The sequence below is a fragment of the Kitasatospora sp. NPDC042419 genome (genome assembly GCF_056437345.1).
This window is the reverse complement of the sequence record NZ_JBWKAW010000034.1, coordinates 1-101,719: the sequence shown is the minus strand read 5'-3', so window position 1 is coordinate 101,719 and position 101,719 is coordinate 1. Positions and strand designations below refer to the sequence as shown.

The window sequence follows — 101,719 nt, the reverse complement described above, 5'->3', positions numbered from 1 at the left end:
CCGCGGAGACCACCACCGTGTGCGACACCCCGGGGGTGTTGTCCACGAAATTGGTGATCAGCCAGTTCAGGTTCTGTGCGGCCTGGCTCATCTGATTCAACTCAACGCTCCTGATGATCTGCGGCGTTGCCGTCGGTCCGGCCCCCGAAACTATCGAACCCGGGCTGCTGGGCACCATGGTGGGAACCGGCCTGATTGCCCTGGTTCCGGCCCTGGTTCTGGGCCGGTCCCTGGCCGGCCGCCTGCTCGGCGCCGACCCGGCGGCCCTGCTGGATGCCGCGGCGCAGGTTGGTCAGGCGGCCGCGCACCTCCTCGGGGGCGCGGGACACCTGAGGACCGGTCAGCGGGGACGACTCGGCGGTCCCGGAGACCAGGTTGGCCTGCGGGGTCCGCCGGGGCAGGCCCGACATGGTGACGCCGCTGGTCGAGGGCTCGCGGACCTGCTCGGCCCGGCGCCAGCGCTCGTCGTTGGCGGACGGGCGCCACGGGGCGTCGCCGGGGCCGCCCTGCGGGTCCTGCGGAACCTGCTGCTGGGCCTGGGCCTGGGCCTGGGCCTGCTGAGCCTGGGCCGGAGCCTGCTGGCCCTGGGCGCGCTGCTGCGGGGCCGGTCGGCCGGGCGCGGGCTCGAAGCCCGGCGCGGTGGTGCCGGGGCGGCGCGGCTGGTACGGCCGGGGCCGCGACCCCTGCTCGCCCTGGCGCGCCTCGTCGCCGTACCAGGCCTGCTCGGCCGGGGCGCCGCTGTCGGACGGACCGGTCGGCAGGGCCATCGGCTCCGGCCTGACCGGCGGCTGCTGCGGCTGGGCGGCCTGCTCCGGACGGACCGGCTCCGGACGGGCCGGGTTCGGCACGTTCGGCAGCACCGGCTCGACCAGACCGAGGCCCAGCGGGTCGCGCGGGTCGATGTCGCTGGCCTCGAACCGGGGGCGGGCGAACTGCTGGGTGCTCTCCAGCGGTGCCGGCTCGGCCGACGGGAGCGGCTGAGCGGGCTGCGGCTGCTGGATCTGCTGCGGCTGCTGCTGGCGGGGCTGGCCCTGCTGCGGCGGGAGCTGCGGCTGGCGGCCCTGCGGGGGTGCACCCGGGCCGGGACGCTGCGGACGGCCCTGGCCCTGGCCCTGGCCCTGACCCGGGCCCTGCGGACCCGGCCGGCCCGGAGCCTGCCGGCCCTGGCCCGGCTGGCCCTGACCCGGCTGACCGGGAGCCTGCTGGCCCTGGCCCGGAGCCTGCTGGCCCGGACGCTGACGCTGCGGCAGCCCGTCCTGCGGACGGTTGCCCGGGCGGGTGCCCTGCGGCGCGCCGCCGGGCCGGCCGGGCTGGTCGGCCCAGCCGTGCTGCGGCTGCTCGGCGGTCCGGGCGGCCGGGCCGCCCTCGGCCCGCGGCCGCTCCTGGCCGGGACGCCGGCCGGGGCCGCCGGGGCCGCCCTGCGGGGCACCGGGCTGCTGGCCGCGCCGGGGCAGGCCGTTGGGGCCGCCCTGCGGCGGACCCTGCCGGCCGGGGGCGCGCTGCGGCAGCCCGCCCTGCTGGCCGGCGGCGGGCTGGCCGCCCTGCTGGTTCTGCGGAGCCTGCTGGTTCTGCGGAGCCTGGGGGTTCTGGCCGCCCGCCCGGCCGGCCGGGGCCGGCGCGGTCTCGCGCAGCGACTGGCCGACCTGGCGGGTCGGCAGGCCGCCCTGGCCGCCGGGCGCACCCGGACCGCCCTGGCCGCCGGGGGCGTTCTGCCCGCCGCCGGGACCGCCCTGGCCGAGCTGCGGCCGGTTCTGCGGACCGCCGCCCGCGGGGCCCTGGCCGAGTGCGGCCGGGGCGCCGCCCGGACCGCCCGGCACCTGGCGCTGCTGGCGCGGCGTCGGGGCGACCCCGCGCTGCTGCTTGGCCTGCGCCGGGCCGGGGCGGCCGGCGCCGCGGCGGTCGGCGGAGTTGGTGACGTCCACCGGGAGCATGACGAGCGCGGTGGTGCCGCCGGAGTCGCTGGGGCGGAGCTGGATCCGGATGCCGTGTCGCAGGGACAGGCGGCCGACCACGAAGAGGCCCATGCGGCGGGAGACGGAGACGTCCACCGTCGGCGGGTTGGCGAGGCGCTCGTTGATCTCGGCGAGGTCGTCGGGGCTGAGGCCGATGCCGGTGTCGTGGATCTCGACCAGCACCCGGCCGTCCGGCAGCGCGTGGCCGGTGACCCGGACGCGGGTCTGCGGGCTGGAGAACGAGGTGGCGTTCTCCAGCAGCTCGGCGAGCAGGTGGACGAGGTCGTTGACGACGCGGCCGGCGACCTCGGCGGAGGGGACGGCGGCGAGCTCGATGCGCTCGTACTGCTCCACCTCGGAGGCGGCGGCGCGGAGCACGTCGACCAGCGGGACGGGGCGGGTCCAGCGGCGGCCCGGGTCCTCACCGGCGAGGACGAGGAGGTTTTCGCCGTTGCGGCGCATGCGGGTCGCGAGGTGGTCCAGCTTGAAGAGGTTGGCCAGCTGGTCCGGGTCGGCCTCGCGGCTCTCCAGCTCGGAGATGAGCGACAGCTGGCGCTGGATGAGGCCCTGGCTGCGGCGCGACAGGTTGGTGAACATCGCGTTGATGTTGCCGCGGAGGAGGGCCTGCTCGGCGGCGAGGCGGACGGCCTCGCTGTGCACCATGTCGAAGGCGTGGGCCACGTGGCCGATCTCGTCGGCGGAGTCGACGGCGACCGGTTCGACGGTGACGTCGACGTCGTGCGGGTCGCTCTCGGAGAGCGTCTTGACCAGCTCCGGGAGCCGCCGCTCGGCGACGTCCTCGGCCGCGGCCTGCAGTCGGGTCAGCGAGCGCACCATCGAGCGGGCGATCAGACCGGCGCCACCGAGGGCGACGAGCAGCACGAGCGCGACGGCGGCACCGATGATCAGGGCCTCGGTGTCGGCCTGGGACTGCAGTTCCTGGGCCTTGCCGTCGAGGTCCTCGATGAGCTTGGACTCGATCCGGCGCTCGGCGGCGATCTTGGCGGTGGACTGCTCGTACCAGTCCTTGAAGCTGACGGTCTCGCTCTGGTGGATACCGCTCTGCTGGAGGATCGAGCGCGCGTAGCGGTCGGCCGCGGCGACCACCGAGTTGTAGCTCAGCTGGCCGCGCAGGTTGTCCAGGTCGTGCGAGGTGTAGATGTTGTTGAAGCCGGTGAGCGCGTTGTCGTAGGACGAGCGCAGCCGGATGCCGAAGGACTCGTCGCTCAGGCTGAGGTTGGGGCCCTCGGGGTTGGCGAGCGCGGCGCTGATCAGCGCGCGCTGCTGGGAGGTGGAGTTCTTGGCCAGCGAGAACTGCTGCAGGGCGCGGGTGGAGCGGACCAGCTCGCGGTTGTTGGACGCGAGCGCGATGTCCTGGGTGATCGACAGCAGGTCGCGGATGATCACGTCGTAGGCGGTGATCGTCGCCTGGATGTTCTGGTTGTTCTGGTACGGCGTGCCGCGCGCGTCGGAGACCGAGTTCAGGTCCTTGCGGATCTGGAAGAGCAGCGCCTTGCCGCCGGAGAGCTCCAGGTTCTCGAACTTGTCCGAGGACGCGGTGAAGGTGCGGCTGAGGTCGTCGGTGACCTTGCGGGCGGCGACGATGTCGTCGTCCAGCTGTGCGTTCGGCTTGGCGGTGATCGGGCCGGCGCTGATGTCCCGCTCGTTCTGCAGCGCGTTGGCGAGGTCGGTCGCCTTCTTGGCCAGATCGGAGAGGTTGGCCATCTGGGCCAGCTGCTGCGAGGTCTCGAGCGAGGTCTGGATGCGCAGGCCACCGAGGACCAGCGCGACCATGACCGGCAGCGCGAGCAGCGCGATCAGCTTGCTGCGGATCCGCCAGTTGCGCATGGCGAGCCGGCTGACGCCCTTGGCCCGCCGGCGGGTGAGCGTGGTGCGGAGCTTGTCCCGGGTCGACTTCCGGTCCGCCCCGTCCTCCTCCGGCCGGCCGAGCACCTCGGGCGCCGGTTCGGCCGGGCCGCCGGGCGTCGCCGCCTGCTGGGGGGCTGTCGCGGGCTCACGCGACTCCGGGTCACCCGCGGCGCCGCTACCCCTTTTGAAACGTCCCTGCACTGGCGTCGCAACCTCTGGACCGGGCGTCCCACCGCGTCGCCGCGGCCTGGACGGTGTCGAGTTTCCATCCGCACCCCGGCCGGTCCGGGAGAGCGGGTCACCGGGGTGGACTGCTCCCTACCCACGGTCCGTGGCATTCCAGCACAGCCGGGGAATCCCAACAAGGGCCGCCAGGGCACGCCCGGCGGTGCTACCCACCGCGCGCGGGATCTCACTGACTGTGCGGTAAACGGACCGGAATACCGCCTTTTTCGGACACTCGTCGGATGCATGCCAAGCTGGCCCGAGATCAACAAGAGTCGCAGAGCTTCAGGTATGCCCGATATATCCGGGTATGCCGGTAAAAGCTGATGCGGCGATATGTCGGATATAGGAGAATTGCTCTTCAATTTGTGAGCAAAATCACAGGTCTATGTGTAGCTTTGGTCACGGTGACTGTGGAAAGAGATCCGTAACCTGGCTGTATCCGGAGCACGGCCCCGATCAGCCTGCCCAGAATCTCCCCGAATCACTCAGGCCGGCGCCGGTCCCCGCGGATCGCCCGGCCACGACCCTGAGGTGCTGACGCGATGTCCCAGGCGAACAAGGCCAGCCAGTCCACGCTCTCCGGCAGTTCCACGGCGAACCCGCGCCGGACGACGCTGGCCTCGGTCGAGGACTTCGGCGGGATCCCCGGCGCCCGCAAGCCCGAGGACGTCGCGACCTACGCCACCGAACTGCCGGCCTCCACCGCCAACCCGCGCCGCACCAGGCTGATGGTCGCTCCCGTGGTGAACGTCCCGCAGGACTGAACCGTTCCGCGCGCGCCGCGAAGGGCGCCGCGGCCGAACCCTCCGGGGGCGGTCGCGGCGCCCTTCGCCGTACCCGGGCGCAACGTCCCCGAACAGGGGCAAAGCGGTCGGCGGGGGCCCACGCGATAGCCTGGTCAGCGATCGAGCGGGGCCGGGCCCAACGGGCGCGGTGCCCACCAGCGCCCGGGCGCGCCCCGGGCGGCCGTCGAAGCGAGGGGTAGCCCAGCCGTGCGCATTGCCAGGTTTTCCGTCCGGGAAGGGAGCCCTGCCGCCGGCAGCGTCTCCTTCGGTGTGGTCGAGGGGGACCCGGCCCGGCCCGAGTCGCTGGTCGTCCACGCCCTGGCCGGCCACCCGTTCGGGCAGCCCCAGCCGACCGGCGAGAGCTACCGCCTCCAGGACGTCCGGCTGCTCAGCCCGATGCTGCCCAACAAGATCGTCGCGGTCGGCCGCAACTACGCCGCGCACGCCGCCGAGCTGGGCAACGACGTCCCGGACGTCCCGCTGACCTTCTTCAAGCCGTCCACCGCGGTGATCGGCCCGACCGAGTCGATCGCCTACCCGCCGTTCTCCTCGGACGTCCAGCACGAGGCCGAACTCGCCGTCGTGATCGGCCGGATGTGCCGCGAGGTCCCGCTGGACCGGGTGCCCGAGGTGATCCTCGGCTACACCTGCGCCAACGACGTCACCGCGCGCGACGTCCAGCAGCGCGAGGGGCAGTGGGCCCGGGCCAAGGGCTTCGACACCTCCTGTCCGCTCGGCCCGTGGATCGAGACCGACCTCGACCCCGCCGACCTCGCCGTCACCTGCACCGTCAACGGCGAGCTGCGGCAGACCGGCCGCACCTCGCTGATGGTCCGCTCGGTGGCCGAGCTGATCGTCCACATCTCCGAGGCCATGACGCTGCTCCCGGGCGACGTCATCCTCACCGGCACACCCGCTGGGGTGGGCCCCCTCAACGTCGGCGACGAGGTCGCCGTCTCCATCGAAGGCATCGGCACTCTCACCAACAAGGTGATCAAGCGTGGCTAACACCGACCCCACCGTCCGGGTCCGCTTCTGTCCGTCCCCGACCGGCAACCCCCACGTGGGCCTGGTCCGTACCGCCCTCTTCAACTGGGCCTTCGCCCGCCACAACGGCGGCACGATGGTCTTCCGGATCGAGGACACCGACTCGGCCCGCGACTCCGAGGAGTCGTACGAGCAGCTGCTCGACGCCATGAAGTGGCTGGGCTTCGACTGGGACGAGGGCCCGGAGATCGGCGGCCCGCACGCGCCGTACCGCCAGTCGCAGCGGATGGACATCTACGCCGACGTCGCCCGCCGCCTGCACGAGGCCGGCCACGCGTACCACTGCTACTGCTCCACCGAGGAGCTGGACGCCCGCCGCGAGGCCGCCCGCGCGGCCGGCAAGCCGTCGGGCTACGACGGCCACTGCCGCGACCTGACGGACGACCAGGTCGCCGTCTACAAGCTGGAGAAGCGCGAGCCGATCCTGCGGTTCCGGATGCCCGACAGCACCATCGCCTTCGACGACCTGGTGCGCGGCACGCTGAGCTTCGAGCCGGAGAACGTGCCCGACTACGGCATCGTCCGGGCCAACGGCGCACCGCTCTACACCCTGGTCAACCCGGTGGACGACGCCCTGATGGGCATCACCCACGTGCTCCGCGGCGAGGACCTGCTCTCCTCCACCCCGCGCCAGATCGCGCTCTACGCGGCGCTCGCGGACATCGGCGTCGGCAACGGCGCCACCCCGCGGTTCGGCCACCTGCCGTACGTGATGGGTGAGGGCAACAAGAAGCTCTCCAAGCGCGACCCGCAGGCCTCGCTCAACCTCTACCGCGAGCGCGGCTTCATCCCCGAGGGCCTGCTCAACTACCTGTCGCTGCTCGGCTGGTCGCTCTCCGCGGACGACGACATCTTCTCGGTGGAGCAGCTGGTCGAGGCGTTCGACATCGCCGACGTCAACGCCAACCCGGCCCGCTTCGACCTCAAGAAGTGCGAGCACATCAACGCCGAGCACGTGCGCAAGCTCGCGCCGGAGGACTTCGTCCGCCGCCTGGTGCCGTACCTGCAGGCCCCGGGCCTGCTGCCGGCCGAGCCCACCGCCGAGCAGCTGGAGCTGCTGGCGAAGGTGGCGCCGCTCACCCAGGAGCGGATGGTCGTGCTCAGCGAGATCGTCAACATGGCCGGCTTCCTGTTCGTCGGCCCGGACGACTTCGCCCTCGACCCGGACGACGCGGCGAAGGTGCTGACCGCCGACGCCCGCCCGGTGCTGGAGGCCAGCGTCAAGGCGCTGGAGGCGCTGGAGGACTTCGCTCCCGAGCCGATCCAGGCCGCGCTGCGCGAGGTCCTGGTGGACGGCCTGGGTATCAAGCCCAAGTTCGCCTTCACCCCGCTGCGGGTGGCGGTCACCGGCCGGCGGGTCTCGCCGCCGCTCTTCGAGTCGATGGAGCTGCTCGGTCGGCCCGAGACGCTGCGCCGCCTGAACGCGGCCCTGGCGGCCGCCCCGGCCGCCTGATCGGTCCGCCAGGTCAGGACTCCGCCCAGGGCCCCGTGCAGGGGCCCGGGCGGGGCCCTGACCAGCCCGCGGGCCCGGCCCCGTGCCGGGCCCGCGGCGCCCCCGGACGTCACCGGACGTCCTCCCGGCCGCTGCCTGGGGTTATCGATTTTGGAGCCAGGCCAGACGTCGGGTAATGTTCTTTCTGCGCCGCCCGGGAGGGAACGGACGAGGGAGTGAAACCCCGTCGGAACCGAGCGAGGGGCGCAACGCCCGAGAAGGCCCCGCGAGGGTCCAACTCTGGTGGGGTATGGTGTAATTGGCAGCACGAGTGATTCTGGTTCATTTAGTCTAGGTTCGAGTCCTGGTACCCCAGCGCAGTACGCACCACCGCAGTACCGCACAAAAAAAGATCAAGCCCCCGTTGTGTAGCGGCCTAGCACGCTGCCCTCTCACGGCAGTAGCGCCGGTTCGAATCCGGTCGGGGGTACTGGTCCCGCAAGGGATCACCTGGAAAGCCCCCGTTGTGTAGCGGCCTAGCACGCTGCCCTCTCACGGCAGTAGCGCCGGTTCGAATCCGGTCGGGGGTACTGGTCCCGCAAGGGATCGCCAGGAAGCCCCCGTTGTGTAGCGGCCTAGCACGCTGCCCTCTCACGGCAGTAGCGCCGGTTCGAATCCGGTCGGGGGTACCAGAGCAGGAGGGCCGATGGGCTTACCCATCGGCTGATTGCTTTGTTGGGGTATGGTGTAATTGGCAGCACGAGTGATTCTGGTTCATTTAGTCTAGGTTCGAGTCCTGGTACCCCAGCCAGAAAGTACGGCCCCGGTTCCCGCCGGGGCTTTTCGCATTTCCGGCGGCCGTGCGGAAATGCCTGCCGGCCGTGCGGGAATTGCCGCGCCGAGAACCCCGAAGGGCCCGCTCACCTGGTGAGCGGGCCCTTCCGGATTCGTGGGGGATTCTGCTGCGGTGGGGGCGGGTGTGGGGGTGGGTGGGGGATTCGGCGGGGGAGCTCAGCTGCGGCGCAGGGCCTCGGTGAGACGGTTGGCCGCCTCGATGATGGCCTGGGCGTGCAGCCGGCCCGGGTGGCGGGTCAGCCGCTCGATCGGGCCGGAGACCGAGACGGCGGCCACCACGCGGTTGGAGGGGCCGCGGACCGGTGCGGAGACCGAGGCCACGCCCGGCTCCCGCTCGCCGATCGACTGGGCCCAGCCGCGGCGGCGCACGCCGCTCAGCGCGGTGGCGGTGAAGCGGGCGCCCTGGAGGCCGCGGTGGAGCCGCTCGGGCTCCTCCCAGGCCAGCAGGACCTGGGCGGCCGAGCCGGCCTTCATCGGCAGGGTGCTGCCGACCGGGACGGTGTCCCGCAGGCCGGAGAGCCGCTCGGCGGCGGCGACGCAGATCCGCATCTCGCCCTGCCGGCGGTAGAGCTGTGCGCTCTCGCCGGTGACGTCGCGCAGGTGGGTCAGGACCGGGCCCGCGGTGGCGAGCAGCCGGTCCTCGCCCGCCGCGGCGGAGAGTTCGGACAGCCGGGGGCCGAGGATGAAGCGGCCCTGCATGTCCCTGGTGACCAGGCGGTGGTGTTCGAGTGCGACGGCGAGTCTGTGGGCCGTGGGGCGCGCCAGACCGGTGGCGGCGACCAGCCCCGCCAACGTGGCGGGGCCCGACTCCAGTGCGCTGAGCACCAGAGCGGCCTTGTCGAGAACGCCGACGCCGCTAGAGTTGTCCATGACCTAAGACTGCAGTCTCATTCCGCGAGACGCAAGTTCAATCTTCCGCGAAAAGCGCCACTCTGGATGCAGCAGCCCGGGAGACATCCAGGATGCGACCCCAACAGGGTGTCCGCATCGTGGACACCGATCCGGTGTGCAGGTCGCGCGGCGTGAGCCTCACAGGGCGGCGACAGCTTCGACCTCGACGACACGAGAAGGCCGGCAACGCGGCCGGCTGGAGGGAACCCGATGGGACGGACACTCGCAGAGAAGGTCTGGGACGACCACGTCGTCCGGCGCGCGGAGGGCGAGCCCGACCTGCTCTTCATCGACCTGCACCTGCTGCACGAGGTGACCAGCCCGCAGGCCTTCGACGGCCTCCGGCTGGCCGGACGCACGGTCCGTCGCACCGACCTCACGATCGCGACCGAGGACCACAACACCCCGACCCTCGACATCGACAAGCCGATCGCGGACCCGGTCTCCCGGGTCCAGCTGGAGACGCTGCGCCGCAACGCCGCCGAGTTCGGCGTCCGGATCCACTCGCTCGGCGACGTCGAGCAGGGCGTCGTCCACGTCGTCGGCCCCCAGCTGGGCCTGACCCAGCCCGGCACGACCGTGGTCTGTGGCGATTCCCACACCTCCACCCACGGCGCCTTCGGCGCGCTGGCGTTCGGCATCGGCACCAGCCAGGTCGAGCACGTGCTGGCCACCCAGACCCTGCCGCTGGCCCCGTTCCGGACCATGGCCATCACCGTCGAGGGCGAACTGCCCGAGGGGGTGACCGCCAAGGACCTGATCCTGGCGATCATCACGAAGATCGGCACCGGCGGCGGCCAGGGCTATGTCCTGGAGTACCGCGGCTCGGCGATCCGCAGCCTCTCCATGGAGGCCCGGATGACCATCTGCAACATGTCCATCGAGGCTGGCGCCCGGGCCGGCATGATCGCCCCGGACCAGACCACCTTCGACTACCTCGAAGGACGCCCGCACGCCCCGGAGGGCGAGGACTGGGACGCGGCCGTCGCCTACTGGAAGACCCTGGTCACCGACGAGGACGCGGTCTTCGACCACGAGATCTTCATCGACGCCGCCGAGCTGACCCCCTTCGTCACCTGGGGCACCAACCCCGGCCAGGGCGCCCCGCTCGGCGCGAACGTCCCGCACCCGGAGTCCTTCGCCGACCCGCAGGAGCGGACCGCCGCCGAGAACGCCCTCGCCTACATGGGCCTGGAGGCCGGCACCCCGCTGCGCGAGGTCGCGGTCGACGCGGTCTTCGTCGGCTCCTGCACCAACGGCCGGATCGAGGACCTGCGGGCCGCGGCCGCGATCCTGGAGGGCCGGCGGGTCGCCGAGGGCGTGCGCATGCTGGTCGTCCCCGGCTCCGTGCGGGTCGCCCTGCAGGCCGTCGAAGAGGGCCTGGACAAGGTGTTCACCGCCGCCGGCGCCGAGTGGCGCCACGCGGGCTGCTCGATGTGCCTGGGCATGAACCCCGACCAGCTGGCCCCCGGCGAGCGCTGCGCCTCCACCTCGAACCGCAACTTCGAGGGCCGTCAGGGCAAGGGCGGCCGCACCCACCTGGTCTCCCCGCAGGTCGCCGCCGCGACCGCCGTCCTGGGCCGGCTGGCGGCCCCCGCCGATCTGAACGCCGCCGACCTGGCGGACCCCAACGCCGCTGTGGAGGTCTGAGCAGCATGGAGAAGTTCACCACCCACACCGGCCGGGCCGTCCCGCTGCGCCGCAGCAACGTCGACACCGACCAGATCATCCCCGCCCACTGGCTCAAGAAGGTCACCCGTTCCGGTTTCGAGGACGGTCTGTTCGAGGCCTGGCGCAAGGACGAGTCGTTCGTCCTGAACCGGCCCGAGCGCCGGGGCGCCACCGTCCTGGTGGCCGGCCCCGAGTTCGGCACCGGCTCCTCCCGCGAGCACGCCGTCTGGGCCCTGCAGAACTACGGGTTCCACGCGGTCGTCTCGTCCCGCTTCGCCGACATCTTCCGCGGCAACTCGCTGAAGAACGGCCTGCTCACCGTGGTGCTGCCGCAGGAGACCGTGGAGCGGCTCTGGGAGCTCACCGAGGCCGACCCGGACGCCGAGATCACCGTGGACCTGGAGGCCCGCGAGGTGCGGGCCGAGGGCATCACCGCCTCCTTCGAACTGGACGACAACGTTCGGTGGCGGCTGCTGAACGGGTTGGACGACATCAGCATCACCCTGCAGAACGAGCCCGACATCGCGGCCTTCGAGGCGACCCGCCCGGCCTTCAAGCCGCGCACTCTGCCGGTGGCCTGAGATCCCGTTCTGAACAAGCATTCTGACGATCCGCCGGATGGCCCGCTCCCCCCTCGGGGGGGCGGGCCATCCGCCGTTCCGGAGCGGGAGTTGTCCGGCCCCGCCGCCCCCCGATTGCCCTTTCGGTATTGCCGCAGAGGGCCCCGCGCATGCACAACTCCGGGTAGATGGCACAATCAGTGCATGCACCGGCACCATGAACCTCCGTACGCGGGCGGCGAACCCGCGTCACCGGAGTCCACGGGCCGGGGATCCGAACGCCGAATTGACGATCGGCCGGACGTCGCCACCTCACCTGCTGAGGGGCCGGACGACCCGGAAGCCGCAGCGCTCTTCGCGCTTGTGGCCGAGCGGTTGAAGCAAGCTCACGACCGCGTGCATGCGCTGAACGTGTCTGCCGATGCAAAGACCGCTCTCACCCGTCAACTGCTGATCGTCACGGAGACCGCCAAGCGCGATCTTCCCGGGGCGGCGCGGCGGTTGAGTCGCTTTGTGCAGGACCTCGACGAGGGGCGCCCGCCCGTCGACTGAGGTCGCCGACGCGCAAATCCATTGCGACACTAGGGTGATTCGCGCGTTTGGTAATTGAAAGTCCGCAGATACATACCTAACGTGCGAAATGAACGGATGGAATCATCCGGCGCCCGTTTCCGAAGGGGAAGACGTGAACAAGGCTCAGCTTGTCGAAGCGGTGGCCGAGCAGCTGGGCGGTCGCAAGGCTGCCGCAGAGGCCGTCGACGCAGTGCTCGACACCATGGTCCGCGCCGTCGTGGCCGGTGACCGGGTGTCGGTCACCGGTTTTGGCACCTTTGAGAAGGTGGAGCGCTCCGCGCGCTTCGCCCGCAACCCGCAGACCGGCGAGAAGGTCAAGGTCAAGAAGACCTCGGTGCCCCGCTTCCGTCCCGGTCAGGGCTTCAAGGACCTGGTCAGCGGCAGCAAGAAGCTGCCGAAGGAAGGCCCCTCGGTGAAGAAGGCGCCCAAGGGCTCCCTCACCCCGGGCAAGAGCGGTGTCGCCGCGACCCCGGCCGCCAAGCGCGCCGCCACCAAGCGCGCCGCCACGGCCGCCGCTGCCGCCGCTCCGGCGAAGAAGGCCGCCGCCAAGAAGACGGCCACCACCGCCGCCGCGAAGAAGACCACGGCGACCGCCGCCAAGAAGGCGACCGCCACCAAGAAGGCCACCACCACCGCCGCCGCGAAGAAGACCACCGCGACCGCGACCAAGAAGACGGCGGCCGCCGCCAAGAAGACGGCCACCACCGCCGCCGCGAAGAAGACCACGGCGACCGCCGCCAAGAAGACGACCGCGACCGCCAAGAAGACGGCTCCGGCGAAGAAGACCGCCACCCGTAAGACCACCGCGCGCAAGACCACCGCGAAGTAGTCCTCGGGACGGCCTTCGAGAGCCGTGGCGCAGCATCCCGTCCGGGTTCCCGGGCGGGGCCGGCGCCACGGCTCTCCGGTTTTCCGGCGTCCGGTGGCGCGCTGCGGGCGCGGTCAGCCCTCGGCCGGGTCCGGGAAGGTCTGCAGCGTCACGAAGACCACCCGGCGGGCCGTGCCGGCGCCCTCGGTGCGGATCCGCACCCGCTGGCCGGGGCGGAGCAGCCGCAGGCCGCCGGCGTCGAAGGCGGCCGCGTCGAACGGCACCGGGGTCCCGTCGTCGAGCAGCACGGAGCCGGCCCGGGTGGCGGGGTCGAAGGTGAACGCGGTGGCCTGCATGGCAGCAGCATAGCGAGCACCGCCGACAGTCCCGGGCGGCGTCCGCGACGCGGCTCAGTGCCGCCCGGGCGGCCGGTCCGGCAGGTACCCGAGCCGGACCGCCAGGGCCCGGGTGTGCGGGCCCACGCCGAGGGCCAGCGCCTCGGTGAGGTCCTCGCCGGTGTCGACGTCCCGACGGACCGAGTCCACGCCCGACAACCGCAGTTCGCGGGCGCCGCCGGCGGTGTGCCGGGCCCGCGAGCCGTCCCCGAAGGCGGGGGCGAGCGGGCTGCCCGGGGTGCAGGCGAGCAGGGTGGTGCCCAGGCCCGGGGCGTCGGGAAGGAAGGCGCGGCCGGTGGCCGGGACGGCGGCCAGCACCCGGCCCAGCTCGGCCGGGCGCAGGGCCGGCAGGTCCGCCGAGAGCGCGGCCAGCGGGGCGCGCGGGGCGAGCGCCAGCGCGGCCGCCGCGCCGTGCGCCAGTGCCTCGTTGAGTCCGCCCCCCGGTTCGTCGTCGACCACCCGGGCGCCGAGCGCGGCGAGCAGCTCGCCGGCCGCCGCGTCCCGGGTCACCACCAGGACCCGGCTGACCTCGGGGGCGGCCAGCGCGGCGGTGACGGTGTCCAGGGCGAAGGAGAGCGCCAGGTCCGGGCGGTGCGGGCCGGCGAACGGCGCCAGCCGGGACTTGGCCCGGGCGAGCGGCTTGAGCGGCAGCACCAGCGACCAGCCGGCGGTGGGTGCGGCGGGCGCGACGGGCCCGGTGGGGCGTACGGTGTCCTGGGTCATCGGCGTCATTGTGACGCCGGTCCCGGAACCCTCGCCAGGCCGTCCGAACTGTGCGGACGTGCGTTTGATCACGCCCGCCCGACGTGCTGGCGGGTTGCTCGACAGCCGGTGAGCGGTCGGGCGAGACTGTTCCGCGCCCGGGCCCCGAACCGGGGTCGCGGCAACGTGACTGACGCGGCACCCCACGTGCCGCACGGATGAGGAGGACCTGGGGTGGCCCGCCGCTCGTACGCCAGCTTCGGCAACGCCGACTACGGCATCTGGTACCGCTTCGCGGCCGTGCTGGTGAAGCCGGTGACGACCGCCCTGGTCAAGCCCGACTGGCGGGGCTGGGAGCACCTCCCGAAGGAGGGCGGCTTCATCGCCGCGGTCAACCACAACTCGGTCATCGACCCGGTGGTCTACGCGCACTGGCAGTACAACAGCGGACGGCCGCCGCGGATCCTCGGCAAGTCGTCGCTGTTCTCCGTGCCGTTCATCGGGTTCATGCTCCGCAAGACCGGCCAGATCCCGGTCTTCCGCGAGTCGACCGACGCCGCGCAGGCGTTCCGGGCCGCGATCGACGCGGTCAACAGCGGCCAGTGCGTGCAGTTCTACCCGGAGGGCACGCTCACCCGGGACCCGGACCTCTGGCCGATGACCGGCAAGAGCGGGGTGGCCCGGGTCGCGCTGATGACCGGCGCGCCGGTCATCCCGGTGGCGCACTGGGGCGCGCACGAGATCATCCCGCCGTACGGCAAGGGCGGCTCCGGGAAGGGCAAGTTCAACCTCTTCCCGCGCCACCGGGTGACGGTGGCGGCCGGGCCGGCCGTCGACCTGAGCAAGTACCAGGGCCAGGAGCTGACCGCGCAGGTGCTCAGGGACGCCACCGAGGACATCATGACGGCGATCACCGCCGTGCTGGCCGAGATCCGCGGCACCGAGCCGCCCGCCGAGCGGTACGACATGCGGGAGGCGGCGCGGAACCGGGCCACCGCGGCGGCGGCCCGCCGGCAGAAGGCGGCCGGCCGGGCCGGCGACGAGGCCGAGGAGGCCGGCAAGTGACCCGATGCGCCGTGTTCGGAACGGGCTCCTGGGGAACCGCGTTCGCGATGATCCTCGCGGACGCCGGGTGCGAGGTGACCCTCTGGGGCCGCCGGCAGGAGTTGGCGGACGCCGTCAACGCCACCCACGTCAACCCGGACTACCTCCCCGGGATCCGGCTGCCCGCCTCGGTCCGGGCCACCACCGACGCCGCCGAGGCGCTGGCCGGCGCCGACTTCGCGGTGCTCGTGGTGCCCTCCCAGACGCTCCGCGAGAACCTCGCGGCCTGGGCGCCGCTGCTGGAGCCGCAGACCGTCCTGGTCAGCCTGATGAAGGGCATCGAGCTCGGCACCGCCAAGCGGATGAGCGAGGTCATCGGAGAGGTCGCCGGGGTCGGCCCGGAGCGGATCGCCGTGGTCAGCGGCCCCAACCTGGCCCGGGAGATCGCCAACCGGCAGCCCGCCGCGAGCGTCGTCGCCTGCACCGACGAGGCGGTCGCCAAGCGGCTCCAGGCGGCCTGCCACACGCCGTACTTCCGGCCGTACACCAACACCGACGTGATCGGCTGCGAGCTCGGCGGCGCGGTGAAGAACGTCATCGGCCTGGCGGTCGGCATGGCCAACGGCATGGGGCTCGGGGACAACACCAAGGCGACGCTGATCACCCGGGGGCTGGCCGAGACCACCCGGCTGGGGCTGGCGCTCGGCGCGGACGCGCACACCTTCGCCGGGCTCGCCGGGATGGGCGACCTGGTGGCGACCTGCTCCTCGCCGCTCTCCCGCAACAACACCTTCGGCACCAACCTGGGCCGGGGCATGTCGCTCGCGGAGACCATCGCGGCCACCCGGCAGACCGCGGAGGGCGTGAAGTCCTGCGAGTCGGTGCTCGACCTGGCCCGGCGCAGCGGCGTCGACATGCCGATCGTGGAGGCGGTGGTGGACGTGGTGCACAACGGCCGGCCCACCCAGGAGGCGCTGCAGGCGCTGATGTCCCGCTCGGCCAAGCCGGAGCGGCGGTGAACGGCCCCCGGGGCTGAGCCGGCTCCTCCGGTCGGACGGCGTCCCGGTCGGGCGGACGCCCGGGCGAACGGCTGCCCGGGTCGGACGGACGCCCGGGTGGCTGACCCGCCCGAAACGGGGCACACGGTACTCTCGGTCGCGATATGAGCATCGAACAGACCTCCCAGAACCCGTCCGGGAAGCCGCGTGTCGCCATCGTCTTCGGCGGACGCAGCTCCGAGCACGCCATCTCGGTCTCCACCGCGGGCAGCGTGCTGAGGGCGATCGACCGCGACAAGTACGAGGTGCTGCCGATCGGCATCACCCACGAGGGCCGCTGGGCGCTGGTCAGCGACGAGCCGGCCCGGATGGCCATCACCGACGGCCGCCTGCCGGACGTCGCCCACGTCGCCGAGTCCGTCGAGGGCCAGGTCGCGCTGCCGCTCGGCCCGGGCAGCCGTGACGTGGTCTGGAGCGAGCCCGGTGCCGCCCCGAAGGCGCTCGGCGAGGTGGACGTGGTCTTCCCGCTGCTGCACGGCCCCTGGGGCGAGGACGGCACCCTGCAGGGCCTGCTGGAGCTCTCCGGCGTGCCGTACGTCGGCAACGGCGTGCTCTCCAGCGCGGTCGGCATGGACAAGGAGTTCACCAAGCGCCTGCTGGCCTCGCACGGTCTGGGCGTCGGTCGGTACACCGTGGTCAGGCCGCGCGAGTGGGAGACCGAGGAGGGCCGCGCCGCGGTCCGCGAGCGCGCCGCCGAGCTGGGCCTGCCGCTGTTCGTGAAGCCCTGCCGGGCCGGTTCCAGCATGGGCATCACCAAGGTCAAGGACCTCTCCGAGCTCGACCGCGCGATCGAGGAGGCCCGCCGGCACGACCCCAAGCTGATCATCGAGGCGGGCGTCTCCGGCCGCGAGGTCGAGTGCGCGGTGCTGGAGTTCGAGGACGGCCCGCGGGCCAGCGTCCCGGCCGAGGTCCTGGTCGGCGGCGACTACGAGTTCTACGACTTCGAGGCCAAGTACATCGACTCCTCCGAGGTGCGGATCCCGGCCGAGCTCTCGGCCGGGGAGACCGCCGAGATCCGCCGCCAGGCGGTCGCCGCGTTCGAGGCGCTCGGCTGCGAGGGCCTGGCCCGGGTGGACTTCTTCCTGCTGGACGACGGCAGCTGGATGGTCAACGAGATCAACACGATGCCCGGCTTCACCCCGATCTCGGCCTACCCCAAGATGTGGGAGGCCAGCGGGCTGTCCTACCCGGAGCTGATCGACCGGCTGCTGCAGGCGGCGCTGCGCCGCTCGACCGGCCTGCGGTAATCCCGCGGACGACGCGGAAACGGCGGGCCGGAACGTTCCGGCCCGCCGTTTCCGCGCACACGCCCTAGGGGATGGTGGCCGCCACCGTGTCGGAGAGGGCCGCGCCGGCTTCCAGCGGGTTGGGGGTGGCCCCGGCGGGGACGGTCAGCTCGACGAAGGCCGCGCGCTGGGTGACGGTGAGCCGGTAGCCGCCGTCCTTCAGCGGCTCCGGCCACCAGGTGACGCCGTTGAACGTCGGCGCGATCTCCGCCTGCTTCTCGTCGACCAGCGCCTCCGGGTGCGGCACGCCGCAGCGCAGGACGATGCGCGGCGAGGCGCCCCAGGCGGCGACGTACGGGGAGGCGGGCTTCGGGTCCTTGCGCGGGTGCCCGAGCAGCTCCTGGGGGAGCGCCGCGGCCAGCGCCCGGCAGTACCCGGCCGCCCTGGCGGACGGCTGGGGGGCCTCGATCTTCTCGGGCGCGCTCCAGCTGCCGATCAGCACCACCACGGTGCAGGTCAGCGCGAGCGGCACCGCCAGCCAACGGACCGGGGCCGGCAGTGCCGCGAGGAAGCGGGGGACACGGAGTTCTCGGGTCACCCGCCGATGGTATGCGGGTCTTACAGGTGGACCACCGGACAGGTCAGGGTGCGGGTGATTCCCTCGATCTGCTGGACCTTCGCCACGACGAGGCGGCCGAGGTCGTCGACGGTGTCGGCCTCGGCCCGGACGATCACGTCGTAGGGGCCGGTCACGTCCTCGGCCTGGAGGACTCCGGGGATCTTGGAGATCGACTCGGCCACGGAGCTGGCCTTGCCGACCTCGGTCTGAATCAGGATGTAGGCCTGTACCACGGGGACCTCCCGGCGGCTGGGTACGGGGATCGCCGCCGTGATCGCCCGGTCGGGTGTCGGGGGGTGGGAACGGGCTCACCGGCAGTCTGATCACCACGCTACCGCGCAGCGGGGCGGGGAGGGGAGACCTGTGCGCCGTCGGAGGGCGTACGCTGCGCGCGGAAGCGACTTGGACGTACGACGCAGGTGCGCACGTGACGGAGACCGAGAGGACGGCAGATGCAGGGGACCGTGGGCGAGCTGGGCGAGTTCGGACTCATCAGGGAGCTGACCGCCCGCGTACCGCTCACCGACGCGGTCGACCTCGGCCCGGGTGACGACGCCGCGGTGGTGAAGGCCCCGGACGGCCGGGTGGTGGCCACCACGGACGTGCTGATCGAGAACCGGCACTTCCGCCGGGACTGGTCGACCGCCTACGACGTGGGCCGCAAGGCCGCCGCGCAGAACCTCGCCGACGTGGCCGCGATGGGCGCGGTGCCGACCGCGATACTCCTGGGCCTGGTCGCGCCCGCGGACCTGCCCACCACCTGGGCGACCGAGCTGATGGACGGGCTGCGCGACGAGTGCCAGGTGGCCGGGGCGACGGTGGTCGGCGGCGACGTGGTGCGCGGGGACACCATCACGCTGGCCATCACGGCGCTCGGGGATCTGCAGGGGCGCGCGCCGGTGACGCGCGCCGGGGCCCAGGTGGGTGACGTGGTGGCGGTCACCGGCTGGCTGGGCTGGTCGGCGGCCGGGCTGACCGTGCTGCAGCGCGGCTTCCGCTCCCCGCGGGCCTTCGTCGAGGCGCACCGCCGCCCGGAGCCGCCGTACCACGCGGGCCCGGCCGGCGCGGAGTTGGGCGCCACCTCGATGATCGACGTGAGCGACGGGCTGGTCGCCGACCTCGGCCACGTCGCCAAGGCCAGCGCGGTGGACATCGACCTGCGGGCCGCCGACTTCGACGTCCCGGCCCAGATGGCGGACATCGGGCAGGCGGTCGGCGTGGACCCGCTGGTCTGGGTGCTCTCCGGCGGCGAGGACCACGCGATCGTGGCGACCTTCCCGCGCGGGGTCCAACTGCCCGCCCGCTGGCGGGTGGTGGGCGAGGTCGTGGGCCGTGCGAGGGCGGCGCGCGGCGGCCGGGTGACGGTGGACGGCGAGGCCTGGGACCGGGTCGGCGGCTGGGACCACTTCTCGGAGTGACGGCGGGCGCGGCCGGGGGAGGCCGGGGGAGGCCGCCCCGGCCGACCGCTGTGCGGCGCCCGCCGGTTGACGCTCCGTCGGGTGTGCCGGCGGGGCGCACCCGGGGGCGCGCGACGCTCCGGATGCGTCCGGCGAACCGCCTCCGGGCGGGGTGAGCGCGTAGGCTTGCCGCATCCGGACCGCCCGCCGTCGGCATGGGTGGTCTGAACCACTGTGGTCTGAACCACTTCGGAGCGGGAGAGCACACCACCATGCGTATCGGTGTCCTGACCAGCGGCGGCGACTGCCCCGGCCTGAACGCGGTGATCCGCTCCGTGGTGCACCGGGGCACCGATGTGCACGGTGACGAGATCATCGGCATCGAGGACGGCTTCCTCGGCCTGATCGAGGGCCGCACCCGCCCGGTCTCGCACGACGACGTCACCGGCCTGCTGACCCTCGGCGGCACCATCCTCGGCTCGGCCCGGGTCCAGCGCGACCGGATCGCCTGGGCGGTGGAGAACGCCAAGACCCTCGCCCGCGACATCGGCATCGACGCGCTGATCGCGATCGGCGGCGAGGGCACCCTCACCGCCGCCAAGATGTTCAGCGACGCCGGACTCCCCGTGGTCGGCGTGCCGAAGACCATCGACAACGACATCGACGCCACCGACGTCACCTTCGGCTTCGACACCGCGGTGCACGTCGCCACCGAGGCGATCGACCGGCTGAAGACCACCGCCGAGTCCCACCAGCGCGTCATGGTCGTCGAGTTGATGGGCCGTCACACCGGCTGGATCACCCTCACCGCCGGCATGGCGGGCGGTGCGCACGGCATCCTGATCCCGGAGAAGCCGTTCGACATCGAGGGCGTGGCCCGGATGGTCGAGGACCGCTTCGCCCGCGGCAAGAAGTTCGCCATCATCGCCGTCGCCGAGGGCGCCGCACCGATGCCCGGCACCATGCGCTTCGACCACGGCGAGGTCGACCGGTTCGGGCACCGCACCTTCGGCGGGATCGGCAACCGGCTCGCCAACGAGCTGGAGAACCTGCTCGGCAAGGAGGCCCGCCCGGTCATCCTCGGCCACACCCAGCGCGGCGGCACCCCGACCGCGCGGGACCGGGTGCTCGCCACCCGCTTCGGCTGGCACGCGGTGGAGGCCGTCCACCAGGGCGCGTTCGGCCACTTCACCGCGCTGCGCCGCAGCGACATCCGGCTGGTGCCGGTCGCCGAGGCCGTCACCCGGCTCAAGACCGTGCCGGAGGACCGCTGGGCGGAGTCGGAGGCGGTGCTCTGAACCGGCGCCGGTAGGTTGGGGGCATGTCCCTCCCGTCCTCCGCCCCCACCCCCGCCACCGCACCCCCGCGCGTGCTCACCGTGGCCGGCTCAGACTCCGGCGGCGGCGCCGGCATCCAGGCCGACCTCAAGGCGATGCTCGCCCTCGGCGTCCACGGCATGAGCGTGATCACCGCCGTCACCGCGCAGAACTCGCTCGGCGTCCAGGGCTACTGGGAACTGCCCGCCGAGGCCGTCCGGGCCCAGTTCCGCAGCGTGGTGGACGACATCGGCGTCCAGGCCGTGAAGACCGGCATGCTCGCCTCCATCGAACTGGTGGAGACCGTCTCCGACCTGCTGGCGGGCGTCGACGCCCCCGTCGTGGTCGACCCGGTCGGCGTCTCCAAGCACGGCGACGCGCTGCTCGCCGCCGAGGCCGTCGCGACCGTCCGCGAGAGGCTGCTGCCGGTCGCCACCCTCGCCACGCCCAACCTGCACGAGGTGACGCAGCTCACCGGCCGCACCGTGGAGAACGAGGCGCAGATGGTGGACGCCGCCAAGGCGCTGCTGGACCTCGGGCCGCGCTGGGTGCTGGTCAAGGGCGGCCACCTGGAGGGCGAGGCGGCCGACCTGCTGTACGGCGGCGCGGGGGAGGAGCACTGGTACCGGGCGCCGCGCTACGACAACCGGCACACCCACGGCACGGGCTGCACGCTGGCCAGCGCGATCGCCTCGGGCCTGGCCAAGGGCGAGCCGCTGCCGGAGGCGGTCGCCTCCGCGAAGGAGTACATCACCGGCGCGATCGCCCACGGCTTCGCGCTCGGCTCAGGGATCGGCCCGGTCGACCACGCCTGGCGCTGGCGCTGAGCGGAGCCGGGAAAGACCGGAGGGCGGGCCCGCGGGGGCCCGCCCTCCGGCGGAAAGGTCGGCGGTGTCGCCGGACAGACAGAAAGCCGGCCCATCCGAGGATGAACCGGCTTGCTGGAGGACCGGCGTACCGGTCTGCGCGTCAGCGCGAGACCTTACCGGCCTTGATGCACGAGGTGCAGACGTTGAGCCGCTTCGGCGTCCGCCCAATCACAGCGCGCACCGTCTGGATGTTGGGGTTCCAACGACGGGGGGTACGGCGGTGAGAGTGGGAGATGCTGTTGCCGAAGCCCGGCCCCTTGCCGCAGACGTCGCAGTTGGCAGCCACAGGAGTCACTCCAAGACTTCAGATCATTTACGTTCGAAAACCCCGCTGGACCAGCGGAGCACTCGCGTGAACCGGACCGGGCCGAAGGGTGAGCCTGAACCTGTTCCAGGCAACCGGAAGAGCATACAACGCTTGCTCCCGTTCAACGAAACTACCATGACCGGCCGAGTGATCGCTCTGCCCGCTGCTTCCGGCAGCGCCTCCCGGCCCCCGATAACCTGCCGGTACCACCCCTCGCCGTTCACCCTCAGGCCATCACGGCGTCCCATCCGGAGGAGACCTGGTGCTGCACACGCTCGACGCCCCGGCCGTGCGCAGCTGGTGCCAGCTGGCCCTGCGCGCGCTCGGCCAGGCCCGCGAGGAGATCGACGCACTCAACGTCTACCCCGTCCCGGACGGGGACACCGGCACCAACCTGTACCTGACCGTGGAGTCGGCCGCCGCCGAGGTGGAGAGCCGGTTCGCCGCCCCCGGACCCGGTCCGGCGCCGGGGCTCGCCGAGACCGCCCGGGCGATGGCCCGCGGCGCGCTGGTCGGCGCCCGCGGCAACTCCGGGGTGATCCTCGCCCAGTGGCTGCGCGGAACCGCCGAGACGCTGGCCGAGGGCGGCGGCGCCGACCAGTTGCGGGCCGCCCTCCAGCGGGCCGCCGACTCCGCCTACCAGGCCGTCGCCGAGCCGGTCGAGGGCACCCTGCTCACCGTCGCCAGGGTCGCCGCCCGGGAGGCGGGCCGGGCCGGCGCGGGGCTCGGACAGGTCGCCGACACCGCCTACCGGGCCGCCCGGGAAGCGCTACGGCACACCCCCGAACAGCTCGCCGTGCTCGCCGAGAACGGCGTGGTGGACGCCGGCGGCCGCGGCCTGGTCGCCGTCCTCGGCGCGCTCGCCGACGCGGTGGCCGGACACCAGCCGATGGGCCCGGTCGCGCTGCGCGGCGACCTCCACGTGGTGGAGAGCTGCTCCGGACACGTCCGTCCGCCCGGACCCGGCCACCCCGCGTTCGAGGTCATCTACCTGCTGGACGCCCCCGACGAGGCGCTGCCCGCACTGCGCGAACGGCTGGCCGGACTCGGCGACTCGCTCGTGGTCGGCGGCGGCGACGGGCTCTGGAACGTGCACGTCCACGTGGACGACGCGGGCGCCGCCGTCGAGGCCGGGGTCGAGGTCGGGCGGCCGCACCAGATCCGGATCACCCACTTCGCCGAGGCCGCCGCCCGGGCCGGCACCGCCGCCGACCGCGGCGAGGCGGAGCGGCGCACCCGCGCGGTGCTCTCGGTGGTCTCCGGCGCGGGCCTGGCCGAACTCTGCGAGCAGGCCGGCGCGGTCGTCCTGCACGCCGAACCCGGCCGCCCCCCGGCCAGCGCCGAACTCACCGCCGCCGTCCGCCGGGCCGCCGCCCGCGAGGTCGTGCTGCTGCTCAACGACCCGGAGCTGCGGGCCGCCGCCGGCGCCGCCGCCGACCAGCTGCGCGAGGAGGGCGTCCGGATCGCCGTCCTGCCCACCCGCTCACCGGTCCAGGGGCTGGCCGCGCTCGCCGTGCACGAGTCCGCCCGCCGCTTCGACGAGGACGTGGTCGCCATGACCTCGGCGGCCGGCGCCACCCGGTACGCCGAACTGGCGGTCGCCGAGGGGGAGTCCTGGACCATGGCCGGGGTCTGCCAGGCCGGCGACGTGCTCGGGCTGATCGACGGGGACGTCGCGGTGATCGGCACCGGGCTGGCCGAGGTCGGCACCAGCGTGCTCGACCGGATGCTCGGCGCCGGCGGCGAACTGGTCACCCTGATCCTCGGCGAGGGCGCACCCGGGGGACTGGCCGACCACCTGGTCGCGCACGCCCGGCACCGGCGGCCCGAGGTGGACGCGGTGGTCTTCCACGGCGGCCAGGAGTCGGCGCCGCTGCTCATCGGCGTGGAGTGAGGGCCGGGCCGGAGCGGCCCGGGCGCGGGCCGGTCGACGCCCCGACTGTCGGTCCCGTGGTGTAAACAAGCCCTGATGGGCGCTCTCGATGAACCACTGACCAAGCTCGTCGGCGACCGGACCGCCAAGGTGCTCGCCGACAGCCTCAAGCTGCGCACGGTCGGCGACCTGCTGCACCACTATCCGCGCCGCTACGTCGAACGCGGCCAGCTCACCAGCCTGGACGAGCTGGAGATCGACGAGCACGTCACCGTGCTGGCCCGGATCGAGAAGGTCACCCTGATCCCGTTCCGCGGCCGCAAGGGCGACCGCCTGGAGGTGGTCGTCACCGACGGCCGCAGCAGGCTCTCGCTGGTCTTCTTCAACCAGGGCTGGCGGCAGAAGGAGCTGAAGGGCGGCGCCCAGGGCCTGTTCGCGGGCAAGGTGGGCGTCTTCAACCGCACCCGCCAGCTGGTCTCGCCGGACTACCAGCTGCTCGACGAGGACGCCGACGCCGGCGCCGCCCAGCAGTTCGCCGGCCGGCTCATCCCCGTGTACGGCGCCAGCTCCCAGATGCCCAGCTGGAAGCTGTCGCTCTGCGTCGAGACGGCGCTCACCAAGCACCTGTCCGACGTCGGCGAGCCGCTCCCCGCCGAACTCCGCGAGCGGCACGGCCTGATCCCGCTGCCCGAGGCGCTCGAACTGATCCACCGCCCGCGCAACCACGCCGACCGCGAGCGCGCCCAGGACCGGCTCCGCTGGGACGAGGCCTTCGTCCTCCAGGTCGCCCTCGCCCAGCGCCGCGCCGCCGACTCCGCGCTGCCCGCCAAGCCGCGCCGGGCCCGCGAGGGCGGCCTCCTCGACGCCTTCGACGCCCGGCTGCCGTTCACCCTCACCGAGGGCCAGCAGAAGGTCTCCGCGGAGATCGCCGCCGACCTGGCGGACGAGCACCCGATGCACCGCCTGCTCCAGGGCGAGGTCGGCTCCGGGAAGACCCTGGTGGCACTGCGCGCCATGCTCGCCGTGGTGGACGCCGGCGGGCAGGCGGTGCTGCTCGCGCCCACCGAGGTGCTGGCCCAGCAGCACCACCGTTCGATCGTCGAGATGATGGGCGACCTGGCCGAGGGCGGCCTGCTCGGCGGCTCCGACCTCGGCACCCGGGTGGTGCTGCTCACCGGCTCGATGGGCGTCCCGGCCCGCCGCCAGGCGCTGCTCGACATGGCCTGCGGGGACGCCGGCATCGCGATCGGCACCCACGCGCTGATCGAGGACAAGGTGCAGTTCCAGGACCTCGGCCTGGTCGTGGTCGACGAGCAGCACCGCTTCGGCGTCGAACAGCGGGACGCGCTGCGCGCCAAGGGCGACCAGCCGCCGCACCTGCTGGTGATGACGGCCACCCCGATCCCGCGCACCGTCGCGATGACCGTGTTCGGGGACTTGGAGACCTCGGTGCTGGACCAGCTGCCGGCCGGCCGCTCGCCCATCTCCACCCACGTCGTCCCGGCCGTCGAGAAGCCCAACTTCCTGGCGCGCGCCTGGGAGCGGGTCCGCGAGGAGGTGACCAAGGGCCACCAGGCGTACGTGGTCTGCCCCCGGATCGGGGACGAGGAGCCCGCCGACCCCAAGGCGGGGGCGAAGGCCGCGAAGAAGCGGCGCCGGGCCGCGGACGACCTGGAGGACCTCACCGACGACGCACCGGACGAGGGCGCGGCGAGCGACGAACGGCGGCCCCCGCTCTCCGTCGTCGAGACCGCCGCGAAGCTGGCCGGGGGCCCGCTGTCCGGGCTGCGGGTGGAGATCCTGCACGGCCGCCTGGCACCCGAGGCCAAGGACGAGGTGATGCGCCGGTTCACGGCCGGCGAGGTGGACGTGCTGGTCGCCACCACGGTGATCGAGGTCGGCGTCAACGTCCCGAACTCCACCGTGATGGTGATCATGGACGCGGACCGGTTCGGCGTCTCCCAGCTCCACCAGCTCCGCGGCCGGGTCGGGCGCGGCTCCGCCGCCGGACTCTGCCTGCTGGTCAGCGACATGCCCGCGGGAAGCCCCGCCCGCGCCCGGCTGGAGGCGGTGGCCGGCACGCTGGACGGCTTCCAGCTGTCCCGGATCGACCTCGAACAGCGCCGCGAGGGCGACGTCCTGGGCCAGGCGCAGTCCGGGGTGAAGTCCTCGCTCAAGGTGCTCTCGGTGCTGGAGGACGAGGAGGTCATCGTGACCGCCCGCACCGAGGCCACCCGGCTGGTCGCCGAGGACCCGGAGCTGGCCGCCCACCCGGAGCTGCGCACCGCGCTGGCGAGCCTGCTCGACGAGGACCGCGCGGAGTACCTGGAGAAGGGCTGAGCGCGGTCGGCCGCACGGGGGCCGCAGCCGTCCGCAGCCCCTCGGCCGGGCCCGATTGTCAGACCCCCGGGAGAGAATGAAGGTGTTCAGGACGCACCCCCAAGGTGCGTTCCTGGCGCGACACTTGGGGGTTTTGCCATGGCATTCCGTCATCTCAACGAGCTCCCGCTGGGCGACAAGGTCTTCCGGATCGAACTCGCCAGCGACGACGACCGCGAGGTCACCCTCACCCTCACCGGCTGGCGCGAGGGGGAGGCGGCCGCGCCGCTCGCCTCCGGCAAGCTGCGGCTGCCGGTCGAGGACGTCGCCTCGCTGCGGATCGCGCTCAACCGGGCGCTCCGGGCCCTGGCGATCGTCGCCGACGTCTCCGAGCCCATCCCCGACCGCGACGTGCTGCGCGAGCTCTACCCCGGCCACGGCGCCCCCTGGGTGCCGCAGCACGAGGAGGAGCTGGTCCGGCGGTTCCACGAGAGCGAGACCGTCGCCCGGATCGCCGCCCGCTTCGGCCGCACGCCCGACTCCGTCCGCACCAAGCTGCGCGAGCTCGGGCACGACCCGCGCCGCCCCGAGTACTGCCCGCCCGACGGCTGCCTCTCCTGGTCCCGCTACGCCTCGCCGACGCTGCTCGGCGCGGCCGTCCCGGCCCAGGCGGCGGGGGAGTAGCCGGGGAACGACCGCACGGCGCCCGCCCCGTGCGACCGGCACCTGCCGGTGCTCGACCCGCGAGCGCGCCGGAGGCCGGCAGAGCGTCCGAAGGACCACAGCGCCTGAAAGAGCTGAGTGGCCCCGCCGGTCGGACCGGCGGGGCCACTCCCGTATAGCGTGGTCGGGCAGCGACGAAAGGACCTCCCACCACCATGACCCGCGTGATCGCCGGGGCGGCCGGCGGCCGCCGACTGGCCGTACCGCCCGGCCGGGGCACCCGCCCGACCTCCGACAAGGCCCGCGAGGCGATGTTCTCCACCCTGGAGGCGCTGCGCGGCACCCTGCAGGACGCCCGCATGCTGGACCTGTTCGGCGGGTCGGGCGCGGTCGGACTCGAGGCGCTGTCGCGCGGTGCCGAGCACGTGCTGCTGGTGGAGGCGGACGCCCAGGCGGCCCGGGTGATCCGGGAGAACGTCCGGACGGTCGGCCTGCCGGGCGCGCTGGTGAAGGCCGCCAAGGCGGAGAAGGTGATCGCCGGGCCGGCTCCGGAGGCCCCGTACGACCTGGTCTTCCTCGATCCGCCGTACGTCGTCACCGACGACGAGGTGCGCGAGATGCTGATCACACTGTCGGCTGGGGGCTGGCTCGCGGCGGACGCACTCGTCACCGTGGAGCGCAGCACCCGGGGCGGCGAGTTCGGCTGGCCGGAGGGCTTCGAGGTGCTGCGCTCGCGCAGGTACGGCGAGGGCACGCTCTGGTACGGTCGCGCCGCCGCCGAGACCCGCCACCACCCGTAGCGGGCCGAGGCCCGCAGCCGTCTCGTCACCCCATGAGGGAGCACATACGCCATGCGCCGCGCCGTCTGCCCCGGATCGTTCGACCCGATCACCAACGGCCACCTCGACATCATCGAGCGGGCCTCGAAGCTGTACGACGTGGTGCACGTCGCGGTGCTGATCAACCGCAACAAGCAGGGCATGTTCAGCATCGAGGAGCGGATCGCGCTGATCGAGGAGACCACCGCCCAGTACGGGAACGTCGTGGTCGAGTCGCACCTCGGGCTGCTGGTGGACTTCTGCCGCGAGCGGGACATCCCGGCGATCATCAAGGGCCTGCGCGCCGTCAGCGACTTCGACTACGAGCTGCAGATGGCCCAGATGAACCACGGGCTGACCGGCGTCGAGACGCTCTTCGTGCCGACCTCGCCGACGTACAGCTTCCTCTCCTCGACGCTGGTCAAGGAGGTCGCCTCGTACGGAGGCGACGTCTCGCACCTGCTGCCCGAGACGGCGCACCGCCGCCTGGTCGAGCGGATCGCCGAGCGGAGCGCCCAGCAGTAGCTTTCCCGGTGATGACCGGAGGTCCGTTTCTGCCGGTTCGTCACGGTATGTCGGTCGGGTGGGTGGTCGGCCCGGTCCGGGCGTTGTGACCTCGCACCGCCGTGGCCGTACAGTCTGTATTCCTGCCCTGCGGTGAGGTGCACCGCGCCGGGCGCTGCCTCCGCCGGACCGTCGGCGGCACACGGAAAGACGAAGCCCCGTGGACGTGCAGAACAAGGTCGACGAGATCGTGGCGGCCGTCGAGAACGCCCGCTCGATGCCCATGTCGGCCTCCTGCGTGGTGAACCGGGCCGAGCTGGTCGGCCTGCTCCAGGACCTCAAGACCGCGCTGCCCGCCGAGCTGGCCCAGGCCCAGTCGGTGATGGCCGACCACGAGTCGGTGGTCGCGGACGCCCAGGCCGAGGCGGAGCGGATCATCCAGGGTGCGCACGCCGAGCGGGGCTCGCTGATCTCCGACACCGAGGTGGTCCGCCGGGCCCAGGCCGAGGCCGACCGGATCCTCGCCGAGGCCCGCGCCGAGGTCGACACCAAGCGCGGTGAGGCCGACGACTACGTGGACAGCAAGCTGGCCAACTTCGAGGTCGTGCTCACCAAGACGCTCGGGGCCGTCGGCCGCGGCCGGACCAAGCTGCGCGGCGACGCGAGCGTCTTCGAGAACGACTACGAGGGCGAGACCGACGGCGAGGAGTTCCGGCCGCAGCGGATCAGCCCGAGCCCCGAGGTCGACGAGTACGTCGATGTGAAGCTCGCCACCCTGGAGAACGTGCTCAGCGCGACCCTGGAGGCGGTCGGCAAGGGGCGCGACAAGCTGCTCGGCAAGAAGTCGATCGACGAGCTGGGCGCCTACCTGGCCGCCGCCGACCAGGCGCAGCAGGCCAAGGAGCGGGCCGAGGCGGTCGCCGCCGGCTTCGCCGGGGACCCCGACGGCAACGACATCGCGTGGTACCGCGAGGACGTGCCGCAGCAGCAGACCTGGCCGGAGCAGACCCCGGCCGCGGCGGGCTGGCAGGCGCCCGGCGTCGACCAGTACGCGGCCGCGCAGCAGGGCGGCGGCCAGTACGCCGAGGTGTACGGCGGCGGCTTCGACCCGGCGGCCGGGCAGGGCGGCGACCCGTACGGGGGCCAGTACGGCTACGGCCAGCAGCCGCAGCAGCAGCCGGGGTACCCGGAGGGCCAGCAGGGCGGCTACGGCTACCCGCCCCAGCAGCAGGGGTACGCCGCGCAGCAGTACGACGCCTGGGGCAACCCCCAGCCCGAGGCCGTGCCCGGCTACCCGCAGCCGCCGGCCAACCCGCCGGCCCTCCCGCAGCAGGCGCAGCCCGGCCTGGACGAGACCAGCTTCTTCGACACCAGCATGATCGACATGACCCGCCTCCGGGAGCTCGGCGGCAGGTAGCGTTCGGGAGCGAAGTTGGGCCTGGCCGGAGACTCCGGTAGTCTGACCACTCCGGCCTCTCCGTGTCGGGCCGTCGGTCTGCCCGCGCATCCATCCGATGAGTGGCGCCGCGCATCAGTTTTCTCAGGAAGTCAGGACACCTTGAACCGCCTCGACCACCGCGACCCCCTCGTGTTCGACACGCACGAGCTGGGCCGTCGTCCGGGTGCGCTGCGCAAGGTGACCCGGACCCTGGAGGCCCCCGAGGGCCTGGGGATCATCGACGTGATCGGTGTCCCCGAGAAGAGCGAGATCGTGCTGGAGCTCCGCCTGGAGTCCGTGGTCGAGGGCGTGCTGGTGACCGGCACCGCCGAGGCCGTGGTCGAGGGCGAGTGTGTACGGTGCCTGGAGCCGGTCGAGTCCGATCTCGACGTGGACTTCCAGGAGCTGTACTACTACCCGGAGTCCGACGAGCGTCACCGCGCCCGGACCACCGGGACCGAGGACCTCGACGAGGACTCGGAAGAAGAGACTTACCGCCTGGAGGGCGACTACTTCGACCTCCAGCCGGTGCTGCGTGACGCGGTGGTGCTCGCACTGCCGCTGCAGCCGGTGTGCCAGGAAGACTGCCTGGGCCTGTGCTCCGAGTGCGGAGCGCGCCTGAGCGACGACCCGGCACACCACCACGATGCCGCCGACCCCCGGTGGGCGGCTCTGCAGGGACTCTCCGCCGCCCCTGGCGACGAGGGTGACGGAATCAAGAACAGCGACACCCGTGAGGGTCTCGCCGAGAACCAGGAGAAGTAGCCGTGGCTGTTCCGAAGCGGAAGATGTCGCGCAGCAACACGCGCCACCGCCGGTCCAACTGGAAGGCCGTTGTCCCGGCCCTCGTGGCGTGCGACCGCTGCCACGAGCCGAAGCTGGGTCACATCGCGTGCCCGAGCTGCGGCACGTACAACCGCCGCCAGGTCCTCTCGGTCTGATCGGCGGGGTGCACGGATCGATGTCGGACGGTAACTCCTCCCGCAAGGCGACCACCGCACCGAAGGCTCCTTCGGGCGGCGGAAAGGCCGGCGGGCCGGCTTCGACCGAATACGACGTCCTGGAAGGGCGCCTCGGGTACACACTCGAGCGCGCCCTTCTGGTGCGTGCCCTGACCCACCGCTCGTACGCGTACGAGAACGGGGGGCTGCCCACCAACGAGCGCCTGGAGTTCCTCGGCGACTCGGTGCTGGGCCTGGTGGTGACCGACACCCTCTACCGCGTCCACCCGGACGTCCCGGAGGGCACGCTCGCCAAGCTGCGCGCCGCGGTGGTGAACTCGCGCGCGCTCGCCGACGTCGGCCGCGGCCTGGAGCTCGGCACGTTCATCCGGCTCGGCAAGGGCGAGGAGGGCACCGGCGGTCGCGACAAGTCGTCGATCCTCGCCGACACCGTCGAGGCCGTGATCGGGGCCGTCTACCTGGACCAGGGTCTGGACGCCGCCACCGAGTTCGTCCACCGGCTGTTCGACCCGCTGATCGAGGAGTCCTCTCAGCTGGGCGCCGGCCTGGACTGGAAGACCAGCCTCCAGGAGCTCACCGCCTCGGTGGGCATCGGAGTGCCGGAGTACGTGGTCGAGGAGTCCGGTCCGGACCACGAGAAGACCTTCACCGCGGCGGCCCGGGTGGCCGGCGAGGACTTCGGCAGCGGCGTCGGCCGCTCGAAGAAGGAAGCCGAGCAGAAGGCCGCCGAGAGCGCCTGGCGGGCGATCAAGGAGAAGTACGCCGACCGCCTGCCCAGCGGGGCCTGAGCACGCAGTAGCCTTCCTCCTGCAGACGCAGTTCCCCGTCGCAGGAGGCTTGTTCCCGTGCCCGAACTCCCCGAGGTCGAGGTCGTCCGCCGCGGTCTGGCGAACTGGGTCGCCGGGCGGACCGTGGCCGAGGCCGAGGTGCTGCACCCGCGCGCGGTGCGCCGCCAGCCGGCCGGTCCGGCCGACTTCACCGCCCGGCTCACCGGCACCACGCTCGGCACCGCGCAGCGGCGCGGCAAGTACCTCTGGGTGCCGCTCTCCGGCACCGGAACCGGTTTCTCGCTGATCGGCCACCTCGGGATGAGCGGCCAGCTGCTCGTCCAGGACCCGTCCGTGCCGGACGAGAAGCACCTGCGGGTCCGGCTGCGGTTCGACGACGGCGGGCGCGAGCTGCGCTTCGTCGACCAGCGGACCTTCGGCGGGCTGGCGGTCGAGGAGGCCGAGGAGGGGGACCCGGAGGGCACCCCGGTCTCCATCGCGCACATCGCCCGCGACCCGCTCGACCGGCGCTTCGACGACGCCGCCTTCGCGTCCGCGCTGCGCGCCAGGCGCACCACCGTCAAGCGGGCCCTGCTGGACCAGACGCTGATCAGCGGGGTCGGCAACATCTACGCCGACGAGGCGCTCTGGCGCACCCGGCTGCACTACGACCGCCCGACCGGGTCGCTGACCCGCGCGCAGGCGCTGCTGCTGCTGGCCAACGCCCGGGACGTGATGGCGGCGGCGCTGGCCGTCGGCGGCACCAGCTTCGACAGCCTGTACGTCAACGTGAACGGCGAGAGCGGCTACTTCTCCCGCGACCTGGACGCCTACGGCCGCGAGCAGGAGCCGTGCCGGCGCTGCGGCACGCCGATCCGGCGGGCCTCCTGGATGAACCGGTCCAGCTACTTCTGCCCCCGCTGCCAGCGGGTGCCGCGGGTCCGCAGCGGGGGCTGAGCGGCCCCGGCCCTCTCCTCGGGCCCGGCGCCTCAGTGCTTGGGTGCCTCAGTGCTTGGGCGCCTCAGCGCTTGGCGAGTTCGGGCTGCGGGTGCTCGGGCTCGGGGGTGCCGCCGTGGGTGTCCTGGCCGAAGTAGGCGACACCGACCGCCGCGACCACCGACAGCAGGAAGCCCGCCACGCCGAGCCAGCCGAGCCCCGCCTTCGAGGAGTCGCCGAGCCAGAGCACGCCGACCGCTCCGGGCAGCACCGTCTCGCCGACCACCAGGGCCGCGGTGGCGCCGTTCACCGAGCCGATCTGCAGCGCCACGGTGTGCACGTACATGCCGCCGATGCCGCCGACCAGGATCGCGTACAGCGCCGGGTCGGAGAGCAGCTTGCCGAGCTCGAACGGGTCGACGCCGTTGAGGATGCGCACGCCGACGCCGAGCGCGCCGAAGCCCAGGCCGGAGAGCAGGCCGGCGACGATCGCGCCGTTGGCGCCCATCCGGCGGACCAGCAGGCCGCCGCCGACCAGCAGCACGGTGGTGATCGCCAGCAGCCACCAGTGGAAGGACATCTCGGCGTGGTGGCCGCCCTCCGGTCCGGCCGAGACGGCCAGCAGCACCAGGGCCGAGCAGAGCACGCCGATCGAGGCCCACTCCAGCTGCTTGAGCCGGATGCCGAGCAGCTTGATCGACAGCACCGCGGTGATCACCAGGTTGGCGCTGATGATGGTCTGCGAGAGGAACAGCGGCAGCAGCCGGGCGGCCAGTGCGCCGAGCCCGAAGCCGATGAAGTCCAGCACCGTGCCGAGGATGAACTCCCAGGTGACGGCGGCCTTGGCGGTGGAGGAGAGGCTCGGCCCGCCGTGCGCGGTGGTCCCGGCGGCGGAGGCGCCCTTGGCGGCCTCCTCGCGGGCGGAGCGGCGTGAGCCGACGGCCTGCAGGACCGAACCGGTGCCGTAACAGGCGGAGGCCGCCACGGCGGTGACGAGGCCGATCAACACGCGGGTGCTCCGATCGAGAGTGCTGCGGGGATGGTCAAGAGAAGGTCATGAGGGGGCGGTACGGCCACCACTATGCCCGGTCGCGGGGTACGGTCGGATCGCCCCCCGGTGGTCACCGCGGGCTGCGGTGACCCGCCGGAACGTACGTCCGGGCAGGTGGCCGGGTTCCCGCCGCGCGGCAGGCTCAGGGGCCCGCCCGGGTAGAGATCATCCCCGGGGAGGGGACGCACCCCGGCGGACGGTGGGGGTGGCGCGGTGGCCCGTACCCGGCGGGTATGCCCTGCGAGGGGGCCGGTGGAGGTAGCGTCGAAGGCATGAGAACCCTTGCTCGACGACGTTCCCGGGGCGCCGGGCCGCTCGCCCTGGTGGTGGCGCTGCTCGGGCTGCTTCTCCTGCTGGGGCCGACGGCCTCGGCGGCGGGTGGGCTGGACGACGCGGCCGCCACGCTCAAGCAGGGCCGGGTGTACGTCGACCCGGCCATGACCGGCCGGTTCGACCAGGGCCAGGCCGACGCGCTGACGGAGAAGATCCGCCAGGCCGACAAGCCGATCTTCGTCGCGGTGGTCCCGGCCGCCGCCCCGTACGGCGCCCAGACGGTCTTCGACGACCTGCGGACCAAGACCGGCATCACCGGCACCTACGCGATCTGGCGCGGCGACCAGTTCCAGGCCCGCTCGGACAAGGCCGCGCTGCCCAGCGCGAGCGCCGAACGGATCGCCGGCGCCTCCTTCCGCTCGCACCCCGGCGACATCGCCGCCACCCTCGACGACTTCGTCGACACCGCCGCCCCGCAGGTCAAGGGGCACGGCGTGAACAGCGCCGCCGGCGGTGTCCCGACCGCCGCGATCGTCGTCCCGCTGGCCCTGCTCGCGCTCGCCGGCACCGGTGTGTTCCTGCTCTTCCGCCGTGCGAAGCGGCGCAAGGAGGAGCAGCGCCGGGCCGAACTCGCGCAGCTGCGCCGGGTCGTCGACGAGGACATCACGGCCTACGGCGAGGAGCTCGACCGGCTCGACTTCGACCCGCGAGCCTCCGACGCGGACGACGCGCAGCGCGACGACTACGCGCACGCCCTGGACTCGTACGAGCGGGCGAAGCTGCTGATGGACGAGGCCAAGGGGCCGCACGACGTGAAGCCGGTCACCGAGGCGCTGGAGGACGGCCGGTTCGCGCTGGCCACCCTGGACGCCCGGCGGGAGCGCGAGCCGCTGCCGGAGCGGCGGCCGCCGTGCTTCTTCGACCCGCGGCACGGACCGTCGGCGCAGGACGCCGACTGGGCGCCGTCGGGCGGCGCGGCGCGCACCGTCCCGGTCTGCCGGGCCGACGCGGAGCGGCTGGCGGCCGGACGGGACCCGGACATCCGGACCGTCCCGACCGAGCACGGCCCGCAGCCGTACTGGAACGCCGGACCGGCCTACGGGCCGTGGGCGGGCGGCTACTTCGGCGGCTTCGGCGGCGGCGGGCTGCTGCCGGGCCTGCTGGTCGGCACGATGCTCGGCTCGATGATGGCCACCCCGGCCTACGCGGCCGGCTCGGCGGAGGCCGGCGCCGGCTACGAGGGCGGCGACGCCTCGGGCGCCGACTACGACTCCTCCGACTTCGACGGCGGCTTCGGCGGCGGGAGCGACTTCGGCGGCGGCGGGGACTTCGGCGGCGGGGGTGACTTCGGGGGCGGCTTCTGACCGACCGCCGTCCCCGCGGCGCGGTGGCGCGCCGATGCGACGATCGGTCTCGGACTCCCGCGGCCCCGCCGGTTCACCCGGCGGGGCCGCGGAGCTGTGGGAGGGGGAGCGGTGGCACCGGGTCCGGGGCTCGCCGAGCCGTGGCTGCGGCCGGGCGAGGAGCTGTCCGGTCTGGTCGAGGTCCGGCTGAGCTGGGCGGTCGGCCGGGCGCCGCGGCGGTACCGCGAGCGGGGCGCCGACGTGGAGGGCCGGGCGGAAGGCGCCTTCGACCTCCTCGACGTGCTGTTCGAAGGCGCGGAGGGCGCCGTGGGACTCGCCCTCCTCCACGGGGCCCGGGTGGTCGCGCCCGGCCTGACGGGCGGCTGGGAGAGCCTCGCGGGCCGGTTCGCCGCCGCCGCCCGGGAGGCCGAGCCGCAGCGCTCGTCGGAGACCTTCGGGTACGTGCTGCTGGCCTTCACCGACCGCCGTCGGCTGTTGCTCAAGCGGCGGGGCGCGCTGCGAGCCGACCACCTGCAGGACCTCGGCCGGATCACCGGGGTGGACCGGATCCGCCCGGACGGCAGGGACGTCCCTGCAGCCCGGGGCGAGCGCTGGGCGCGGCTGCGGTTCGCCGACGGCTCGGCGGTGGCGGTGCGGGTGGCGCGCGGGGAGTTCAAGGCGCTGGAGGGGCTGGTTGCCCTGGGCGGCTGGGTTTGAGAAGGCAACTCGTTGTGGGAGGGTGGGGGACGTGACCTCTCGGGATGTGACCTCCGACACCTCTCCGGCCGTTCCCGCCGCGCCCGCCCTGCCCGGGCGGCCCTGCTCGATCGCCGCCGCGCTGCACGTGGTGGGGGAGAAGTGGGCGCTGCTCGCGGTGCGGGAGCTGTTCTACGGCAACCACCGGTTCGACCGGATCGCCCGGAACACCGGGGCGCCGCGGGACCGGCTCACCGCCCGGCTGCGCGCGCTGGAGGAGGCCGGGGTGGTCGAACGCCGCGCCTACAGCGAGCGGCCGCCCCGGTTCGAGTACCACCTGACGGAGGCCGGCCGGGACCTCGCGCCGCTCACCCAGGCACTGCTCGGCTGGGGGGACCGCTGGCTGATGCCGGAGCCCCCGGTCGGCCTGGAGCACGGCCCCGAGGGGCACGAGCCGCACCCCTACGACCCGGCCTGGGTCTGCCGCACCTGCGGCGAGGAGGGGCGGCGCGCGGACCTGCGGGTCGAGGTCCGCAGCCCGGGCTGGACGACGGAGGGCCCCACCGCGCCGTGACGCGGGCCGCCGCCCGTCCGGATAGGGTCGGGGGCATGCACGGTCGCGACGCCCACAGTGAGGAGCCGGTCCGGGTCACCGCCTGGGTGCGGGGCAAGGTCCAGCAGGTCGGCTTCCGCTGGTGGACCAGGGCGAGGGCGCTGGAGATCGGCCTCACCGGCTACGCGAGCAACCTCGGCGACGGCCGGGTGCAGGTGGTGGCCGAGGGCCTCGCCGTCGACTGCGAACAGCTGCTCGCCCTGCTCAGGGGCCCGGACACCCCGGGGCGGGTCGCCGGGGTGACCGAGATCTGGACCGCCGTCGGCACCGGCTACGGGGGCTTCGAGATCCGCTGAGCCCGGCCCCTCCCGGAACCGGGCCGAAAGGATCGGCAACTGGCGGTGTCGTACGGTTGCCATCCGGGCAGACTCGTGGTTGACTCCGCATCGGACGATGATCCACGAGCATGTGGTGGACCTCCCCGCGACCCCCCAGGCGTGACCACACCGCCAGGCAGGTGACAGGGGCGCGGTAGCGTGCGGTGATCGTGTTGACCCGTTCCGTCTTTGGTGAGACGCTGGAAGCCCGCGCACACGACCGCGTTATCCCGGCAGGCGCATGCCCTCGTGGGCCCAGCTCACGGCGGTTGTGCCGTAGTGCCCAGCCAGCACTGCCGGTGCGCGACGCGCGTGCGTCCCCCTTCCCCCTAGACCTGTACCGTTCCGGTTCGGTCACTCAGCGTGGAGGACCATTCATCATGGCAAAGGCGCTTCTCGGGTACGTCGGCGGCCCCGACCCGCGAATGCTCTCCGAGATGCGACGGCTGCAGCAGCGCGTTCAGGATCTCGAAGCCGAGCTCATTCGTATGCAGGCTGAGAACGACGCTCTGACCGCTGTCGCTGACGAGCACTCGCTGCTCAGCAGCATCGATCTGGACCAGCGGGAGCCGGCTCTCACCTGAGTCCCGCCCGATCCCTCGATCGACGCCGTTGTGCACTGAGCCGCCCCGAAAGGGACGCAGCTTGCAAGGGACGCCCCGCGTGGCGTCCCTTCGTCGTGTCCGGGCGCGGCCCGCCGGGTGTGTCCGGACACGATCGCCGCAGGTGCGGGCGGCTACAGTCGCCGCAGGGCCTGGTGGGCGATGTGAGGAGACCGGCGCGTGCACCTGAAGAGTCTGACGCTGCGCGGGTTCAAGTCCTTCGCCTCCGCCACCACCCTGCGGTTCGAGCCCGGCATCACCTGCGTGGTCGGACCCAACGGCTCCGGCAAGTCCAACGTCGTCGACGCCCTCTCCTGGGTGATGGGCGAGCAGGGCGCCAAGTCACTGCGCGGCGGCAAGATGGAGGACGTCATCTTCGCCGGGACCAGCGGGCGGGCCCCGCTCGGCCGCGCCGAGGTCAGCCTCACCATCGACAACACCGACGGAGCCCTGCCGATCGAGTACGCCGAGGTGACCATCACCCGGACGATGTTCCGCAACGGCGGCAGCGAGTACGCGCTCAACGGTGACACCTGCCGGCTGCTCGACATCCAGGAACTGCTCTCCGACTCCGGCATCGGCCGTGAGATGCACGTCATCGTCGGCCAGGGGCAGCTCGACTCCGTCCTGCACGCCGACCCGATGGGCCGCCGCGCGTTCATCGAGGAGGCGGCCGGCGTCCTCAAGCACCGCAAGCGCAAGGAGAAGGCGCTGCGGAAGCTGGACGCGATGCAGGTCAACCTCAACCGCGTCCAGGACCTGGTCGCCGAACTCCGCCGCCAGCTCGGCCCGCTCGGCCGGCAGGCCCGGATCGCCCGGCGCGCGGCCGGCATCCAGGCCGACCTGCGCGACGCGAGGCTCCGGCTGCTCGCCGACGACCTGCTCGCCCTGCGCCAGGCGGTCGAGGCCGAGATCGCCGACGAACTCGCCCTGCGGCTGCGCCGCTCCACCGTCGAACAGGAACTCGGCCGGGCGATCGGCCGCGAGGCCGTGCTGGAGGCGCAGGTCCAGCAGCTCGGACCCGGGCTGGAGGCGGCCAGGCAGACCTGGTACCGGCTCTCCGCGCTGACCGAGCGGACCCGCGGCACCATCGGGCTGGCCGAGGCCCGGGCCCGGCACGCCGCGGCCGGCGGGCAGACCGAGGAACGGCGCGGCCGGGACCCGGAGGAACTGGAGCAGGAGGCCGCACGGGTCCGGGAGGAGGAGGCCGCGCTGGCCGAGGCACTGGAGGAGGCCCGGTACGCGCTGGCCGAGGCGGTGGAGACCCAGGGCGAGCTGGAACGTGCCCTCGCCGCCGAGGAACGACGGCTGAAGGACGCCGCCCGGGCCATCGCCGACCGCCGGGAGGGCCTGGCGCGGCTGCAGGGGCAGGCCGGCGCCGCCCGGTCCAAGGCCGCCGCCGCGGAGGCCGAGATCGGCAGGCTCGCCGAGGCCCGCGACGAGGCGCTGCTGCGCGCCGAGGCGGCCCGGCACGAGTACGAGGAACTGAAGTCCCGGGTCGAGGCGGGGGCCGAGGACGACGAGCGGACCGACACCGCCCACGAGGCCGCCCGGGAGCGGCTCGCCGCCGTCGAACGGGACCTCGCCGCCGCCCGCGAGGCCGCCGGCGCCGCCGAACGGGACCGGGCCGGGCTGACCGCCCGGCACGAGGCACTGGCACTCGGCCTGCGCCGCAAGGACGGCAGCGGCGCCCTGCTGGCCGCGGGCGACCGGCTGGCCGGCCTGCTCGGCCCGGCCGCCGCGCTGCTGCGGATCGCCCCCGGCCACGAGACCGCCCTGGCGGCCGCGTTCGGGGCGGCCGCGGACGCGGTGGCCGTCGACTCGCCCGACGCCGCCGCCCGGGCGCTCCGGCTGCTGCGCGCGGAGGACGCCGGCCGGGCCGCCCTGCTGATCGCCGGCGCGGCCGAACCTCCCCGCCCGGCCGGGGCGTTGCCGACCGGCGCCCGCTGGGCCGCCGAACTGGTCGACGGGCCTGCCGGGTTGCTGCCCGCCGTGGGCGAACTGCTGGCCGGCGTCGCGGTCGTCGACTCGCTCGACGACGCCGTCCGGCTGGTCGCCGCGCACCCCGGGGTGGCCGCCGTCACCGCCGAGGGCGACCGGCTGGGCGCCCACTTCGCGCACGGCGGCTCCGGCGGTGCGCCCAGCCTGCTGGAGACCCAGGCCGCGGTGGACGAGACCGCCCGCGCGCTCGACGAACTGGCCTCGCACTGCGCCGAATCGGCCGAACGACTGGCCGAACTCACCGAACAGCGCCGCGAGTCGGCCGCCGAACTGGAGCAACTCGGCGCCCGGCGCCGGCAGCTGGAACGGGAACGGGCCGAGGTCGCGGGCACGCTCGGCAGGCTCGGCGGGCAGGCCCGGGCCGCCGCCGGCGAGGCCGAACGGCTCACGGCCGCCGCCGCCCGCGCCGAGGACGGGCTGGACCGGCTGCTCGCCACCGCCGAGGAGCTGGCCGAACGCCTCACGGCGGCCGAGGAGTCGGCGGCCGCGGGGGAGGACGAGCCGGACCCCGCCGAGCAGCAGCGGCTGGCAGCGGCCGCCACCGCGGCCCGGCAGGTCGAGCTGGAGGCCCGGCTCTCGGTCCGCACCCACGAGGAGCGGGTCCGCGCCCTGAACGGCCGGGCCGACCAGCTGGACCGGGCCGCCCGCACCGAGCGCGAGGCGCGCGCCCGGGCCGCCGAGCGCCGCAGGCGCGCCGAGCACGACGCCCGGGTGGCCAACGCCGTCGCGGCGGGCGCCCGGCAGCTGCTCGCCTGCCTGGAGGTGTCGCTGGCCCGGGCGGACGCCGGCCGGGCCGCGGTCGAGCAGGCGCGCGCGGTGCGCGAGGCGGAGCTGAAGGAGCACCGCGAGCACGGACGCGAACTCAAGGACGAGCTGGACAAGCTGGTCGACGCCGGTCACCGCGACGAGGTGCTGCGGGCCGAGAAGCGACTGCGGATCGAACAGCTGGAGTCCCGCGCGCTGGAGGAGTTCGGCATCGAGGGCGGCGAACTGCTCGCCTCGTACGGGCCGGACCGGCTCGTTCCGCCGTCGGCGCCCGAGGAGGGCCGGGAACCGGGCGAGCCGTACCCGTACGTCCGGGCCGAGCAGGAGAAGCGGCTGCGGGCGGCCGAGAAGGCGTACCAGCAGCTCGGCCGGGTCAACCCGCTGGCGCTGGAGGAGTTCGCCGCACTGGAGGAGCGCCACACCTTCCTCGGCGAGCAGCTGGACGACCTCAAACGGAGCCGGCGCGACCTGCTCGACATCGTCAAGGACGTCGACCAGCGGGTCGAGCAGCTGTTCACCTCCGCCTACCACGACACCGCCGCGCAGTTCGAGGGCGTCTTCTCCCGGCTCTTCCCCGGCGGCGAGGGCCGGCTGGTGCTCACCGACCCGGACTCCATGCTGACCACCGGCGTCGAGGTGGAGGCCCGCCCGCCCGGCAAGAAGGTCAAGCGGCTCTCGCTGCTCTCCGGCGGCGAGCGCTCGCTGACCGCTGTGGCGCTGCTGGTCTCGATCTTCAAGGCCCGGCCCAGCCCGTTCTACGTGATGGACGAGGTGGAGGCGGCGCTGGACGAGACCAACCTGCGCCGGCTTATCGCGATCATGGAGGAGCTCCGGGAGAGCTCCCAGCTGATCGTGATCACCCACCAGAAGCTGACCATGGAGTCCGCCGACGCGCTCTACGGCGTGACCATGAAGGGCGACGGCATCTCGCAGGTCATCAGCCAGCGCCTGCGCGGGCAGGCGCCCCCCGGTGCCCGGTCCCGGACCGGCCACCGGGAGCAGCCGGCGGCCATCGGTACCACAACGGTCTAGCCGCCTGCGGTCCGTCCGGGCCCCGGTCGCGGATACTGGACGGGTTATGGAATACGTGATTCTTGCCGTAGTCATCGCGGTGGTCGCCGTCGGAGCGATCGCCGGACTCGTCGTTTCCGGCAGACGACGCCAGCAGCTGCCCCCGAAGTCGCAGGCGCCGGTCATCACGGCGCCCCCGACCCCGCGCGAACCCGCCGTCGGCGAAGAGGCCGCGCCGCCGACCGAGGAACCCCGTCGCACCGTCGAGGAGGTGGAGCTCCCCGAGGCCGAGGCCGTCCCCGAGACGGCCGTCGTCGAGGAGGCGGTTCCGGCCCTCGACGTCCCCGAGCCCACCGCCGGCCGGCTGGTCCGGCTGCGCTCCCGGCTCTCCCGCTCGCAGAACTCGCTCGGCAAGGGCCTGCTCTCGCTGCTCTCCCGCGAGCACCTCGACGAGGACACCTGGGAGGAGATCGAGGAGACCCTGCTGACCGCCGACGTCGGCGTGGTCCCCACCCAGGAGCTGGTCGAGCGCCTGCGCACCCGGGTGAAGGTGCTCGGCACCCGCACCCCCGAGGAACTGCGCGGACTGCTCCGCGAGGAACTGGTCGAGCTGATCGGCACGGACGCCGACCGCACCGTCCACTCCACCAAGCACGAGGAGGGCCCGGCCGTCGTCCTGGTGGTCGGCGTCAACGGCGTCGGCAAGACCACCACCACCGGCAAGCTGGCCCGGGTGCTGGTCGCCGACGGCCGCACGGTGGTGCTCGGCGCGGCCGACACCTTCCGTGCCGCCGCCGCCGACCAGCTGCAGACCTGGGGCGAGCGGGTCGGCGCGCGGACCGTCCGCGGGCCCGAGGGCGGCGACCCGGCCTCGATCGCGTTCGACGCGGTCAAGGAGGGCATCGCCGAGGGCGTGGACACCGTGCTGGTGGACACCGCCGGCCGGCTCCACACCAAGACCGGCCTGATGGACGAGCTGGGCAAGGTCAAGCGGGTCGTCGAGAAGCACGGCCCGGTGGACGAGGTGCTGCTGGTCCTGGACGCCACCACCGGTCAGAACGGGCTGGTCCAGGCCCGGGTCTTCGCCGAGGTGGTCGACATCACCGGCATCGTGCTGACCAAGCTGGACGGCACCGCCAAGGGCGGCATCGTGATCGCGGTCCAGCGCGAGCTGGGCGTTCCGGTCAAGCTGATCGGGCTCGGCGAGGGCGCGGACGACCTGGCGCCGTTCGAGCCGGGCGCGTTCGTGGACGCGCTGATCGGGGACTGATACCCCGGCCCGCCCGGCCTCCCCGAGAAGGGTCCGCTCCGCGAGGGGCGGGCCCTTCGGCGTTCCCGCCGACCGGCCCACGGGTCCCACCCGCCGCCCCCGCCCCGAGCCGCGCTGCACACACCCGCCCCGCCGACCTCAGCCATGCACCGAACCCGCCCCGAGCTGCGCTGCACACGCCCGCCCCGCCGACCCCGACCACGCACCGCCCTCGCCCCGAGCTGCGCTGCACACGCTCGCCCCGCCGACCTCAGCCCCGCACCGAACCCGCCCCGAGCCGAAGGGCCGCGCCGGTGCCGAAAGGAAGGAGCGAGGAGGCCGCGAGGAACGAGCGGCATTGGAGCGACGCCCGTCGGCACCGGATCAAGCGGCCCGGAGGCGAGCGGGCGACTAGGAAGCCATCCAGGCGGGCTCCGGGGTGCGCTCGCGGCCGCGGTGGCAGGCGTAGGCGAGGGTGCCGAGCAGCAGCCGGGCCTCGGGCGGGCAGCCGGCGTTGTCGCGGGTGGGACGGCGCAGCCAGCGGACCGGGCCGAGGCCGCTCAGGACGGTGGGCGGGGCGGCGACGAAGCTGCCCTCGCCGTGGCAGGTGAGGTCGAGTGCGGCGTCGTCCCAGCCCATCCGGTACAGCAGGTCCGGGAGTCGGCGGGCGGTGCCGGCGGCGACGAGGAACTGCAGTCGGCCGGTGGGCGCGGTGAGGACCGGGCCCACCTGGGTGCCCATCCGCTCCAGTCGGACCAGTGCCTGGAGGCCGGCCTGCTCGGGGACGTCCAGTACGTCGAAGGCACGGCCGGTGGGGAACAGTACGGAGACGTCCGGGCCGGGGTGCGCGGCGGGTCCGCCGCCGGGGACGGGGTGCAGTCCGGGGGCGGCGCAGCGCGGGGTGCCGCAGTGGCAGCGGGCCGGGGCGGTGGTGGCGCGGGCCGGCTCGCCGACGACGACGGCCCAGCCCCAGCGGCCGGTGTACTCCGCGGCCGCCTGGCCCGCGGTGACGCGGGTGCGGCGGCGCACGCCCAGTGGTGCCAGCCGCAGGTGCCCCAGTCGAAGTTCGCCGAACAGGTTGTCCATGCCTCCCCCAACAGGTTCTCGTTGCCGATGGTTACGGGACGGTGACTTTGTGTTGATTGTCCGTTGCGTGGTGCGTTGTGCGGTGGCGGCGCGCAGCGCGCGGAGTGCGCCTGTTGCGTTGGTGTGCCTCGGGCGCCGCCTTGTGGCGGGCGGTACCGATGCCGGATCGTCGTGAGCGCGGGGCGGGCGTCGATCGGCGCGCACGGCAAACTCGCCTGTGGCTGGGGCGCATTGCCGTGAAGGGCCGGGTGCCGGTGGGGACTTGGCGGCCCGCATATGCCGGACCGTCGGGACTACCTAGTGAAGCGCGTGCCGACTTGGTTCGGTTCACTCCTGGGGGTGGCGAAAGGTGGCGTTTCGCCAGGGCCGCTCCCCCGGACGGTACGCGGGGCATTACGTTCAGCACACGGACCTCGTCGGGGAGTCCGCTCCGGGCGTTGGGGAGCCGGGAGTTGGGGGAGCTGACGGTCGGTCCGGCGGCGGTGGCGCCGCAGGCACGGCACCGGCAAGAGCCCGCAACCGTCGGGCGGTCACGATCGGGGGCCCCGCAGCAGGGGCCGGGCGGGATGGGGACGTTCCCATGGCAGAGAAGCAACCCAACGAGAAGCTGACCACGTGGTTCGCCCGCAGCGGCTGGTCCAAGGGCGAGTTGGCGCGCCAGGTCAACCGTCGGGCCCGCCAGATCGGCGCCCACCACGTCTCCACCGACACCTCGCGGGTGCGCCGCTGGCTCGACGGCGAGCAGCCGCGCGAGCCGATCCCGAAGATCATGTCCGAGCTGTTCTCCGAGCGCTTCGGCTCCGTCGTCTCCATCGAGGACCTCGGCCTGCGCGCCGCGATTCCGGTCTCCACCGTGGGCGGCGGCGTCGACCTGCCCTGGAGCGCCCCCCAGACCGTCCAGCTGATCAGCGACTACTCGCGCAGCGACCTCATGCTCAACCGGCGCGGCTTCCTGGGCACCTCGCTGGCCCTGACCGCCGGTGCCGCGCTGATCGAGCCGATGCAGCGCTGGCTCGCCCCCGGCCCGAACGGCACGCCCACCCCGATCCTGACCGCCGCCAACGGCGGCGAGCCGTTCACCGGCCGGCTCTCCGAGCCCGAGCTGGAACTGCTGGAGCAGACCACCGTGATGTTCCGGCAGTGGGACGCGCAGAACGGCGGCGGGCTGCGCCGCAAGGCCGTGGTCGGCCAGCTCCACGAGGTCACCGACCTGCTCCAGGAGACGTACCCCGAGCAGACCACCCGGCGGCTGTTCCGGCTCACCGCCGAGCTGGCCCACCTGGCCGGCTGGATGTCCTACGACGTGGGCATGCACCCCAGCGCGCAGAAGTACTACGTGCTGGCGCTGCACGCCGCCAAGGAGGCCGGCGACCGCCCGTTCGGCGCGCTGATCCTCACCGACATGAGCCGCCAGATGATCCACCTCAACCGCGGCGAGGACGCGCTGGAGCTGATCCACCTCGCCCAGTACGGGAGCCGCGACACCGCCACCCCGCGCCAGCAGTCGCTGCTCTACGCGATGGAGGCGCGCGCGTACGCGACCATCGGAGAGGTGAACCGCTGCGCCCGGGCGGTCCGGCTGGCCGAGGACACCTTCACCGACATCCGCGAGGGCGACGGCGACCCGGACTGGCTGAAGTTCTTCTCGCCGGCCGAGCTGAACGCGGAGAACGCGCACTCCTTCCGCGACCTCGCCTACCACTCCGACCAGTCCGAGCTGTACGCCTCGATGTCCGCCCCGGTGATGGAGCGGGCGGTCGACCTGTTCCGGCAGGACGGCGACCACGTCCGCTCGTACGCCTTCAACCTGATCGGCATGGCCAGCGTGCACCTGCTGCAGAAGGAGCCGGAGCAGGCCGCCGTCTTCGCCGAGCAGGCCGTGGACATCGCCACCAAGGTCCGTTCCGAGCGGCTGAACTCCAGGGTCCGCAAGACCACCGAGGCCGCGGGCGCCCGGTTCCAGGGCGTCGACGCGGTCAGCCGGCTCCAGGAGCGGGTGGTTCAGGACATCCCCGAGTACGTCTCGGTGGTCTGACCCGCCGCCCACCCCGCACCCCCGCCGACCGTACCCGCCGCCGCCGGTACGGTCGGTGGCATTTCCGGCACGCCCCGTGCGGAGCGGCCGTACGGTAACCCATCCGGCGGTACGGCGTGGCCGGGGTTCACGCGGGCGTAACCCCGGCGTCGCCCTCGTCATCGCTGCGAAACAACCGGCCGCATCGGCCGAAACCAGCCTTCGGCACTCTCCTTCTCATCGCCGACGCCCCGGGTACACGGGACAGGAAACCCGGGTGCGGAGCGGCTTCCAGTCAGGAGGAGACGCCGATGCCGGACGGCTTCAGCGCGGGCGACACCGCCTTCGTGCTCATCAGTGCGGCCCTGGTCATGGTGATGACCCCGGGGCTGGCCTTCTTCTACGGGGGGATGGTCCGGGCCAAGAGCACCCTCAACATGCTGGCGATGAGCTTCCTCTCGCTCGGCATCGTCAGCGTGCTCTGGGTCCTCTACGGGTACTCGCTCAGTTTCGGCCCCGACGCCGGCGCCGGGCTGATCGGCAACCTGGACTTCCTCGGGATGCGGGGCATCGGCGTCACCGACCTCGCCGGGACGGTCCCGGTCACCGCCTTCTCCGCGTTCCAGCTGATGTTCGCCATCATCACCCCGGCGCTGATCAGCGGGGCGATCGCGGACCGCGCCAAGTTCGCCGCCTGGGGCCTGTTCGTCGCGCTCTGGGTGACCGTCGTCTACTTCCCGGTCGCGCACTGGGTGTTCTTCTTCGACGGCGGCAACGGCGGCTGGCTCGGCGACCGCAACGGCGTGATCGACTTCGCCGGCGGCACCGCCGTGCACATCAACGCCGGTGTGGCGGGCCTGGCGCTCTGCCTGGTGCTGGGCAAGCGGGTCGGCTTCCGGAAGGACCCGATGCGCCCGCACAGCCTGCCGCTGGTGATGCTGGGCTCCGGGCTGCTCTGGTTCGGCTGGTTCGGCTTCAACGCGGGCTCGGCGCTGGCCGCCAACGGCGTCGCGGCGATGGCCCTGGTCAACACCCAGGTCGCCACGGGGGCCGCGCTGGTCGGCTGGCTGGTCTACGAGAAGCTGCGGCACGGCGCGTTCACCACCCTGGGCGCCGCCTCCGGCGCGGTGGCCGGTCTGGTCGCCGTCACCCCGGCCTGCGGCTCGGTGTCCCCGCTCGGCGCGGTGGCGATCGGCCTGATCGCCGGCGCGGCCTGTGCGGCCGCGATCAGCCTCAAGTACCGCTTCGGCTTCGACGACTCGCTGGACGTGGTCGGCGTGCACGCCGTCGGCGGTGCGATCGGCTCGCTGCTGGTCGGCCTCTTCGCCACCGGCACCGTGGGCCAGACCGCCAAGGGCCTGTTCTACGGCGGCGGGCTGGAGCAGCTCGGCAAGCAGGCGATGGGCGTGGCCGTGGTCGGCGCGTACTCCTTCGTGCTCTCCTGGCTGCTCGCCAAGGCGATCGACAGCACCATCGGGTTCCGGGTCGAGGAGGAGGTCGAGGTCGCCGGCATCGACCAGGCCGAGCACGCCGAGTCCGCGTACGACTTCAGTGCGCTGGGCGCCGGACCGGCCCGGACCTCGCCCGCCCCGGCCGCCTCGGCCGTCGCCGTGAGCAGCGCCACCGCCGCTGCCGCCGGTACCGCTCCCACCACCGCCGCTCCGAAGAGCACCGAGAAGACCGAGGTCGACGCCTGATGAAGCTCATCACCGCCGTCATCAAGCCCTACCGTCTGGACGAGGTGAAGGCCGCGCTGCAGGCCTTCGGTGTGCACGGCCTGACCGTGACCGAGGCCAGCGGGTACGGCCGCCAGCGCGGCCACACCGAGGTGTACCGGGGCGCGGAGTACACCGTGGACCTGGTCCCCAAGGTCAGAATCGAGGTCCTGGTGGAGGACGACGACGCCGACCAGCTGATCGACGTCCTGGTGAAGGCCGCCCGGACCGGCAAGATCGGTGACGGCAAGGTCTGGGCGGTCCCGGTCGACACCGCCGTCCGGGTCCGGACCGGCGAACGCGGCCCCGACGCCCTCTAGCATTCGGATGATCACGCAGGCGGGCCTGCGACCACCCAGTGGTCGCAGGTCCGCTGACGGCGTATCGGCGCCGCTCGTTCCACCCGCACGACCACGGACGGGGACTTCGCATGGCCACCGGAACCGACGACTCCCGCGACGACTCCGACGACGACTCCCGCGACGACTCCGACGACGGCGCCCGCGACGGCGCCCTCGACTACGCCGCCGCCCGGGCCCGGCTGCTGGCCGCCCCCGGCCCCGGCGGCCGGGCCCGCCGTGCCGCGCTGTCCGCGCTCACCGACGACTGGCTGGCCGGCCTGCTGGCCGCCGCCGGCACCCCGGCCGGTGCCCCCGCCGGCGCCTCCGCCACCGCCCGTGCCGCCGCCTGCGGCGGCGTCGCCCTGGTCGCGGTCGGCGGCTACGGGCGCGGCGAGCTCTCCCCGCGCAGCGACCTCGACGTCCTGCTGCTGCACGAGGGCCCGCTCGACCCGGCCCTTCCCGAACGCCTCTGGTACCCGGTCTGGGACGCCGGCGCCTCGCTCGACCACTCGGTCCGCACCCCGGCCGAGGCCCGGTCGGTCGCCGCCGCCGACCTCAAGGCGCAGCTCGGCCTGCTGGACGCCCGGCACGTGGCCGGCGACCCCGCGCTGACCGCCGCACTGCGCTCCGCCGTACTCGCCGACTGGCGGGCGAGCGCCCCGGAGCGCCTGCCCGAGCTGCGCGAGCTCGGCCGGGAGCGGGCCGAGCGGCACGGCGAGCTGTCCTTCCTGCTGGAGCCCGACCTCAAGGAGGCCCGCGGCGGCCTGCGGGACGTCGTCGCGCTCAACGCCGTCGCCGCGACCTGGCTGGCCGACGCCCCCCGGGACGGTCTGGACGACGCCGCGCTCCGGCTGGCCGACGTCCGTGACGCCCTGCACCTGACCACCGGCCGGGCCACCGAGCGGCTCAGCCTGCAGGACCAGGACCAGGTCGCCGAGCGGCTCGGCGTGCTGGACGCGGACACCCTGCTGCGCCAGGTCTACGAGGCGGCCCGGACGGTCGCCTACGCGGGTGACGTCACCTGGCGGGCGGTCGACCGGGTGCTGGCCGCCCGCTCGTCCCGGGGGCGGCGCTCCCACCGGCGCTCCTTCCCGTTCGCCGGCCCCTTCGGCGGGTCGGGGCGCGGCGCGGGCGCGGTGGCCCGGGGCGCGGTCGACCGCCGGCCGCTCGCCGAGGGCGTGGTCGAGCAGGACGGCGAGGCGGTGCTCGCCCAGGGCGCCCGCCCGGCCGCCGACCCGGTGCTGCCGCTGCGCGCCGCGGCCGCCGCGGCCCAGAACGGCCTGACCGTCTCCCACGCGACGGTGCGCCGGCTGGCCGCCGAGTGCCGCCCGCTGCCGGTGCCCTGGCCGGACGAGGCGCGCGAGCAGCTGGTCACCCTGCTCGGCGCGGGCGAGGCCTGCCTGCCGGTCTGGGAGGCGCTGGAGGCGGAGGGGCTGAGCACCCGGCTGCTGCCGGACTGGGAGCGGGTCCGCTGCCGGCCGCAGCGCAACGCGGTGCACCGCTGGACGGTGGACCGGCACCTGGTGGAGACGGCGGTGCGGGCCGCGGCGATGACCCGCCGGGTGGCCCGGCCCGACCTGCTGCTGGTCGCCGCGCTGCTGCACGACATCGGCAAGGGCTGGCCCGGCGACCACAGCGAGGCGGGCGAGGTGATCGTCCGCGACGTGGCCGCCCGGATGGGCTTCGACCCCGAGTCGGTGGAGACCCTCGCGGTGCTGGTCCGCCACCACCTGACCCTGGTCGACACCGCGACCCGGCGGGACCCGGACGACCCGGCCACCGTCGAGGCGGTCACCAAGGTGGTCACCAGCGTGCCCCGGCTGGAGCTGCTGCACGCGCTGACCGAAGCCGACGCGCTGGCCACCGGCCCGGCCGCGTGGAGCCGCTGGCGGGCCTCGCTGGTGGACGGCCTGGCCGCGCGGGTCGCGGCCCGGCTCTCCGGGGCGTACCCGGCCGCGGCCCCCGACCGGGGGTACGGCCATCCGGCGGAGGCCGAGCCGACCGCCGAGCAGGAGCGGCTCGCGGTGGAGGCGGCGCGGACCGGCGGGCCCGCGCTCTCGCTGCTCGCCCAGGCCGAGGCGGACGAGTCCGGCACCGAGCCGATGGGTGTACGGCTCCTGCTGGCCGTCCCGGACCGCCCGGGCCTGCTCGGCACCGTCGCCGGGGTGCTCGCGCTGCACCGCCTGACCGTCCGCTCGGCCGGTCTGCGCGAGCTGGACCCGATCGGCGCCGGGGCGGTGCTGCTGCTCTCCTGGACGGTGGCGGCCGAGTTCGGCGAGCTGCCGGAGGCGGCCCGGCTCCGGGCGGACCTGCGCCGGGCGCTGGACGGCTCGCTGGACGTCTCGCGCCGGCTCGCCGAGCGGGACGCGGCGGCCCCGCGCCGGCGCGGCATCCCGACCCCGCCCCCGCTGGTCGCGGTGGCGCCGCCGGTGGCCTCGGCGACCGCGACGGTGCTGGAAGTGCGCGCGCACGACGCCCCGGGGCTGCTGCACCGGATCGGCCGGGCCCTGGACGGCGCCGGGGTGCGGGTGCGGACGGCGTACGTCTCCACGCTCGGCGCGGACGCCGTCGACTCCTTCTACCTGACCGACGAGGCGGGCCGTCCGCTCGCCGCGCAGCGGGCCGGTGAGGTGGCGGCGGCGGTCCGGGCGGCGCTGGGCTGACGCCGGTGCGGCGTCCGGCTGTCGTCCGGCTGACGTCCGGGGGGCGCCGGGCCGGGCCGGGGGCGGTGCCGGGGTGGCGCCCGGCGGTGCCCGGGGCGGGGGCCGGACGGGGCCCGGGGCGGGGGCCGGACGGGGCCGGTCCGGGGGCCGGACGGGCCTCGGCGAACCCGGGTGGAGACCACTCCCGGGGCGGCCGGATACCCTGGGGGGCGACGACCGTACTGATACCGATGCCGCAGAGGACCCGCGACGACGTGTTCGACACCCTTTCCGATCGCCTCGCGGCGACGTTCAAGAACCTCCGGGGCAAGGGCCGCCTCAGCGAGGCGGACATCGACGCCACCACCCGCGAGATCCGCATCGCGCTGCTGGAGGCGGACGTCGCGCTGCCGGTCGTCCGGGCCTTCATCAAGCAGATCAAGGAGCGCGCGCTCGGCTCCGAGGTCTCCGGTGCGCTGAACCCGGCCCAGCAGATCATCAAGATCGTCAACGAGGAGCTCATCGCCATCCTCGGTGGCGAGACCCGCCGGGTGCGGTTCGCCAAGAACGGCCCGACGGTGATCATGCTCGCCGGCCTCCAGGGTGCCGGTAAGACCACCCTCGCCGGGAAGCTCGGCCACTGGCTGAAGCAGCAGAAGCACACCCCGCTGCTGGTCGCCTGCGACCTCCAGCGCCCCAACGCGGTCAACCAGCTGCAGGTCGTCGCCGACCGCGCCGGCGTCGCGTTCTACGGCCCGCAGCCGGGCAACGGCGTCGGCGACCCGGTCCAGGTGGCCCGGGACTCGATCGAGTACGCCAAGCAGAAGCAGCACGACGTCGTCATCGTCGACACCGCCGGCCGCCTCGGCATCGACGCCGAGCTGATGCAGCAGGCCGCCGACATCCGGGCCGCGGTCGACCCGGACGAGGTCCTGTTCGTCGTCGACGCGATGATCGGCCAGGACGCGGTCACCACCGCGCAGGCCTTCCTCGACGGCGTGGACTTCACCGGTGTGGTGCTCTCCAAGCTCGACGGCGACGCCCGGGGCGGTGCCGCGCTCTCGGTCGCGCACGTCACCGGCCGGCAGATCATGTTCGCCTCCAACGGCGAGAAGGTCGACGACTTCGACGCCTTCCACCCGGACCGGATGGCCTCGCGCATCCTGGGCATGGGTGACGTCCTCTCGCTGATCGAGAAGGCCGAGCAGACCTTCTCGCAGGCCGAGGCCGAGAAGATCGCCTCCAAGCTGCAGGGCGGCGGCAAGGACTTCACGCTCGACGACTTCCTGGCCCAGCTGGAGCAGGTCCGGAAGATGGGCTCGATCTCCAAGCTGCTCGGCATGCTGCCCGGCATGGGCCAGATCCGCGAGCAGATCAACAACATCGACGACAAGGACGTCGACCGCGTCGGCGCCATCATCAAGTCGATGACCCCGGCCGAGCGGACCGACCCGAAGATCATCAACGGCTCGCGCCGCGCCCGCATCGCCAAGGGTTCGGGCGTGCAGGTCGGCGAGGTCAACAACCTGGTCGAGCGGTTCTTCGAGGCCCGCAAGATGATGTCCGCGATGGCCTCCGGCAAGGGCATCCCCGGCATGCCGGGCATCCCGGGGATGGGCGGCGGCGCGAAGAAGTCCGCCAAGAAGGCCCCGGCCGCCAAGGGCAAGCGCAAGAGCGGCAACCCGCTGAAGCGCGCGCAGGAGGAGGCCGCGGCCGCCGAGCGGCGCGCGCTCGGTCCCGGCGCCGGCCAGGCGCCCGCCCAGGGCGGCGCGTTCGGCCTCGGCGCGGGCAAGGGCCCGTCCGACTTCGAGCTGCCCAAGGAGTTCAAGGACCTGCTGTAGGCCCTTGTCGTCCGCTCCGACGGCCCGCCGCCCGGCACTCCCGGGCGGCGGGCCGTTCGCATGCCCGATGATGGTCGGATGCGAGTGACGATCAGGGCCCCGCGGGCCGGGGACGAGGTGGCGTACGCCGAGGCGGTCCGGCGGTCCGCCGAGCACATCGGACGGTGGAACCCGGTCGAGCCGGACGGGCTCCCGGACCTGCTGGAGCGCCAGGGGCCGGGCCTGCGGACCTACCTGGTGGTCGACCGGGAGACCGACGGGCTGGTCGGCAAGGTCAACGTGGCCAACATCGTGATGGGCCGGTTCTGCAACGGCTCGCTCGGCTACGACTCGTACCTGCCGTTCGCCGGCACCGGGCGGATGACCGAGGGGATGCGTCTGGTGCTGGACCGCTGCTTCGCCCCGCAGACGGCGGGGGGCCTCGGCCTGCACCGGCTGGAGATCAACGTCCAGCCGGACAACGGGCGCTCCATCGGGCTGGCCAAGCGGCTGGGCTTCCGGCACGAGGGGTTCACCCCCCGGATGCTGTTCCTGCAGGGGGCGTGGCGGGACCACGAGCGGTTCGCGCTGACGGCGGAGGAGTGGCCCGGAGCGGGGGCCGGGGAGTAGCCGCCCGGGCGGGCCCGCGGCGCGGCGTTGCGGTTGGAGGACCCGAGCAGATGTCCGTATTGTCCGATGGGTGACCGATCCCGTGCCGCCGCGCCAGACCCCCGACCAGCCGTGGCGCTCCGAGGGCGCCCCGCCCCCGCCGCCCCCGCGCCGCAAGATGCCGGGCGGCTGGTTCGGACTCGTCCTCACCGCCCTCGTGGTGTTCCTGATCAGCGACCTGCTGCTGTCCTTCTTCGGCCCGGACGGCGCGACCACCATCTCCTACACCGAGTTCAACAACCAGCTGAACAAGGGCAACATCACCAAGATCTACTCCAAGGGCGACTCGATCGAGGGCACCCTCAAGAACGCCGAGCCCAAGCCGGACGGCGACAAGGGGACGTACACCGAGTTCGACACCCAGCGCCCGGTCTTCGCCGGCGACAACCTCTGGACCACCCTCCAGCAGCAGGGCGTCGAGGTCACCGCCGAACCGGTCGTCCAGCAGCGCAGCTTCCTCGCCAACCTGCTGATCTCGCTCGCCCCGATGCTGCTGCTCATCCTCGTCTGGGTCCTGCTCGCCCGGCGGATGGCCGGCGGCATGGGCGCCGGTCCGCTCGGCCGCAAGGCCCCGCCCAAGCCCGTCACCGCCGAGTCCGGCAAACGCACCACCTTCGCCGACGTGGCCGGCATCGACGAGGTCGAGGCCGAACTCACCGAAGTGGTCGACTTCCTGAAGAACCCGCAGCAGTACCGCCGGCTCGGCGCCAAGATGCCGCGCGGCGTCCTGCTCAGCGGCCCGCCCGGGACCGGCAAGACCCTGCTGGCCCGGGCCGTCGCGGGCGAGGCCGACGTGCCGTTCTTCTCCGCCTCCGCCTCCGAGTTCATCGAGATGATCGTCGGCGTCGGCGCCAGCCGGGTCCGCGAGCTGTTCGCCGAGGCCCGCAAGGTCGCCCCGGCGATCGTCTTCATCGACGAGATCGACACCATCGGCCGCCAGCGCGGCGGAGGCGGCGGCATGGGCGGTCACGACGAGCGCGAGCAGACGCTCAACCAGATCCTCACCGAGATGGACGGCTTCACCGGCTCCGAGGGCGTCATCGTGATCGCCGCCACCAACCGCGCCGACGTGCTCGACCCGGCCCTGCTGCGCCCCGGCCGGTTCGACCGGCGGATCACCGTCAGCCCGCCGGACCGCGACGGCCGCGCCGCCATCCTGCGCATCCACACCCGGGCCGTCCCGCTGGCCGGTGACACCGACCTCAACCAGCTCGCCAAGGTCACCCCCGGCATGACCGGCGCCGAGCTGGCCAACCTGGTCAACGAAGCCGCGCTGCTGGCGGTCAAGCGCCGGCAGGACGCGGTGAACGAGCGGGACCTCTCGGACGCGCTGGAGAAGGTCCAGCTGGGCGCGGTCCGGCCGCTGGTGATGCCGAAGGAGGAGCGGGAACGGACGGCGTACCACGAGAGCGGCCACGCCCTGCTCGGCATGCTCCAGCCGGGCGCGGACCCGGTCCGCAAGATCACCATCGTGCCGCGCGGCCGGGCCCTCGGGGTCACCCTCTCCACCCCGGAGGCCGACCGGTACTCCTACACGGAGCCCTACCTGCGCGGCCGGATCATCGGCGCACTCGGCGGGATGGCCGCCGAGCAGGTCGTCTACGGGATCATCACCACAGGGGCGGAGAGCGACCTGGAACAGGTCACCAACATCGCCCGGGGCATGGCCGGGCGCTGGGGCATGAGCGAGCGGGTCGGCCGGCTCACCGCCGTCCCGTCCGACCCGCAGGGCGCGTACGGGCTCTCCGCCGCGCCGACCACCCTGGACGCGGTGGACGAGGAGGCCCGGCGGATCGTCTCCGAGTGCTACGACGAGGCGCTGCGGCTGCTGACCGAGCAGCGGGTCCGGCTGGACGCGCTCGCCGCCGCGCTGCTGAAGGCGGAGACGCTGGACGAGGAGGCGGCCTACCGGGCGGCGGGGGTGCCGCGGAAGTCGCTGGACTGAGCCGAACGGGGCGTGCGCTGCCCGGCGCGCGCCCCGTTCCGTCGCTTCGATGCCGTTCCGTCGCTCCGATGCGGATCGGCCGCTCCGCCGATGCCACTCCGCCGCTCCGCCGATGCCGCTCCGCCGCTACAGCGGCCGGCGGGCCCGCTCGGCGACCAGATAGCGGAAGACGTTCTCCATCCGTACCGTGCCGTCCGGCCGGAGGTACGGGTGCAGCGCCTCCTCCAGCTCCTTCGCCACCAGCGGCAGCCCCGAGAACTCCGCCGCCGCGTCGTACAGGCCGGTCGAGAGCAGCCCGCGCACCGCACTGTCCAGGTCCGGATAGGCGAACGGGCAGCCCACCCGGCCGCCGCCGGCCGGACGCAGGCCGGCCCCGGCGAGCAGGTCCTCCAGCGCGCCGGGCGGGCTCAGCTCGAACGGGTCGTGCGCCGCACTGCGCCGGGTCATCCGGCGCGCGACGTCCAGCACGGCGGCGCTCTCGCAGCGCTCCCGAGGCCCCCAGGCGGCCAGCACCACGTGCCCGCCGGGGAGCGTCAGCCGGGCCGCCTCGGCCACCGTCCGGCGCGGATCGGCGGAGCCGGGGAGCCCCTCGAAAACCGTGACCAGCGAATAGGCCGAGCGGGCGACGGCCGCCGCCGGCCGCGGCGCGGTGCCCACCCGCAGCCGCCGGCCCCGGGCCAGCTCGCGCAGCTCGTCCTCCGGCTCCAGGCCGGCGACCTGCGCGCCCCGCCCGGCGGCGAGCAGCAGGGCCAGCCCCGAGCGGCAGCCCAGGCCCAGCACGCTGGTCGCGGGACCGACCTCCAGGCGGTCGTGGACGGCCTCGTAGAGCGGCACCAGCATCCGCTCCTGGATCTCCGCCCAGTCGCGCGCCCGGGCGGCGGCCTGCTCGGCCACCGAGCGCGGGTCGTGCGGTCGTGCGCCCGTGGGTCGTACGGTCGTGCCGGTCACCCGCGCTGAAGCCATCGCGGCCTCCTATCCGGTCCTTCGGTGTGCTGCTCCGGCCCCCCAAAGTCCCGCCCCACTCCAGCGAACAGCGGCTCGGGCGCGGCGTCCAGAGGGGTGCGGGGTGGTGCGCGCGTGTCGGGGTGGTGCGCCCCCCGGTGAGACGCCCCGCCATCGATTCGAAGTCGAAGGCCGGATCCCCGTACCATTCGCCCCATGGCTAAGGCACCCGTTCTCACCCCTCAGGCGGAAGACTTCCCGCGCTGGTACCAGGACCTCATCAACAAGGCCGAGCTGGCCGACAACGGTCCGGTGCGCGGCACCATGGTCATCCGACCGTACGGCTACGGCCTGTGGGAGCGGATGCAGCAGGAGATGGACGCCCGGATCAAGAAGGCCGGCGCCCAGAACGCCTACTTCCCGATGTTCATCCCGCAGTCCTACCTGACCAAGGAGGCGGAGCACGTCGAGGGCTTCGCCCCCGAGCTCGCGGTGGTGACCCACGGCGGCGGCAAGCAGCTGGACGAGCCGGTCGTCGTCCGGCCGACCTCCGAGACGATCATCAACGAGTACTTCTCGAAGTGGGTGCAGAGCCACCGGGACCTGCCCCTGCTGATCAACCAGTGGGCCAACGTGGTCCGCTGGGAGCTGCGTCCGCGCGTCTTCCTGCGCACCACCGAGTTCCTCTGGCAGGAGGGCCACACCGCCCACGCCACGTACGAGGACGCCCGTGACTACGCCTCGATGATCCACACCCAGGTCTACGGCGACTTCATGACCAACGTGCTCGGCATCGACGTCGTGCTCGGCCGCAAGACCGCGAAGGAGCGCTTCGCCGGCGCCATCAACACCCTCACCCTGGAGGGCATGATGGGCGACGGCAAGGCGCTGCAGATGGGCACCAGCCACGAGCTGGGCCAGAACTTCGCCAAGGCGTTCAACACCACCTACCAGCTGCAGGGCGCCGAGCGCGAGTACGTCTGGCAGACCTCCTGGGGCGTCTCGACCCGCATGGTCGGCGGCCTGATCATGTCGCACGGCGACGACAACGGGCTGCGCGTCCCGCCGCGGCTGGCGGCCGTCCAGGCCGTCGTCCTCGCCATCAAGGGCGACGACGCGGTGATCGCCAAGGTCCGCGAGATCGGCGCCCGGCTGGAGGCCGCCGGCATCCGCGTGGTCGTCGACGACCGCACCGACACCCCGTTCGGCCGCCGTGCCGTGGACTGGGAGCTCAAGGGCGTGCCGCTGCGCATCGAGGTCGGCCCGCGCGACCTGGAGAACGGCACCGCGATGCTGGCCCGCCGCATCCCCGGCGGCAAGGAGCCGGTCGCGATCGACGGCCTGGCGGAGCTGCTCCCGGGCATCCTCGACGAGGACCAGGCGCTGCTGCTGCGTCAGTCGCGCGAGCGCCGCGAGACCCGCACGGTCGACGTGAAGAACCTGGACGAGGCCGTCGAGGCCGCCGCCACCGGCTGGGGCCGCATCTCCTGGGCCGAGCTGGGCCCGGAGGGCGAGGCCAAGCTGGCCGAGCAGGGCGTCTCGGTGCGCTGCATCGTGGCCGCCGACGGATCGGTGCCGCAGACGGACGACCAGGACGGCAACATCGCGATTGTCGCGCGCGCCTACTGACGGTCCGGTGCATCCCGCCGGCGGCGGTTGTCGCCGCGCGGGATGTGTCGTGCAGGATGTGTCGAAGGGGATGTCGTAATACGACATCCGCTGACGCGGACTGACGACCGCCGACCGACTTGACGGGTAATTCGCGCGGCCGGTGACCGGGGTTGTTCCGCGGACGTCTCACATGTCGGCATCGCTACTGGTCGGTCAACTGCCGGTATTAACGGAATAGCGGTACGGTGTACGGCCCGTGGCCCTGTCAACTCGACAGGACCCCGGGCCGTACGTCCTGGGGGCGACAGCCCGTCCCCGGACGGAATTGACGAGGCTCGCCGAGCTCGGCGGCCCCAAACCAGCAGGGGGTTGGTCTTGCGTCAGATCCGGAACGCGCATTTCGCGCGGGCTCGCACATTCCTGAGAGTTTCCTGGGAATTCCCGGGGAACGGGAACACGCGGAACATCGGCTCCTACTCCATCGTTGGTCTAGCGTGAGCACGACACAGCCCCTCGTTCTCGCGGCCGAACTGGCCGCCGCCTGGAGTGACATCCAGGCCTACCATCAGGACCTCCCCGACCTCGCCTCTCCCGAGGCGCTGATCGGCGAGTCCTCCTCGGCCTGTGGTACCCGGCTCGGTTTCGAGCGGCTCCTCCACGAGGCTGCCCATGGTCTGGCCGCGGCCCGGGACATCCGGGACACCTCGCGGGCCGGCCGCTACCACAACCGGCGCTTCCTCCTCCTGGCCTCCGAGCTGGGCCTGGCGCACCCGGTCGAACCGCACGCCAGTAGCGGCTTCTCCCAGGTGACCATGCTCAAGGAGACCCAGGAGCGGTACGCCGAGACCATCGAACGCCTGGACCGCGCGCTCGGCGCGCACCAGGAGGCGGTGGCCGGTGAGGGAGCCTCGCGCGCCTTCCGCGGTCCGGCCGCCCGGCACGGTTCCTCCGGGGGCGGCGTCCGGGTCAAGGCGGTCTGCGGCTGCGGGCGCAACGTCCGGGTCGTTCCGTCGGTGCTCGCTCAGGCGTCCATCGTCTGCGGGGCCTGCCAGCAGCCGTTCAAGATCGCGTAACCGGGAGCCGGAACGGCTCGGGGAACCCGGTGAACCGGCCGGTGGCTGTGCGGGCAGCCTGTCCGGCCGGAGCGATCGACGGTGTTCGACAGTGATTCGCCAGTGATGTGGATGTGGTTGGGCTGACCGGGAGCGGGGGCTCCCGGTCGACCTGTTTCCGGAGTCCTCCCGGGGCTCCTGTCGGGGCTCCTGTCCGGGCTCCTGGCCGGGCCGATTCCGGGCCCTCTCCGGATGTGCCGCAGGGCTTTCCCGGGAGCGGGACGGGGGGACGCCGGGTCCGGCCCGTGCGAGGCGGTCTGCGCCGGTATGGCACAATGGACAGCTGAGTACTCGGCAGCCGAGCAGGACCCCTCTCTCCTACGGCTGGCGTGTCCCTTGAACGGCCCGCCCCGCAACCCCACGCGACGGCAGGGCTGCTCACCCACGTCAACACCAGGAGAATCCACTCCCGTGGCAGTCAAGATCAAGCTCAAGCGTCTCGGCAAGATTCGCTCCCCGCACTACCGCATCGTCGTCGCGGACGCCCGCACCAAGCGTGACGGCCGTGCCATCGAGGAGATCGGCATCTACCAGCCGACCTACAACCCCTCGAAGATCGAGGTCGACACCGACCGCGCCCAGTACTGGCTGTCCGTCGGCGCCCAGCCGACCGAGCCGGTCCTCGCCATCCTCAAGCTGACCGGCGACTGGCAGAAGTTCAAGGGCCTGCCGGCTCCGGCGCCGCTGAAGGTCGCCGAGCCGAAGGTCGAGGACTTCTCGCACCTGTTCGCCAAGGCCGTCGCCGGCTTCGAGGACGCCACCACCGGTGTCGCCATCACCCCGAAGGCCAAGAAGTCGGACAAGGCCGAGGCTGAGGCCGACGCCGCCGCCGAGGCCTGAGCGTGATCGAGGACGCCCTCGACCACTTGGTGAAGGGCATCGTCGAGCACCCCGACGAGGTGCAGGTGCGCTCGCGCAACCTGCGTCGGGGCAACACCATCGAGGTGCGGGTGCACCCCGATGACCTCGGCAAGGTGATCGGCCGGGGCGGCCGCACGGCGCGCGCACTGCGCACCGTGGTCGGCGCCCTCGGCGGTCGCAACGTCCGGGTCGACCTCGTCGACGTGGACAGCATTCGCTGACGCAGCTGTTCGTTCAGCCGTCGGGCCTGGGGCCGGCCGGGACGCATGTCGTCCCGGTCGGCCCTTCGCCGTTTTCTCTCGCTGCCCACCGCGGCAGCCTTCCCAAGCACTCACCCAGGAGAACGATCACCGTGCAGCTCGTCGTCGGCAAGATCGGCCGCGCCCACGGCATCAGGGGGGACGTCAGCGTCGAGGTCCGCACCGACGAGCCCGAGCTCCGGCTCGGGCCCGGTGCCGTCCTGCTCACCGACCCGGCGTCGGCCGGGCCGCTGACCGTCGAGTCCGGCAAGGTGCACAGCGGCCGGCTGCTGCTGCGGTTCGCCGGCGTCAAGGACCGCAACGCCGCCGAGGCGCTGCGCGGGACCGTCCTCATCGCCGAGGTCGACCCGGAGGAGCGTCCGGACGACCCGGAGGAGTACTACGACCACCAGCTGATCGGCCTGGACGTGGTGCTGCTCGACGGCACCCCGGTCGGTGAGCTCACCGAGGTCGTCCACCTGCCCTACCAGGACCTGCTCACGGTCACGAAGGCCGACGGCACGGAGGTGCTGGTGCCCTTCGTCAGCCGGATCGTGACGGTCATCGACCTGGAGAACCAGCGCGCCGTGATCGACCCGCCCGGCGGGCTGATCGACCCGGACGGGGCCGAGGTCGCCGAGGGCGGCCCGGAGGAGTCCGGCGACGACCCGGAGGGGTCCGCCGAAGGCCGGGAGGAGTCGGAGTGACCGCCGAGGAGACGACCGCTCCGGTGGGTGCCGAGGCCGGCGCCGGTGTTGCCGTCGGTGTCGGCGCCGAGGCCAGTGCCGAGGTCGAGGTCGAGGCCGGTGCCGACGCTGTGCCGGTGCAGAGCGGGATGCGGATCGACGTCGTCTCGATCTTCCCCGAGTACCTGGAGCCGCTGAACATCTCGCTGGTCGGCAAGGCGCGCGCCCGCGGACAGCTCGACGTGCACGTCCACGACCTGCGGGACTGGACGTACGACGTGCACCGCACCGTCGACGACAGCCCGTACGGCGGCGGCCCGGGCATGGTGATGAAGCCCGAACCGTGGGGCGAGGCCCTGGACGCGGTGATCGGCCGCGGCCCGGCGGGGGAGGTGCCCACCCTGGTGGTGCCCACGCCCAGCGGTCGGCCGTTCACCCAGGAGCTCGCGCAGGAGCTCGCCGGCCGGCCGTGGCTGGCGTTCACCCCCGCCCGCTACGAGGGCATCGACCGCCGGGTGATCGACGAGGCGGCCACCCGGATGCCGGTCGTCGAGGCGTCGATCGGCGACTACGTGCTCGCCGGCGGCGAGGTTGCGGTCCTGGTCATGGTCGAGGCGATCGCCCGACTGCTGCCGGGCGTGCTCGGCAACGCCGAGTCCCACCGGGACGACTCCTTCGCGCCCGGCGCGATGGCCGACCTGCTGGAGGGCCCGGTCTACACCAAGCCCGCCGAGTGGCGCGGCCGCACGGTGCCGGACGTGCTGCTGAGCGGCAACCACGGCCGGATCGCCCGCTGGCGGCGCGAGCAGGCCTTCGCCCGCACCCTGGCGAACCGGCCGGACCTGGTGGAGCGCTGGCGGTACGGCGCCTTCGACAAGAAGGACCGGGAGGCGCTCAGCGTTCTCGGCCTGGCCTGGGACGACGGGCTCGGCCGATTTCGGTCCGCGGCCGGTGATGTGGAAGAATAGGCCGCTGCTGTCTGTCGCTGGGCTCCTCCCGTAGGGGTCACGTGGTTCGGCGCCCCCGCCACGGGGGGACCGCCGGTCGCCGACGCGGCCCGCAGCAAACCCCATTGTGACGAACTTCCGTGGGCGGCCCGTGGCGCCTGCGATGGAGAGCAACATGAGCAACAAGCTCGCTGCTGTCGACGCGGCCTCGCTGCGTAGCGACATTCCGGCCTTCCGTGCCGGTGACACCCTGAAGGTGCACGTCCGGGTCATCGAGGGCAACCGCTCCCGTGTCCAGGTCTTCCAGGGCGTCGTCATCCGCCGTCACGGCGCCGGCGTCGGTGAGACCTTCACCGTTCGCAAGGTCAGCTTCAACGTCGGTGTCGAGCGCACCTTCCCGGTGCACACCCCGGTCGTCGAGAAGATCGAGGTCGTGACCCGCGGTGCGGTTCGCCGCGCCAAGCTGTACTACCTGCGTGACCTTCGCGGCAAGGCCGCGAAGATCAAGGAGAAGCGCGACCGCTGATCCACCGCCCCCCGGCGCTGCCGGGGGACCGGAACGCTCTGGGGAGCCGGCCTGCCGCACGGTAAGCTCAGCCCCCGATGAGCACGCACGAACCACCCGCGGACCGCGACGGCCGTCCCGCACCCACCGGTGCGGACACGCCGACGCGGTCCGCGGTCGTTTTCGCAGGTGCTTCCGCGGGTGCTCCTGCGGAAGGCCTCGCGGGAGAGGCCCCGCCGACGGGTTCGGCGGAGGCCGCGAGGGGTGCCGAGCGGACCGCCGAGGGCGTCGAGGACACCGACGGCGGTGTTGACGGCGGTGACGGTGTTGACGGCGGTGACGGCGGTGAACAGGCCGAGGACGTCGAGGACGTCGAGGAACCGTCCCGCTCGCGCTCCCGGGACCTCCTGCTGCTCGTCGGGACCTGCCTGTTCGTGCTGCTGCTGGTGAACGCCTTCGTGGCGCGGCCCTTCTCCGTGCCGTCCGGGTCGATGGAGAACAGCCTGCGCCCCGGCGACCGCCTGATCGTGAACCAGCTGTCCTACGCCTTCGGCGGCCACCCCCGACGGGGCGACGTGGTGGTGTTCGACGGTACGGGCTCCTTCCTGCGCAAGCCCCTCGACCGGGGCGGGATCTGGAGCGGACTGCGCTCCTTCGGCCGGGACATCGGTCTGGTTCCGGCCGGCGACTCGGTCTACGTGAAGCGGGTCATCGGTGTCGGGGGCGACCGGGTCACCAGTACCGGCCCGGGCCACCCGATCACCGTGAACGGCGTGCCGGTCGACGAGTCCGCCTACCTGTCGCCGGGGGACGAGCCGTCCCAGGTGGCCTTCGACACCGTGGTCCCCGCCGGCAAGCTCTGGGTGATGGGCGACCACCGGAGCGCCTCCCGGGACTCGCGCGACCACCTCGGCGATCCCGGGGGCGGGTTCGTCCCGGAGGACAAGGTGATCGGGCGGGCCGCGTGGGTGGTCTACCCGGTCGGGCGCTGGAGCAGCCTGGACCGGCCGGCGGCTTTCGCCGCGACAGGGGGGACGGGTGGCCATGGGGACCAGAGGTAGGGGTCGGCTCGCAGACCGCCCAGGCCCCGGCTCCCCAGGTCCCGACTCCTCCGGGGCGGACTCCTCCGGCGCCGGTTTTCCCGGGGCCGGCGCGGGGCCGGCGACGGTGCCGCCGGAGTCGACCTGGTCCGAGCCGAGTTGGTCCGGGTCGGCAGGGCCCGGGGCGGTGGCTCCCGAGCCGACTCCGTCCGACGCGCCGCCGTCCGAGCCACCTCTCTCCGGGCCGACCGGGCCCGGTCCGGTGGTGCGGGGCCGGGCCGAGCGCCGGCGCACCGCCCGACGGGCGGCCCGCCGCCGCAGACGCTCCCACCTGCGGGAGATCCCGCTGATCGTCGTGGTGGCGCTGGTGGTGGCGCTGGTGATGAAGACCTTCCTGGTGCAGGTCTTCGTGATCCCCTCCGGTTCGATGGAGCAGACCATCCAGATCGGGGACCGGGTGCTGGTGGACAAGCTCACCCCCTGGTTCGGTGCCGAGCCGGAGCGCGGCGAGGTGGTGGTGTTCAAGGATCCGGGCGGCTGGCTGGAGAGCAGTCACAAGCCGACGGAGGACGGGCCGGTCCTGCGCGGTGCCAAGCAGGTGCTCACCTTCGTCGGGCTGCTGCCGTCGGACAACGAGCAGGACCTGATCAAGCGGGTGATCGGTGTCGGCGGCGACACGGTGGAGTGCTGCGACGACCAGGGCAGGGTCAGCCTCAACGGCAGGGTCTTGGACGAGCCCTACCTCGCGCCGGGCAACCCGCCCTCCCGGCAGCCGTTCAAGGTGAAGGTGCCGCCGGGCCGGCTCTGGGTCATGGGCGACCACCGCGACGTGTCTGCCGACTCCCGTTTCCACATGGGGAATCCGGGCCAGGGCACGATCCCGGTCAGTGGTGTGGTGGGTCGGGCCTTCATGATCGCCTGGCCGGTGGGCCGGGTTCATCAACTTGATGTGCCGGTTTCACTCTCCTCGGTGGCGCGGGCCCCGGAGGCGCGCGGAACTGCGCCGAACTCCGTGGGCGTTGGGCCGGGTCCTGAGGAACCTCCGCTCGTTATGGGTGTGTTGGGCATCCTTCCGCTCGTCGGCCGCAGGGTGGGGCGGGCCCGGCCCTGAGCCGCTGAAGGCCGATGACCGACCGGGCCGCGCGTGTGGGACCGCGAGCCGGATGCCCGGGAGTGATAGAGAAGTGCTGGTGCGGCCGGTCCGTGTTGACCGGTCGTGCCCGGAGGCTGTGCTGGTGTCAGGTGTGCCCGGACCGGGTGGCCCTGGCGTTCACGGTCGGTGGTGGAGCGTGGTGCCCGCTGTGCGGCACTGTGAGCGCGGGCGTACAGGCGTCCGCACAGCAGGGAGGAGACGTTGTGGGGGATTTGGTGATCGGCGCCCGCTCAGGCGCCGGAGAGCCCGAGGGCTCCGGCAGCAGGGCGGCCCGGTCCGCGGAGCCGACGGCGCTCTCGGCGTCGGCCGAGGACGCGACGGCCCAGTCCGCCGACGAGCACGGCAGCGGTGCGGATGACGCTTCGGAGGACATCGGGGGCGGGACCGCACCGGCCGACGAGACGGAGGAGCAGCCGGACCGGAAGGAGCGCAAGCAGCGCTCGTTCTGGAAGGAACTGCCGATCCTGATCGGTATCGCCCTGGTCCTGGCGCTCGTGATCAAGACCTTCTTCGTCCAGGCGTTCTCCATTCCGTCGGAGTCGATGCAGAACACGCTCCAGGTCGGTGACCGTGTCCTGGTGGACAAGCTCACCCCGTGGTTCGGCGCCGAGCCGGAGCGCGGCGAGGTGGTCGTGTTCCACGACCCGGGTGGCTGGCTGGCCGACGAGCCCACCAACGAGAGCAGCAACTCCTTCGTCCGGGGCATCCAGGACGTGCTGAGCTTCGTCGGCCTGATGCCCTCCGACAACGAGAAGGACCTGATCAAGCGGGTCATCGCGATCGGCGGCGACACCGTCGAGTGCGAGGGCGAGGGCCCGGTGAAGGTCAACGGGATCGCGCTCGACGAGCCGTACGTCTACCCCGGCAACACCCCCTGCGGCACCAAGCCGTTCGGCCCGGTGAAGGTCCCGGAGAACAGCATCTGGGTGATGGGCGACCACCGCGCGGACTCGCTCGACTCGCGGTTCCACATGGACCAGCCGGGCGGCGGCACCGTCCCCGTGGACGAGGTGATCGGTCGTGCCTTCGTCGTGGCCTGGCCGATCGACCACTGGTCGACGCTGCCGGTGCCGGCGACCTTCGACCAGAAGGGCCTGGACGCGGCCGCGCCGGTCGTGCCGGCGGCCGCCGGTGCGGTGGGCGCCGTCGCACTGCTCCCGCTGGTGCGCCGCTGGAGGAACCGGGCGGACCGCGACGAGCGGTCCTGACGCCGAACCGCTTGCTCCAAGGTCTTGCGCGGGCCGTGGTACCGACGAGTAATCTGCTCGGACGTGCCACGGCCCGCCGGGTTCTCCGACCGTGGCCCCGGTGCACCGTGAGCGTTTCCGGTTCGGTCAGGGTTGGACGGTGTCGATGAGCAGTGTCGCGGAACGGACGCCCGACCGTCCGCCGGCCGCCCCGCCGACCCGGCGCAAGCCGGCAGCGGTGCTGCAAGGCGTCCTGCTCGGCATCGGCCTCGTCCTGCTGATCGGCGGCTTCGCGGTGATCGCCGTGAACTACCGGCCGTACGACATCCCGACCGCTTCGATGGCCCCCACGCTCCAGGTCGGGGACACCGTGCTGGCCAGGAAGACCGACGGCGCGGACGTCGGCCGCGGTGACGTGGTGATCTTCCACGACCAGGCCTGGGGTGACCAGCCGATGGTCAAGCGCGTGGTCGCGGTCGGCGGTGACACGGTCGCCGTCGGAGGGGGAGACCAGCGACTGACCGTCAACGGCAAGCCGGTGGACGAGTCGTACCTCGCGGCGCAGGGCCCGCAGGGCAACTCCTTCAGCGTGACGGTCCCGCAGGGTCGACTCTTCCTGCTCGGCGACAACCGGCTCGGCTCGCTCGACTCCCGCGTCCACCTGGAGGTCGACGGCGGGACCGTCCCGGCCACCGATGTGGAGGCCCGGGTCGAGGGCACCGTGCTTCCGTTCGGCCGGGCCGGCCTGTTCGCTGGTACCAGCGCCTTCGACGCGGTGGGCGGAGCCGGTCCGGCCGGCCCGGGGCCGCTGGAGCCGGCCTTCTACGCGAGCGTTGTAGGCGCGGCGACGATCGTCGTGACCTCGGCGGCGGGCGGCGTGGCGAGCCTGGCGCGCAGGCGCCGCCGGCCGTCCTGACCCCCGCCCGCACCACCCGCGCCCCGGCCGCTCTGCCGAACCTCGCCCCGGACGGCGGTGCCGGGTGGCAGGATCGGGAGAACGACCGGGCCCGACGAAGGGAGCGTGGAGACCTGCCATGACGGCACAGCGGCGCAAGGCTTCGCGGATCCTGCTGCTCGACGACCGGGACCGCCTGCTGCTCTTCCGCGGCGCGGACCCCGCGACGCCGGGCGTCACCTGGTGGTTCACGCCCGGTGGCGGCTTGGAGCCCGGTGAGGGCGTGCGAGGGGCGGCCGAGCGGGAGCTGGTGGAGGAGACCGGCCTGCGGGGCGTGGAGCTGGGACCGGTGGTGGCGTACGACACGGTTGAGTTCTCCTTCGAGGGGCGGCGCTACGAGCAGGAGCAGTGGTTCCACCTGGCCCGGACCGCGGACACGGTGCTCGACCACTCGGGCATGGGCGCGGACGAGCACGCCCAGCTGCTCGCGGCACGCTGGTGGACGGTCGGGGAGCTGAGAGCCACCACCGAGACGGTCTATCCGGCCGGACTGGTGGACTTTCTGGAGCGTCTGTTGACCGAGGGGCCACCGGTCGCTCCGGTAAGGCTCTGAGGGTGGGTGCGGTGGTCCACAATGGGTGGACGTGACAAGTTGAGGGGACGCCTGGATGAGTGCCGAAGATCTCGAGAAGTACGAGACCGAGATGGAGCTCAAGCTCTACCGGGAGTACCGGGACGTCGTCGGCCTGTTCAAGTACGTGATCGAGACCGAGCGACGGTTCTACCTCACCAACGACTACGAGCTGCAGGTGCACTCGGTCCAGGGCGAGGTGTTCTTCGAGGTGTCGATGGCGGATGCGTGGGTCTGGGACATGTACCGGCCGGCCCGGTTCGTCCGCAAGGTCCGGGTGCTGACCTTCAAGGACGTGAACATCGAGGAGCTCGCGAAGAGCGATCTGGAGCTGCCCTCGGACGAGCCCGGCTTCGGGAACTGACGTTGGACCGCCCCGCCCCCGGATGTCCAGGGGAATTTCGCGTATCCCGGGATTTCCACCCCTGCGGGTGACAAGAGTTATCCACAGGCCCGGGTTGTCCACAGGTAAGGGCAACCCCCTGGTCCGTCCCCGGACCGCACGGCAACCTCCACGGCGGAGGTGGTCACCGTGCAGGACACCGAGCGCGCCACGCGCAAGCAGACAGCGAAGGCCCAGCAGGACGGGCGGCCGCGCCGGCGGTCGGCGCGGTCCGCAGCGGGCGGGCAGTCCCCGCCGGCCGCTCCCGGGGCGGCCGCCCCGGGGCGGATCGGCAACACCGGCCTCGGCCGCTACGGGGAACAGGTCGCCGCCCGGCGCCTCGCGGAGGACGGGCTGCACATCCTGGACCGCAACTGGCGGTGCGTCGAGGGCGAGCTGGACATCGTCGCCCTCGACGGCGACACAGTTGCGGTCTGCGAGGTGAAGACCCGCTCCGAGCGGGGGTTCCAGCAGCCCACCGAGGCCATCGACCGGACCAAGGCGGCCCGGCTGAGACGGCTGGCGGAGCGCTGGATGGCCGAGCGCTGGCCGGACCACTTCGCCCGGCTGGCCGGGCCCGGCTACCTGCCCGGGCCCGCCGATCCGCCGTGGGTGCCCGCCCCGCCCGGTGGGGTCCGGATCGATCTGATCGCCGTCATCAACCGGATCCGCGGCGCCGCCTCGGTGGACCACCTGCGGGGGGTGGTCTGAGATGGCCTTCGCCCGGACGTGTTCCGTCGCGCTGGTCGGCGTCGACGGAGTGATCGTCGAGGTCCAGGCCGACCTGGAGCCCGGGGTGGCGGCGTTCACCCTGGTCGGCCTGCCCGACAAGGCGCTCTCCGAGGCCCGCGACCGCGTACGCGCGGCGGTGGTGAACAGCGGAGAGTCCTGGCCGCAGCGGAAGCTGACCGTCGGACTGAGCCCGGCGTCGGTGCCCAAGAGCGGCAGCGGCTTCGACCTCGCGGTGGCCTGTGCCGTGCTGGCCGCCGCCGAACGGCTGGACCCGACCGCCATCGCGGACCTGCTGGTCATCGGCGAACTCGGGCTCGACGGGCGGGTGCGCCCGGTGCGCGGGGTGCTTCCGTCGGTGCTGGCCGCCGCCGACGCCGGCTACCAGCGGGTCGTGGTGGCCGAGCAGACCGCCGCCGAGGCCTCGCTCGTCCCCGGGGTGACCGTCATCGGCGTGCGGAGCCTGCGCCAGCTGGTGGCCGTGCTCACCGGAGCCCCCGAGCCCGAGGAGCCGCCCGGCCCGGTCGGCGGGCGCCCCGACCCCCTGATGGCAGGCCTCATGCTCCCCGGCGCCGGGGTGCGCGGACTGCCCGACGACGCGGCGTCCCGGCTCGACCTCGCCGACGTGGCCGGGCAGTACGAGGCCCGCAGGGCCCTGGAGATCGCCGCCGCCGGCGGCCACCACCTCTACCTGAAGGGACCGCCGGGCGCCGGCAAGACCATGCTGGCCGAGCGGCTGCCGTCGCTCCTGCCGCCGCTCACCCCGAAGGAGGCGCTGGAGGTCACCGCGGTCCACTCCGTGGCCGGGCTGCTCCCGGCCGGCCGCCCGCTGATCGACCGCGCGCCCTACTGCGCCCCGCACCACTCCACGACCATGCCGGCGATCGTGGGCGGCGGCAGCGGCCTGCCGAGACCGGGCGCGGTCTCGCTGGCCCACCGGGGCGTCCTCTTCCTCGACGAGGCACCGGAGTTCCCGGTCCGGGTGCTGGACGCGCTGCGCCAGCCGCTGGAGTCCGGGGAGGTGGTGATCGCCCGATCGGCCGGATCGCTCCGGCTGCCGTCCCGCTTCCTGCTCTGCCTGGCCGCGAACCCCTGCCCCTGCGGGCGCCACTCGCGGCGGGGCGAGGGGTGCGAATGCACCCCGGCCATGGTCAGCCGGTACCAGGGCAGGCTCTCCGGCCCGTTGCTCGACCGGGTCGACCTGCAGGTCCAGGTCGCCCCGGTGACCAGGGCCGAGCTGATGGAGCGGGACAACACGGCGGAGACCACCGGGATCGTCGCGGCGCGTGTCCTGGCGGCGCGCGAGCGTGCGGCCGCCCGGCTGGCCGACACCCCGTGGCGGACCAATGCCGAGGTCCCCGGCTACGAACTCCGCACCCGCTGGCAGCTCGCGGGGGGCGCGTTGAACGACGCCGCACGCCAGCTGGAGCGGGGACTGCTGACCGCGCGCGGCCTGGACCGGGTGCTCCGGGTCGCCTGGACGGTCGCGGACCTCGCGGGCCGGGACCGCCCCGACCAGCGCGACGTCCGGACCGCACTCGTGCTGCGCACCGGCGTCGAACAGGGGCTGCCGCTGACCGAGCGTTTCGCCGGCTGGCCGGGCCCCGCCCCGGCCGGGGGCGACGACCCGGCGCCGAAGCGCCCGGCCCGTCCGCCGGCGGCCCGCAGAACACCCGACCGACAGGCGGAAGAGGAGGGGACCGCCCCGTGAACCGACCCATGGATCCCGCTTGGGATCCGACCTCGGATCCCACCGTGGACCACGACCGGGCGGGCCCGCCCCCGCCCGCGTCGAGAACTCCGCGGACCGACTCGGATGCCGGACCGGACACCGGATCCGAGCGGCTCGCCCGGGCGGCCCTGTGCCGTCTCAGCGAACCCGGCGACGCCCTGGTCGGCCGGTGGCTGACCCGCCTCGGCGCCCCCGAAGTCCTGCGGGCGATCAGGGACGGCACGGTGCCCGACCCACCGGGGCCGGACGCCGGCCGCCTGGCGGGCTACCGGGCCCGACTGGTCGACATCGACCCGGTCGCCGACCTGGAACGGGTGCGACAGCTCGGTGGACGCTTCATCATTCCGGGCGACACGGAGTGGCCGAGCCAACTGGACGACCTCGGCGACAGCCGGCCGATCGGGCTCTGGACGGCCGGTACGGGATCGCTCCGCCTGCTCGCCCTCCGTTCGGTCGCGGTCGTCGGCGCCCGGGCGTGCACCGCGTACGGCGCACACGTCGCCGGCGAGCTCTCCGCGCAACTGGCGGAACGCGGCTGGGTGGTGGCTTCCGGAGGTGCGTACGGGATCGACGCGGCGGCCCACCGGGGCGCACTGGCGGTCGGCGGGATGACCATCGGGGTCCTCGCCTGCGGGGTGGACGTGGCCTACCCGCGGGGCAACACCGACCTGATCCGCAGGATCGCCGCCCAGGGGCTCCTGCTGAGCGAACTCGCGCCGGGGGAGCACCCCACCCGGTTCCGGTTCGTCCTGCGCAACCGGGTGATCGCGGCACTGACCAGGGGGACGGTGGTGGTCGAGGCGGCCATGCGCAGCGGGGCGCTCAGCACGGCCAGGCGCGCCCGCGACCTCAACCGGCACACCATGGGTGTCGCCGGGCCGGTGACCTCGGAACTCTCGGCCGGTGTGCACGCCCTGATCCGTAGCGGGGGCGCCACCCTGGTCACCGACGCCGCCGAGGTCGCCGAGCTGATCGGGGCGATCGGCGACGACCTGGCGCCGCAGCGGAGCGGCCCCGTGCTGCCGAGGGACCTGCTGGAGCCGGCGGCGGCGCTGGTCCTGGAGGCCGTGCCGGCCACGGCCGAGGGCGCGCCGGTGGAGCGGCTGGCCCGGAAGTCCGGGCTGCCGCCGGACGAGGTGCTCCACCGGCTCTACGAGTTGGGATCGCTCGGTCATGTCGAGCGGCACGGCGCGCACTGGCGACTGGTCAGGAGGAGGTGACGGGCTGACGGGAAGGCAGCCCCGGCGGTCCGGTCGGCCCGTCGGCGGGACCCGATCCGGTGACACGAGCGCCACCGGATCGGGGGACGCCCGAGTGGCGGTAGCACTCCGCAGCGAGTCGGTCACGCTACGCTCGCCATGCCTTCCCTATCAGCACATGACTCGGCAGAACGGCGCAGACCAACGCATGCCCACACACATTCCCGGACACAGAGTGACCGGTGGCGCCCGGTCCTCGGGAGGGCCGCGGACCGAGCGGCGCCCCGTGACCGAGTTCCCGCCCAAGGCCACGGGCGGGATGGGGTCCCTGGCGCGGCAAGGCGGCCGACCGGCGCACACCGGGGCGCACGACGACCGGCCGGACGCGCCCGGCACCTCCGACGACGCGTCCGCCCCCGCGCCGGCCCCCGCGTCGGCCGAGGCGCCCGCCCCACGCCGGGAGGCGGGCGGCCAGGACCGTACGGCGCTCGAAGGGCTCTGGCGCTCCTACAAGGAGACGGGCGACCAGCGGCTGCGGGAGCAGCTGATCCTGCACTACTCACCACTCGTCAAGTACGTGGCGGGCCGGGTGGGGGTCGGTCTGCCCTCCAACGTGGAACAGGCCGACTTCGTCTCGTCCGGGGTCTTCGGGCTGATCGACGCGATCGAGAAGTTCGACGTCGACCGCGCCATCAAGTTCGAGACCTACGCGATCAGCCGGATCCGTGGCGCGATCATCGACGAGCTCCGGGCGCTGGACTGGATCCCGCGTTCGGTGCGGCAGAAGGCGAAGGCGGTCGAGCGGACGTACGCGACGCTGGAGGCCCGGCTGCGCCGGACGCCGCACGAACCCGAGGTCGCGGCCGAGATGGGAATCGCCATCGAGGACCTGCACGCGATCTTCAGCCAGTTGTCGCTCGCCAACGTGGTCGCGCTCGACGAGCTCCTCCACCCCGTCGGCGAGAGCGGCGACCGGCTGAGCCTGATGGACACCCTGGAGGACCACGGCGCCGACAACCCGGTGGAGGTGGCGGAGGACCGCGAGCTCCGCAGGCTGCTGGCGCAGGCGGTGAACACGCTGCCCGAGCGGGAGAAGACCGTGGTGACGCTCTACTACTACGAGGGGCTGACCCTCGCGGAGATCGGCCAGGTCCTCGGGGTGACCGAGAGCCGGGTCAGCCAGATCCACACGAAGTCGGTGCTGCAGTTGCGCGCCAAGCTCTCGGACATCCGGTAGGCGCGGTCGGGCGTCGCGGGCATCGCGCACGCCGGGCTCGCGCCCCTCTGCTTCCTGGCGCGTCCCCTCCGCGTCCGTTGCGACGCGCGGCACCGTACCGGTGGGCTGTAGGGCTCCGTACAGTGGGAGGGTGCCGAAGATCCGAGCGGCCAGTGTGGCCGAGCACCGTCAGTTGCAGCGGGCAGCTCTTCTTGATGCTGCCCGCAGTCTCCTCAGCGAGGGAGGCATGGAAGCGCTGAGCTTCCCCGCGCTCGCGGCGCGCACGGGGCTCGCGCGTTCCTCGGTGTACGAGTACTTCCGTTCCCGTGCGGCGGTGGTGGAAGCCCTCTGTGAGGTCGACTTCCCCCTCTGGGCGGCCGAGATCGAAGCCGGCATGGAGAGCTGCGACACCGCGGCCGAGCGGATCGAGTCGTACGTCCGGGGGCAGCTGGCGCTGGCCGCGGATCCGCGGCACCGGGCGGTCGCCGCGATCTCCGCGCTGGAGCTGGACGACGCGGCCCGGGAGCGCATCCGAGCGGCCCACGGGAAGCTGGCCGGGATGGTGGTCCAGGCGCTGGAGGACTTCGGGCACGAGCGGCCGCGGCTGGCCGCGGCGCTGCTCCAGGGGATCGTCGAGGCGGCCGTCCGGCAGTCCGAGCAGCGCGCGGCGGGCGGGCGGGCCGAGAGCCCCGAGGTGATCGCGGACGCTGCCGTCGCCCTCGCCCTGTACGGGCTCGGCCCGAGCTGACCCCTCCCGCTCCCGCTCCTGCTCCGGGCAGAGGCGGCGGTGCGGGCTGTGCCGGGCCGTCGCCGGGACCGTCCCCGGCGCTGACCTCCGGGCCGCTGTCCGAACCGCCGCCGAGCGGCAGCAGCCGGGCGGTCCCGGCGCCGAGCAGGGCCGGCGGGTCGAGGTACCGCTTGCCGCGCAGCAGGCCCCAGTGCAGACAGGACCTGTCGGCGCAGTGGCCGCTGCCAATGCCGAGCTGCCCGATCACCTGGCCCGCCACCACCGGGGTGCCCACCGGGACGGTGCCGACGACCGGCAGGTAGGTGGTGCGCAACGGGGGCGCCGACGGAGCCGCGGAGGCCGGATGGGTGACGGTGACCACCGGTCGGCCCGCCACCGGTCCGGCGAACGTCACCACACCCGGAGCAGCCGCCCGGACGTCCGAGCCGGGTGCGGCGGCCAGGTCGACACCCCTGTGGCCGGCGGCCCAAGGGTGGGCCGGCGGCTCGAACCGGCCGACGATTCCGCTCGGCCTGCCGTCCGGACCGTGCGCCGGCCATGAGCGTTCCCTCCCGTTCCCGTTCCCGTTCCCGCCGGCCCCGCCCTCGCCTCCGTTCCCGCCTCCGTTCCCGCCCGTGCGCCCGCCGCCCCCGTCGACGGGTCCCCCGACCGCGTGCCCGGCTGGCCCGGACCGGACGGTCAGCAGCAGGGCGGCCAGCGCCAGCAGCGTGAGCAGCAGCATCCGGCGACCGCGCCCGGGCCCGGACCCGGGCGGCGGCAGCGCCGTCAGCGGACCCGCACCCGGGCCGGCGCCGGGAAAGCCACCGCTCGCGAAACCCGACCCCGCGAAACCCGACCCCGGCAAGCCACGGCCCGCAGACCGGCGACCCGCACCTGCTGGAACACCCGCACTGGCTGGAACACCCGCACCGGCTGGAACACCCGCAACAGCAGTCATGCGGGTGAGGCTCCCCGAGCTGCTCCGGGCCTGCCAGTCCCGCCCCGATCGCTGTGGACAACCGACCCCTGTGGACAGCGGCCGTCCCTCCGACGGGTGTACGCCGCAGGGTGTGCGTGGGGCCGACGGGCCGCTCCCGGCCCGGCCGGCTCCCGGCAGGCTCTTGACCGGAGCCGGACCGGAGCCGGACCGGAGCCCTCGCCCGGTCCCGTTCCCCGTGGCCACCGGACCGGCCCGAAGCCCCACCCGCACCACCGGCCGGACCACCGCCCGCAGCCCTGTCCGGGGCCGCCCGGCTCCCGTGGAGTCGCTCGGTGCTCGGCGCTTCCCGTACACTTCACACGCGACCCGGTCCGCCGGGTCGACTTCGCACGCCCCGCCACCGGTGGAAAGAAGCGGCCCGGCCGCCCCCTCCGCCAGGTGCGAGTGCCGCTCGGTCCGCCGAGCCCGGACGGTCCCCGGACCGCACGGGTGGAAGCGGCTCGGCACGTTCGGGGCGTCAGGCGTGGCTGTCACCTGGCTGCCACGGACAAAACCGAGCCTGACCCGGCCGTTCGCAGACGCCGAGCGGGGAGCGCCACCGCGCCTACCGCGACGCAGCTGCACCAGAGCCGGGCGCAACACCTGAGGAGCACGGCTATGGCCGTCGTCACGATGCGGGAGCTGCTTGAGAGCGGCGTCCACTTCGGTCACCAGACCCGCCGCTGGAACCCGAAGATGAAGCGCTTCATCATCACCGAGCGCAACGGCATCTACATCATCGACCTCCTGCAGTCGCTGAACTACATCGACCGCGCCTTCGAGTTCATCAAGGAGACCGTTGCCCACGGCGGCAGCGTCCTCTTCGTCGGCACGAAGAAGCAGGCCCAGGAGGCCATCGCCGAGCAGGCCACCCGCGTGGGCATGCCCTACGTGAACCAGCGCTGGCTCGGCGGCATGCTGACCAACTTCTCGACCGTCTACAAGCGCCTGCAGCGTCTCAAGGAGCTGGGCGAGCTGGACTTCGCGGACGTGGCCGGCTCCGGCCTCACCAAGAAGGAGCTCCTGGTCCTCCAGCGCGAGCACGACAAGCTGGAGAAGACCCTCGGCGGTATCCGTGACATGCAGCGCGTTCCCAGCGCTGTCTGGATCGTGGACACCAAGAAGGAGCACATCGCGGTCGGCGAGGCCCGGAAGCTCAACATCCCGGTCGTCGCCATCCTCGACACCAACTGCGACCCCGACGAGGTCGACTACAAGATCCCGGGCAACGACGACGCGATCCGCTCCGTCACCCTGCTGACCCGTGTGATCGCCGACGCCGTCGCCGAGGGCCTCAAGTCCCGCGCGGGTGTCGCCAAGGGCGACGCGAAGGCCGAGCCGGGCGCCGACCAGCCGCTGGCCGACTGGGAGAAGGACATCCTCGAGGGCGAGAAGAAGGCCGAGGAGGCCCCCGCCGCCGAGGCCGAGGTCGAGGCCACCGAGGCTCCGGCCACCGAGGCTCCGGCCGCCGAGGCCCCCGCTGCCGAGGCTCCGGCCGAGCAGGCCTGACGTACCAAGGGTGAGGGGCACCCGCCGGTACGACACCGGTCGGTGCCCCTCTCTCCCGTGCCCGGGCCGAACCAGCGGCCCCGGTGCAACCCCACGCAGACACGCGAGACGCGAGAAGAGATTCACACCATGGCGAACTTCACCGCCGCGGACGTCAAGAAGCTCCGTGAGCTCACCGGCGCCGGCATGATGGACTGCAAGAAGGCCCTGGACGAGGCCGAGGGCAACGTCGAGAAGGCCGTCGAGCTCCTGCGCATCAAGGGCCAGAAGGGCGTTGCCAAGCGCGAGGGCCGTGACGCCTCCAACGGCGCCGTCGCCGCGCTGATCGCCGAGGACAAGAAGTCCGGCGTTCTGGTCGAGCTGAACTGCGAGACCGACTTCGTCGCCAAGGGTGACAACTTCGTGAAGGTCGCCGACGCGATCGCCGCCCACGTCGCCAAGACCGCCCCGGCCGACCTGGACGCCGCCCTGGCCTCCGAGATCGAGGCCGGCAAGACCGTCCAGCAGTTCGTGGACGAGGCCAACGCGACCCTGGGTGAGAAGATCGTCTTCCGCCGCTTCGCGCAGTTCGACGGTGACGGCTTCGTCGCGGTCTACCTGCACAAGACCAGCCCCGACCTGCCGCCGGCCGTCGGCGTCCTGGTCGAGCTGGACAAGGAGAACGCCGAGGTCGCCAAGGACGTCGCGCAGCACATCGCCGCGTTCGCGCCGAAGTACCTGTCCCGCGAGGACATCCCGGCCGCGGACCTGGAGAACGAGCGCCGCGTCGCCGAGGCCACCGCTCGCGAGGAGGGCAAGCCGGAGGCCGCCCTGCCGAAGATCGTCGAGGGTCGCGTCACCGGCTTCGTGAAGGAGAACTCCGTCCTGGAGCAGGCCTTCGCGAAGGACAACAAGAAGAGCGTCGCCAAGGTTCTCGAGGAGAACGGCGTCACCCTCAAGCGCTTCGCCCGCTTCCGCGTCGGCGCCTGAGCCACGTTCCACCGGACTCCCGGCGAGCTTAGGCTGGGAACCGCCCCCGCCCGCTGACCAGGGCGGGAGGGACGCGCCGAACGGGCTCACCCAGCGCCACAACCATGGGCGGGTCGCGTCGGCAGCATGAACGACGAGGAGGCCATTGCCGTGCAGGACACCGAACCGGTTCCCGCGGCAGTGGCCTCCTCGCGTGTACGCGCAGGTCGGGGATCCGCACATCCACGCCTGTGAACCAGTAGGTGTAGAAGGAGAAGTCCATGCAGGAGACGCAGGAGACCGCGCGGGACACCCAGGCCGGTTCGCGTCGCCGGGTGCTGCTGAAGCTGTCCGGTGAGGCGTTCGCCGGTGGCGGCGGACTCGGCGTCGACCCCGACGTCGTGCACGCGATCGCCCGCGAGATCGCCACGGTCGTCCGTGCCGGCACCGAGGTCGCGGTGGTCATCGGCGGCGGTAACTTCTTCCGCGGCGCGGAGCTGCAGGTCCGCGGTATGGACCGGGCCCGCTCGGACTACATGGGCATGCTCGGCACGGTCATGAACTGCCTCGCGCTCCAGGACTTCCTGGTCAAGGAGGGCATCGAGACCCGGGTCCAGACCGCCATCACCATGGGCCAGGTCGCCGAGCCGTACCTGCCCCTGCGCGCCGTCCGGCACCTGGAGAAGGGCCGTGTGGTGATCTTCGGCGCCGGTATGGGCATGCCGTACTTCTCCACCGACACCACGGCCGTCCAGCGGGCCCTGGAGATCCACGCCGACGTGCTGCTGATGGGCAAGAACGGCGTGGACGGCGTCTACGACTCCGACCCCCGGACCAACCCGGACGCGGTCAAGTTCGACGCGCTCGAGTACTCCGAGGTCATCGCCCGCGACCTCAAGGTCGCCGACCTCACCGCGATCACGTTGTGCAAGGACAACAATCTGCCGATGCTGGTCTTCGAGCTGCTGGCGGAGGGCAATATCGCGCGCGCGGTGAAGAGTGAGAAGATCGGCACACTCATCAGCCAGGATTCTGTCCGGGCCTGAGCAGCAACCAGCCGTACGCGTCGGCGTCGATCGGGCGTGGTCGGCGTGATCACCTCGACCGGGCGCGACGCCGATACCGGTCGGGACAACCGCAGATGAACCGGACAGGGAGTACACAGTGATCGAAGAGACCCTCCTCGAGGCCGAGGAGAAGATGGAGAAGGCCGTCACCGTCGCGAAGGACGACCTCGCGGCGATCCGAACCGGCCGTGCCCACCCGGCGATGTTCGCCAAGATCGTGGCCGAGTACTACGGCACCGTGACGCCGATCAACCAGCTGGCCTCCTTCTCCGTGCCGGAGCCGCGGATGGCGGTCGTCTCGCCGTTCGACAAGACCGCGCTGAAGGCCATCGAGCAGGCGATCCGCGACTCCGACCTGGGCGTCAACCCGTCCAACGACGGTTCCATCATCCGGGTGGTGCTGCCCGAGCTCACCGAGGAGCGCCGCCGGGAGTTCATCAAGATCGCCCGCGGCAAGGGCGAGGACTCCAAGGTCTCGATCCGCGCCGTGCGCCGCAAGGCCAAGGACGCCATCGACAAGCTGGTCAAGGACGGCGAGGTCGGCGAGGACGAGGGCCGCCGCGCGGAGAAGGAGCTCGACGACACCACGGCCAAGTACGTGGCCACCGTCGACGAGCTGCTGAAGCACAAGGAAGCCGAGCTGCTCGAAGTCTGATGAACGACGCCCCTGACGCCCCTGGCTATTGGGGCCCATCCGACCAGCAGTTCCAGCCGTACCAGCCTGCGCAGGCACCGAACGCGCCTGCGCAGGCCCCCGGCACGGCGGCGCCCGCGCCCGGTGCGCAGGCGCCCGCGTCCCACCGGGAGCCCCCGGGGCAGCACACGGCCCCGGCGCAGCCGCGCGGCCGGCACGGCGCTCCGCAGCAGTACGACCCCCCGCAGCAGTACGGGGCCCAGGAGCACTACGGGGCCCCGGAACAGCACGGCACGGGTGACCCCGGCCACCGAACGGGTCACTCCCAGCAGTCTCCGGTGTACTGGGGCGCCGACGCGGAGGAGACTCAGGTCATGCGTCCCGTACCGGCCGACGCCGGTCCCCGGCCGGGGACCCGGCCAGGGCCCGACCCCGCCGAGGGGCCGGCCCGGGAAGCCGGCCGGCTGAGCGGCCCGCTGTTCCGGGACGAGCAGCCCGGGCCGGCGGAACCGGGCTCGTCGGAGACGGTCGTGCTGCGCGCGATCACCGACGACCAGGCCCCCGCTCCCGGTGGCCGGCCGCACCCGGGCGCCGCGGCGTACCCGGCGCCGCCGGGCCGCTCGGCGGTGCCGGGTCACCCTGCGGCGGGGCAGCCCCACCCCGTGCCGTCGTCCCACCCAGGGCAGGAGACACCCGTGGCCCAGCCCGACCCGCAGCCGCAACAGCGCAAGCAGCGCGGTGGTCGCAACCTCCAGGCCGCGATAGGCGTGGGTGTCGGCCTCGGTGCGGTGATCATCGCCTCGTTGTTCGTCGTCAAGGCACTGTTCCTGGTCGTGGTGATCGCGGCGGTGTCGGTCGGTGTCTGGGAGCTGACCAGCCGGCTGGCCGACCGCAAGGAGATCAAGGCGCCGCTGGTCCCGCTGGTCGCGGGCGGCATCGCGATGGTCGCCACCGGCTACTGGTCGGGCATCCAGTGGGCGGCCGCCTCGCTCGCGCTGACCGGACTGGCGGTGATGGTCTGGCGGATGGCCGAGCCGCCGGAGAACTACCTGCGGGACATAACGGCGGGCATCTTCACCGCCTTCTACGTCCCGTTCCTGGCCACCTTCGTGGCGATGATGCTGGCGGCCGACGACGGTCCGCAGCGGATCGTGCTCTTCCTGATCGTCACGGTCTGCAGCGACACCGGTGCCTACGCGGTCGGCTACAAGTTCGGCAAGACCAAGCTGGCGCCGACGATCAGCCCGGGCAAGACCCGCGAGGGCCTGGCCGGCGGCATCGGCCTGTCGATGCTGGCGGGCGCGCTGCTGATGCAGTTCGTGATCGACGACGGCAGCTGGTGGCAGGGCCTGATCCTGGGCGGCTGCGCGGCGGTCACCGCGACCCTGGGGGACCTGGGCGAGTCGATGATCAAGCGCGACCTCGGGATCAAGGACATGGGCACGCTGCTGCCCGGTCACGGCGGCATCATGGACCGGCTGGACTCGCTGCTGCCGACCGCCCCGGTGGTCTGGCTGCTGCTGGCGGCCTTCGTCGGAAGCTGATCCCGGAGCAGGGACAAGGGCTGTGGGCAGGGCCCCGGACGCCAGGCGTCCGGGGCCTTCGCGGTCTGCGACACTGGATGGACCATGCCTAAGCCCGGAGAACTCACCTTTGTCGCGCCGCGCGGCGCAAAGCCCCCGCGACACCTCGCCGACCTGAGCCCCGCCGAGCGCAAGGAGGCCGTCGCCGAGCTGGGCGAGCAGCCGTTCCGCGCGAAGCAGCTCTCCAACCACTACTTCGGCCGGATGTCGAACGACCCGGCGGGCTGGACGGACATCCCCGCCGCCAGCCGGGAGAAGCTCACCGAGGGCCTGCTGCCCGAGCTGATGTCGGTCGTCCGGCACGTGTCCTGCGACGACGACAACACCCGCAAGACGCTCTGGAAGCTCTTCGACGGGACGCTCGTCGAGTCGGTGCTGATGCGCTACCCGGACCGGGTCACCATGTGCATCAGCTCGCAGGCCGGCTGCGGCATGAACTGCCCGTTCTGCGCGACCGGCCAGGCCGGGCTGACCCGGAACCTCTCCACCGCCGAGATCGTCGAGCAGATCGCCGCCGGGATGCGCGCGCTCAAGGCCGGCGAGATCCCGGGCGGCGAGGCCCGGCTCTCCAACGTGGTCTTCATGGGCATGGGCGAGCCGCTGGCCAACTACAACCGGGTGCTGGCCTCGATCCGCCGCCTCACCGACCCGGCGCCGGACGGCTTCGGCCTCTCCCAGCGCGGCATCACGGTCTCCACCGTCGGGCTGGTCCCGGCGATGAACCGGCTGGCGGACGAGGGCCTCAGCTGCCGCCTGGCGCTCTCGCTGCACGCTCCGGACGACGAGCTGCGCGACGAGCTGGTGCCCGTCAACACCCGGTGGAAGGTCGCCGAGGTGCTGGACGCGGCGTGGAACTACGCGGAGAAGTCCGGCCGCCGGATCTCCATCGAGTACGCGCTGATCAAGGACATCAACGACCAGGCGTGGCGGGCGGACCTGCTCGGCCGGCTGATCAAGAACCACCGGGTGCACGTCAACCTGATCCCGCTGAACCCGACCCCGGGCTCCAAGTGGACGGCCTCCCGGCCGGAGGACGAGCGCGAGTTCGTCCGTCGGCTGCAGTCGCACGGCGTGCCGACCACCGTCCGCGACACCCGCGGCCAGGAGATCGACGGCGCCTGCGGCCAGCTCGCCGCGGCGGGCTGAGCCGGAGCGGCCGACCGGACGCCCCGGCCGGAGTGCCCGGACCGGAACGACCGGACCGGGCAGCCCGACCGGAGCGGACGTCCGGAGTGACCGGGACCGGCGGGGTCAGCGCAGCCCGGCCGCGGCCAGCGCCGCGGTGGCCCCGCCGGTGAGCAGCAGGACCGTACCGACCATCAGGGTCCGCAGGGCGACGGCGCCGAACAGTATCCGCGGCGCGACGCCGAGCCGCAGCAGTGCCTCGGTGACCCCCCGGCGGGAGGTGCGCAGTTCGGCCAGCCGGGCCGCCACGGCGGCCGCCGCGCAGCCGAGTACCAGGGCGGCCTCGACCGCGGGCAGGACGTCGGCGCTGCCGGGCTCGCCGATCCAGTAGCGGATGGTGGTGAGCACCACCGCGAGCGCCAGGGTGAGCACGGCGAGCGGCGGCCCGAGCCGGCGGGCCTGTGCGGTCAGGCCGCGTCCGGCGAGCAGGCGAAGCGGGGTGGGCCGACCGAGCGCGAGCAGCCGTCCGGCCCAGCCGAGCAGCGGTCCGGTGAGCAGTGCGACGCCCAGCGCGCTCGCGAGCCAGCCGCCGAGCGCGGCGGTGCTGGTGGTGCCGAGCCCGGCCGGCAGGTGGATCGGGCGGCCGTCGGCGGCGGCGCCGGGCCGGAGGGCGATCAGTTCGAGCGCCAGGCCGATCACGGCCAGGCCGACCGGCAGGGCGAGCCGCCACCGGCCGAAGCCGGTCGGCTCCGGCCCGGAGCGGCCCGGCAGGGCCTCGGCGTGCGAGACCGCGCCGGCCGCGGCGATCCCGGCGGTGAGCGGGACGAGGGCGAGCAGGGTGACCGGCGCGGCGGCCGGGAGCGGCACACCCATGCCGAGTTCGTCGGCGAGCGCCGGACCGGCGATGTCGTTGCGCAGCACCAGGAAGAGCAGCAGGGTCAGGACGGCGCCGGCGCCGCAGGCCAGCGCGACCTCGCCGGCGATCAGGACCCGGATCCGGGTGGAGCCGGCGCCGGCGGCGGTGAGGCCGGTGATCCGTTCGGGCCGCCGGGCCGGGACGGCGCGGGCGGCGACGGCGGCGAACCACGCGACCGCGGCCAGCGGCGGGAGGCACCAGAGCAGTCGGACCAGGGCCTCGCCGCTGCCGAGCGGGTCGCTCATCGCGCGGCCGAGGGCGCGCAGCAGGAAGGCGGCGACGACCGCGCCGGCCAGGGCGGTCAGCAGCCAGCGGCCGAGGTCGAGGGCCCGGTAGCCCCGGGCCAGACGGAGATAGAACACGTCGACTCTTTCAGCGGCAGGCGGCAGGCGGCAGGCGGCGTCAGCGGCCGGTGGCCGGGACGACGGAGGGCCCGGCAGCTCCGGCGGCTCCGGCAGCCCCGGGGACGCCGCGCGGCACGGGCGCGGCCGGGGCGGTGAGCCGTCCGTCGACGAGCGCGACCGCGCGGTCCGCGTACCGGACGAGCTCGGGGTCGTGGGTGGCCAGGACGAGGGTGAGCTGGTGCGAGCGGGCCGCGCTGGTCAGTATCCGCAGGACCTGTTCGGCGGTCTCGCGGTGCAGCGGAGCGGTCGGGTCGTCGGCGAAGACGACCGGCGGCAGCGGGGCGAGCGCGCGGGCGACGGCGACCCGCTGGCGCTGGCCCTGGACCAGGCGCTCCGGCCGGACCTTGGCGAGCTCGCCGATGTCGAGCCGCTCCAGCCACTCGTCGGCGGCGGTGTAGGCGGCCTTGCCGCCGGCCCCGGCGAGGAGGAGCGGCAGGGCGACGTTCTCGCGGGCGGTCAGTTCGGGCACCAGGTGCGGCTCCGAGCCGACGAAGCCGAAGCGGTCGCGGCGGAGCCGTTCCCGGCCGGCCCGGCCGAGGGTGTGCACGGGGGAGCTGTTGAACCAGACCTCGCCCTCGTCGACCGGGAGGAGCGCGGAGAGGCAGCCGAGCAGCGTGCTCTTGCCGGAGCCGCGCGGGCCGGTGACGGCGAGCACCTCGCCCTCCCGGACGCCGAGCGAGACGCCGCGCAGGGCGGGGGTGCCGTGATGGGACTTGACGATCTCCCGGGCCCACAGCACGTCGTTGTCAGGAGGGGCCGCTGACATGAGGTTCCATCCTGGGTGGCCGCAGGGATATGACAGTCGTCAGATTAGAACGATCGGGCCTGGGCGCGGGTGCGGCACACTGGTCCATCAGGGGCAAATCACCCGTAATCAGGCGTGTTTGATCGAGGAACCGGTCGAGGAAACCGTCGGGCGGGGAGCAGACGCCGGGAAACGCCGCAGGGCGGCCCCGCGGGAAGCGGGACCGCCCTGCGGCGGAGGGTGGGGAAGAAAGCTCGGATCGTCAGATCTTCGCCCACGCGTCGGTGAGGCTGGTCCGCAGGATCTGCTCGATCTCGTCGAAGGTCGACTGGTCGGAGATCAGCGGCGGGGCCAGCTGGACGACCGGGTCGCCACGGTCGTCGGCGCGGCAGTACAGGCCGTTGTCGAAGAGCGCCTTCGACAGGAAGCCGTAGAGCACGCGCTCGACCTCGTCGTCGTTGAACGACTCCTTGGTGACCTTGTCCTTCACGAGCTCGATGCCGTAGAAGTACCCGTTGCCGCGGACGTCGCCGACGATCGGCAGCTCGCGCAGCTTGTTCAGGGTGCCCAGGAACTTCGACTCGTTGTCGAGGACGTGCTGGTTCAGGCCCTCGCGCTCGAAGATGTCGAGGTTGGCCAGCGCGACCGCGGAGGAGACCGGGTGGCCACCGAAGGTGTAGCCGTGCAGGAAGGTGTTGTCACCCTTGTAGAACGGCTCGGCGATGCGGTCCGAGATGATCGTGGCGCCGATCGGGGAGTAGCCCGAGGTCATGCCCTTGGCGCAGGTGATCATGTCGGGCTGGTAGCCGAACTTGTCGGCGCCGAACATGGTGCCGAGGCGGCCGAAGGCGCAGATGACCTCGTCCGAGACCAGCAGCACGTCGTGGCGGTCGCAGATCTCGCGCAGGCGCTGGAAGTACCCGGGCGGCGGCGGGAAGCAGCCACCGGCGTTCTGCACCGGCTCGACGAAGACGGCGGCGACGGTCTCGGCGCCCTCGTTGAGGATCGCGACCTCGATCTCGTCGGCGCACCAGCGGCCGTACGCCTCGGGGTCGACCGTGCCGTCGGGGCCGGCGAGGAAGGCCGGGGCGCGGTAGATGTTGGTGTTCGGGGCCTTGTGGGTGCCCGGCACCAGCGGCTCGAACGGGGCCTTCAGGCCCGGCAGGCCGGTGATGGACAGGGCGCCCTGCGGGGTGCCGTGGTAGGCGACGGCGCGCGAGATGACCTTGTACTTGGTCGGCTTGCCGGTCAGCTTGAAGTACTGCTTGGCAAGCTTCCAGGCGGTCTCGACGGCCTCGCCGCCACCGGTGGAGAAGAAGACCTTGTTCAGGTCGCCCGGGGCGTAGTTGGCCAGGCGCTCGGCCAGCTCGACGGCCTTCGGGTGGGCGTAGCTCCACACCGGGAAGAAGGCGAGCTCCTTGGCCTGCTTGGCGGCGGCCTCGGCGAGCTCCTCACGGCCGTGGCCGGCCTGGACGACGAACAGGCCGGCGAGGCCGTCGAGGTACTTGCGTCCCTTGTCGTCCCAGACGTAGGTGCCCTCGCCCTTGACGATCGTCGGCACGGGGGAGTTCTCGTACGACGACATGCGGGTGAAGTGCATCCACAGGTGGTCGTAGGCGGTCTTGGAAAGGTCCTTCTGCGCCGGGTCGGCTGTCATCGGGTGCCCCAGGTGTAGGTCTGTTTCCGGAGCTTCAGGTAAACGAAGCTCTCGGTGCTCCGCACGCCGGGAAGCGCGCGGATGCGCTTGTTGATCATTTCGAGCAGGTGCTCGTCGTCCTCGCAGACCAGTTCGGCCAGGAGGTCGAACGAGCCTGCGGTGCAGACGACGTAGTCGACCTCGTCGAGGGCGGCCAACGCGTCGGCGACGGGCTCGATGTCGCCCTCGACCCGGATCCCGACCATCGCCTGGCGGGTGAAGCCGACGGTGAGCGGGTCCGTGACGGCGACGATCTGCATCACGCCCTGGTCGAGCAGCTTCTGGACGCGCTGCCGTACGGCTGCCTCGGACAGGCCGACGGCCTTGCCGATGGCGGCGTACGGGCGGCGCCCGTCCTCCTGGAGCTGCTCGATGATCGCCTTGGAGGCGGCGTCGAGGGGAACGCTGGCGTTCCGGTCGCGGTTGGCCACGCCGCCACTGTGCCTGATCGGGGGCACGTTCGCAAGCGTGGCAGCTGCTGATTTCGTCGTGATCTTGGAAATCGGATGCGGATTTCATCGTGTCAGCGCGGATGGTCTGTCGATACCGGCAGCAGAACGGTTAACCTGGCCCGGTACCCGCGCGGCCCCGCAGCGCCGCGAGCATTACCCCACCAGTGGACCGTGCCGCCTCCGGCGCGGCCACTCGGCGCCCTTCGTCGGCCGGACCGGCCGACGTACCATGGCGCCGGATTCTGCAACGCCGCAGGCCGAGACCGAGGAGAGACCCGTGAGCGACCTTCGCACGCTGCGCAACTACATCAACGGTGAGTTCGTCGATGCGGCGGACGGCCGCACGCTCGACATCGTCGACCCCACCACCGGCGAGGTCTACGCGACGTCCCCGCTGTCCGGTGCCTCCGACGTGGACGCCGCCATGGCCAGTGCCGAGGCCGCGTTCCCGGTCTGGCGCGACGCCACCCCGAGCACCCGGCAGAAGCTGCTGCTGAAGATCGCGGACGCGGTCGAGGCGCGCGCCGAGGAGATCGTCGACGTCGAGTGTCGCAACACCGGCAAGCCGCGGTCGCTGACCCTCTCCGAGGAGATCGGCCCGATGGTCGACCAGATCCGGTTCTTCGCCGGTGCCGCCCGCCTGCTGGAGGGCAAGGCCGCCGGTGAGTACATGGACGGCATGACCTCGATCGTCCGCCGCGAGCCGGTCGGCGTCTGCGCCCAGGTGGCGCCGTGGAACTACCCGATGATGATGGCCGTCTGGAAGTTCGCCCCGGCCATCGCCGCCGGCAACACCGTGGTGCTGAAGCCCTCCGACACCACCCCGGCCTCCACCGTGCTGCTGGCCGAGATCATCGGCGGCGTGCTCAAGGACCTGGAGCTGCCGGCCGGCGTCTTCAACGTGATCTGCGGCGACCGCGAGACCGGCCGGGCCATGGTCGAGCACCCCACCCCGGCGATGGCCTCGATCACCGGCTCGGTGCGCGCCGGCATCTCGGTCGCCGAGTCCGCCGCCAAGGACGTCAAGCGCGTCCACCTGGAGCTGGGCGGCAAGGCCCCGGTCGTGGTCTTCGAGGACGCCGACATCGCCGAGGCGGTCGAGGGCATCTCGGTGGCCGGCTTCTTCAACGCGGGCCAGGACTGCACCGCCGCCACCCGCGTGCTGGTGCACGAGTCGATCCACGACGCCTTCGTCGAGGCGCTGGCCAAGGCCGCGGCCGAGACCAAGACCGGCGGCGTGGACGACGAGGACGTGCTCTACGGCCCGCTGAACAACGCCAACCAGCTGAAGCAGGTCACCGGCTTCATCGAGCGCCTGCCGCAGCACGCCAAGGTCGAGGCCGGCGGCCACCGGGTCGGCGACAAGGGCTACTTCTACGCCCCGACCGTCGTCTCCGGGCTGAACCAGGACGACGAGATCATCCAGAACGAGGTCTTCGGCCCGGTCATCACCGTGCAGAAGTTCTCCGACGAGGACCAGGCCGTCGGCTACGCCAACGGCGTGGAGTACGCGCTGGCCTCCTCGGTGTGGACCAAGGACCACGCCCGTGCGATGCGGATGTCCCGCCGCCTCGACTTCGGCTGCGTCTGGATCAACACCCACATCCCGCTGGTCGCCGAGATGCCGCACGGTGGCTTCAAGAAGTCCGGCTACGGCAAGGACCTCTCCTCCTACGGCTTCGAGGACTACACCCGCGTGAAGCATGTCATGACCGCGATCTGACATGTGGTCTGACGAGCGCACGGTCGTGTGATCGGACCATGGGCCCGGGTCCTCGTGACCCGGGCCCTGTGTCTTTGCACCCTGTCGGCCGTTGGCGCGACCAGCTGACAGGATGAACCTGCACTTCGGAGGCGGGACTCCCTAGCCTTGCCGCATGAGCATCCCCACCGCTGACTCAGCCGCCGGCCAGGCCGTCAAGGCCGCCGACCGCGCGCACGTCTTCCACTCGTGGTCCGCCCAGGCGCTGATCGACCCCCTCGCGGTGGCGGGCGCCGAGGGCTCGTACTTCTGGGACTACGACGGCAACCGCTACCTCGACTTCTCCTCCCAGCTGGTGAACACCAACATCGGTCACCAGCACCCGAAGGTGGTCGCGGCGATCCAGGAGCAGGCGGCGAAGCTCTGCACCATCGCCCCCGGCTTCGCGGTCGAGTCGCGCAGCGAGGCCGCCCGGCTGATCGCCGAACGGACCCCGGGCGACCTCGACCGGATCTTCTTCACCAACGGCGGCGCCGAGGCCAACGAGAACGCCATCCGGCTGGCCCGGCTGCACACCGGCCGCCAGAAGGTGCTCGCCACGTACCGCTCGTACCACGGCGCCACCGCCAACGCGATCGCGCTCACCGGGGACCCGCGCCGCTGGGCCAACGAGACCGGCGTCTCCGGCATCGTGCACTTCTGGGGGCCGTACGCCTACCGCTCCAACTTCCACGCCGAGAACGAGGCGCAGGAGTGCGAGCGCGCGCTCGCGCACCTGGAGCAGGTGATCGCCTTCGAGGGGCCGGGCACCGTCGCGGCGATCATCCTGGAGACGGTGGTCGGCACCGCCGGCATCCTGGTGCCGCCGCCCGGCTACCTGGCCGGCGTCCGGGAGATCTGCGACCGCTACGGCATCGTCTTCATCCTGGACGAGGTGATGGCCGGCTTCGGCCGCACCGGCGCCTGGTTCGCCGCCGACCACTGGGACGTCACCCCCGACCTGCTCACCTTCGCCAAGGGCGTCAACTCGGGCTACGTCCCGCTCGGCGGCGTGGCGATCAGCGCGGAGATCGCCGCGACCTTCGCCGAGCGGCCGTTCCCCGGCGGGCTCACCTACTCCGGCCACCCGCTGGCCTGCGCCTCGGCGGTCGCCACCATCAACGCCATGGCGGAGGAGGGCATCGTCGAGAACGCCCGGCACATCGGCGAGACCGTGCTCGGCCCCGGGCTGCGCGAGCTGGCCGAGCGGCACCCCTCGATCGGCGAGGTGCGCGGGCTCGGCGTCTTCTGGGCGCTCGACCTGGTCAAGGACCGGGCCACCCGCGAGCCGCTGGTGCCGTACAACGCGGCCGGTGCGGCCAACGCGCCGATGGCCGAGCTGGCCGCCGCCTGCAAGCGGCGCGGGCTCTGGCCGTTCGTCAACATGAACCGGTTCCACGTCGTCCCGCCGTGCACGGTGACCGAGGAGGAGGCCAAGGCCGGCCTCGCGGTGCTCGACGAGGTGCTCACGCTGACCGACGCGCACACCGTCTGACCCGCAGGGCGGTCGGCCGGCCGCTCCGCCGACCGTTCGGCGGGGCGGCACCGCCGGCGCACGGCAGCACCAGTACCGACCGGACGGCCCCGGGCGCCCGCGCGCCCGGGGCCGCCCCACGCCCCGGAGGCCCCCATGTCCCGCACCACCCTGACCCGCCGCAGCGTGCTCGGCACCGCCGGGCTGCTCGGCGCCGGCACCCTCGCGGGCTGCGGAATCCCGTCCGCGTACGTCGCCGAGGAGCGCCGCTCCGCCCCCGACCGCTCCGGGGACGAACCGCGGCTGGTCTTCTCCAACTGGACCCAGTACATCGACGCCGACGACGACGGCCGGCGTCCGACCCTGGACGCCTTCACCGAGCGGACCGGGATCGCCGTCACCTACACCGAGGACATCAACGACAACGACGAGTTCTTCGGCAAGATGGGCCCGGTGCTGACCCAGGGCACCGACCCCGGCCGGGACCTCATGGTGGTCAGCGACTGGATGGCCGGCCGGTACGTCTCGCTGGGCTGGGTGCAGGCCCTGGACCGGGCCAACCTGCCCCACGTGGCGGCCAACCTGGACCCGCAGCTGGCCGGTCCGGCCTTCGACCCCGGGCGCCGGCGGAGCGTGCCGTGGCAGTCCGGGATCACCGGAATCGCCTACAACCGCAAGGAACTCGGCCGCGAGCTGCGCTCCACGGCCGACCTCTGGGCGCCCGACCTCAAGGGCCGGGTGACCCTGTTCGCCGGGCTGGACGAGGCGCTCGGACTGCTGATGCTCGCCCACGGCGCCGACCTCTCCGCCTTCACGGCGGACGACGCGCACCGGGCCATGGACCAGGTGCAGAGGATGGTCGACGCCCGGCACATCCGCCGCTTCACCGGCAACGACTACACCAGCGACCTGGCCTCGGGGGCCGCGCTGGCCTGCCAGGCGTACTCGGGGGACGCCGTCCAGCTGATGGCGGAGAACCCGGACCTCGACTTCGTCGTGCCGGAGGAGGGCGGCGAACTCTGGGCGGAGAGCCTGCTGGTCCCCAACCGGGCCGGGCACAAGCGCAACGCCGAGCTGCTGATCGACCACTACTACCAGCCGGAGGTGGCCGCCGAGCTGGCCCTCGCCGTGCAGTACATCTGCCCGGTGCCGGCCGCCCGCGAGGTGCTCGCCGCCAGCGGGGAGAAGGAGAAGGCGGAGCTGGCCGAGCACCCGCTGGTCTTCCCGACCGAGGACATGCGGGCCCGGCTGCACACCATGCGCGACGTCACCTCGGCCGAGCGGCCCGTCTTCCACAAGGTCTGGGGCCGGATCACCGGGGTCTGAGCCGAGCCGCCGCCGTCGGGGCCCGCCGCCCGGGCCCCGGCCACGCGACCCCGGCCACGCGACCCCGGCCACGCGACCCCGGCCACGCGACCCCGGCTACGCGACCCCGGCTACGCGACCCCGCCGCCGGGACCGCGGCGCCGGGACCCCCGCCGCCGGGCTCAGCGCCGGACGGCGTCCAGCGCGAGCAGCGCGACGTGCAGCGACAGGCAGGACTCCACCTGGTCGAGGTCGACCCCCAGGATCCGCTCGACCTTGTGCAGCCGGTCGTAGAAGGACGGCCGGGACAGGTGCGCCGCGTCGGCCGCCGCCGACTTGTTCCGGCCCTGCTCCAGGTAGATCCGCAGCATCCGGACCAGCTGCGCGTCGTGCTCCGCGTCGTACGCGAGCAGCGGGCCCAGCTCGCGTTCCACGTAGGTCTGCAGCCGGGCGTCGTCCCGCAGCAGGTGCAGCAGACCGCGCAGCCGGACGTCGGGCAGCCGGTAGTACGACGCCGCACGGCCGCCGGGTGCGTCGTGCAGGGCCGCGTCGGCGACCTGGGTGGCTTCCAGCAGGGTGCGCCGGGCGTCGCGGACCGAGCCGACCGAGGAGCCGACGGCGACCACCGGGGACGGTGCGGCGGCGTCCCGGGCGGCCTCGGCGGTCAGCCGGCGCAGCGCCGCCGCGAAGGCGTCCAGCGAGGAGTGCTCGTCCTGCTGGGGGCCGAGCGCGATCAGCACGCCCACGCCCTCGTCGTCGAGCGCGCCGACCAGGGCGGAGAGCCGGCAGGCGCGGACCGCGCTCGCCGCGAGTTCGGTGAAGTCGCGCAGCCGGGCCTGCGCCTCCAGCGCGGCCGGGATCGGGCCGCGGCGCTGCCGCAGCACCACGCCGACCAGCCGGCGGCCCTCCAGCGGGACGCCGAGGGCCTGGGCGCGCAGCGCCACCTCGGAGACGGTCAGCGCGTGGGTGAGGATGCCGGAGAGCAGGGTGCGGTGGGTCTGCCGTTCCAGGCTCTCCCGGTCGCGGACCACCAGCCGGTTGAGCGCCAGGGCGGAGGCGCCGCGCTCCAGCAGCATGGTGTTCGGGTGCGGGCCGTCGTCGGGCAGCGGTCCGGGGTCCTGGACCAGGACCAGCCGCCCCCAGTCCTGGCCGCGGGCGCCGACCGTGGTGACCAGCCAGCCGCTGCGCGGGTCGTGGCCGGTGCGGCCGGCCGGGCGGACCCCGCGCGAGCGGCGTTCCCAGTCCTCCAGCAGCTCGGTCTCGGGCCGGCCGGCGGGGTCGTGGGTCAGCACCTGGTGGGCGAGGTTCTCCAGGACGACCGGGGCGCCCGCTATCCGGGCGACCTGGCGGACCACCTCGACCGGCTCGGCGCCCTCCACCACGAGCTCGTTGAAGACCTGGTGGATCGCCTCCGAGGTGCGCAGCTGTTCCAGCTGGGCGTTGACCACCAGGGCGTGCACGGCCTCGGTGACGGCGACGAAGCGAAGCTCGCGGCGGAGCGCGATCAGCGGCAGGCCGCGCTGTTCGGCGGCGTGCACCAGGGCGCGCGGCAGGGTGTCGAAGTAGCGCCGCCCGAACTCGATGACCAGTCCGGCCACGCCGACGTCGGCCAGCTCGCGGACGTACCGGGCCAGCCCCTCGCGGTCCTCGGGCAGGGCGATGCCGGTGGTCAGCACCAGCTCGCCGCCCTGGAGCACGCCGGCGACGTCGGGCAGTTCGCTGACGTGCACCCAGCGGACCGGGCGTTCGAGGTGGGCGGCGCCGGCGACCACCTGGGGCAGGCCGCGCCGCATCACCTCCAGGTCCAGGATTCGGGCGACGGTGGGGAGCATCGCGGCCTCCAGGGTTCAGAGTGTCAGGTAAATCATCCATCCCGGCGACGACCTGTCACCCCGACCGAACCCTTCCACCCTGTAAGGCCCTGAGCCCCGAGGTTGGCGGAGTGACCCTTGTCACGCCGGGGCGCCATTGGGCATGGTCAGCGGGTCGGCTGTGGCGAAACACGGGCATCATCCTCGGAATCCGTGGCGTAACCAGAAAGCAACAGCGGAATCCCTTGCCGGACCACCACCGGGCTGCCAGGATCGCGGATCCCGGCGACCGGCCGGACCGGATTCCCCTGGACCGCGGGCGCGGCGACTCGACCAGTCCGACCACGCCGAACGGGCCCCTCGTCCGTCGGCGTGCGCGGCCCCGCAGGGATGATCAAGGACACCTACGGGCGGTCGAACCACCGGGAACTTGGAGGAACCAGATGGACCTGACCGATTTCGGCGCGGGCGCGCAGTACATCGCGGGCCGGCCGGACCGGGGGAGCGGCGAGCCCTTCCAGGTCGTCAACCCCGCCGACGGCAGCGTGGTCGAGCAGGTCACCCTGGCCTCCACCGGGCAGGTCGACGAAGCCGTCGCCGCCGCCCGGGCCGCGCTGCCGGAATGGGCGGGCGCCACCCCGGGCGCACGCTCCGAGGCGCTCACCCGGCTCGCCGCCGTCCTCACCGACGCCGCCGCCGACCTGGCCCGGGTGGAGACCGCGCAGACCGGCAAGCCGATCAAGCTCTCCACCGAGTTCGACGTCCCCGGGACGATCGACAACACCGCCTTCTTCGCCGGCGCAGCCCGCCACCTGGAGGGCCGGGCGGCCGGCGAGTACTCCGGCGACCACACCTCGTACGTGCGGCGTGAGCCGATCGGCGTGATCGGCTCGATCTCGCCGTGGAACTACCCGCTGCAGATGGCCGCCTGGAAGATCCTCCCGGCGATCGCGGCGGGCAACACCATCGTCCTCAAGCCGGCCGAGCTGACCCCGCTCACCTCGCTGATGTTCGCCCGGGCCTGCACCCTGGCCGGAATCCCGGACGGCGTGGTCAACGTGGTCACCGGCGCCGGGCGGACCGCCGGCGAGCACCTGGTCGCCCACCCGGACGTCGCGATGGTCTCCTTCACCGGCTCCACCCCGGTCGGCCGCCGGGTCGCCGAGCTGGCCACCGCCACCGTCAAGCGGACCCACCTGGAGCTCGGCGGCAAGGCCCCGTTCGTGGTCTTCGACGACGCCGACCTGGACGCCGCCGTGCACGGCGCGGTCGCCGCCTCGCTGATCAACAGCGGGCAGGACTGCACCGCCGCCACCCGCGCCTACGTCCAGCGGCCGCTGTACGACGCCTTCGTGGCCGGCGTCGCGGAGCTGTACCGCGCCGTCCGGCTCGGCGACCCGCTGAACCCGCGGACCGACCTCGGCCCGCTGGTCTCCCACACCCACCGCGACCGGGTGGCCGGCTTCGTCGAGCGCGCCCGCGCGGCCGGCGCCACCGTGGTCACCGGCGGCGCCGCCGGCACCAAGGGCCACGACGGCACCGACCTCACCCCCGGCGCCTACTACCTGCCGACCCTGATCACCGGCGCGGCGCAGGACAGCGAGGTCGTCCAGGGCGAGATCTTCGGCCCCGTGCTCACGGTGCTGCCCTTCGACAGCGACGACGAGGGCCTGCGGCTGGCCAACGACACCCCCTACGGCCTGGCCGCCTCGGCCTGGACCGGCAACGTGCACCGCTCGCTGCGCGCCACCCGCGAACTCGCGGCCGGCTGCGTCTGGGTGAACGACCACATCCCGATCATCAGCGAGATGCCGCACGGCGGCTACAAGTCCTCCGGCTACGGCAAGGACATGTCGCAGTACTCGCTGGACGAGTACACCCAGGTCAAGCACGTCATGTTCGACACCACCGCGGTGGCGCGCAAGGACTGGCACCGCACCGTCTTCGGAGACAGATAACCCCTCGGGGGACCCCCACACCCCCTTTGCCCCAGGAGGCCCGTTCCATGGCGTTCAACGAGCTCACCGACGGTCTGCCCGAACCGGTCCGCAGGGCCTGGGAACGCAGTCTGACCAGCGGCCGGGCCGCGGTCGGCCGCCGCACCGTGCTGCGCGCCGCCGCCCTGGCCGCCGGTGCCGGGACGCTGGCCGCCTGCGGCATCCCGCCGGCGAGGACCGCCGGCACCGGTGACTCCACCGCCAACGCCGCGAAGGACCTCTCGGACAGCGAGAAGGAGGTCAACTTCTCCAACTGGCCGCTCTACGTCGACACCGACGAGAACGACACGGAGAAGCACGGCACCCTGGAGGCCTTCACCGCGGCCACCGGCATCAAGGTCAGGTACACCGAGGACGTCAACGACAACGTCGAGTTCTTCGGCAAGGTCAAACCGCAGCTCGCGGCCGGCCAGGACACCGGCCGCGACCTGATGGTCCTCACCGACTGGATGGCCGCCCGGCTGATCCGCCTCGGCTGGGCGCAGAAGCTCAACCCGGCCAACGTCACCACCGCCATCACGACCGTCGACTCGCGCTTCCGCGCCCCCGACTGGGACCCGGGTCGGCTCTACTCCTACCCGTGGGCCGGCATCCAGGTGGTCATCGCCTACAACCGGAAGGCCACCAAGGGCAAGGAGGTCACCAGCGTCTCCCAGCTGCTCGACGACCCCGACCTCAAGGGCCGGGTCACCTTCCTCTCCGAGATGCGCGACAGCGTCGGCATCACCCTGCTCGACATGGGCAAGGACCCGGCGAAGTTCACCGCCGACGACTACGACGCCGCGATAGCCCGGCTGCAGAAGGCCGTCGACAGCAAGCAGATCCGCCGGTTCACCGGCAACGACTACGGCCAGGAGCTGTCCTCCGGGGACATCGCCGCCTGCGTCGCCTGGGGCGGCGACCTCATCCAGCTGCGCGCCGACAACCCGGACATCGAGTTCGTCATCCCGGAGAAGGGCTTCGTCTCCTCGACCGACAACCTGCTGGTCCCGGCCAAGGCCCAGCACAAGGCCAACGCCGAGAAGCTGATCGACTTCTACTACCAGCCGAAGATCGCGGCGCAGCTGGTCGCCGGCATCGGCTTCGTCTCCGCCGTCACCGGGATGAAGGACGAGCTCGCCGAAATCTCCCCCGACACCGCGGCCAACCCCCTGGTCGTCCCCACCCCCGAGATGGCGGCCAAGGCGCACGTCTTCCGCACCCTGACCGAGGACGAGGAGAGCTCCTTCGAGGAGAAGTTCTCCAAGCTCATCGGCGCCTGACCCCCGACGGCCGAGACCAGAGAGACCCCCCATGACAGACCAGCTGCGCACCCCGGCCGGCGGCGACGTCCGCCTCACCGGCATCGGCAAGACCTACGGTGCCTTCACCGCCGTCCACCCGCTCGACCTGACCGTCCCCCAGGGCTCCTTCTTCGCCCTGCTCGGCGCCTCCGGCTGCGGCAAGACCACCACCCTGCGGATGATCGCCGGCCTGGAGGAGCCCACCGCCGGCACCGTCCTGATCGGCGGCCAGGACGTCACCGCGCTGCCCCCGTACAAGCGCCCGGTCAACACCGTCTTCCAGAGCTACGCGCTCTTCCCGCACCTCGACATCTTCGAGAACGTCGCCTTCGGCCTGCGCCGGCGCGGGAAGAAGGACGTCAGGAAGCAGGTCGACGAGATGCTGGAACTGGTCGAGCTCGGCGCCTACGCCCGGCGCAAGCCGCACCAGCTCTCCGGCGGCCAGCAGCAGCGCGTCGCCGTCGCCCGCGCGCTGATCAACCACCCGCAGGTGCTGCTCCTCGACGAGCCGCTCGGCGCCCTCGACCTCAAGCTCCGCCGCCAGATGCAGCTGGAGCTCAAGCGGATCCAGACCGAGGTCGGCATCACCTTCGTCCACGTCACCCACGACCAGGAGGAGGCCATGACCATGGCCGACACCATCGCGGTGATGAACGGCGGCCGGGTCGAGCAGCTCGGCGCACCCGCCGAGCTCTACGAGAACCCCGCCACCACCTTCGTGGCCAACTTCCTCGGCCAGTCCAACCTGCTGCCCGCCGACGTCACCGGCAGCGCCGGCGAGGACCTGCTGCTCACCGCCGCCGGGGCCCGGCTCACCGTGCCCCGGGCCCGCTGCGCCGCCGAGGCCAAGCGGGTCCACCTCGGGGTGCGGCCGGAGAAGATCACCATCGAGCACGGCTCCGCGGAGGTCGCCGACGGCCGCAACCGACTGGCCGGCACCGTCGTCGACTCCAGCTTCATCGGCGTCTCCACCCAGTACCTGGTGCGCACCGACGGCGGCCAGGAGGTCACCGTCTTCGAGCAGAACATGGAGCGCGACGCCCGGATCGTCCCCGGCGCCCCGGTCGTCCTGCACTGGAACCCGGCGCACTCCTTCGCCCTGGACGCCGCCCAGGCGATCGACGCGGGCACCGGGGAGGCGGCGGCATGACCACCACCGTCCCGGCCGCCCCCGCGGAGGCCATACCCCCCGACGGCGCCACCCCGGCCGGTCCCGCACCGCGCCCCCGGCGGCGGCTCACCCCCTACTGGCTGCTGCTGCCCGGCATCGCCTGGCTGGTCGTCTTCTTCGCGGTGCCGATGGTCTACCAGGCCTCCACCTCGCTGCAGACCGGCTCGCTGGAGGACGGCTTCCGCGTCACCTGGCACGTCGCCACGTACTGGGACGCCCTGGTCGAGTACCGGTGGCACTTCGTCCGCTCGTTCGGCTACGCCGCCACCGCCACCGTGCTCTGCCTGGCCATCGGCTACCCGCTCGCCTACACCATCGCCTTCAAGGCCGGCCGGCGCTGGCGCAACGTCGTCCTGATCCTGGTGATCGCACCGTTCTTCACCAGCTTCCTGATCCGCACGCTGGCCTGGAAGACCATCCTCTCGGACGGCGGACCGGTGGTCGGCGCGCTCGACGCGCTGCACGTCCTCGACGTCACCGGCGCACTCGGCCTCACCTCCGGCGACCGGGTGCTCGCCACCCCGCTCGCCGTGGTCTGCGGCCTCACCTACAACTTCCTGCCGTTCATGATCCTGCCGCTGTACACCTCGCTGGAGCGGATCGACCCGCGCCTGCACGAGGCCGCCGGCGACCTCTACGCCCGCCCGTTCACGACCTTCCGCAAGGTGACCTTCCCGATCTCGCTGCCCGGCGTGGTCGCGGGCACCCTGCTCACCTTCATCCCGGCCTCCGGCGACTACATCAACGCCCAGCTGCTGGGTTCGCCGAGCGAGCAGATGGTCGGCAACGGCATCCAGAAGCAGTTCCTGAACGTGCTCGACTACCCCACGGCGGCTGCGCTGAGCTTCATCCTGATGGCCCTGATCCTGGGCATGGTGACGGTCTACATGCGCAAGGCCGGGACGGAGGAACTGGTCTGATGTCCCGAGTGATCGCATGGATCCGCCGCAACCTGGTGGTGCTCGCGGGGCTGTTCGCCCTGGCCTACCTGGTGCTCCCCAACCTGGTCGTGCTCGCCTTCTCGTTCAACAAGCCGGTCGGCAAGTTCAACTACGAGTGGAACGAGTTCTCCACCGACGCCTGGACCGACCCCTGCGGCGTGGCCGAGATGTGCCAGTCGCTCTCGCTCAGCCTCCAGGTCGCGGTGGCCGCCACCGTCGGCGCCACCGTGCTCGGCACCATGGTCGCCTTCGCGCTGGCCCGCTACCGGTTCCGCGGCAAGGGCGCCACCAGCGCCATGATCTTCCTGCCGATGGCCATGCCCGAGGTGGTGATGGCCGCCTCGCTCGGCACGCTCTTCCTCAACATGCGCATCCCGTTCGGCTTCACCACGATCCTCATCGCGCACATCATGTTCTGCCTCAGCTTCGTGGTGACGGCGGTCAAGGCCCGCGTGATGAGCATGGACCCGCGGCTCGAACAGGCCGCCCAGGACCTCTACGCGACCCCCTTCCAGACCTTCCTGAGGGTCACCCTGCCGCTCGCCGCCCCCGGCATCGCCGCCGGCGCGCTGCTCAGCTTCGCGCTCTCCTTCGACGACTTCATCATCACCCAGTTCAACTCGGGACCGACCACGGTCACCTTCCCGATGTTCGTCTGGGGCGCCTCGCAGCGCGGCATCCCGGTCCAGGTGAACGTCATCGGCACCGCGATGTTCGCCGCCGCCGTCGCACTCACGGTCGCGGGCCAGTGGCTCGGCAACCGCCGCAAGGCGGCCGCCTGACCGACCTCCCAGTACACCGCTCTACCTGTGGAAAGTGGCTGATAATGCATGGACTCCGCCCGCGCGCTCGCTGACGCCCGGCCCACCCCCTTCTGGCTGGAGGACCCCGGTCGGCCCGCGGCACTGCCGGCCCTGACCGGCCCCACCAGCTGCGACCTCCTGGTCGTCGGCGGCGGCTACTCCGGTCTCTGGACCGCCCTCATCGCCAAGGAGCGCGACCCCTCGCTGGACGTCGTCCTGGTCGAGGGACAGGAGATCGGGTGGGCCGCGTCCGGGCGCAACGGCGGGTTCTGCGCCGCCAGCCTCACCCACGGCTTCGGCAACGGCCTGCAGCGCTGGCCCGCCGAACTCGGCCGGCTGGAACGCCTCGGTGCCGCCAACCTGGACGGCATCGGGGCGACCCTGGAGCGGTACGGCATCGACGCCGAGTGGGAACGCACCGGCGAGATCGACATCGCCACCCAGCCCCACCAGCTCGAAGAGCTCCACGAGCTCGCCGAGGCCGTCGCCGAGTACGGCCTCGACCTCACCGTGCTCGACGCCGGGGCGCTGCGCGCCGAGGTCGACTCGCCGACCTTCCTCGGCGGCGTCTGGGACCGGGACGGCGTGGCCATGGTCCACCCCGCCAAGCTCGCCTGGGGCCTCAAGGCCGCCTGCCTGGGCCAGGGCGTACGGATCTTCGAGCACACGCCGGCCCTCGACCTGCGCGAGGACGGCACCGGCATGAGCGTCCGCACCCCGCACGGCCGGGTGTCCGCCGGCAAGGTCGCGCTCGGCACCAACGCCTTCCCGTCCCTGCTCCGGCGCGTCCGTCCGTACGTCGTCCCGGTGTACGACTACGCGCTGATGACCGAACCGCTCACCGAGGAGCAGCTCGCCGCCATCGGCTGGCGCGGACGGCAGGGCCTCAGCGACAGCGCCAACAAGTTCCACTACTTCCGGCTCAGCGCCGACAACCGGATCCTGTGGGGCGGCTACGACGCCGTCTACCACTTCGGCGGCCACCTGCGGCGGGCGTACGACCAGCGGCCGCAGACCTTCGACACGCTGGCCCGGAACTTCGCCCGCTGCTTCCCGCAGCTGGAGGGGATCCGCTTCACCAACGCGTGGGGCGGCGCCATCGACACCTGCAGCCGGTTCTCCGCCTTCTACGACACCGCCCACCGGGGCCGGGTCGCGTACGCCGTCGGCTACACCGGCCTCGGGGTCGGCGCCACCCGCTTCGGCGCCGAGGTGATGCTCGACCTGCTGGCGGGGGAGCGCACCGAACGCACCGACCTGGAGATGGTCCGCCGCAAGCCGCTGCCCTTCCCGCCCGAACCGGTCCGCTGGGCGGGCATCGAGATCACCACCCGGTCGCTGGAACGCGCCGACCGCCTCGGCGGCCACCGCAACCTCTGGCTGCGCACCCTCGACCGGATGGGGCTCGGCTTCGACAGCTGACCGACTGCCGGTGGCCGACTGCCGGCCGCTGCCGGTGACCGGTCGTCGGCGGCCGGTCGTCGGTGGCCGCGGCTGCCCGGATCGTGACCCGGGCGACCCGGGGACCCGTGCAGAGGACCCGTGCAGAGGACCCGTGTAAGAGAGACCCGCCGTCCGCCTCTCGATGGTGACGGCGGGTCTCACTGCTTCCCGCCGCGCCACGGACAGCACCGACGCGAAGAAGCGGGGACAGCACATGGAGAGCACCGGACTGCACTGGCTCGCCCAGGCGGCACCGGACCCGGAGTCCTTCCGGGAACAGTGGGAACGCACCGGCCTCGGCCTGGTCCTGCTCCCGGCCGGACGGCGCTGGGACGTCCTCTCGGTACCCGGCCGGCTCGGTCGGCCCGCCGCCGACCTGCTCGCCGCCGCCACCTGCGGTCCGGTCCTCGCGGACCTCGGCGACGAGTACGTCGGCTTCCTGGTGCCCGCCGGCACCGCCGCCCGGTGGATCGGCACCGGCGTGCGCTGCGCCGGAGAGGGCACCTGGGTCGTGGTGCCGCACCCGGGCCGGCGCAGCCAGGGCGTCCGCTGGCTGGTCCCGCCCGACGGCTCCGGACGGCTCAACGACCCGGTCGTCCTGGAACTCGCGCTCCACGAGGCCGCCGCCGGACTCAGCGACTGGTGAACCGCGGGGCCGTCCCCGGTCCCGCGGGCGGGCCCGCCCGGAGCGGCGCCGGGCACGCCCGCCCCACCGGGCCGGGAGCGGCGCACGGGACGGCCCGGCGCGCCAGACTGGAGGAGTGACCACCGCCCCGGACGCCGTCGACCCGTCCCTCCACCCGGACCCGGCCCAGCTGCGCCTCGCCGAGCTGGCCGGCCCCGTCTGCGACCGGTACGGGCTCGCCCTCGCGGGCGGACACGCCCTGCGGGCGCACGGCGTCCAGGCCTGCGCCCAGGACGGGCTCACCCTGGTGGCCGACGGCACCACCGACCTGCCGACGGCCGCGGCCGAGCTGGCCGCCGCCTACCGGGCGGCCGGCGGCGGGGTCGCCGAGCGGCCGGGCACGCCGCGCCTGGAGCAGCTCTCCGTCCGGCTCACCCTCGGCGGCCGGTCGCACGCCGTCGAGCTCCGCAAGGAACCGCTCGCCCACCGGCCGGTCCGGGTCGACCTCGGCGGGCCCGAGGCTCCGCTGACGGTGTCGGCCGTCGCCCTGGAGGACGTCGCCGCCCTCACCACCGTCCTGCTGGCCGACCGGGCCCTGCCCCGCGACCTGATCGACGCGCACGCGCTGACCGCCTGGTACCGCGAAGGCGAACTGCTCGCGCTGGCCACCGGTCTCGACGCCGAGTTCCAGCCCACGGTGCTGGCCGACCGGCTGGAGACCCTGGCCGAGGCCGCCGACGGGCGGTTCCGGGCCCGGGGCCGGCCCTCCGGGGAGACCGGGGCGCTGAAGCGGTGGGCGCTGGCCTGGGCGCAGGACCTGCGGCTCGACCTGCTGGAGACCCAGGAGGCCGCAGACGGCCTGCACGACCCGTACCTGGAGGACGAGGAGGAGGCGTGACCTCCCGCGTGATCTCCCGCGTGACCTCCCGAGGGGACGGTTCCGTCGCCCGGACGGAGCACCGTCCCGACGACCTGTAAGGCGTAACCTCCGATCCCCGTCAGCCTGTTCGTTGAGCCGGCCGACGCGGGCGACCACACTGGGTGCTGAGCGCGGTCACCCCGTGACCCCGCCGCCCGGGCGCCGCACGGGCGGCGCCACACAAGGGACCGGTGGCTTGATGCCGCCCGGGACTTCGGAGGCAGACGGACCTTGAGCAAGCACATCACCCACTGGATCGGCGGCCGGTCGGTCGCCACCGCCGGTGCCGCGCCCCGCCGCGGTGACATCTTCGACCCGGCCACCGGGCAGGTCACCGGCCAGGTCGACTTCGCGGAGACCGCCGAGGTCGACCAGGCGGTGGCCGCCGCCGCCTCGGCCTTCGCCGAGTGGCGCACCGCGTCGATCGCCAAGCGCACCACCGTGCTCTTCGCCTTCCGCGAGCTGCTCAACGCCCGCAAGGACGAGCTGGCGTCGATCATCGTCGCCGAGCACGGCAAGGTGCACTCCGACGCGCTCGGCGAGATCGCCCGCGGCCTGGAGGTCGTCGAGTACGCCTGCGGCATCCCCCAGCTGCTCAAGGGCGGATTCACCGAGCAGGCCTCCACCGGCATCGACGTCTACTCGATCCGCCAGCCGCTCGGCCCGGTCGCGATCATCTCGCCGTTCAACTTCCCGGCCATGGTGCCGATGTGGTTCTTCCCGATCGCCATCGCGGCGGGCAACACCGTCGTCCTCAAGCCCTCCGAGAAGGACCCGTCCGCCGCCGAGTTCCTCGCCGGGCTGTGGAAGGAGGCCGGCCTTCCGGACGGCGTCTTCAACGTCGTGCACGGCGACAAGGTGGCCGTCGACCGCCTGCTGGAGCACCCGGACATCAAGTCGGTCAGCTTCGTCGGCTCCACCCCGATCGCCCGGTACGTGTACGAGACCGGCACCCGCTACGGCAAGCGCGTCCAGGCGCTCGGCGGCGCCAAGAACCACATGCTGGTCCTGCCCGACGCGGACCTCGACCTCAGTGCCGACGCCGCCGTCAACGCCGGCTTCGGCGCGGCGGGCGAGCGCTGCATGGCGGTCTCCGTCCTGGTCGCGGTCGACCCGGTCGGCGACGAGCTGGTCGAGAAGATCAAGCAGCGGATCGCCACCCTCAAGGTGGGCCCCGGCTGCAACGGCGAGTCCGAGATGGGCCCGCTCGTCACCGGCCAGCACCGGGACAAGGTCACCTCCTACGTCGAGTCCGGCCTCGCCGACGGCGCCGAGCTGGCCGTCGACGGCCGCAAGCACCCGGTCACCGCCGAGGACCGGAACGGCGCGCCCACGGCGGACGGCTTCTGGCTCGGCCCGACGCTGTTCGACCACGTGAAGCCCGGCATGTCCGTCTACACCGACGAGATCTTCGGCCCGGTGCTCTCGGTGGTGCGCGTCGCCTCCTACGAGGAGGGCCTGGAGCTCATCAACTCCAACCCCTACGGCAACGGCACCGCCATCTTCACCAACGACGGCGGCGCGGCCCGGCGCTTCCAGTACGAGGTCGAGGTCGGCATGGTCGGCATCAACGTGCCGATCCCCGTCCCGGTCGCCTACTACTCCTTCGGTGGCTGGAAGGCCTCGCTGTTCGGCGACGCCCACGCCTACGGCGCGGACGGCGTGCACTTCTTCACCCGTGGCAAGGCCGTCACCCAGCGCTGGCTCGACCCCTCGCACGGCGGCATCAACCTCGGCTTCCCCACCAACAGCTGAGCTTCCCGGCGGCGGGTCCCCTCGTCCGCTGCCGGCTCCCCTCCGTAGGCCGGTCCGCCCACCAGCGGACCGGCCTACGGGCGTTCCGGGGCAAGGCCCGCGGTGGCGGGCGGCCGGGACCGGCGGGGGTTTGCACCTGCCCCGGAGCTGGCGTAGTGTTCTCTAGTCGCTCGGCAGGGAGCACCGGACACGCATCAGCGCGGACGGTCCCGGGGCGGCCAATCCCCTGAAACACACTTCCCAATGCAGATTGGGTCGCGTCATGCCCTTTTGGATTTCGCGGCCCGGGTCGAATTTGGCGTGCCCATTTCGGGGAGTGCGGTCGGATTCGCTTTTCGGAGCGGGGATCGGCTAGAGTTCGAAACGTCGGACGGGGCGTCAAGCCGCAGAAGACACCAGCGAGTTGGACGAACGAAGCGCCGGAAACGGAGCGGAAAGCGTCTGGTAAGCTGGAAGCACGAAAGCGGATCGGGTGAGTGAAACTCCGGAAAACGGAGCGGAAAACATCTGGTAAGCTGGAAACACGAAAGAACGAAGCGCCCGGAGGGCCGGTGTGAAAGCC

General features: G+C 73.0%; 89 protein-coding genes, 5 tRNA genes and 2 pseudogenes. 78 read left to right on the top strand and 18 right to left on the bottom strand.

Annotated elements, in window-relative coordinates:
• Positions 1-91: pseudogene (locus AC067J_RS38205) on the bottom strand (roadblock/LC7 domain-containing protein); the annotation flags it as partial.
• 10 nt (positions 92-101) lie between these two features.
• Positions 102-4,022, bottom strand: coding sequence for a sensor histidine kinase (locus AC067J_RS38200; RefSeq protein WP_478307300.1), 3,921 nt, complete (start codon positions 4,020-4,022; stop codon positions 102-104).
• Between the two features lie 569 nt (positions 4,023-4,591).
• Here AC067J_RS38200 and AC067J_RS38195 point away from each other — a divergent pair.
• The 8 genes from AC067J_RS38195 to AC067J_RS38160 all read left to right on the top strand — a co-directional run bounded on the left by AC067J_RS38195 (position 4,592) and on the right by AC067J_RS38160 (position 8,124).
• On the top strand, positions 4,592-4,813 hold the full coding sequence (locus AC067J_RS38195; protein ID WP_478307298.1) for a hypothetical protein: 222 nt from the start codon (positions 4,592-4,594) through the stop codon (positions 4,811-4,813).
• A gap of 228 nt (positions 4,814-5,041) precedes the next feature.
• Complete coding sequence (locus AC067J_RS38190) at positions 5,042-5,842, top strand: fumarylacetoacetate hydrolase family protein (protein WP_478307297.1); 801 nt, start codon at positions 5,042-5,044, stop codon at positions 5,840-5,842.
• Entirely contained in the window at positions 5,835-7,334 is a 1,500-nt protein-coding gene (gene gltX / locus AC067J_RS38185) for a glutamate--tRNA ligase (protein WP_478307295.1), read from the top strand. Before AC067J_RS38190 ends, gltX begins: the two co-directional genes overlap by 8 nt.
• A 283-nt stretch (positions 7,335-7,617) precedes the next feature.
• Positions 7,618-7,689, top strand: a tRNA-Gln gene (locus AC067J_RS38180).
• 41 nt (positions 7,690-7,730) lie between these two features.
• Positions 7,731-7,803: transfer RNA gene (locus tag AC067J_RS38175), tRNA-Glu, on the top strand.
• A 27-nt stretch (positions 7,804-7,830) separates the two neighbouring features.
• Positions 7,831-7,903 (top strand) — tRNA-Glu (locus AC067J_RS38170).
• 26 nt (positions 7,904-7,929) lie between these two features.
• Positions 7,930-8,005 (top strand) — tRNA-Glu (locus AC067J_RS38165).
• 44 nt (positions 8,006-8,049) lie between these two features.
• Positions 8,050-8,124 (top strand) — tRNA-Gln (locus tag AC067J_RS38160).
• 200 nt (positions 8,125-8,324) lie between these two features.
• On the opposite strand, the gene AC067J_RS38155 is transcribed toward AC067J_RS38160, so the two are convergent.
• Positions 8,325-9,038 (bottom strand): IclR family transcriptional regulator, encoded by a 714-nt coding sequence (locus AC067J_RS38155; RefSeq protein WP_030306825.1) that lies wholly within the window; start codon positions 9,036-9,038, stop codon positions 8,325-8,327.
• Between the two features lie 231 nt (positions 9,039-9,269).
• On the opposite strand from AC067J_RS38155, the gene leuC reads away from it, so the two are divergent.
• The 4 genes from leuC (at position 9,270) to AC067J_RS38135 (ending at position 12,692) form a co-directional block, all read left to right on the top strand.
• Positions 9,270-10,709 carry a 3-isopropylmalate dehydratase large subunit gene (leuC, locus tag AC067J_RS38150; RefSeq protein ID WP_478307293.1) on the top strand — a complete coding sequence of 480 codons (1,440 nt, stop codon included), beginning with the start codon at positions 9,270-9,272 and terminating at the stop codon, positions 10,707-10,709.
• A 5-nt stretch (positions 10,710-10,714) separates the two neighbouring features.
• Positions 10,715-11,311: a 3-isopropylmalate dehydratase small subunit gene (leuD, locus tag AC067J_RS38145; RefSeq protein ID WP_478307291.1), complete on the top strand. Its 597-nt coding sequence runs from the start codon at positions 10,715-10,717 to the stop codon at positions 11,309-11,311.
• A gap of 264 nt (positions 11,312-11,575) precedes the next feature.
• Positions 11,576-11,842: an SCO5555 family protein gene (locus AC067J_RS38140; protein WP_478307313.1), complete on the top strand. Its 267-nt coding sequence runs from the start codon at positions 11,576-11,578 to the stop codon at positions 11,840-11,842.
• A gap of 133 nt (positions 11,843-11,975) precedes the next feature.
• Positions 11,976-12,692 carry an HU family DNA-binding protein gene (locus tag AC067J_RS38135; RefSeq protein WP_478307289.1) on the top strand — a complete coding sequence of 239 codons (717 nt, stop codon included), beginning with the start codon at positions 11,976-11,978 and terminating at the stop codon, positions 12,690-12,692.
• 113 nt (positions 12,693-12,805) lie between these two features.
• Here the strand turns inward: AC067J_RS38135 and AC067J_RS38130 are convergent, their stop codons facing one another.
• Positions 12,806-13,027 (bottom strand): hypothetical protein, encoded by a 222-nt coding sequence (locus AC067J_RS38130; RefSeq protein WP_478307288.1) that lies wholly within the window; start codon positions 13,025-13,027, stop codon positions 12,806-12,808.
• 54 nt (positions 13,028-13,081) lie between these two features.
• Positions 13,082-13,789 (bottom strand): 2-phospho-L-lactate guanylyltransferase, encoded by a 708-nt coding sequence (gene cofC, locus AC067J_RS38125; RefSeq protein ID WP_478307286.1) that lies wholly within the window; start codon positions 13,787-13,789, stop codon positions 13,082-13,084.
• A gap of 213 nt (positions 13,790-14,002) precedes the next feature.
• Here cofC and AC067J_RS38120 point away from each other — a divergent pair, with 213 nt between their 5' ends.
• The 3 genes from AC067J_RS38120 (at position 14,003) to AC067J_RS38110 (ending at position 17,117) form a co-directional block, all read left to right on the top strand.
• Positions 14,003-14,833, top strand: a complete 831-nt coding sequence (locus AC067J_RS38120) for a lysophospholipid acyltransferase family protein (RefSeq protein WP_478307284.1) — start codon at positions 14,003-14,005, stop codon at positions 14,831-14,833.
• Positions 14,830-15,831, top strand: coding sequence for an NAD(P)H-dependent glycerol-3-phosphate dehydrogenase (locus tag AC067J_RS38115; protein ID WP_478307282.1), 1,002 nt, complete (start codon positions 14,830-14,832; stop codon positions 15,829-15,831). Before AC067J_RS38120 ends, AC067J_RS38115 begins: the two co-directional genes overlap by 4 nt.
• A 143-nt stretch (positions 15,832-15,974) precedes the next feature.
• Entirely contained in the window at positions 15,975-17,117 is a 1,143-nt protein-coding gene (locus AC067J_RS38110; RefSeq protein ID WP_478307281.1) for a D-alanine--D-alanine ligase family protein, read from the top strand.
• A 64-nt stretch (positions 17,118-17,181) separates the two neighbouring features.
• On the opposite strand, the gene AC067J_RS38105 is transcribed toward AC067J_RS38110, so the two are convergent.
• Both AC067J_RS38105 and AC067J_RS38100 read right to left on the bottom strand, forming a co-directional pair.
• Complete coding sequence (locus AC067J_RS38105) at positions 17,182-17,694, bottom strand: DUF3515 domain-containing protein (RefSeq protein WP_478307279.1); 513 nt, start codon at positions 17,692-17,694, stop codon at positions 17,182-17,184.
• A 20-nt stretch (positions 17,695-17,714) separates the two neighbouring features.
• Positions 17,715-17,948 (bottom strand): Lrp/AsnC family transcriptional regulator, encoded by a 234-nt coding sequence (locus tag AC067J_RS38100; protein WP_478307278.1) that lies wholly within the window; start codon positions 17,946-17,948, stop codon positions 17,715-17,717.
• Between the two features lie 219 nt (positions 17,949-18,167).
• On the opposite strand from AC067J_RS38100, the gene AC067J_RS38095 reads away from it, so the two are divergent.
• From AC067J_RS38095 to thiD, 3 genes are all read left to right on the top strand, one after another.
• The gene (locus AC067J_RS38095) at positions 18,168-19,133 is read left to right on the top strand and encodes a thiamine-phosphate kinase (protein ID WP_327680977.1); all 966 of its coding nucleotides are present in this window, start codon (positions 18,168-18,170) and stop codon (positions 19,131-19,133) included.
• A gap of 251 nt (positions 19,134-19,384) precedes the next feature.
• The gene (locus tag AC067J_RS38090; protein ID WP_478307276.1) at positions 19,385-20,410 is read left to right on the top strand and encodes a 6-phosphofructokinase; all 1,026 of its coding nucleotides are present in this window, start codon (positions 19,385-19,387) and stop codon (positions 20,408-20,410) included.
• A gap of 23 nt (positions 20,411-20,433) precedes the next feature.
• Positions 20,434-21,255 (top strand): bifunctional hydroxymethylpyrimidine kinase/phosphomethylpyrimidine kinase, encoded by an 822-nt coding sequence (gene thiD, locus AC067J_RS38085; protein ID WP_478307274.1) that lies wholly within the window; start codon positions 20,434-20,436, stop codon positions 21,253-21,255.
• Between the two features lie 142 nt (positions 21,256-21,397).
• On the opposite strand, the gene rpmB is transcribed toward thiD, so the two are convergent.
• The gene (gene rpmB / locus AC067J_RS38080) at positions 21,398-21,583 is read right to left on the bottom strand and encodes a 50S ribosomal protein L28 (protein ID WP_014138233.1); all 186 of its coding nucleotides are present in this window, start codon (positions 21,581-21,583) and stop codon (positions 21,398-21,400) included.
• A 283-nt stretch (positions 21,584-21,866) separates the two neighbouring features.
• Here rpmB and AC067J_RS38075 point away from each other — a divergent pair, with 283 nt between their 5' ends.
• The 10 genes from AC067J_RS38075 to mutM all read left to right on the top strand — a co-directional run bounded on the left by AC067J_RS38075 (position 21,867) and on the right by mutM (position 31,905).
• Positions 21,867-23,498 (top strand): DAK2 domain-containing protein, encoded by a 1,632-nt coding sequence (locus tag AC067J_RS38075; RefSeq protein ID WP_478307273.1) that lies wholly within the window; start codon positions 21,867-21,869, stop codon positions 23,496-23,498.
• A gap of 75 nt (positions 23,499-23,573) precedes the next feature.
• Entirely contained in the window at positions 23,574-25,817 is a 2,244-nt protein-coding gene (gene recG / locus AC067J_RS38070; protein WP_478307271.1) for an ATP-dependent DNA helicase RecG, read from the top strand.
• 138 nt (positions 25,818-25,955) lie between these two features.
• On the top strand, positions 25,956-26,480 hold the full coding sequence (locus tag AC067J_RS38065; RefSeq protein WP_478307269.1) for a hypothetical protein: 525 nt from the start codon (positions 25,956-25,958) through the stop codon (positions 26,478-26,480).
• 194 nt (positions 26,481-26,674) lie between these two features.
• Entirely contained in the window at positions 26,675-27,259 is a 585-nt protein-coding gene (rsmD, locus tag AC067J_RS38060) for a 16S rRNA (guanine(966)-N(2))-methyltransferase RsmD (protein ID WP_478307267.1), read from the top strand.
• Between the two features lie 51 nt (positions 27,260-27,310).
• Positions 27,311-27,802, top strand: coding sequence for a pantetheine-phosphate adenylyltransferase (gene coaD / locus AC067J_RS38055; protein WP_478307265.1), 492 nt, complete (start codon positions 27,311-27,313; stop codon positions 27,800-27,802).
• A gap of 199 nt (positions 27,803-28,001) precedes the next feature.
• Positions 28,002-29,198 carry an ATP synthase F0 subunit B gene (locus tag AC067J_RS38050; protein WP_478307263.1) on the top strand — a complete coding sequence of 399 codons (1,197 nt, stop codon included), beginning with the start codon at positions 28,002-28,004 and terminating at the stop codon, positions 29,196-29,198.
• A 141-nt stretch (positions 29,199-29,339) separates the two neighbouring features.
• Positions 29,340-29,984 (top strand): YceD family protein, encoded by a 645-nt coding sequence (locus AC067J_RS38045; RefSeq protein WP_478307261.1) that lies wholly within the window; start codon positions 29,340-29,342, stop codon positions 29,982-29,984.
• A 2-nt stretch (positions 29,985-29,986) separates the two neighbouring features.
• Positions 29,987-30,160, top strand: a complete 174-nt coding sequence (rpmF, locus tag AC067J_RS38040; RefSeq protein ID WP_030056747.1) for a 50S ribosomal protein L32 — start codon at positions 29,987-29,989, stop codon at positions 30,158-30,160.
• A gap of 20 nt (positions 30,161-30,180) precedes the next feature.
• Entirely contained in the window at positions 30,181-30,969 is a 789-nt protein-coding gene (rnc, locus tag AC067J_RS38035; RefSeq protein WP_380228645.1) for a ribonuclease III, read from the top strand.
• A gap of 57 nt (positions 30,970-31,026) precedes the next feature.
• A complete protein-coding gene (mutM, locus tag AC067J_RS38030) occupies positions 31,027-31,905 on the top strand; it encodes a bifunctional DNA-formamidopyrimidine glycosylase/DNA-(apurinic or apyrimidinic site) lyase (RefSeq protein WP_478307259.1) in 879 nt (292 codons plus the stop codon).
• 64 nt (positions 31,906-31,969) lie between these two features.
• Here mutM and AC067J_RS38025 read toward each other — a convergent pair whose 3' ends face one another.
• A complete protein-coding gene (locus tag AC067J_RS38025; protein WP_478307257.1) occupies positions 31,970-32,893 on the bottom strand; it encodes a DMT family protein in 924 nt (307 codons plus the stop codon).
• A 314-nt stretch (positions 32,894-33,207) separates the two neighbouring features.
• On the opposite strand from AC067J_RS38025, the gene AC067J_RS38020 reads away from it, so the two are divergent.
• The 7 genes from AC067J_RS38020 to ftsY all read left to right on the top strand — a co-directional run bounded on the left by AC067J_RS38020 (position 33,208) and on the right by ftsY (position 41,826).
• Entirely contained in the window at positions 33,208-34,572 is a 1,365-nt protein-coding gene (locus AC067J_RS38020) for a hypothetical protein (protein ID WP_478307255.1), read from the top strand.
• Between the two features lie 111 nt (positions 34,573-34,683).
• On the top strand, positions 34,684-35,268 hold the full coding sequence (locus tag AC067J_RS38015; protein WP_478307254.1) for a hypothetical protein: 585 nt from the start codon (positions 34,684-34,686) through the stop codon (positions 35,266-35,268).
• Positions 35,269-35,299: 31 nt separating this feature from the next.
• Complete coding sequence (locus tag AC067J_RS38010) at positions 35,300-35,821, top strand: winged helix-turn-helix transcriptional regulator (RefSeq protein ID WP_478307253.1); 522 nt, start codon at positions 35,300-35,302, stop codon at positions 35,819-35,821.
• 35 nt (positions 35,822-35,856) lie between these two features.
• Entirely contained in the window at positions 35,857-36,156 is a 300-nt protein-coding gene (locus AC067J_RS38005) for an acylphosphatase (RefSeq protein WP_478307252.1), read from the top strand.
• Positions 36,157-36,557: 401 nt separating this feature from the next.
• On the top strand, positions 36,558-36,761 hold the full coding sequence (locus AC067J_RS38000) for a hypothetical protein (RefSeq protein WP_363556040.1): 204 nt from the start codon (positions 36,558-36,560) through the stop codon (positions 36,759-36,761).
• A 198-nt stretch (positions 36,762-36,959) separates the two neighbouring features.
• Positions 36,960-40,577, top strand: a complete 3,618-nt coding sequence (gene smc / locus AC067J_RS37995) for a chromosome segregation protein SMC (protein WP_478307249.1) — start codon at positions 36,960-36,962, stop codon at positions 40,575-40,577.
• A 46-nt stretch (positions 40,578-40,623) separates the two neighbouring features.
• Positions 40,624-41,826: a signal recognition particle-docking protein FtsY gene (gene ftsY, locus AC067J_RS37990; protein ID WP_478307247.1), complete on the top strand. Its 1,203-nt coding sequence runs from the start codon at positions 40,624-40,626 to the stop codon at positions 41,824-41,826.
• Between the two features lie 390 nt (positions 41,827-42,216).
• Here ftsY and AC067J_RS37985 read toward each other — a convergent pair whose 3' ends face one another.
• On the bottom strand, positions 42,217-42,891 hold the full coding sequence (locus tag AC067J_RS37985; protein WP_478307245.1) for a bifunctional DNA primase/polymerase: 675 nt from the start codon (positions 42,889-42,891) through the stop codon (positions 42,217-42,219).
• A gap of 580 nt (positions 42,892-43,471) precedes the next feature.
• Here AC067J_RS37985 and nsdA point away from each other — a divergent pair.
• The 7 genes from nsdA to ftsH all read left to right on the top strand — a co-directional run bounded on the left by nsdA (position 43,472) and on the right by ftsH (position 54,037).
• Entirely contained in the window at positions 43,472-44,926 is a 1,455-nt protein-coding gene (gene nsdA / locus AC067J_RS37980) for a transcriptional repressor NsdA (protein WP_478307243.1), read from the top strand.
• A 290-nt stretch (positions 44,927-45,216) separates the two neighbouring features.
• Positions 45,217-46,602: an ammonium transporter gene (locus AC067J_RS37975; protein WP_478307242.1), complete on the top strand. Its 1,386-nt coding sequence runs from the start codon at positions 45,217-45,219 to the stop codon at positions 46,600-46,602.
• The gene (locus AC067J_RS37970; RefSeq protein WP_327681022.1) at positions 46,602-46,940 is read left to right on the top strand and encodes a P-II family nitrogen regulator; all 339 of its coding nucleotides are present in this window, start codon (positions 46,602-46,604) and stop codon (positions 46,938-46,940) included. The genes AC067J_RS37975 and AC067J_RS37970 overlap by 1 nt, the downstream gene beginning before the upstream one ends.
• Positions 46,941-47,050: 110 nt before the next feature.
• Positions 47,051-49,624, top strand: a complete 2,574-nt coding sequence (locus AC067J_RS37965; RefSeq protein WP_478307239.1) for a [protein-PII] uridylyltransferase — start codon at positions 47,051-47,053, stop codon at positions 49,622-49,624.
• Positions 49,625-49,878: 254 nt separating this feature from the next.
• The gene (gene ffh, locus AC067J_RS37960) at positions 49,879-51,444 is read left to right on the top strand and encodes a signal recognition particle protein (protein ID WP_478307312.1); all 1,566 of its coding nucleotides are present in this window, start codon (positions 49,879-49,881) and stop codon (positions 51,442-51,444) included.
• Between the two features lie 78 nt (positions 51,445-51,522).
• Positions 51,523-52,053 carry a GNAT family N-acetyltransferase gene (locus tag AC067J_RS37955; RefSeq protein WP_478307237.1) on the top strand — a complete coding sequence of 177 codons (531 nt, stop codon included), beginning with the start codon at positions 51,523-51,525 and terminating at the stop codon, positions 52,051-52,053.
• Positions 52,054-52,123: 70 nt separating this feature from the next.
• Positions 52,124-54,037 carry an ATP-dependent zinc metalloprotease FtsH gene (ftsH, locus tag AC067J_RS37950; RefSeq protein WP_478307235.1) on the top strand — a complete coding sequence of 638 codons (1,914 nt, stop codon included), beginning with the start codon at positions 52,124-52,126 and terminating at the stop codon, positions 54,035-54,037.
• Between the two features lie 126 nt (positions 54,038-54,163).
• Here ftsH and AC067J_RS37945 read toward each other — a convergent pair whose 3' ends face one another.
• A complete protein-coding gene (locus AC067J_RS37945) occupies positions 54,164-55,000 on the bottom strand; it encodes a class I SAM-dependent methyltransferase (protein ID WP_478307233.1) in 837 nt (278 codons plus the stop codon).
• 195 nt (positions 55,001-55,195) lie between these two features.
• On the opposite strand from AC067J_RS37945, the gene proS reads away from it, so the two are divergent.
• The 18 genes from proS (at position 55,196) to AC067J_RS37855 (ending at position 71,852) form a co-directional block, all read left to right on the top strand.
• The gene (gene proS / locus AC067J_RS37940; protein WP_478307231.1) at positions 55,196-56,608 is read left to right on the top strand and encodes a proline--tRNA ligase; all 1,413 of its coding nucleotides are present in this window, start codon (positions 55,196-55,198) and stop codon (positions 56,606-56,608) included.
• 476 nt (positions 56,609-57,084) lie between these two features.
• Positions 57,085-57,663: a hypothetical protein gene (locus AC067J_RS37935; RefSeq protein ID WP_327681034.1), complete on the top strand. Its 579-nt coding sequence runs from the start codon at positions 57,085-57,087 to the stop codon at positions 57,661-57,663.
• Positions 57,664-58,113: 450 nt separating this feature from the next.
• Complete coding sequence (gene rpsP / locus AC067J_RS37930; protein ID WP_478307229.1) at positions 58,114-58,542, top strand: 30S ribosomal protein S16; 429 nt, start codon at positions 58,114-58,116, stop codon at positions 58,540-58,542.
• 2 nt (positions 58,543-58,544) lie between these two features.
• On the top strand, positions 58,545-58,784 hold the full coding sequence (locus tag AC067J_RS37925) for an RNA-binding protein (protein ID WP_030306741.1): 240 nt from the start codon (positions 58,545-58,547) through the stop codon (positions 58,782-58,784).
• 131 nt (positions 58,785-58,915) lie between these two features.
• Positions 58,916-59,509, top strand: a complete 594-nt coding sequence (rimM, locus tag AC067J_RS37920) for a ribosome maturation factor RimM (protein WP_478307227.1) — start codon at positions 58,916-58,918, stop codon at positions 59,507-59,509.
• 128 nt (positions 59,510-59,637) lie between these two features.
• Positions 59,638-60,456 carry a tRNA (guanosine(37)-N1)-methyltransferase TrmD gene (trmD, locus tag AC067J_RS37915; RefSeq protein WP_478307310.1) on the top strand — a complete coding sequence of 273 codons (819 nt, stop codon included), beginning with the start codon at positions 59,638-59,640 and terminating at the stop codon, positions 60,454-60,456.
• 154 nt (positions 60,457-60,610) lie between these two features.
• On the top strand, positions 60,611-60,961 hold the full coding sequence (gene rplS / locus AC067J_RS37910; RefSeq protein ID WP_063347674.1) for a 50S ribosomal protein L19: 351 nt from the start codon (positions 60,611-60,613) through the stop codon (positions 60,959-60,961).
• 77 nt (positions 60,962-61,038) lie between these two features.
• Complete coding sequence (lepB, locus tag AC067J_RS37905) at positions 61,039-62,001, top strand: signal peptidase I (protein ID WP_478307224.1); 963 nt, start codon at positions 61,039-61,041, stop codon at positions 61,999-62,001.
• Positions 62,002-62,335: 334 nt separating this feature from the next.
• On the top strand, positions 62,336-63,091 hold the full coding sequence (gene lepB / locus AC067J_RS37900) for a signal peptidase I (protein WP_478307223.1): 756 nt from the start codon (positions 62,336-62,338) through the stop codon (positions 63,089-63,091).
• Positions 63,092-63,336: 245 nt separating this feature from the next.
• Positions 63,337-64,341 carry a signal peptidase I gene (gene lepB, locus AC067J_RS37895; RefSeq protein ID WP_478307221.1) on the top strand — a complete coding sequence of 335 codons (1,005 nt, stop codon included), beginning with the start codon at positions 63,337-63,339 and terminating at the stop codon, positions 64,339-64,341.
• A 145-nt stretch (positions 64,342-64,486) separates the two neighbouring features.
• On the top strand, positions 64,487-65,236 hold the full coding sequence (lepB, locus tag AC067J_RS37890) for a signal peptidase I (RefSeq protein WP_478307219.1): 750 nt from the start codon (positions 64,487-64,489) through the stop codon (positions 65,234-65,236).
• A gap of 118 nt (positions 65,237-65,354) precedes the next feature.
• Complete coding sequence (locus AC067J_RS37885; RefSeq protein WP_478307217.1) at positions 65,355-65,828, top strand: NUDIX domain-containing protein; 474 nt, start codon at positions 65,355-65,357, stop codon at positions 65,826-65,828.
• Between the two features lie 55 nt (positions 65,829-65,883).
• Positions 65,884-66,210, top strand: coding sequence for a DUF2469 domain-containing protein (locus tag AC067J_RS37880; RefSeq protein ID WP_030306725.1), 327 nt, complete (start codon positions 65,884-65,886; stop codon positions 66,208-66,210).
• 306 nt (positions 66,211-66,516) lie between these two features.
• Positions 66,517-66,939, top strand: coding sequence for a YraN family protein (locus AC067J_RS37875; RefSeq protein WP_478307308.1), 423 nt, complete (start codon positions 66,517-66,519; stop codon positions 66,937-66,939).
• Between the two features lies 1 nt (position 66,940).
• Positions 66,941-68,668: a YifB family Mg chelatase-like AAA ATPase gene (locus AC067J_RS37870; RefSeq protein WP_478307215.1), complete on the top strand. Its 1,728-nt coding sequence runs from the start codon at positions 66,941-66,943 to the stop codon at positions 68,666-68,668.
• An 8-nt stretch (positions 68,669-68,676) separates the two neighbouring features.
• Positions 68,677-69,909: a DNA-processing protein DprA gene (dprA, locus tag AC067J_RS37865; RefSeq protein WP_478307306.1), complete on the top strand. Its 1,233-nt coding sequence runs from the start codon at positions 68,677-68,679 to the stop codon at positions 69,907-69,909.
• Between the two features lie 298 nt (positions 69,910-70,207).
• Entirely contained in the window at positions 70,208-71,125 is a 918-nt protein-coding gene (gene whiG, locus AC067J_RS37860) for an RNA polymerase sigma factor WhiG (RefSeq protein WP_478307304.1), read from the top strand.
• A gap of 154 nt (positions 71,126-71,279) precedes the next feature.
• Positions 71,280-71,852: a TetR/AcrR family transcriptional regulator gene (locus AC067J_RS37855; RefSeq protein WP_478307302.1), complete on the top strand. Its 573-nt coding sequence runs from the start codon at positions 71,280-71,282 to the stop codon at positions 71,850-71,852.
• Positions 71,853-72,018: 166 nt separating this feature from the next.
• Here AC067J_RS37855 and AC067J_RS37850 read toward each other — a convergent pair.
• Positions 72,019-72,573: pseudogene (locus tag AC067J_RS37850) on the bottom strand (peptidoglycan DD-metalloendopeptidase family protein); the annotation flags it as partial.
• A gap of 855 nt (positions 72,574-73,428) precedes the next feature.
• Between AC067J_RS37850 and rpsB the strand changes: the two are divergent.
• The 6 genes from rpsB (at position 73,429) to rlmN (ending at position 79,697) form a co-directional block, all read left to right on the top strand.
• Positions 73,429-74,319, top strand: coding sequence for a 30S ribosomal protein S2 (gene rpsB, locus AC067J_RS37845; protein ID WP_478307213.1), 891 nt, complete (start codon positions 73,429-73,431; stop codon positions 74,317-74,319).
• 129 nt (positions 74,320-74,448) lie between these two features.
• Complete coding sequence (tsf, locus tag AC067J_RS37840) at positions 74,449-75,288, top strand: translation elongation factor Ts (protein WP_478307211.1); 840 nt, start codon at positions 74,449-74,451, stop codon at positions 75,286-75,288.
• Between the two features lie 260 nt (positions 75,289-75,548).
• Positions 75,549-76,313: a UMP kinase gene (pyrH, locus tag AC067J_RS37835; RefSeq protein WP_478307209.1), complete on the top strand. Its 765-nt coding sequence runs from the start codon at positions 75,549-75,551 to the stop codon at positions 76,311-76,313.
• Positions 76,314-76,431: 118 nt separating this feature from the next.
• Entirely contained in the window at positions 76,432-76,989 is a 558-nt protein-coding gene (frr, locus tag AC067J_RS37830) for a ribosome recycling factor (RefSeq protein WP_478307207.1), read from the top strand.
• Positions 76,990-77,342: 353 nt separating this feature from the next.
• Positions 77,343-78,512 (top strand): phosphatidate cytidylyltransferase, encoded by a 1,170-nt coding sequence (locus tag AC067J_RS37825; RefSeq protein ID WP_478307205.1) that lies wholly within the window; start codon positions 77,343-77,345, stop codon positions 78,510-78,512.
• 84 nt (positions 78,513-78,596) lie between these two features.
• On the top strand, positions 78,597-79,697 hold the full coding sequence (gene rlmN / locus AC067J_RS37820) for a dual-specificity RNA methyltransferase RlmN (RefSeq protein ID WP_478307203.1): 1,101 nt from the start codon (positions 78,597-78,599) through the stop codon (positions 79,695-79,697).
• A 105-nt stretch (positions 79,698-79,802) separates the two neighbouring features.
• Here the strand turns inward: rlmN and AC067J_RS37815 are convergent, their stop codons facing one another.
• From AC067J_RS37815 to AC067J_RS37800, 4 genes are all read right to left on the bottom strand, one after another.
• On the bottom strand, positions 79,803-80,954 hold the full coding sequence (locus AC067J_RS37815; RefSeq protein ID WP_478307201.1) for a hypothetical protein: 1,152 nt from the start codon (positions 80,952-80,954) through the stop codon (positions 79,803-79,805).
• Positions 80,955-80,994: 40 nt separating this feature from the next.
• Positions 80,995-81,762: an ABC transporter ATP-binding protein gene (locus AC067J_RS37810; RefSeq protein ID WP_478307200.1), complete on the bottom strand. Its 768-nt coding sequence runs from the start codon at positions 81,760-81,762 to the stop codon at positions 80,995-80,997.
• A 241-nt stretch (positions 81,763-82,003) separates the two neighbouring features.
• Positions 82,004-83,398, bottom strand: coding sequence for an aspartate aminotransferase family protein (locus AC067J_RS37805; protein WP_478307198.1), 1,395 nt, complete (start codon positions 83,396-83,398; stop codon positions 82,004-82,006).
• Entirely contained in the window at positions 83,395-83,868 is a 474-nt protein-coding gene (locus tag AC067J_RS37800) for an Lrp/AsnC family transcriptional regulator (RefSeq protein WP_030306695.1), read from the bottom strand. Before AC067J_RS37800 ends, AC067J_RS37805 begins: the two co-directional genes overlap by 4 nt.
• Positions 83,869-84,118: 250 nt before the next feature.
• Between AC067J_RS37800 and AC067J_RS37795 the strand changes: the two genes are divergently transcribed.
• From AC067J_RS37795 to AC067J_RS37785, 3 genes are all read left to right on the top strand, one after another.
• Positions 84,119-85,612, top strand: coding sequence for a gamma-aminobutyraldehyde dehydrogenase (locus AC067J_RS37795; RefSeq protein WP_478307196.1), 1,494 nt, complete (start codon positions 84,119-84,121; stop codon positions 85,610-85,612).
• A gap of 154 nt (positions 85,613-85,766) precedes the next feature.
• The gene (locus AC067J_RS37790; RefSeq protein ID WP_478307195.1) at positions 85,767-87,125 is read left to right on the top strand and encodes an aminotransferase class III-fold pyridoxal phosphate-dependent enzyme; all 1,359 of its coding nucleotides are present in this window, start codon (positions 85,767-85,769) and stop codon (positions 87,123-87,125) included.
• Between the two features lie 135 nt (positions 87,126-87,260).
• The gene (locus AC067J_RS37785; protein WP_478307193.1) at positions 87,261-88,430 is read left to right on the top strand and encodes a polyamine ABC transporter substrate-binding protein; all 1,170 of its coding nucleotides are present in this window, start codon (positions 87,261-87,263) and stop codon (positions 88,428-88,430) included.
• A gap of 161 nt (positions 88,431-88,591) precedes the next feature.
• Here the strand turns inward: AC067J_RS37785 and AC067J_RS37780 are convergent, their stop codons facing one another.
• Positions 88,592-90,241 (bottom strand): PucR family transcriptional regulator, encoded by a 1,650-nt coding sequence (locus AC067J_RS37780; RefSeq protein WP_478307191.1) that lies wholly within the window; start codon positions 90,239-90,241, stop codon positions 88,592-88,594.
• A gap of 422 nt (positions 90,242-90,663) precedes the next feature.
• Between AC067J_RS37780 and AC067J_RS37775 the strand changes: the two genes are divergently transcribed.
• The 9 genes from AC067J_RS37775 (at position 90,664) to AC067J_RS37735 (ending at position 101,157) form a co-directional block, all read left to right on the top strand.
• Positions 90,664-92,178, top strand: coding sequence for a gamma-aminobutyraldehyde dehydrogenase (locus AC067J_RS37775; RefSeq protein ID WP_478307189.1), 1,515 nt, complete (start codon positions 90,664-90,666; stop codon positions 92,176-92,178).
• A 47-nt stretch (positions 92,179-92,225) separates the two neighbouring features.
• On the top strand, positions 92,226-93,479 hold the full coding sequence (locus AC067J_RS37770) for a polyamine ABC transporter substrate-binding protein (protein WP_478307187.1): 1,254 nt from the start codon (positions 92,226-92,228) through the stop codon (positions 93,477-93,479).
• Between the two features lie 31 nt (positions 93,480-93,510).
• Positions 93,511-94,650, top strand: coding sequence for an ABC transporter ATP-binding protein (locus tag AC067J_RS37765; RefSeq protein WP_478307185.1), 1,140 nt, complete (start codon positions 93,511-93,513; stop codon positions 94,648-94,650).
• Positions 94,647-95,591 (top strand): ABC transporter permease, encoded by a 945-nt coding sequence (locus AC067J_RS37760; RefSeq protein ID WP_478307183.1) that lies wholly within the window; start codon positions 94,647-94,649, stop codon positions 95,589-95,591. Before AC067J_RS37765 ends, AC067J_RS37760 begins: the two co-directional genes overlap by 4 nt.
• The gene (locus AC067J_RS37755; RefSeq protein WP_478307181.1) at positions 95,591-96,394 is read left to right on the top strand and encodes an ABC transporter permease; all 804 of its coding nucleotides are present in this window, start codon (positions 95,591-95,593) and stop codon (positions 96,392-96,394) included. Before AC067J_RS37760 ends, AC067J_RS37755 begins: the two co-directional genes overlap by 1 nt.
• A gap of 48 nt (positions 96,395-96,442) precedes the next feature.
• Positions 96,443-97,837, top strand: coding sequence for an NAD(P)/FAD-dependent oxidoreductase (locus AC067J_RS37750; protein WP_478307180.1), 1,395 nt, complete (start codon positions 96,443-96,445; stop codon positions 97,835-97,837).
• A gap of 235 nt (positions 97,838-98,072) precedes the next feature.
• Entirely contained in the window at positions 98,073-98,504 is a 432-nt protein-coding gene (locus AC067J_RS37745) for a hypothetical protein (RefSeq protein WP_478307178.1), read from the top strand.
• A gap of 115 nt (positions 98,505-98,619) precedes the next feature.
• Entirely contained in the window at positions 98,620-99,381 is a 762-nt protein-coding gene (locus tag AC067J_RS37740) for a hypothetical protein (RefSeq protein WP_478307176.1), read from the top strand.
• Positions 99,382-99,633: 252 nt separating this feature from the next.
• A complete protein-coding gene (locus AC067J_RS37735) occupies positions 99,634-101,157 on the top strand; it encodes a CoA-acylating methylmalonate-semialdehyde dehydrogenase (RefSeq protein WP_478307174.1) in 1,524 nt (507 codons plus the stop codon).
• Between the two features lie 378 nt (positions 101,158-101,535).
• On the opposite strand, the gene AC067J_RS37730 is transcribed toward AC067J_RS37735, so the two are convergent.
• A partial coding sequence (locus AC067J_RS37730) for a hypothetical protein (protein WP_478307172.1) occupies positions 101,536-101,719 on the bottom strand: 184 nt, incomplete at its 5' end.

Excerpts from the sequence above, each read along its gene's own strand:
- ftsY (WP_478307247.1), top strand. The coding sequence starts at position 40,624 with ATGGAATACGTGATTCTTGCCGTAGTCATCGCGGTGGTCGCCGTCGGA.
- trmD (WP_478307310.1), top strand. The coding sequence starts at position 59,638 with ATGCGGATCGACGTCGTCTCGATCTTCCCCGAGTACCTGGAGCCGCTG.
- AC067J_RS38020 (WP_478307255.1), top strand. The coding sequence starts at position 33,208 with ATGAGAACCCTTGCTCGACGACGTTCCCGGGGCGCCGGGCCGCTCGCC.
- tsf (WP_478307211.1), top strand. The coding sequence starts at position 74,449 with ATGGCGAACTTCACCGCCGCGGACGTCAAGAAGCTCCGTGAGCTCACC.
- AC067J_RS37770 (WP_478307187.1), top strand. The coding sequence starts at position 92,226 with ATGGCGTTCAACGAGCTCACCGACGGTCTGCCCGAACCGGTCCGCAGG.
- AC067J_RS38130 (WP_478307288.1), bottom strand. The coding sequence starts at position 13,027 with ATGCAGGCCACCGCGTTCACCTTCGACCCCGCCACCCGGGCCGGCTCC.
- AC067J_RS38110 (WP_478307281.1), top strand. The coding sequence starts at position 15,975 with ATGAGCATCGAACAGACCTCCCAGAACCCGTCCGGGAAGCCGCGTGTC.
- AC067J_RS37795 (WP_478307196.1), top strand. The coding sequence starts at position 84,119 with ATGGCGCCGGATTCTGCAACGCCGCAGGCCGAGACCGAGGAGAGACCC.
- whiG (WP_478307304.1), top strand. The coding sequence starts at position 70,208 with ATGGGGTCCCTGGCGCGGCAAGGCGGCCGACCGGCGCACACCGGGGCG.
- AC067J_RS37745 (WP_478307178.1), top strand. The coding sequence starts at position 98,073 with ATGGAGAGCACCGGACTGCACTGGCTCGCCCAGGCGGCACCGGACCCG.
- thiD (WP_478307274.1), top strand. The coding sequence starts at position 20,434 with ATGTCCCTCCCGTCCTCCGCCCCCACCCCCGCCACCGCACCCCCGCGC.
- cofC (WP_478307286.1), bottom strand. The coding sequence starts at position 13,789 with ATGACCCAGGACACCGTACGCCCCACCGGGCCCGTCGCGCCCGCCGCA.
- AC067J_RS37805 (WP_478307198.1), bottom strand. The coding sequence starts at position 83,398 with ATGACAGCCGACCCGGCGCAGAAGGACCTTTCCAAGACCGCCTACGAC.
- AC067J_RS37970 (WP_327681022.1), top strand. The coding sequence starts at position 46,602 with ATGAAGCTCATCACCGCCGTCATCAAGCCCTACCGTCTGGACGAGGTG.
- AC067J_RS37945 (WP_478307233.1), bottom strand. The coding sequence starts at position 55,000 with ATGGCTTCAGCGCGGGTGACCGGCACGACCGTACGACCCACGGGCGCA.
- nsdA (WP_478307243.1), top strand. The coding sequence starts at position 43,472 with ATGGCAGAGAAGCAACCCAACGAGAAGCTGACCACGTGGTTCGCCCGC.
- AC067J_RS38090 (WP_478307276.1), top strand. The coding sequence starts at position 19,385 with ATGCGTATCGGTGTCCTGACCAGCGGCGGCGACTGCCCCGGCCTGAAC.
- AC067J_RS37765 (WP_478307185.1), top strand. The coding sequence starts at position 93,511 with ATGACAGACCAGCTGCGCACCCCGGCCGGCGGCGACGTCCGCCTCACC.
- coaD (WP_478307265.1), top strand. The coding sequence starts at position 27,311 with ATGCGCCGCGCCGTCTGCCCCGGATCGTTCGACCCGATCACCAACGGC.
- AC067J_RS37870 (WP_478307215.1), top strand. The coding sequence starts at position 66,941 with ATGGCCTTCGCCCGGACGTGTTCCGTCGCGCTGGTCGGCGTCGACGGA.
- AC067J_RS37975 (WP_478307242.1), top strand. The coding sequence starts at position 45,217 with ATGCCGGACGGCTTCAGCGCGGGCGACACCGCCTTCGTGCTCATCAGT.
- proS (WP_478307231.1), top strand. The coding sequence starts at position 55,196 with ATGGCTAAGGCACCCGTTCTCACCCCTCAGGCGGAAGACTTCCCGCGC.
- AC067J_RS37755 (WP_478307181.1), top strand. The coding sequence starts at position 95,591 with ATGTCCCGAGTGATCGCATGGATCCGCCGCAACCTGGTGGTGCTCGCG.
- rnc (WP_380228645.1), top strand. The coding sequence starts at position 30,181 with ATGTCGGACGGTAACTCCTCCCGCAAGGCGACCACCGCACCGAAGGCT.
- AC067J_RS37885 (WP_478307217.1), top strand. The coding sequence starts at position 65,355 with ATGACGGCACAGCGGCGCAAGGCTTCGCGGATCCTGCTGCTCGACGAC.
- AC067J_RS37880 (WP_030306725.1), top strand. The coding sequence starts at position 65,884 with ATGAGTGCCGAAGATCTCGAGAAGTACGAGACCGAGATGGAGCTCAAG.
- AC067J_RS37775 (WP_478307189.1), top strand. The coding sequence starts at position 90,664 with ATGGACCTGACCGATTTCGGCGCGGGCGCGCAGTACATCGCGGGCCGG.
- AC067J_RS37780 (WP_478307191.1), bottom strand. The coding sequence starts at position 90,241 with ATGCTCCCCACCGTCGCCCGAATCCTGGACCTGGAGGTGATGCGGCGC.
- AC067J_RS37955 (WP_478307237.1), top strand. The coding sequence starts at position 51,523 with ATGCGAGTGACGATCAGGGCCCCGCGGGCCGGGGACGAGGTGGCGTAC.
- AC067J_RS37825 (WP_478307205.1), top strand. The coding sequence starts at position 77,343 with ATGCGTCCCGTACCGGCCGACGCCGGTCCCCGGCCGGGGACCCGGCCA.
- rlmN (WP_478307203.1), top strand. The coding sequence starts at position 78,597 with ATGCCTAAGCCCGGAGAACTCACCTTTGTCGCGCCGCGCGGCGCAAAG.
- leuD (WP_478307291.1), top strand. The coding sequence starts at position 10,715 with ATGGAGAAGTTCACCACCCACACCGGCCGGGCCGTCCCGCTGCGCCGC.
- AC067J_RS38065 (WP_478307269.1), top strand. The coding sequence starts at position 25,956 with ATGGCATTCCGTCATCTCAACGAGCTCCCGCTGGGCGACAAGGTCTTC.
- AC067J_RS38155 (WP_030306825.1), bottom strand. The coding sequence starts at position 9,038 with ATGGACAACTCTAGCGGCGTCGGCGTTCTCGACAAGGCCGCTCTGGTG.
- AC067J_RS37760 (WP_478307183.1), top strand. The coding sequence starts at position 94,647 with ATGACCACCACCGTCCCGGCCGCCCCCGCGGAGGCCATACCCCCCGAC.
- pyrH (WP_478307209.1), top strand. The coding sequence starts at position 75,549 with ATGCAGGAGACGCAGGAGACCGCGCGGGACACCCAGGCCGGTTCGCGT.
- leuC (WP_478307293.1), top strand. The coding sequence starts at position 9,270 with ATGGGACGGACACTCGCAGAGAAGGTCTGGGACGACCACGTCGTCCGG.
- AC067J_RS38005 (WP_478307252.1), top strand. The coding sequence starts at position 35,857 with ATGCACGGTCGCGACGCCCACAGTGAGGAGCCGGTCCGGGTCACCGCC.
- dprA (WP_478307306.1), top strand. The coding sequence starts at position 68,677 with ATGGATCCCGCTTGGGATCCGACCTCGGATCCCACCGTGGACCACGAC.
- rpsB (WP_478307213.1), top strand. The coding sequence starts at position 73,429 with ATGGCCGTCGTCACGATGCGGGAGCTGCTTGAGAGCGGCGTCCACTTC.
- AC067J_RS37985 (WP_478307245.1), bottom strand. The coding sequence starts at position 42,891 with ATGGACAACCTGTTCGGCGAACTTCGACTGGGGCACCTGCGGCTGGCA.
- AC067J_RS38195 (WP_478307298.1), top strand. The coding sequence starts at position 4,592 with ATGTCCCAGGCGAACAAGGCCAGCCAGTCCACGCTCTCCGGCAGTTCC.
- recG (WP_478307271.1), top strand. The coding sequence starts at position 23,574 with ATGGGCGCTCTCGATGAACCACTGACCAAGCTCGTCGGCGACCGGACC.
- rsmD (WP_478307267.1), top strand. The coding sequence starts at position 26,675 with ATGACCCGCGTGATCGCCGGGGCGGCCGGCGGCCGCCGACTGGCCGTA.
- rplS (WP_063347674.1), top strand. The coding sequence starts at position 60,611 with ATGAGCAACAAGCTCGCTGCTGTCGACGCGGCCTCGCTGCGTAGCGAC.
- lepB (WP_478307224.1), top strand. The coding sequence starts at position 61,039 with ATGAGCACGCACGAACCACCCGCGGACCGCGACGGCCGTCCCGCACCC.
- AC067J_RS37750 (WP_478307180.1), top strand. The coding sequence starts at position 96,443 with ATGGACTCCGCCCGCGCGCTCGCTGACGCCCGGCCCACCCCCTTCTGG.
- AC067J_RS37810 (WP_478307200.1), bottom strand. The coding sequence starts at position 81,762 with ATGTCAGCGGCCCCTCCTGACAACGACGTGCTGTGGGCCCGGGAGATC.
- AC067J_RS38095 (WP_327680977.1), top strand. The coding sequence starts at position 18,168 with ATGCAGGGGACCGTGGGCGAGCTGGGCGAGTTCGGACTCATCAGGGAG.
- AC067J_RS38000 (WP_363556040.1), top strand. The coding sequence starts at position 36,558 with ATGGCAAAGGCGCTTCTCGGGTACGTCGGCGGCCCCGACCCGCGAATG.
- AC067J_RS37785 (WP_478307193.1), top strand. The coding sequence starts at position 87,261 with ATGTCCCGCACCACCCTGACCCGCCGCAGCGTGCTCGGCACCGCCGGG.
- AC067J_RS37790 (WP_478307195.1), top strand. The coding sequence starts at position 85,767 with ATGAGCATCCCCACCGCTGACTCAGCCGCCGGCCAGGCCGTCAAGGCC.
- AC067J_RS37965 (WP_478307239.1), top strand. The coding sequence starts at position 47,051 with ATGGCCACCGGAACCGACGACTCCCGCGACGACTCCGACGACGACTCC.
- lepB (WP_478307219.1), top strand. The coding sequence starts at position 64,487 with ATGAGCAGTGTCGCGGAACGGACGCCCGACCGTCCGCCGGCCGCCCCG.